Origin of the sequence: Arcicella rigui (assembly GCF_034929435.1) — a bacterium.
GTDB classification, from domain to species: Bacteria; Bacteroidota; Bacteroidia; order Cytophagales; family Spirosomataceae; genus Arcicella; species Arcicella rigui.
In genome coordinates this window covers 230,687-346,029 of the sequence record NZ_JAYFUM010000005.1, presented here as the reverse complement: position 1 = coordinate 346,029, position 115,343 = coordinate 230,687, and the positions used below count along the sequence as shown (strand labels likewise).

Annotated in this window: 85 protein-coding genes and 2 tRNA genes (2 of these 87 running past the window's edge); 37 read left to right on the top strand and 50 right to left on the bottom strand. The window is 35.9% G+C overall.

Annotation, left to right across the window (positions count from 1 at the left end; all coding sequences use genetic code 11):
* The 8 genes from VB248_RS04925 to VB248_RS04890 all read right to left on the bottom strand — a co-directional run.
* Positions 1–1,826 carry the 5' portion of a VCBS repeat-containing protein gene (locus tag VB248_RS04925; RefSeq protein ID WP_323295627.1) on the bottom strand. Its footprint begins 1,486 nt before the window's first position, so only the first 1,826 of its 3,312 coding nucleotides appear in the window; it begins with the start codon at positions 1,824–1,826; its stop codon lies beyond the left edge, outside the window.
* 51 nt (positions 1,827–1,877) lie between these two features.
* Positions 1,878–3,947: a glycoside hydrolase family 97 protein gene (locus VB248_RS04920; protein ID WP_323295626.1), complete on the bottom strand. Its 2,070-nt coding sequence runs from the start codon at positions 3,945–3,947 to the stop codon at positions 1,878–1,880.
* A 101-nt stretch (positions 3,948–4,048) separates the two neighbouring features.
* Positions 4,049–7,303 carry a VCBS repeat-containing protein gene (locus VB248_RS04915; protein ID WP_323295625.1) on the bottom strand — a complete coding sequence of 1,085 codons (3,255 nt, stop codon included), beginning with the start codon at positions 7,301–7,303 and terminating at the stop codon, positions 4,049–4,051.
* 70 nt (positions 7,304–7,373) lie between these two features.
* Positions 7,374–8,513, bottom strand: a complete 1,140-nt coding sequence (locus tag VB248_RS04910; protein WP_323295624.1) for a DUF4249 domain-containing protein — start codon at positions 8,511–8,513, stop codon at positions 7,374–7,376.
* A 4-nt stretch (positions 8,514–8,517) separates the two neighbouring features.
* Positions 8,518–10,848 (bottom strand): TonB-dependent receptor, encoded by a 2,331-nt coding sequence (locus tag VB248_RS04905; RefSeq protein WP_323295623.1) that lies wholly within the window; start codon positions 10,846–10,848, stop codon positions 8,518–8,520.
* 195 nt (positions 10,849–11,043) lie between these two features.
* Positions 11,044–11,619: a hypothetical protein gene (locus VB248_RS04900; RefSeq protein ID WP_323295622.1), complete on the bottom strand. Its 576-nt coding sequence runs from the start codon at positions 11,617–11,619 to the stop codon at positions 11,044–11,046.
* A 186-nt stretch (positions 11,620–11,805) separates the two neighbouring features.
* Positions 11,806–13,338: a RagB/SusD family nutrient uptake outer membrane protein gene (locus tag VB248_RS04895; protein ID WP_323295621.1), complete on the bottom strand. Its 1,533-nt coding sequence runs from the start codon at positions 13,336–13,338 to the stop codon at positions 11,806–11,808.
* A gap of 85 nt (positions 13,339–13,423) precedes the next feature.
* Positions 13,424–16,459 carry a SusC/RagA family TonB-linked outer membrane protein gene (locus VB248_RS04890; protein ID WP_323295620.1) on the bottom strand — a complete coding sequence of 1,012 codons (3,036 nt, stop codon included), beginning with the start codon at positions 16,457–16,459 and terminating at the stop codon, positions 13,424–13,426.
* A 498-nt stretch (positions 16,460–16,957) separates the two neighbouring features.
* Between VB248_RS04890 and VB248_RS04885 the strand changes: the two genes are divergently transcribed.
* From VB248_RS04885 to VB248_RS04865, 5 genes are all read left to right on the top strand, one after another.
* Positions 16,958–19,963 carry an FAD-binding and (Fe-S)-binding domain-containing protein gene (locus tag VB248_RS04885; protein ID WP_323295619.1) on the top strand — a complete coding sequence of 1,002 codons (3,006 nt, stop codon included), beginning with the start codon at positions 16,958–16,960 and terminating at the stop codon, positions 19,961–19,963.
* Between the two features lie 93 nt (positions 19,964–20,056).
* The gene (locus tag VB248_RS04880; protein WP_323295618.1) at positions 20,057–21,346 is read left to right on the top strand and encodes an AAA family ATPase; all 1,290 of its coding nucleotides are present in this window, start codon (positions 20,057–20,059) and stop codon (positions 21,344–21,346) included.
* Positions 21,319–22,035: a retron system putative HNH endonuclease gene (locus tag VB248_RS04875; protein ID WP_323295617.1), complete on the top strand. Its 717-nt coding sequence runs from the start codon at positions 21,319–21,321 to the stop codon at positions 22,033–22,035. Before VB248_RS04880 ends, VB248_RS04875 begins: the two co-directional genes overlap by 28 nt.
* 238 nt (positions 22,036–22,273) lie before the next feature.
* On the top strand, positions 22,274–24,823 hold the full coding sequence (locus VB248_RS04870; protein WP_323295616.1) for a phosphocholine-specific phospholipase C: 2,550 nt from the start codon (positions 22,274–22,276) through the stop codon (positions 24,821–24,823).
* 494 nt (positions 24,824–25,317) lie between these two features.
* Positions 25,318–26,466, top strand: a complete 1,149-nt coding sequence (locus tag VB248_RS04865; protein WP_323295615.1) for a hypothetical protein — start codon at positions 25,318–25,320, stop codon at positions 26,464–26,466.
* A gap of 87 nt (positions 26,467–26,553) precedes the next feature.
* Here VB248_RS04865 and VB248_RS04860 read toward each other — a convergent pair whose 3' ends face one another.
* The 4 genes from VB248_RS04860 to VB248_RS04845 all read right to left on the bottom strand — a co-directional run bounded on the left by VB248_RS04860 (position 26,554) and on the right by VB248_RS04845 (position 32,113).
* Positions 26,554–27,714 carry an ATP-binding protein gene (locus VB248_RS04860; RefSeq protein WP_323295614.1) on the bottom strand — a complete coding sequence of 387 codons (1,161 nt, stop codon included), beginning with the start codon at positions 27,712–27,714 and terminating at the stop codon, positions 26,554–26,556.
* 309 nt (positions 27,715–28,023) lie between these two features.
* Complete coding sequence (locus VB248_RS04855) at positions 28,024–28,881, bottom strand: ThuA domain-containing protein (protein WP_323295613.1); 858 nt, start codon at positions 28,879–28,881, stop codon at positions 28,024–28,026.
* Between the two features lie 53 nt (positions 28,882–28,934).
* The gene (locus VB248_RS04850; protein WP_323295612.1) at positions 28,935–30,239 is read right to left on the bottom strand and encodes a hypothetical protein; all 1,305 of its coding nucleotides are present in this window, start codon (positions 30,237–30,239) and stop codon (positions 28,935–28,937) included.
* Between the two features lie 119 nt (positions 30,240–30,358).
* A complete protein-coding gene (locus VB248_RS04845) occupies positions 30,359–32,113 on the bottom strand; it encodes a family 43 glycosylhydrolase (RefSeq protein WP_323295611.1) in 1,755 nt (584 codons plus the stop codon).
* Between the two features lie 173 nt (positions 32,114–32,286).
* Here VB248_RS04845 and VB248_RS04840 point away from each other — a divergent pair, with 173 nt between their 5' ends.
* The gene (locus tag VB248_RS04840; RefSeq protein ID WP_323295610.1) at positions 32,287–33,105 is read left to right on the top strand and encodes an RpnC/YadD family protein; all 819 of its coding nucleotides are present in this window, start codon (positions 32,287–32,289) and stop codon (positions 33,103–33,105) included.
* A 28-nt stretch (positions 33,106–33,133) separates the two neighbouring features.
* On the opposite strand, the gene bioA is transcribed toward VB248_RS04840, so the two are convergent.
* The 5 genes from bioA to VB248_RS04815 all read right to left on the bottom strand — a co-directional run bounded on the left by bioA (position 33,134) and on the right by VB248_RS04815 (position 39,920).
* A complete protein-coding gene (gene bioA, locus VB248_RS04835) occupies positions 33,134–34,498 on the bottom strand; it encodes an adenosylmethionine--8-amino-7-oxononanoate transaminase (protein ID WP_323295609.1) in 1,365 nt (454 codons plus the stop codon).
* Entirely contained in the window at positions 34,464–35,087 is a 624-nt protein-coding gene (bioD, locus tag VB248_RS04830) for a dethiobiotin synthase (protein ID WP_323295608.1), read from the bottom strand. Before bioD ends, bioA begins: the two co-directional genes overlap by 35 nt.
* Positions 35,088–35,139: 52 nt before the next feature.
* Positions 35,140–36,300 (bottom strand): aminotransferase class I/II-fold pyridoxal phosphate-dependent enzyme, encoded by a 1,161-nt coding sequence (locus VB248_RS04825; protein ID WP_323295607.1) that lies wholly within the window; start codon positions 36,298–36,300, stop codon positions 35,140–35,142.
* A gap of 369 nt (positions 36,301–36,669) precedes the next feature.
* Entirely contained in the window at positions 36,670–38,574 is a 1,905-nt protein-coding gene (locus tag VB248_RS04820; RefSeq protein WP_323295606.1) for an outer membrane protein assembly factor BamB family protein, read from the bottom strand.
* Positions 38,575–38,786: 212 nt separating this feature from the next.
* Entirely contained in the window at positions 38,787–39,920 is a 1,134-nt protein-coding gene (locus VB248_RS04815) for a helix-turn-helix domain-containing protein (protein ID WP_323295605.1), read from the bottom strand.
* Positions 39,921–40,253: 333 nt separating this feature from the next.
* Here VB248_RS04815 and VB248_RS04810 point away from each other — a divergent pair, with 333 nt between their 5' ends.
* Entirely contained in the window at positions 40,254–41,009 is a 756-nt protein-coding gene (locus VB248_RS04810; protein WP_323295604.1) for a hypothetical protein, read from the top strand.
* A 108-nt stretch (positions 41,010–41,117) separates the two neighbouring features.
* On the top strand, positions 41,118–43,076 hold the full coding sequence (locus tag VB248_RS04805) for a M1 family metallopeptidase (protein WP_323295603.1): 1,959 nt from the start codon (positions 41,118–41,120) through the stop codon (positions 43,074–43,076).
* Between the two features lie 168 nt (positions 43,077–43,244).
* Here the strand turns inward: VB248_RS04805 and VB248_RS04800 are convergent, their stop codons facing one another.
* Positions 43,245–43,985, bottom strand: a complete 741-nt coding sequence (locus VB248_RS04800) for a formylglycine-generating enzyme family protein (protein WP_323295602.1) — start codon at positions 43,983–43,985, stop codon at positions 43,245–43,247.
* A gap of 616 nt (positions 43,986–44,601) precedes the next feature.
* Here VB248_RS04800 and VB248_RS04795 point away from each other — a divergent pair.
* Both VB248_RS04795 and VB248_RS04790 read left to right on the top strand, forming a co-directional pair.
* On the top strand, positions 44,602–45,570 hold the full coding sequence (locus VB248_RS04795) for a virulence protein RhuM/Fic/DOC family protein (protein WP_323295601.1): 969 nt from the start codon (positions 44,602–44,604) through the stop codon (positions 45,568–45,570).
* Positions 45,571–45,793: 223 nt separating this feature from the next.
* On the top strand, positions 45,794–46,423 hold the full coding sequence (locus tag VB248_RS04790) for an NUDIX hydrolase (protein WP_323295600.1): 630 nt from the start codon (positions 45,794–45,796) through the stop codon (positions 46,421–46,423).
* Positions 46,424–46,600: 177 nt separating this feature from the next.
* On the opposite strand, the gene VB248_RS04785 is transcribed toward VB248_RS04790, so the two are convergent.
* Entirely contained in the window at positions 46,601–47,077 is a 477-nt protein-coding gene (locus VB248_RS04785) for a hypothetical protein (RefSeq protein ID WP_323295599.1), read from the bottom strand.
* 276 nt (positions 47,078–47,353) lie between these two features.
* Between VB248_RS04785 and secA the strand changes: the two genes are divergently transcribed.
* Positions 47,354–50,731, top strand: coding sequence for a preprotein translocase subunit SecA (secA, locus tag VB248_RS04780; RefSeq protein WP_323295598.1), 3,378 nt, complete (start codon positions 47,354–47,356; stop codon positions 50,729–50,731).
* Positions 50,732–50,913: 182 nt separating this feature from the next.
* Here the strand turns inward: secA and VB248_RS04775 are convergent, their stop codons facing one another.
* The 6 genes from VB248_RS04775 to VB248_RS04750 all read right to left on the bottom strand — a co-directional run bounded on the left by VB248_RS04775 (position 50,914) and on the right by VB248_RS04750 (position 54,821).
* Complete coding sequence (locus tag VB248_RS04775) at positions 50,914–51,891, bottom strand: acyl-ACP desaturase (RefSeq protein WP_323295597.1); 978 nt, start codon at positions 51,889–51,891, stop codon at positions 50,914–50,916.
* 160 nt (positions 51,892–52,051) lie between these two features.
* Positions 52,052–52,936: a carbon-nitrogen hydrolase gene (locus tag VB248_RS04770; RefSeq protein ID WP_323295596.1), complete on the bottom strand. Its 885-nt coding sequence runs from the start codon at positions 52,934–52,936 to the stop codon at positions 52,052–52,054.
* Positions 52,937–53,043: 107 nt separating this feature from the next.
* Positions 53,044–53,238 (bottom strand): hypothetical protein, encoded by a 195-nt coding sequence (locus VB248_RS04765; protein ID WP_323295595.1) that lies wholly within the window; start codon positions 53,236–53,238, stop codon positions 53,044–53,046.
* 25 nt (positions 53,239–53,263) lie between these two features.
* Complete coding sequence (locus VB248_RS04760) at positions 53,264–54,220, bottom strand: glycosyltransferase family 9 protein (protein ID WP_323295594.1); 957 nt, start codon at positions 54,218–54,220, stop codon at positions 53,264–53,266.
* The gene (gene vapC, locus VB248_RS04755; protein WP_323295593.1) at positions 54,217–54,618 is read right to left on the bottom strand and encodes a type II toxin-antitoxin system VapC family toxin; all 402 of its coding nucleotides are present in this window, start codon (positions 54,616–54,618) and stop codon (positions 54,217–54,219) included. The genes VB248_RS04760 and vapC overlap by 4 nt, the downstream gene beginning before the upstream one ends.
* Positions 54,615–54,821 carry a type II toxin-antitoxin system VapB family antitoxin gene (locus tag VB248_RS04750; protein WP_323295592.1) on the bottom strand — a complete coding sequence of 69 codons (207 nt, stop codon included), beginning with the start codon at positions 54,819–54,821 and terminating at the stop codon, positions 54,615–54,617. Before VB248_RS04750 ends, vapC begins: the two co-directional genes overlap by 4 nt.
* 199 nt (positions 54,822–55,020) lie before the next feature.
* Here VB248_RS04750 and VB248_RS04745 point away from each other — a divergent pair, with 199 nt between their 5' ends.
* The 3 genes from VB248_RS04745 (at position 55,021) to VB248_RS04735 (ending at position 59,352) form a co-directional block, all read left to right on the top strand.
* Positions 55,021–56,517 carry a glycine--tRNA ligase gene (locus tag VB248_RS04745; protein ID WP_323295591.1) on the top strand — a complete coding sequence of 499 codons (1,497 nt, stop codon included), beginning with the start codon at positions 55,021–55,023 and terminating at the stop codon, positions 56,515–56,517.
* Between the two features lie 351 nt (positions 56,518–56,868).
* On the top strand, positions 56,869–57,765 hold the full coding sequence (locus tag VB248_RS04740) for a YitT family protein (protein WP_323295590.1): 897 nt from the start codon (positions 56,869–56,871) through the stop codon (positions 57,763–57,765).
* A gap of 123 nt (positions 57,766–57,888) precedes the next feature.
* Positions 57,889–59,352: a hypothetical protein gene (locus VB248_RS04735; protein WP_323295589.1), complete on the top strand. Its 1,464-nt coding sequence runs from the start codon at positions 57,889–57,891 to the stop codon at positions 59,350–59,352.
* On the opposite strand, the gene VB248_RS04730 is transcribed toward VB248_RS04735, so the two are convergent.
* Genes VB248_RS04730 through VB248_RS04715 form a run of 4 tightly spaced genes read right to left on the bottom strand, consistent with a single transcriptional unit; the run spans position 59,349 to position 62,505 of the window.
* Positions 59,349–60,125 carry a class I SAM-dependent DNA methyltransferase gene (locus tag VB248_RS04730; RefSeq protein WP_323295588.1) on the bottom strand — a complete coding sequence of 259 codons (777 nt, stop codon included), beginning with the start codon at positions 60,123–60,125 and terminating at the stop codon, positions 59,349–59,351. The two genes, VB248_RS04735 and VB248_RS04730, sit on opposite strands and share 4 nt — an antisense overlap.
* Positions 60,115–61,020, bottom strand: coding sequence for a glycosyltransferase family 2 protein (locus VB248_RS04725; protein ID WP_323295587.1), 906 nt, complete (start codon positions 61,018–61,020; stop codon positions 60,115–60,117). The genes VB248_RS04730 and VB248_RS04725 overlap by 11 nt, the downstream gene beginning before the upstream one ends.
* Positions 61,021–61,034: 14 nt before the next feature.
* Complete coding sequence (locus VB248_RS04720; protein WP_323295586.1) at positions 61,035–62,123, bottom strand: DegT/DnrJ/EryC1/StrS family aminotransferase; 1,089 nt, start codon at positions 62,121–62,123, stop codon at positions 61,035–61,037.
* On the bottom strand, positions 62,104–62,505 hold the full coding sequence (locus tag VB248_RS04715) for a sugar 3,4-ketoisomerase (protein ID WP_323295585.1): 402 nt from the start codon (positions 62,503–62,505) through the stop codon (positions 62,104–62,106). Before VB248_RS04715 ends, VB248_RS04720 begins: the two co-directional genes overlap by 20 nt.
* Before the next feature lie 604 nt (positions 62,506–63,109).
* On the opposite strand from VB248_RS04715, the gene gldG reads away from it, so the two are divergent.
* The 4 genes from gldG (at position 63,110) to blaOXA (ending at position 67,704) form a co-directional block, all read left to right on the top strand.
* Positions 63,110–64,774: a gliding motility-associated ABC transporter substrate-binding protein GldG gene (gldG, locus tag VB248_RS04710; RefSeq protein WP_323295584.1), complete on the top strand. Its 1,665-nt coding sequence runs from the start codon at positions 63,110–63,112 to the stop codon at positions 64,772–64,774.
* Between the two features lie 272 nt (positions 64,775–65,046).
* On the top strand, positions 65,047–66,171 hold the full coding sequence (gene dnaN / locus VB248_RS04705) for a DNA polymerase III subunit beta (RefSeq protein ID WP_323295583.1): 1,125 nt from the start codon (positions 65,047–65,049) through the stop codon (positions 66,169–66,171).
* A 170-nt stretch (positions 66,172–66,341) separates the two neighbouring features.
* Positions 66,342–66,794: a thioredoxin family protein gene (locus VB248_RS04700; RefSeq protein WP_323295582.1), complete on the top strand. Its 453-nt coding sequence runs from the start codon at positions 66,342–66,344 to the stop codon at positions 66,792–66,794.
* Positions 66,795–66,873: 79 nt separating this feature from the next.
* Entirely contained in the window at positions 66,874–67,704 is an 831-nt protein-coding gene (blaOXA, locus tag VB248_RS04695) for a class D beta-lactamase (RefSeq protein ID WP_323295581.1), read from the top strand.
* Positions 67,705–67,752: 48 nt separating this feature from the next.
* Here the strand turns inward: blaOXA and VB248_RS04690 are convergent, their stop codons facing one another.
* Entirely contained in the window at positions 67,753–68,529 is a 777-nt protein-coding gene (locus VB248_RS04690) for a TerC family protein (protein ID WP_323295580.1), read from the bottom strand.
* Positions 68,530–68,874: 345 nt separating this feature from the next.
* Between VB248_RS04690 and VB248_RS04685 the strand changes: the two genes are divergently transcribed.
* The 4 genes from VB248_RS04685 (at position 68,875) to VB248_RS04670 (ending at position 70,793) form a co-directional block, all read left to right on the top strand.
* Positions 68,875–68,952: transfer RNA gene (locus tag VB248_RS04685), tRNA-Val, on the top strand.
* Between the two features lie 19 nt (positions 68,953–68,971).
* Positions 68,972–69,049: transfer RNA gene (locus VB248_RS04680), tRNA-Val, on the top strand.
* A gap of 192 nt (positions 69,050–69,241) precedes the next feature.
* Entirely contained in the window at positions 69,242–69,817 is a 576-nt protein-coding gene (locus VB248_RS04675) for a hypothetical protein (protein WP_323295579.1), read from the top strand.
* 10 nt (positions 69,818–69,827) lie between these two features.
* The gene (locus tag VB248_RS04670; protein WP_323295578.1) at positions 69,828–70,793 is read left to right on the top strand and encodes a hypothetical protein; all 966 of its coding nucleotides are present in this window, start codon (positions 69,828–69,830) and stop codon (positions 70,791–70,793) included.
* A gap of 49 nt (positions 70,794–70,842) precedes the next feature.
* Here the strand turns inward: VB248_RS04670 and VB248_RS04665 are convergent, their stop codons facing one another.
* Complete coding sequence (locus VB248_RS04665) at positions 70,843–71,310, bottom strand: YdeI/OmpD-associated family protein (RefSeq protein ID WP_323295577.1); 468 nt, start codon at positions 71,308–71,310, stop codon at positions 70,843–70,845.
* 375 nt (positions 71,311–71,685) lie between these two features.
* Here VB248_RS04665 and VB248_RS04660 point away from each other — a divergent pair, with 375 nt between their 5' ends.
* The 5 genes from VB248_RS04660 (at position 71,686) to VB248_RS04640 (ending at position 75,468) form a co-directional block, all read left to right on the top strand.
* On the top strand, positions 71,686–72,438 hold the full coding sequence (locus VB248_RS04660; RefSeq protein ID WP_323295576.1) for a hypothetical protein: 753 nt from the start codon (positions 71,686–71,688) through the stop codon (positions 72,436–72,438).
* Between the two features lie 239 nt (positions 72,439–72,677).
* The gene (locus VB248_RS04655) at positions 72,678–72,875 is read left to right on the top strand and encodes a YqaE/Pmp3 family membrane protein (RefSeq protein ID WP_323295575.1); all 198 of its coding nucleotides are present in this window, start codon (positions 72,678–72,680) and stop codon (positions 72,873–72,875) included.
* Between the two features lie 20 nt (positions 72,876–72,895).
* Positions 72,896–73,738 (top strand): hypothetical protein, encoded by an 843-nt coding sequence (locus VB248_RS04650; RefSeq protein ID WP_323295574.1) that lies wholly within the window; start codon positions 72,896–72,898, stop codon positions 73,736–73,738.
* A gap of 130 nt (positions 73,739–73,868) precedes the next feature.
* Entirely contained in the window at positions 73,869–74,399 is a 531-nt protein-coding gene (locus VB248_RS04645; protein WP_323295573.1) for a transposase, read from the top strand.
* Positions 74,400–74,592: 193 nt separating this feature from the next.
* The gene (locus tag VB248_RS04640) at positions 74,593–75,468 is read left to right on the top strand and encodes an aldo/keto reductase (protein ID WP_323295572.1); all 876 of its coding nucleotides are present in this window, start codon (positions 74,593–74,595) and stop codon (positions 75,466–75,468) included.
* A gap of 141 nt (positions 75,469–75,609) precedes the next feature.
* Here VB248_RS04640 and VB248_RS04635 read toward each other — a convergent pair whose 3' ends face one another.
* The 11 genes from VB248_RS04635 to VB248_RS04585 form a co-directional block, all read right to left on the bottom strand.
* Entirely contained in the window at positions 75,610–76,632 is a 1,023-nt protein-coding gene (locus tag VB248_RS04635) for a hemin-degrading factor (protein WP_323295571.1), read from the bottom strand.
* Positions 76,608–77,465 (bottom strand): heme ABC transporter ATP-binding protein, encoded by an 858-nt coding sequence (locus tag VB248_RS04630; RefSeq protein WP_323295570.1) that lies wholly within the window; start codon positions 77,463–77,465, stop codon positions 76,608–76,610. Before VB248_RS04630 ends, VB248_RS04635 begins: the two co-directional genes overlap by 25 nt.
* Positions 77,466–77,489: 24 nt before the next feature.
* Positions 77,490–78,566, bottom strand: coding sequence for a FecCD family ABC transporter permease (locus VB248_RS04625; RefSeq protein WP_323295569.1), 1,077 nt, complete (start codon positions 78,564–78,566; stop codon positions 77,490–77,492).
* A 21-nt stretch (positions 78,567–78,587) separates the two neighbouring features.
* Positions 78,588–79,439, bottom strand: coding sequence for a heme/hemin ABC transporter substrate-binding protein (locus VB248_RS04620; RefSeq protein WP_323295568.1), 852 nt, complete (start codon positions 79,437–79,439; stop codon positions 78,588–78,590).
* 7 nt (positions 79,440–79,446) lie between these two features.
* Positions 79,447–80,847 carry an HmuY family protein gene (locus VB248_RS04615; RefSeq protein ID WP_323295567.1) on the bottom strand — a complete coding sequence of 467 codons (1,401 nt, stop codon included), beginning with the start codon at positions 80,845–80,847 and terminating at the stop codon, positions 79,447–79,449.
* 95 nt (positions 80,848–80,942) lie between these two features.
* Positions 80,943–83,240, bottom strand: a complete 2,298-nt coding sequence (locus VB248_RS04610) for a TonB-dependent receptor (protein WP_323295566.1) — start codon at positions 83,238–83,240, stop codon at positions 80,943–80,945.
* 346 nt (positions 83,241–83,586) lie between these two features.
* Entirely contained in the window at positions 83,587–84,171 is a 585-nt protein-coding gene (locus VB248_RS04605) for a LutC/YkgG family protein (RefSeq protein ID WP_323295565.1), read from the bottom strand.
* 202 nt (positions 84,172–84,373) lie between these two features.
* Positions 84,374–84,766: a VOC family protein gene (locus VB248_RS04600; protein ID WP_323295564.1), complete on the bottom strand. Its 393-nt coding sequence runs from the start codon at positions 84,764–84,766 to the stop codon at positions 84,374–84,376.
* Positions 84,767–85,009: 243 nt separating this feature from the next.
* A complete protein-coding gene (locus tag VB248_RS04595; protein ID WP_323295563.1) occupies positions 85,010–86,386 on the bottom strand; it encodes a lactate utilization protein B in 1,377 nt (458 codons plus the stop codon).
* Positions 86,387–86,490: 104 nt separating this feature from the next.
* On the bottom strand, positions 86,491–87,210 hold the full coding sequence (locus VB248_RS04590) for a (Fe-S)-binding protein (protein WP_323295562.1): 720 nt from the start codon (positions 87,208–87,210) through the stop codon (positions 86,491–86,493).
* A 77-nt stretch (positions 87,211–87,287) separates the two neighbouring features.
* The gene (locus VB248_RS04585; protein WP_323295561.1) at positions 87,288–88,163 is read right to left on the bottom strand and encodes an AraC family transcriptional regulator; all 876 of its coding nucleotides are present in this window, start codon (positions 88,161–88,163) and stop codon (positions 87,288–87,290) included.
* A gap of 254 nt (positions 88,164–88,417) precedes the next feature.
* Here VB248_RS04585 and VB248_RS04580 point away from each other — a divergent pair, with 254 nt between their 5' ends.
* The 6 genes from VB248_RS04580 (at position 88,418) to VB248_RS04555 (ending at position 96,494) form a co-directional block, all read left to right on the top strand.
* Positions 88,418–89,674: an MFS transporter gene (locus tag VB248_RS04580; RefSeq protein WP_323295560.1), complete on the top strand. Its 1,257-nt coding sequence runs from the start codon at positions 88,418–88,420 to the stop codon at positions 89,672–89,674.
* 107 nt (positions 89,675–89,781) lie between these two features.
* Positions 89,782–91,287, top strand: a complete 1,506-nt coding sequence (treF, locus tag VB248_RS04575) for an alpha,alpha-trehalase TreF (protein WP_323295559.1) — start codon at positions 89,782–89,784, stop codon at positions 91,285–91,287.
* A 207-nt stretch (positions 91,288–91,494) separates the two neighbouring features.
* The gene (locus VB248_RS04570) at positions 91,495–94,308 is read left to right on the top strand and encodes an outer membrane beta-barrel protein (RefSeq protein WP_323295558.1); all 2,814 of its coding nucleotides are present in this window, start codon (positions 91,495–91,497) and stop codon (positions 94,306–94,308) included.
* 265 nt (positions 94,309–94,573) lie between these two features.
* Positions 94,574–95,317, top strand: coding sequence for a GLPGLI family protein (locus tag VB248_RS04565; protein ID WP_323295557.1), 744 nt, complete (start codon positions 94,574–94,576; stop codon positions 95,315–95,317).
* A 299-nt stretch (positions 95,318–95,616) separates the two neighbouring features.
* Positions 95,617–95,877, top strand: coding sequence for a hypothetical protein (locus VB248_RS04560; protein ID WP_323295556.1), 261 nt, complete (start codon positions 95,617–95,619; stop codon positions 95,875–95,877).
* Positions 95,877–96,494: a hypothetical protein gene (locus VB248_RS04555; protein WP_323295555.1), complete on the top strand. Its 618-nt coding sequence runs from the start codon at positions 95,877–95,879 to the stop codon at positions 96,492–96,494. The genes VB248_RS04560 and VB248_RS04555 overlap by 1 nt, the downstream gene beginning before the upstream one ends.
* Positions 96,495–96,530: 36 nt before the next feature.
* Here VB248_RS04555 and VB248_RS04550 read toward each other — a convergent pair whose 3' ends face one another.
* The 5 genes from VB248_RS04550 to VB248_RS04530 form a co-directional block, all read right to left on the bottom strand.
* A complete protein-coding gene (locus VB248_RS04550) occupies positions 96,531–97,016 on the bottom strand; it encodes a GAF domain-containing protein (RefSeq protein ID WP_323295554.1) in 486 nt (161 codons plus the stop codon).
* 67 nt (positions 97,017–97,083) lie between these two features.
* The gene (locus tag VB248_RS04545) at positions 97,084–98,415 is read right to left on the bottom strand and encodes a vanadium-dependent haloperoxidase (RefSeq protein WP_323295553.1); all 1,332 of its coding nucleotides are present in this window, start codon (positions 98,413–98,415) and stop codon (positions 97,084–97,086) included.
* Complete coding sequence (locus tag VB248_RS04540; protein WP_323295552.1) at positions 98,412–101,753, bottom strand: VCBS repeat-containing protein; 3,342 nt, start codon at positions 101,751–101,753, stop codon at positions 98,412–98,414. Before VB248_RS04540 ends, VB248_RS04545 begins: the two co-directional genes overlap by 4 nt.
* Before the next feature lie 311 nt (positions 101,754–102,064).
* The gene (locus VB248_RS04535; protein WP_323295551.1) at positions 102,065–103,672 is read right to left on the bottom strand and encodes a SusD/RagB family nutrient-binding outer membrane lipoprotein; all 1,608 of its coding nucleotides are present in this window, start codon (positions 103,670–103,672) and stop codon (positions 102,065–102,067) included.
* 18 nt (positions 103,673–103,690) lie between these two features.
* Positions 103,691–106,774: a SusC/RagA family TonB-linked outer membrane protein gene (locus tag VB248_RS04530; protein WP_323295550.1), complete on the bottom strand. Its 3,084-nt coding sequence runs from the start codon at positions 106,772–106,774 to the stop codon at positions 103,691–103,693.
* 656 nt (positions 106,775–107,430) lie between these two features.
* Between VB248_RS04530 and VB248_RS04525 the strand changes: the two genes are divergently transcribed.
* The 4 genes from VB248_RS04525 to VB248_RS04510 all read left to right on the top strand — a co-directional run bounded on the left by VB248_RS04525 (position 107,431) and on the right by VB248_RS04510 (position 112,157).
* Complete coding sequence (locus VB248_RS04525; protein WP_323295549.1) at positions 107,431–108,663, top strand: ROK family transcriptional regulator; 1,233 nt, start codon at positions 107,431–107,433, stop codon at positions 108,661–108,663.
* Positions 108,664–109,004: 341 nt separating this feature from the next.
* Positions 109,005–109,553 carry a hypothetical protein gene (locus VB248_RS04520; protein ID WP_323295548.1) on the top strand — a complete coding sequence of 183 codons (549 nt, stop codon included), beginning with the start codon at positions 109,005–109,007 and terminating at the stop codon, positions 109,551–109,553.
* A 198-nt stretch (positions 109,554–109,751) separates the two neighbouring features.
* On the top strand, positions 109,752–110,222 hold the full coding sequence (locus VB248_RS04515; protein WP_323295547.1) for a MarR family winged helix-turn-helix transcriptional regulator: 471 nt from the start codon (positions 109,752–109,754) through the stop codon (positions 110,220–110,222).
* Positions 110,223–110,357: 135 nt separating this feature from the next.
* Positions 110,358–112,157 carry an acyl-CoA dehydrogenase family protein gene (locus VB248_RS04510; protein WP_323295546.1) on the top strand — a complete coding sequence of 600 codons (1,800 nt, stop codon included), beginning with the start codon at positions 110,358–110,360 and terminating at the stop codon, positions 112,155–112,157.
* A gap of 75 nt (positions 112,158–112,232) precedes the next feature.
* Here the strand turns inward: VB248_RS04510 and rplS are convergent, their stop codons facing one another.
* From rplS to VB248_RS04495, 3 genes are all read right to left on the bottom strand, one after another.
* Entirely contained in the window at positions 112,233–112,592 is a 360-nt protein-coding gene (rplS, locus tag VB248_RS04505) for a 50S ribosomal protein L19 (RefSeq protein WP_323295545.1), read from the bottom strand.
* Between the two features lie 252 nt (positions 112,593–112,844).
* Entirely contained in the window at positions 112,845–113,927 is a 1,083-nt protein-coding gene (fbaA, locus tag VB248_RS04500; protein ID WP_323295544.1) for a class II fructose-bisphosphate aldolase, read from the bottom strand.
* Positions 113,928–114,116: 189 nt separating this feature from the next.
* Positions 114,117–115,343, bottom strand: partial view of a solute:sodium symporter family transporter gene (locus VB248_RS04495; RefSeq protein WP_323295543.1) — the 3' portion only. The gene runs 378 nt beyond the window's last position; the window shows 1,227 of its 1,605 coding nt (coding positions 379–1,605); the start codon falls outside the window, past its right edge — the gene reads right to left on this strand; the stop codon is at positions 114,117–114,119.

Here is a 115,343-nt window from a genome sequence, read left to right as displayed (position 1 = left end):
TTTGTTTTTACCAGTTGAGCATCTTTAATTGAACAAGTAAGTAATTGGTCAGCCTTTGGATTTTTAATAGTACTTTCTCGTAAATCAGCCCAAGTGATTTTGATAGAATCAATTTTAGTAACTTTTCCTAAACCAAAAGTTAAATTATATTCTGTACTTGACTGAAAACCTCTTGAAGGAATTACCGAACGAGTTTGTATTTCGCCATTGGCATAAAGGTCGGCTTTTGCTCCTACGGCAAATAAGTTTTTACCCTCTCCTTTCAAACTCAATTTGATAAAATGGTTTTTCTCCTCTTTTTTGTCAGCATTATTTTTATAGACAAAACATGGCATATTTACATTGTTCACCAGCAAGTCTAAGTCGCCGTCATTATCCAAATCGGCATACATTGCTCCGTTTGAAAACGAAGGAGTCGCCAAACCAAATTCTTCTCCTTTTTCTTCAAACTTCAAGGTTTTGCTATTGTGAAAAAAGTAGTTCGGAATCGGTACAGAAGGCATTTTCTCAATAATGGTATTGATATTTTCCTTCACTCCAGTCGCTTGCATACCTTGAATGAGTTCGTTGGCAAAGAAATCAATAAAATCTTGGTCGATTACATCATTGTAAATTCCGTTACAAACATAAATATCGTTGTAGCCGTCATTGTCTGCATCAAACATCAAAGCACCCCAACTCCAGTCACTTCCAGCTACTCCACTATAATTGGCGATTTCGCTAAAAGTACCATCCTGATTATTGAGTTGAAGACTATTTTGCTGAAACTGATTATAAAAACCACGGTCTTTTTTCAGTTTAAAAACATAATGATTATCAAATGAAGAAGTAGTTTTTAGACGGTACTCATCACGTGGAAGCATATCGGTTGTGATGATTTCTTGAAAACCGTCGTTATTCACATCAGCCATGTCTGCCCCCATCGAAGCCAAACTGATGTGTTTCATGCGTTGCTCAATTTCTTCTTTGAAAGTACCGTTTTTCTGATTGATGTAGAGGTAATCTTTCTCATAGAAATCGTTTGAAACATAAATATCTGGATAATTATCGTTGTTGGCGTCGCCAATCGTTACGCCCAAACCAAAGCCAATTAAGCTACTGAAAATACCTGCTTCTTTTGAAACATCATGGAAATGTCCATCGTCATTTCTCAATAATTTATCACCGCCACCTTTCAAGAAATCTTTCACTGGCCAATCTTCCGCACGCATATCACGGTTATTGGCATAGTTCAAAGTATTGACAGGAATGAAGCTATTATTAAGAATGTAGCAATCTAAATCGCCATCTAAATCATAGTCAAAAAAAGCGGCATGAGTAGTGTAACCGCCTTCATCTAAGCCATACTTTGCCGCAGATTCGGTAAATGTAAGATTGCCATTATTGATAAAAAGAGCGTTTTTTTGCTTTTTGGTAAATTTCCGAAGACCAGCATTACACACATAAATATCCAACAAACCATCGTTGTTGATGTCCACCATTACAACCCCAGTATTCCATTTGTCAGCTTCTTGAATCCCTGCTTTGGCAGAAATATCTTCAAATTTGAAATTACCTTTGTTCAGATAAAGTTTGTTACTTCCCATGTTTGAAGTAAAAAACACATCAGGTAAACCATCATTGTTGATGTCGCCAACGGCTACGCCACCGCCATTATAAAAGTTTCGATAATTGAAAATATTGAACTCTTCAGTATTTTCAATTTTATTGTTGAACGAAATCCCTGTGTCTTCTTCCTTCATTAATTCAAACAAAGGATTTTTTCCTTTGTCAGAACAGCCAAAACATAATGCTACAACAGCGAAGAAAGCTATATTTTTTAACATTTTCATTGATTAAAATATTTGAATAAGTCTTTTTTAGAAAGAACTTAAAAACTATAATTTGAATAAGCTAATGGCAAAACCACCACCTTTAGCTAAGTTAATCGTCAGCGTTGAATTACTGTTTATTGTTACTTTCTCAATTGTATATACTTCTGGATTTTTCTCCCAATCAGCATTGTCGGCATCACGATAAATAATGGCTTGGTAATTAGCTCCTTTATCCAGAAAATCAAAATTAATTTTGGTTTTTCTGGCATTTTCGTCTGTTACTCCTCCCACAAACCAATTGTCTTTTCCTTTTTGTTTACGAGCTGTGGTGATATAATCGCCTGGTTCGGCTTCCAAAATCTTGGTATCATCCCAATCTACGGGAACATCTTTAATAAATTGTAAAGCATCGGGATGAACTTTCAAATTTTCTGGTAAATCGCCCACCATTTGCAAAGGACTGTACATTGTTACGTACATCGCCAATTGTTTGGCAAGGGTTGTTCGTACTCTTGTTTTACGCTCTGGAATAAATTGATTCAAGTGCATTCTGAAAAAACCCGGTGTATAATCCATTGGGCCACCCATCAATCTTGTAAAAGGTAAAATCGTTTCATGTTCTGGTACTAAACCCAAAGTTGGTGCATTGTTGAACTCATTACCACGAGCCGCTTCATTGGCGAGCCAGTTCGGATAAGTACGATGTAAACCCGTTGGGCGAGAAGACTCATGGGCTTCCAACATAATTTTATACTCCACCGCTTTATCAGCTACACGATTATAATGATTCACCATCCATTGACTATCATGGTGTTCACCTCTTGGAATTATTCTTCCTACATAACCCGTTTTTACGGTATTTATTCCTTTTTCATTCAAAAACTGATAAGCTTTATCAATTCTACGTTCATAGTTAATTGCCGAACCAGAGGTTTCATGGTGCATGATGATTTTCACTCCTCTTTGTTTGGAGTATGCCAATAGTTCATCAAGGTTATAATCTGAATAAGGCGTTACGAAATCAAAAACATCTTCTTTCCAATTACCAAACCAGTCTTCCCAACCTTCGTTCCAGCCTTCTACTAATACGCCATCGAAGCCATTATCGGCAGCGAAATCAATGTATTTTTTCACATTTCCCGTGTTTGCTCCGTGTTTTCCACTGGCTTTTTCCCAAGTAGCTTTTCCCACGTGCATTTCCCACCACATTCCAATGAATTTCTGTGGTTTTATCCAAGAAGTATTTTCAATCTTAGAAGGCTCATTCAAATTCAAAATGGTTTTTGAAGCTAAAATATCGGTTGCTTTATCGCTAATAATAATCGTTCTCCAAGGTGTTTTGGCTGGGGTTTGTAAATAGGCTTTGTTGCCAACGGCATCGGGCGTTAAGTGCGACAACAGTTTAAAATTTTGTCTGTCCGCTTGCAAGTGCATTACTGGATAATTCACCAAAGCCGCTTCATGAATATTTACATAAATGCCTTCGGGCGTTTTCATCATCAAAGGCGTTTGAACAAAATTATCACCAATGACCGATTTTAAAGCAATATCTTTTTCTTTATTTGAAGCTGGCAAAGCGTGAATCTCACTGAATTTTGTGGTATTATACAAATACTCATTGGTATCATAGTCGCCCGGAATCCAGAAAGTTTTGTTGTTGCCCGCCAAATTAAACTGCGTTAATTCGTCGGCTACGATAAAATGTTTGAAATTAGCTTGTTCTGGAAATTCATAGCGAAACCCAACACCATCGTTAAATACTCTGAAAACTACCTGTACCAACACGTTGGAAGGATTCGCTTTCAAGTTCAATTTTACTTCCTTATAATGGTTTGTAATTGACTTTACTTCTCCCCAAACAGGTTGCCAAGTATCAAAATGTGTAGCAGTATCTGCCGAAACCAAACTAAAATGATTGAGTGTAAAAGCAGGTTTACTCAGTTTAAAACCCAGCGAAGAAGGCTTAATAATCGTGGTATTTTTGAGATGAACACCATAAGTAACTTCTCCTTTTTGTGATAGAGAAACATTTAATTTGAGGCGGTTGTCAGGCGATTTTACCTCTATTAATGTTTGTGCAAAGCCTACAAAAGAGGCATAAAGCAGCATCAGAAATGTGCCTAAATACTTCATTGAATTAAATTTTTGATGGATAAAAATGGTTAATTTTTTTAGCTTTGAGCTGTAAGCTATGAGCCGTGAGCTTTGAGCTTAAAATTCAAAAAACTCATAGCTCATAGCTCAAAGCTCATTACTCTTACTTTCTCATTATTCACGCCGACAAACATAAACGAATCAATGATTTTAGTTTCTCGAACATCGCCACGCAGGTATATGCCTGATTGTGAAACTGGTACGTTTTTGAAATTAAAATTGCCTTTGTTCAACAAAACTACGCCATAATTGGCATCTACTTTACCTATGCGTAATCTAAATTTACTGTTATTGCCTGCCAATAAAATATCTTTCTTTCCGTCATGGTCGAAATCGGTTATCGCAATGGCATACACTGGTGCATATTGGGCTTGAATCGGTAATTCATGCACGACAAATTTCCCTTTATTGTTTTCTAAAATGACAGTTTTCAGATTGGCTATTTCTTTTTTATGGGCTTTTTCTAACTGATTTGCTTCAAAAAAATCTTCGATACTTGCCTCCGAGAAAGTCTGATAATTCGGGAATTTTTTCTTCAAAGCTGGAATCTGTTCAGCCATTTCATCTCTTGAACAAGCGGGATACGATTTTCCTTGAATGTAATAATTCAAGAAGAAATCCATCGTTCCATTTTGGTCAAAATCGTCATAAATCAAACTGGCAGGTTCTGTTTCCGAAGCTCTTACTTGTGTATTTGTTCCCAGATTTCCCAGTACCAAATCTTCGTCGCCATCATTATCTAAATCTGCTTTTTCGATGCGATAATTCCAACCCGAAGCTACGCCAATACTCATTGGTGCAAACTTGAATTGCTTGTTGTTTTTCAATACAATGGGCGACATCCACTCTCCTACGACCACAATTTCTTCAAAACCATCTTTGTCGGTGTCCAATACTGTTGCGTCTGTCACTAAGCCCAAAACGCCCAATGATACTTTGGTAAAATTAGCTTTTCCGTCATTTTTCAAAAGGAAACTTTCTTCTTCCATCGGAAATCTGTTAGGTTTAATATGTCCACCAGTGAATAAATCTATATCCCCATCTTTATCAAAATCACCTGCTTTTACGCAAGAACTATTGAGTTTATCTTCGAGCAAAGTACTTCTTTTGAAATTTCCTTTGCCATCGTTTAGCCACAATTCATCGTTTTGTTCTTCATATTGAGCGTTGGAATAGTTACCGTTCACGATGTACAAATCTGGAAATTTATCTCCATTAAAATCTGCTATTACCGCATCCTGATTGAATTTTGGCGAATTATTAGGCAACTCTTTTTTGCTAAAACTTCCGTTAGGATTTTGCAAGAAAAATGCTCCTACTTGATTTTTTGTACCACAAATAAATACGTCATTTTTGCCGTCGGCATTCACATCGCCAACCGCCATTCTTGGGCCAGTGTATGAGTAATGCGTCGGCAACATTACTTGTCTATCGAAATTATTGACTGGATTTATACTTGGCAAAAATGCTGGTGATGGTATTTCTGTCAACAAAGTCGGTAATACTTTAACTTCGGAATTAGTAGAAGTATTGGCATTTTTTTCTTCTAAAACTAAGGTTTTATTCAAGGTAGGATTACTGATTTTCTGTGATTTCCCATTTGTCCAAACGATACTTACTTCTACATTTTTGGTATTTTCTGGCAAACCAAAAATCAAATCTGTCACCGCACTGGATTGAAAACCATGTGTTGAAGCAATTTCTTGTACTTGTACATTATCAGCCGAACGAAGCCTTACTTTTGCCCCAATACCAAAAGGATTTTGTGCATTTCCTTTTACATGAATTTTCAAAAATTGCGTATTGGGATTTTCTTCAATACGCTTATTTTGATAAATATGAGCCGTTTCGTTTAAATTATTCGTGATGATTTCTACATCTCCATCATTATCTAAATCGGCATAAATTGCTCCGCTCGAAACCGTAGGCGTATCAAACCCCCAGTTTACTTGTTCGTTAGCAAAGGTTAAATCGTGCTTATTTCTAAAAATATAATTCTTCGTTTGGCTGGTTGGCATTTGTTTTAAATGTTCCAACATAGGTTTCTGAACGCCACTTTCTTCTTGCTCGTTAAAGTATTTTATAAAATCGGCGTTGGTATAATCTCGTCCCAAACCATTACTTACGAAAATATCTTTGTAGCCATCCAAGTCAAAATCCGCCAAAAGTGTTCCCCAACTCCAATCGGTATTCGATACGCCAGCCAGTTGACCTACTTCTGCAAAAGCACCATTGCCCAAATTCATTTGCAACATATTTCGCATATTTTCATGCCAAAAACCATTTTGCAATTGTGCTTGATAGGTATTCCAGCTATCCGACCAAAGCAAAAGTTTTTGTCGGGCATTGTCTTCTGGCAACATATCTAAAGTAAAAATATCGGGCAGTTCATCATTGTTCACATCGGCAATATCAATGCCCATGGCAGAATAAGAAGTATGTTCAATTCTATCTCGAAGTTCGTCTTTGAATGTACCATTTTTCTGGTTGATGTACAGGTAATCGTCCTCTACATAATCGTTGGTAACATAAATATCAGGATAGCCATCTTGATTGATGTCGGAAACAGAAACGCCCAAACCAAAACCCAAAGGATTGCCTTTGATGCCTGCCGCAACTGAAACATCCACAAAATGGGGTTCACTTTTTCCATCAGAATCATTTCTGAAAAGTTTGTCTCCAGCGTTATAATCAAGTGCGGCACGCATCACAGCGGCTTCTTTGCGTTGGTAGCCACCAAGATTGTGGTTGATAAGAAAGCAATCTAAATCGCCATCCAAATCATAGTCCAAGAAAGTAGCCTGCGTAGAGTAACCCGAATCGTCTAAGCCATAAGCTTGAGCCTTTTCGGTAAAAGTAAGATTGTGATTATTGATAAAAAGTTGATTTTTGCGAAATTCAGGTTCTCTTTTACCCGAGTAACAAACATAAATATCCAACCAACCGTCGGCGTTGATGTCAACCACACTTACGCCTGTTTTCCAAGCGTCTTTTCGTCCTGCTACACCTGCTTTGGTGGTAATATCTTCAAAGTTGAGTTTGCCTTCTTTAGTAATATTCAGGTATAATTTATTTTCGACCTGATTGCCCGTGAAGTATAAATCGGTTAAACCATCATTGTTAAAATCGCCAGCCGCAACGCCACCGCCATTATAAAAATACTCGTAATTGAGAATGTTTTCGTCTTCGGATTCATTTACTTGGTTAGCAAATGTTATCCCTATTTCTTCTGAATTTACTTTTTCAAAAAGTGTTTTATCTTGCTTACAAGCATCGAAAAACAATAGGAATAAACATCCTATCATCAAGGAGCATATAATTTCTTTTTTGTTCATTTCAAATGGTTAATGTATGTCAAAATTAATCTATTTTAACTTACTTATCTTTATACGACATAGAAAAGCTTTACTCTCTAAAGCCTTCTGGTTCTGTTTTGGTTCTGTATTTTCCTTCTATGCAATAGGCTTTAGGCCCACTAATTGCACCGGGCGGTGGTGGAATTACTCGACCAGGATAAACCACTAAAACAGGAGAATAGCCGTCTGAGCCAATTTGTCTATCCACATAAATCAGTTTTTCTTGTGAACCAAATACTTCAAAAGCACCCAGAATTTTTTCGTTGCTATCGGATAAAGAAAAAATATTGGGACTAAACTGTGTTTCGGCAGGCACGTCGAAGAGTGTTCCCGAACCTTGTGTTACGTCTTTAATACTCCGAAAATAGCGAAACATTTTTTCAGAAATTGCTCTTTGTTCAACTTTCAAATAATAGAGACTTTTGTTATTGTAGGGTACTCTGGCAATTGGCACACCCGTAACTTGTTGTCCATTCAGTAATTTATCCGACAGAATATTGTAGGTTGAATTAAAAGAAATGTCAAAACAGCTTTCAAGACATCCATAGTTAATCAATTCAGGGAAAGTTTGCCCATTCGGAAAGTTATTTTCTACACTACATTTTTTTAGTCCGTAGTCGTAACCACGCTCGCAACTGGCACAAAAAACGGTACGTTCATAATGCGTCCATTTCCACTGATAATATTCATCCGTTTCTGGGGAATCTTTGAAATCGAGTGTAACATCAAAACCTACGCTTCGGGCATCTGTTAAAGGATAATTATCTTTTACGTTAAATGTATATTTTACGGTATCAATGGCAGGAGCAGCTTTTAATTTTTCTGGACTTGACTCATACTTTTTACCATTCGGCAAATTAATATGCAATGTATAAGTATTTCCAACTACTCCTTGAAAATTATCAGGTGTGTAATAAATCCCATTATCGCCTTCTGTAAGTACAATATTAGCTCCTTTATCGTCGGTAATAAATACTTGTGCATTGTAAATTGGCTTGTTTTCCACATTAATGCTGATACTTGGCGAAGATGACGAAAGTATTACTTTGTGTGGGCCTTTTTGGTTAGAGAGAGATGCTTCAACAGTCAAAAAAGAAGCACTATCAATTTGTTCAAAATCTCTTATTTCAGTAATACACGACCACAGCCCTACCGAAAAAAAGATGATATATAAGATAAAACGCTTCATGGCATCATTTGAATTTAAAATTATACGCCAATGATATTAAAGGGCTTGCAAAAACGCTTAACTGATACACCTTTGTGCCATCTGAACCATTGGTAAAATATACGGAATAAGGATTAGAGCGTCCGTAAATATTATAAACTGTAAAAATCCAGCTTCCCTCCCATCTTTTTTCTTTCATACTTGGATTAGTGATTGTCCAAGAAAAATCCAGTCGGTGATAATCAGGAATTCTATCATTATTTCTACTTAAATAAAGTGGTAATTGCTGTCCATTAAGGGTATAAGTACCAGCAGGCGACGAAAAAGGACGACCTGTATTATAAGCAAAAATGAATGAAAAACTATTGTGCTTATCGGGCGTAGCATTGAATACAATATTAATCGTATGCGGTTTATCGTAATTGGAAGGATACCAATTGCCCCCATTGATTCGCTGTTCGGAGTATGGCCCAGTAGTTTGCAAGAAAGACCTTGCATAAGTATAACTAAACCAGCCTGTTACTTCTCCTTTCTTTTTTGAAATCATCAATTCAGCTCCATACGAGCGTCCTCTTCCTTTCAAAAGTTGGGTTTCCAAGGTTTCGTTCAACTGTAAATTTGCCCCTGAAACATAATCAACTACATTTCTGGTATCACGAAAATAGGTTTCTAATGAAGCTTCCCAAACATTGTCGTTCCAAGTTTTGAAATACCCTAAAGAAGCAAAATCACTTATTTGTGGTGAGACATTTTCGTCTGCTACTTTCCAACGAGCCGTCGGTAGAGGCGTGGTATTATTAGAAATTAAATGCAAAAACTGTTGCATTCTATTGTAACCAAATTTCAAACTCGTTGTCGGATTAAAAACATACAACATCGTTATTCTTGGTTCAAAACCTCCATAGGTTTTAGCAACGCCATTTTTTAATTCAGTAGAAACTAAAGTAGTGGATGATTTGGGTTCTCCGTCTAAATACTTTCGTACTTGAATAGGGCCTAAATTCAAAAACTGAGTATAACGCAAACCATATTGAATGGTTAATTTTTCATTCAATTTATACTCATCGTCGGCATGAAGAGCCAACTCAAGGGCTTGTTCTTGTTCTAATTCAACTTTTGATATTTTTGAGACAATATCTCTATTCAAACTACCCGGACTTAAATCATAGCGAACAGCACTGATGCCAATATTGGTTTTATGCTTTTCATTGAAGGCATAGTCCAGACTTGCCTTTAAGTTTTGATATTGAATACTGTTTTTTAAATCAATTCTATTAACAGAATCGGGCGACTCAGTACGAGTTTTGTAACGACTAAAAGCCGCTACCATTTCAAAACTGGCTTTTGGACTAATGTAACGATTCCATTTCAAAGAAGTATTCAAATGCCCATAATTAAAATCTGATTGTTTAGCCACCACATTTTCCAAACTAAACAGTGAATCGACCCGATAAAAATCATGGCTTAGGTAAGTCATTAAAGAAATGGTGTTGGCTTTGTTCGGCTTATAAAATACTTTGGTAGCCACGTCGTAAAAATTGGCCCTCGTATTTTTCATATTATCAGGAGCAAGTGCCTTGAACCAAAAATCATTAAAAGAAGCACGACCGACTGCTAAAATCGAAAGTTTGTCCTTGATAATTGGCACATCTAATAATAATCTATTTGAAATTGGGCCAATTCCTCCTTCTAATTTGAATTTTTCAAGACTTGGGTCAAGCATTTTAATATCTAAAACCGAAGCCGTTCTTCCGCCAAAACGGGCGGGTACTCCTCCTTTGTATAGTTCCAATTCACGAATACCATCCGAGGCAAAAATTGAAAATAAACCAAAAAGGTGCGTCGGATTGAAAATTGGTGTATCGTCTATAAAGATTAAATTTTGGTCAACTGCTCCCCCACGAACATTCAAACCGTTCGCTCCTTCACCAACCGAAGAAACGCCCGGTAGCGTTTGAAGGCTTCGTAAAATATCCACTTCGCCCATCATGGCAGGAATTTTCTTGATGCCTTTGATACTGAGCAAAGACACACCTAATGAAGGCGTAAGAATCGTTTTTCGAGTAGATACGCTTGAAACGATTACTTCTTCCAACTGTTTGGTCACATCTTCCAAAACAGCATCAACATTAAGGTTACGATTAAGTTTAATATACAAACGGAAAGGTTTGTAGCCCAAGTAAGATATTTTCAGTACATATTCGTCTTCGGGTAATTTGAGATAATAATTTCCCAAAGAATCACTAAGTATGCCTGATTTTTTGAAGTCAATTGAAATGGATGCTCCTACAAGAGGTTTTCCAGTAAGAGCATCTTTAATATTTCCTCTGAGCGAGAATACGTTCTTTTGTGCCAAAATGTTGCTTGTCAAAAGCAAGCAAAAACACAAATAAAGTAAAGAGTTAGGTTTTATTCTTATCATATTATTTAGAAAATTCATAGGTTTACATGAATACTTTAATGCAAATAAGAATAAAGAAGACAGAATAAATATACAACAGATAATTATCCTTTGCCAGTTATTCTACACGGTTTCGAGGAGTATCAAGCATCAATAAAATGCTTCTTTTTCATTGATTTCTAAGAAATCAATTTTAGGTTTTTTACATACAATGATAGCTTGTACGTCATAGTCTTTATCTTCTGGATTGACTTGAGGGTATTTTTTCGCCTTTCCATCTACATGAAGAATGATTTTATCTTTTGTCAAAGTCTTGAAAGTAATAAAACCTTCAGACATCAAGTAGCCTTCGCCAAGTCGCTTTTCTTTGTCTTTTATTCTTCCAAACATCAAAGTAGAAGTATAGCTATTGAGCAACTTTACAGGAATCTTGATGGGTCTATCCACATACCATTTATCGCCTCCGAAGTGAATCATTACATTACTTTCTTTTTGGTCAAAGTAACTAATTGTGAATGATTTTTCTAAGATTTCAAGATGTCCGCTAAAGATACTTTCAGTTGGGTAGAAATCCTTTCCATCAAGTTTAAAGATAAATTTTGATTCATTTACTTTTAAGGATTCATAAATTTCTTGCTCATGTTTGTCAGTAGAACAAGAGTTCACAAGGGCAAAAGCTATCAAAACAAAGAAATAATTCAAACTTGTTTTCAAATATTTACTCATTGTATATGTTGATTTCATTAAGTACTTATGTACATTTATCCGTTATTGGCTATCAAATTTTCGATAAGCTGTATAATTTCCAGATTACTTAAAACTGTAGTGACAATTAAATTTGTCTTGGTATTGAGTGAATAAAAAAATGCTCGTATGAACGAGCATTTTTTTATTCAATAATATTAATATTGATTAGTAACCAACGTTTTGCTTCAAGTTAGCATTGATTTCCAATTCTCTTTGTGGGATTGGGAATACAACACGGTAAGCAGGAGAAGCTGTTGATCTGTTATCAACTGGAGCAGCGAATGTACCAAAACGGATTTGGTCATTTCTTCTCCAACCTTCCCAGTATAATTCACGACCACGTTCGTCCAAGATAGCTTTTTCTGTTAATGAAGTCAAAGCTGGAACACCACGAGTAGTTCTTAAACTGTTAATGATAGTCAAAGCTGAAGCTGAGTTACCACTTCTGAATAATGCTTCTGCTTTCATTAATAAAACGTCAGCATAACGGAAGAATACATAGTCATTACCTGGAGAATCAATATCAGATAAATCTGGAATGTACTTGATAACACGTACACCATCAGCTTCGTTAGCCACTCTAAAGTCATACTTCAATGTGAAAGCAAGAGGCTTACCAGATCTGTCGTTCAAAGCTTTACCAGTTTCGTCAAATTGTTGACCAAATAAGAAACCTGCACGTAAACCTTTTTTATCAGTCAATCCTGGGATTGCAGCACCAAAACGGCTATCAGTTTTATCAAAAGTGTTATAGAAATCTGATAAAGTTGTGAAACCATTCCAACCACTTGGTACTTGGTTGTAGTGAGTAGTCATGTAATAACGGTTTCTTGGAGAAGAACCGTTAAGGTTACTTGCACCTTTCTCGTTTTGGATTACAAAGATTAACTCTTTTGATCTTGTACTATTTTCATAGTGGAAGTTGTCAAAATAGTTAGCACTCAAAGCATATTTACCAGAGTTGATGATGATGTCAGCGTTAGCAATTACAGCATCCATATCAGCTTTAGCAAATGTAAACGGACCAGCTGGATTAGCTGGGTCTTGTGTAAACACAGCGTTGTTCAAATAAACTTTTGCTAATAAGAAAGCAGCCGCTTCTTTAGTAGCCGAACCTGTATTCGTAGAAGTTGCACTTGGTAAATCAGCAGAAACAGCTTTCAAATCAGCAATAATTTGTGCCGTAGCATCTTTACGAGATAAAGCTTTAGGTAAAGCACCTGGGTTAGCTAAATCTCTGAAAGCAACTTGACCAAACAAATCTACAGTATAAAACATATAGAATGCACGCAAATACTTAGCTTCAGCAACTTGTAATTTAGTAGCTCTTGAGTCACCGATAACCTCGTTTGCTAAAGCGTGACCTCTGTTCAAGTTATTCCAAGCTGCTAAAACGTCATCACTTTGGTTAGTCCAAGTATGCGTGTGAAGATTTCTCCATCTTCCGTTGTCATCCCAGTCAGCACCTCTTGTTGGGCCTTGCATCTCATCTGAAGGGTGTTCAGTCAAGGCATAGATAGCAGCTTGGTCTGTGAAAGTACCTAAACTTTGATAAGCTGCTTTTAGTTGTAAATCTACACCAGTAGATGCTTTATCAATTTTATCAAGAAGTGGATCGTCTAATTTAGTACATCCAATTGTTCCACTCATTAAAATTGTGACTAATGAAGGGATAAATATTTTTTTAATATTTTTCATTTCTTTAATTCGGATATTGTTTTTATAAAGCGAAGTGATTACCTGATACTTTATATTTTCCTATTGAAACTAACCTTTTTACTGATTAGAAATTAGCACTAACCCCAAAGGTAAACGTTCTTGCCGTAGGATAGGCAATATAATCAATACCTAAAGAAGGAACACCATTTCTTGTAGCAGAAGGGTTTGAAATTTCTGGATCTAAACCTGTATAGTTAGAAATCAACAATAAGTTTTGACCAGTGAATGAAAGGTTAAGCGATTTAGCAAAGCTGTTTGCTGGCAATGCTACATTGTAACCAATTGACAAGTTAGATACACGGATAAAATCAGACTTCTCTAAGTAGAAAGTTGAAGCTACTGGAGCATCTCCATAAGCTTGACCAGTTGTACTTGAGATTGTTTGATAAGTTACGTTATTTCCTTGTTTCAATGAACCTCTGTTCAATACCGCTGTTGCAGTGTTGTTATAGATATAACCTCCAGACTGACCGTTGATGAATAAACTTGCATTCCATTTTCCATAAGTGAAGTTGTTAGTAATACCCCAAGTATTAGTAGGGAATGGACTACCTTTGTAAGTTTTCTCAGCAGATAAAATTGTGTTACCATTAGAATCATATCCTTTGAAATCTTGTAAGAAGAAACCATATAAAGGATAACCTTGAGTGATTGGCTGAATGAATACACCAGATAAACCTTGACCGTATAAGTTACCAGTTTGGATAGTAGCTACGTCTAATCTTGCAACTTTGTTTTTCAAGAAAGTAGTGTTTACACTAATATCCCAGTCTAATTTCTTACCAGCTAAGATTTGGTAGTTCAAGCTTAACTCAACCCCTGTGTTTCTAATGTCAGCAGGAATGTTACTCCATCTTGTTGTTGCTACGTCTGGTTGAGGTGCAGCAAATGGGAACAATAAGTTATCTGTACTTTTATTGAAGTAATCAACTGTACCTGATAATTTACCTTTCATTAATGCAAAATCAAGACCTACACCATAAGCAGTTGTAGTTTCCCACTTAATGTCTGGGTTTGGTACGTTTTCTTTAGAAACAGAACCAGCGTTAGCATTTGGAGCATAAGTAGCCAAAGAAGTATTTGTAGGGAATTCTTGGTTACCAGTGATACCATAACCTGTTCTCAATTTCAAATCAGAGAAGATTTCTTTTGGAATAAATGATTCGTTAGATAAACGCCAAGCAGCTCCAAAAGATGGGAAGTAACCATATTTGTTGTTCAAACCGAATTTAGATGAGCCATCTACACGAAGGGTAGCTGTCAACAAATATTTATCATCATAAGTATAGTTAGCACGTCCGAAATAAGACTGTAACTCACTTTGTGATCTGCTTGAACCACCTGAATATGCTTTGTTAGTTCCACTGTTATCTACGTAGCTAAGGTTATTAACCAAGTCACCTCCAGGGTTAGCAATGAAGAAGTTAGCTTGTAAGTAATCTCCTTGGTTTTCAAATTTTTGATAAGAGAAACCACCAATCGCATCAATCTTAGACTTACCTAAAGTTGTTTTGTAATTCAAAGTATGTTCAATCGTCGAAGTAGTAATATAACGATTTGCGATTCTTGCATAACCTTGGTTTCCAGGGATGTTGTTAGCAAAACCAGGAGTTCCAGGCTCAACAGAAGTTCTACTTACAGCAGTTGAGTTATCTAAACCTACGTTAGCTTTATAGCTCAAGTTGCTCAAGATATTCCAAGTTGCACTGAAGTTAATCAAAGTTCTTGCAGTGTTCGCTCCAATCTTAACTTGGTTCAATAAAGAAACTGGGTTACGGAATGAAGGAGTACCTGTTGTATAGTATGAACCATCAGTTGCATAGATAGGGAAAGTAGGGTTTGTTTGGATAGCTCTACTGATTACGTTACCTTCAAAACCGATGTCACCACCTGTTGCAGCACTTTTATCTTTGATTTGAGAAGTTGTCATAGCTACTGCTAAAACTACTTTGTTATCAAACAATTTGTGAGTAGCATTAACACGAGCAGTCAATTTGTTCATTGCAGTACCTTTAACTGTACCTTGCTGATCGTTGTAACCTAAAGAGAAGAAATAGTTAGTTACATCGTTTCCACCACCGTAGCTCAAGTTATAGTTTTGAGTTACTGCTGTGCGATAAACTTCTTTTTGCCAATCTGTATTTGCTCCACCGTTAATCAATTTACTTGTAATATCTAAGCCAGCAGCTTTAGCGTTTGTTAAGAAATCTGAAGCTGACATTACATCATAATTTTTGTAATTAGATGCAATTGATGTATTTGCAGAGAAATTCAAGTTGCTTTGTCCTGATTTACCTTTTTTAGTAGTAATCAAAACAACACCGTTTGCACCTCTTGAACCGTAGATAGCTGCCGCAGAAGCATCTTTCAATACCGAAATGTTCTCAATATCATTAGGGTTAATAAAGTTCAATGGGTTTTTAGCAGCAACATTACCAAAACCAGCAGAACCATCAGCACCGTCAGTAGTACTTGAACCATCTAAAGGCACACCATCAACTACGTACAATGGACCATTACCAGAACGAATTGAAGTAGTACCACGAATACGGATGTTAATACCAGCACCTGGCTCACCACTGTTTGGAGTCATCTGAACACCCGCTGCACGACCTTGTAATAATTGTTCTGGAGAAGCAATCACACCTTTGTTAAAATCCTTAGCTGTTAAAGCTACAACACCACCTGTCGCATCTTTTTTAGTTGTTGTACCATAACCTACTACCACAACTTCATCCAATGCTTTCGTTTCAGAAACTAAAGTAACATTTAGTTCAGAACGATTTCCAACCGCAACCTCTTGTTTGGTAAAACCAACAAAAGAGAAAACTAATGTAGCATTGCTCGGAACAGTAATTTTGTACGAGCCATTTACATCAGTTTGAGTACCTTTATTAGTACCTTTTACTGCAACTGATACTCCTGGCAATCCAGAATCGCTTCCTGATTCCACTACTTTACCAGTAACTACTCTATCTTGAGCATAAGAACCCAAAGATACAAGCATAGTAACAGCCATCAAAACTACTTTTGCCAAAGAGTTTGATGCTGCACCTTGTCGCAAAGAGCGACCCAACCATCTGTAAAAATGATTATTCATAAGGTTTTGTTAAGATTTGAAAATGGTTAATGAAATCCAGAGTATTTCAGTATAATCTTATAAGATGGGAGTAAAAATCACCAGTGTTATGCTTTTGCTTAAAATATCTCAACGGCTAAACTTTGGTATTTTCACAAGATTAAATATGAAATCACTCTAATAAATCACTGCAAAGTAGGAGAAAAAGTTTCTATAATTCAATTTTTTTGCAAAAAAATTTTATTTTTTTGCAAATTATGGCAACATGAGAAATTGTACTCAATTTACTTTTAGTAAAATAAATAAGTATGATATAATTTCATAAAATAGTCCTAATTTTAAAATATAAGCCCTTTTTAAGCCATTTTTAGTTTTATGCTGAACAAATGTTTTGTTGTACTTTTCCAATACTCTTCCTGAATAAAATAATTTAAGATGCTTCAAATTGATTTTATTGGTAAATTTGAAGCCTGAAATAAGAACTTAGAAAAACTATATTATTCTTTGTAGAATCCAAAAATGACCAATCCAACGATACTATCACAACTTGCCAGTCAATTAGAAGGTGAACTTCATTACGATACCGTTATGCGAACGCTATACGCCACTGACGCCTCTGCGTACAGAGAGATGCCCCAAGCTGTAGCACTACCGAAGAGCATAGAGGATATTAGAAAATTAATAAATTTTGCTCGTGAAAATAAGACTTCTATCATCCCTCGAACTGCTGGTACTTCTCTTGCTGGTCAGGTAGTTGGCAATGGTATTGTAGTAGATGTTTCTAAAAACTTCACGAAAATTCTTGAAGTAAACAAAGAAGAACATTGGGTAAGAGTACAACCGGGTGTAGTGCGTGATGTGTTAAATATTGAACTCAAAAAACACGGTTTATTTTTTGGGCCAGAAACTTCTACTGCCAACCGTGCGATGATTGGTGGAATGGTTGGTAATAATTCTTGTGGTTCAAACTCGGTGGTTTATGGTTCTACTCGTGACCACTTGATGGAAGTAAAAGCTATTTTAGCAGACGGAACGGATGTAGTTTTTAAAAGTGATGATTTGAATACTTTTAAAAATCTTGTTCAGTCAGCACAAAGTAAAAATGGTTCAGCTACTTTGTTGGATAAAATTTATTTAAAAACCAACGAAGTATTATCTAACGAAAAAAATCAGGCTGAAATTAGAAATGAGTTTCCTAAACCAAGTATTGAAAGAAGAAATACGGGTTATGCTTTGGATATGCTCTTGAATTGCGAGCCTTATACCGAAGGAGGAAAACCTTTCAATTTCTGTGAATTAATTGCGGGTTCGGAAGGAACACTTTGTTTTTTAACTGAAATCAAATTGCATGTGAACGATTTACCTCCAAAAGAAATTGGTTTGGTTTGCGTTCACTTCAATGATGTTCAAGAATCACTCAAGGCAAATTTGATTGCTTTAAAATATAAACCTTCGGCTTCTGAATTAATCGACCACTATATTTTGGAATGTACCAAAACCAGTGTTGAACATAGCCAAAACCGTTTCTTCGTAAAAGGTGACCCTGGTGCGTTATTGGTTGTTGAGTTGCGTTCTGATAATAAGGAAGATATTGAAAAACAAGCCAAAGCAATGGAAGCCGAAATGCGAGCGGCTGGTTTGGGTTATCATTTCCCTGTGGTTTATGGCGAAGACACCAAGAAAGTTTGGAATCTGAGAAAAGCAGGTTTAGGTTTACTTTCAAACCTTCCGGGCGATGAAAAAGCGGTAGCGGTAATTGAAGATACTGCCGTTGATGTAAACGATTTGCCAGATTTCATTCGTGAATTCAATGAGATTCTTTCGGCAAATAATATGTACTCTGTACATTATGCTCATGCTGGTTCTGGAGAAATTCACTTGCGTCCGATTATTAATTTAAAGACAGTTGAAGGAAATAAACAATTCCGTTTGATTGCCGAACAGATTGCTACTTTGGTGAAAAAATACAAAGGTTCGCTTTCGGGAGAACATGGCGACGGACGTTTACGTGGTGAGTTCATCAAACAAATGGTAGGCGACCACAACTACGAATTAATGAAAGAAGTAAAACGTACTTGGGACCCTTACAATGTGTTCAATCCGAACAAAATTGTGGATACTCCGCCTATGGATACGTTTTTGCGTTATACTCCTGGGCAACAAACGCCTGAATTTAAAACGACTTTCCGTTTCCACGACCAAGATATTTTACAGCACGCCGAACAATGTAATGGCTCAGGCGATTGTAGAAAAACGCCTCTTTCGGGCGGAACGATGTGTCCATCTTATATGGCTACTCGCAATGAAAAAGAAACGACACGTGCCAGAGCCAATATTCTTCGTGAGTTTTTAACGCATTCTGATAAAGCGAACCGCTTCAACCATGAAGAAATCAAAGAAGTATTTGATTTGTGTTTAGCTTGTAAAGGTTGTAAAGGAGAATGTCCATCTAACGTAGATGTGGCTAAATTGAAAATGGAATTTTTACACCAATACTACAAAGAAAACGGTGTACCATTGCGTAGTCGCATGGTTGGGAATTTCTCTTCACTTTCAAAAGTAGCTTCTTATGTTCCTTGGGCTTATAACTTTATTTTTGAAACACCTGCTTTACGTAAAATCGCTAATACTGTTGTAGGTTTTCACCCAGACAGAACAATGCCTTTGCTGAGTAATACTACTTTTAAAAAGTGGGCTAATAAAAACCTCACCCCTAACCCCTCTCCTGCTGAGAGGGGAACTATTACCCAGACAAAATCTCCCCTCTCAACAGGAGAGGGGTCGGGGGTGAGGTTAAAGCAAGTCTTTTTATTCATCGATGAATTCACCAATTATAACGATGTAGAAATCGGTATCAAAACCGTGAAGTTGTTGAATCGTTTGGGTTATGAAGTACTTATTCCAAATCATGCTGAATCTGGTCGTCCACAACTATCAAAAGGGCTTTTGGATGATGCTAAGAAATTGGCGAATCAAAACGTTAGTCTTTTAAAAGATGTTATTAACTCAGAAACGCCATTAATTGGGATTGAACCCTCGGCAATTCTTACTTTCCGTGACGAATATCCAGATTTAGTAAATGATGATTTAGTAGAAGCAGCGAAAGCTTTAGCCAAAAATACTTTTATGGTAGAAGAATTTTTAGCGAAAGAAATTGACGCAAAACGTATTTCTAAAAAAGTATTTACGACAGAAAAACGCTTAGTAAAATTACACGGACACTGTCAGCAAAAGGCATTGTCGAGTTTAGTCCCTGCCAAGAAAACACTTTCATTGCCCGAAAACTATGAAGTGCAAATTATTCCTTCTGGATGTTGTGGTATGGCGGGTTCTTTTGGTTATGAAAAAGAACATTTTGAATTATCAAACCAAGTTGGTGAATTAGTACTTTTCCCAACCATTCGTCAGCAAGGCGAAGATGTAATTATTGCGGCTTCGGGTACAAGTTGCCGTCATCAAATTCATGACGGAACTGGTCGCACTGCTAAACACGCTGTTGAGATTTTGTATGAAGCCTTAGTTTAGATATGAATTATGAAAACTCATAGTACAAAAGCAATAATCATCAAGGTTATCGCTATATTTATGAAAAATTGAGGTCCTAATAAACAATGAAAAATGATAATTGATGAGCTTGGCATAACAAATTTCAAAAATTTTGATAACATCAATGTCTCCTTTTCGAGTGGTGTCAATCTTTTTGTTGGTGGAAATGGAAGTGGTAAGACAAGCCTTTTAGAGGCTATTAATGTAGCTTTAGGAGGCTTTTTTTCCTCTCAACCTCAGAAAATGCACCGAGTTATTGAATTTGACGAAATAAAAATAACCAAAGGAAAAAGAGAATTATCAACTACTATTTTTGCTAAGTCAAGCTTGATAGAAAAAGGTTGGTCACGTACTAAAAATCGTGATACAAAAAGCAATGATAACAAAGAGATAGACTCTATAAAAGAGTATGGAAAAAAGTTCTTTCAGGCTTTTGAAGTAAATGAAAATAAAGATATTGCTCCACTGATTGCCTATTATTCTACCCAAAGGTTATTTAAAGATGCTCGGTTATCCACAAAACAAACTTATGATGCAGCCTTTGGAAGAAGAAATGGGTATTTACAATGTCTGGAAGAAAATGCTATCAAAACTGTTCTAAAGGAATGGCTGGGGAATGCTGTAACAAGAAGAGCAACGTTACAAATTAAAGACATTCTTGGCAAGACTGACTTTGTTTTAGAAAATGTTGAAGAAGCCATTAAAGAAACTTTAATTTTATTTTTAGATTTACCCGAAGATTTTCCCCTGAAAATCTATCAAGAGCCATATTTTAACAATGAGGTTTTTATCTATTTTGATGAAGAACATGATTTACCTCTAAATTACTACTCTGATGGATTTAGAAATCTTCTCTACTTGATTATCGACTTAGTTTGGAGAGCCTCACAGCTCAATCCTTGGCTTACTTTAAATGAAATTTCTGAAAACATTACAGGTGTCGTCACAATCGATGAAATTGATTTACACCTTCATCCTAAATGGCAGGCAAAATCAATTGATATTATTCAAAAGCTTTTTCCTAATGTACAGTTTTTCATCACAACGCATAGTCCCACAGTTGTTGCTAATTTTCAACATGGTACTTTATATTTAATTGATAATAATCAAGTACAAAAATATGAATCTGAATTTTTCGGAAAACAAGTCAATAGTGTACTGAGAAATGTGTTAGGTGCTTATGATAGACACATTCCCACTCAAAATAAACTAAATCAACTTTTTAGATTGATTGATGAAAATCAATTTGCAAAAGCTGATATTTTACTTAACGAACTTACTCAACTATTAGGCTTTGAAGATTTTGAAATTAGTAAAGCTATTGCACTTTTAGAATGGCAAAAATCAATGAATCAGGTATAACCACAATGCAATACATAGAAAAACATACTACACCACCAAAAGATTGGGATAAATGGTTTACAACGGCCAATGGAGTAAAATCTTTTGATTATAAAAAAGATTACCAATCTCTAACGAATTTAAAACTTGCTAAGATCTTTTTACTTGATGAACAACATGGATTATGTGCATACTGCCAACAGATTATTTCTCTCGAAAATTCTTCCATTGAACATGTTACTCCTAAAGAGCATAATGTAAACCTTTCAACTAATTATTTTAATTTAGTAGTGGTTTGTAAAACTCAAATTAAAGATAATGATGGAAAAGTTCATTGCGACAAACAAAGACTAAGTAGCCTTATGAGTCCCATCATTTTTTATGGAAATGCTGAAGCAAACGATTCAAAAACCAATACTTACTTTGGTGCTTATGCAGATGGAAGTGTATTTGCTAAATCCAACTTAGATGAGCAAACTAAAAAACAAGCAGAGGCTTTTATAGAAGTTCTTAACTTAAATCACACACAATTAAAAGAAACTCGTGCTAAAGAAGTGTTAGATGGTATAAACGCTATTTTTATGAGCCTTCCACAGAATCAAAAAAAAGCTTTTTGGAAAAATCAATACGAGAGAATTTTACAGAACAAAAGTTATCCTTTTAGGCAGTTTTTACTAAGTTACATTGGAAGTAAAATTGGTATCAATTAACTGTAACTATCCAACTTAACTTGCCAAAGATTCATTATCACAATACAAGCATAAGTATTTAACTCTCATTTACACGCATCACATTTCCTTAACAAAGCAATAATATACCAGTACAGTTTAATCCTCCTCACTACTTTATCTTTGCGTCCATATCAACTTACTAATTATTTGAATCAGTTTTGCCAATCTGTTCCGATTACCGACAGCCGAATTCTGTTAGCTAACAATAAATCAACACATGGAATCAAGGAGAGAGTTTATCAAAAAAGCGTCTGTATTAGCCTCTGGGGCTGGTTTTCTGGGAATGTTACCTGCTTCAATTCAAAAAGCAATGGCGATTAATCCTGCCGAAGGAAGTACTTTCTGGGATGCTGAACACATTGTCATTTTGATGCAAGAAAACCGCTCTTTCGACCACTGTTTTGGTACTTTACAAGGGGTGCGTGGTTTCAACGACCCTCGTGCGATTACACTTCCGAGTAGAAATAAAGTGTGGCTGCAACAAAATGAGAAGGGACAAACTTTCGCTCCTTTTCGCCTAAATCTACGTGACTCAAACGCTACTTGGATGAGTTCTTTACCACATTCTTGGGAAAACCAAGTGGATGCTTTGAACGGCGGAAAGAATGATAAATGGCTTCATGTAAAACAATCTGGACATAAAGAGTACAAGGATATGCCTCTGACTTTGGGCTATTATAACCGTGAAGATATTCCTTTCTACTACGCTTTGGCAGATGCGTTTACGGTTTGTGACCAAAACTTTTGTTCATCTTTAACAGGAACAACTCCCAACCGTTTGTACTTATGGACGGGGACAATTCGTGAAAAACAAGATTTTGATTCAAAAGCCAATGTTAAAAACGAAGACGTTGACTATGGCAGATGGGCAAAATGGAAAACTTTCCCAGAACGTTTAGAAGAAAACGGTATTTCTTGGAAAATCTACCAAAATGAAATCAGTTTGCCTACTGGTTTAGAAGGCGAAGGCGATGCTTGGTTGGCGAATTTCACCGATAATCCGATTGAATGGTTTGAGCAATATCAAGTAAAATTCTCACCAGAGTATTATCGCTATATTCAAGAAGTAGTCAAATTTTTACCGAAAGAAATTGAAAAACTTTCTGCTGAAATCCCAACACTTGCAGCTGGAAGTGAAGCTTTGAAAAAAGCAGAAAGAGCATTGGCACAAAAGAAAAGCTACTTAAAAATCGCACAGGAAGACATTGTAAATTACACGCCTGAGAACTTTGAAAAGCTTTCTACTTTCCAGAAAAATATTCATCAAAAAGCCTTTACCAACAACCGCAACGACCCAAATTTCCATGAACTTACTTCATTGGAATACACTGATAACGGAACCGCCCGAAAATTAGAAGTACCCAAAGGTGACGTTTTGCATCAATTCCGCCAAGATGTTGCCAATAATCAGTTACCTGCGGTTACTTGGTTGGTTGCTCCCGAAAACTTTTCTGACCACCCCGGTGCACCGTGGTATGGTGCTTGGTACTTATCAGAAACGATGGATATTCTTACACAAAATCCAGAGGTTTGGAAGAAAACCATTTTCATTTTGGCTTATGATGAAAACGACGGGTACTTCGACCACATCCCTCCTTTCCTTCCACCACATCATCAAAAACCTGATACTGGAAAAGTTTCGGCTGGTATTGATGTTTCGGTAGAGCAAGTAAATATGGCTCATGAAAAGAAAAGAGATTACTATAAAAATCCAGAAAAAGATACTCGTGAAGGAGCAATAGGTTTAGGTTTTAGAGTACCTCTTTTGATTGCTTCGCCGTGGAGTAGAGGCGGAAATGTTTGTTCTGAAATTTTTGACCATACTTCTATTCTACAGTTTTTGGAAAAATTCCTCAGCCACAAAACGAAGAAGAATATCAAAGAAGACAACATTTCGGAGTGGAGAAGAACCATCTGTGGCGATTTGACTTCGGTGTTTAAACCATATAATGGCGAGAAAATCGCTCTTCCTACTTTTGTAGCAAAAGAACCATTTTTAGAAAGTGTCCATAAAGCAAAATTCAAAAATGTACCTTCCAATTTCAAGGCTCTGACTGCCGAAGAAATCAAAGAAGCCAATACGTTGGGGAATGCCTCTACCTTGATGCCCAGACAAGAAAAAGGGATTCGTAAAGCCTGTGCTTTGCCTTATGAATTATATACAGAAGCTGGTTTTAGTAGCGATAAAAAAACGTTTGAACTTACGCTTTCGGCTGGGAAAAAGGCTTTTGGCACAAAATCAACAGGAGCAGCATTTGTGGTTTATACTCGTTATACACAAAATGGTTTAGACGAAATCAGCACCAGAAACTATGCAGTAAAGGCTGGCGATACCTTGAAAGATACGTGGTCATTAGCAGAATTGGCAGATAAAGATGCCCAAATAGAAGTGTACGGGCCGAACGGTTTCTTTAGGTCTTTCAAACTGAATAATGCTCAGTCTAATGTTGAAACGGCTTTGACTTACCAAAATAATCAGCTTGCTAAAAATACTTTCACAGGTAATGGCGTGTTGATTTTGAAAAATAATGAAGCACAAAACCTTCGTTTTATTATTGAAGATTTGAGTTATAAAACAGGCAAAAAAATCGTAGAAGTTGCTAAAGGCAAAAGCCTAACGGTAACATTAGATTTCAGTAAAAGTCACGCTTGGTATGATTTTGTGGTAAAAATAGAAGGCAATAAAACTTTTGAACAACGCTACGCAGGACACATCGAAACAGGCAAAGAAAGCTTCACCGACCCTGCCATGGGACAAGTAATATAAGTAGCACAGGTTTCCTGAATTTCAGTACCACAGGTTTCCAACCTGTCTATTTTTGTCGGGAATCGCAAAAATAAGAGCTTTGACAACTTTTAAAATTTGTCAAAGCTAAAACCTATTACCCTTTGCAGTTTTCTTCGGTTTTAAATCCTCAAACCTATCAAAAAGATAGGAAAAGCCATCTCCGAGATAGGACAACCTATCTTTTTCACGCAATTTCCCGCAAAAAAGACACATCAAGCCATCTAATTCACGCAAAATACCGCAAAGAAGATAGGACGACTATTCTTTTAGATAGCTTGTACTGTCTTTTTGAGGGGTTGGGGGGTGATTTTGATGGGATTGTCATCATAAATAGCACTTTACCATTCTATAAGTTTTTTTATGAACTATTTTGGGAATAACGAGGTAATTAGTTAGGTTTAAGACAGTAGTCTAAAATTCGATTTTACTTATGTTATTTTAGTTTTAAATACATTTATCTTTTAATAATAGTCATGATAAAAGACATAGAAAACTCACTCTACTTAATTTCCGATATTTGGAATGATATAATACTGAAATACAAATTAAAGGACTGTAAAATTGATTTCACCCCTGAGGTTGAATCTAACTTCATATCAGACATTATAAGATATTTCTTGGACACACTGATTATTGTGTATAATGAAAATAAAAAAGTCAATGATTCATTTTCTGAAAATGTAGAGAACTCTATAAGTTTTCTACAAATAATCTTTGTACAACAGGATTTTATTGAAGAAATAATGAAGGTATTAAAATGCCCTGAAACTTCATCAATGAAGAAAGATGATAATCGGTTAATTAACAGAGACCTTCGAAATGAATTAATTGGACATCCTGTAAGTTGGAATACTCGTTTAAAAATATTTGAATCATCCACTATATTTGGTAATACCGTCAATAGAAACCAGATTGTCTATATTAAATATAGTAAGAACGACAATTTTAAAGGTGAAATAATTACTATCAAGAGAAGTGATATATTAGAGAGGCATCATAATTATTTGTTAAAATACCTCGATATTATAATTGAAAACCTAATCATTTGCTTGGAAAAATATAAAGAGAAAATCAAAAAAATTGAAGAAACTATTAGCAAAGAAGAATCTTTTAAGAATAAACTTCTTTTTCTTTCTGAAGAGTTTAAATATATTTTTCATCATAATTATTTATACTCTCCTGACTTATTGCTTGACATTTACTCATTAAAACATACTCATCAAAGATATGATAATGTAATCAGCAAATTTGAACAATATCTAAATGATGTAATCTCAGAGATAAAAAATGACCTTGATTATACAATAAGTAACTTAAATCAAGAAAACAGAATTAAAAGAAGTGATGAAATTGAAGAATACATTGAAGAACATGGTTATCCAACAGCATCTTCCGAAAATAATGATTCTTTAATGGTTCATAGTAGGTATGTATATCTATTGGAAAATCTAGCTGATAGGAAGCAAATTGAGAAATTCAATTTTTTCAGTTCTCTATTAATTGAAGAAGCCAATAATGATAAATTAGTTAATGAAGAAATATCGAACATGAGAAATAATATAGATAGCGACCTTGAGTACTATAGTTCATATAATCTTTTAAGAACATTACTTGGCTGTTAATCTGCACTATCATTTTTAAAAGCAAAGTCTAAGGGAGTGTTCACTCAACTGTGTCAGTTGAGTGAACACTCCCCACAACATTCCTCTTTAAAAATTCACCTGAATATCATTCCAAGCCCAAACTTTATAATCTGTTCTATTTTGGCTTTGATTACCTCCATAAACCAGAATTTTTCTATGAATACTCTTCCCTCCTATCATTGCTAATTGGTCTAATCCTTCAAAGAGTTTGGGCAGAATCGTCTGGGTTGCTTTAATTTCTACTATATCATAATTGGTATCATTACTTACCATTAAATCAACTTCATGTCCATTAGAATCTCGCCAATAATAAAATTCTTTAAACAAATTATGATGATAGTTTTGCTTTAGGTATTCGTTAATGACCATATTTTCAAATAAAGCTCCTTTAAATTCACTTTCATAAAGTGAATTTTCATTTTTAATCGCTAATAAAAAACTCACTAAACCAGTATCGTAAAAGTAAAGTTTAGTACTTTTTACAAGGCGTTTATTGAAATTATTGTAAAAAGGAGCTAATTGATAAACGATGTAACTACTTTCTAATATTGATAACCACGACTTTACAGTTGGCACAGAAATTCCTGCTTCATTAGCCAAATTAGTGAGGTTTAATTGTTGTCCAACACGTGCTGCACAAAGTTTTAAAAAAGTACGAAACAAGCGTATGTCTTTTACTTGCAATAATCCTGTTAAATCTCTTTCAATGTAAGTTTCGATATAATTGGCATAGAACATACTGGTTGGAATTGGACGGTCATAAAGGGCAGGATAGCAACCACGAACAATCATCGAAGGATAATCTGGAGCTAAGAGATTATTCAGTTTTAACTCATCAAAACCAAAGGGAAGTAGTTTAAACAGAGCCACTCTACCTGCCAAACTCTGGGTAATATTTTTCATAAGGTTAAAATTCTGTGAACCCGATAAAATAAACTGCCCCATCATTTTCGATTCATCCACCAAAGTTTGAATGTATGAAAACAAAGTAGGCACGTTCTGTACTTCGTCAAAAATTACTTTTTGATTGTATAATGCTAAAAAACCATTCGGGTCTTGCTCTGCAAAACTTCTCGTATCTGGGTTTTCGAGTGACACATAACGGTAATCACTGAACATATTTTTCAACAGGGTAGTCTTCCCCGACTGTCTGGGACCAGTAACAGCAATTACAGGATATAACCCAATTATCTGATTAATTGAATCTGCAATTATTCTATTGACCATAAGCTTCTATTTTAATGGTAAAGATAATTGATTTTCAATACAACTTAGCATTTTACATAGACTCTATTTTCGGATTTACATAAATCCTACTTTCGGATTTACATAAACCCTACTTTTGGATTTGCATAAACTCTATTTTAGGATTTGCATAGATTTTTCATTTACTATTTGCTTGAGATAGTACAAAAAATGATGCAATAAAGTAAGTACATTTTGAATTTGGGATTTCTGATTTTGGAAGTTGGATAAAATTTTTCATAGAAAATCATTTTGAAAATCAGAAATCCCAAATCAACAATTTTTCTCGTACTAATGCTGAGTCCACAAAATGGCATTTTCAATCAACTGAACAAAGTTTTGGTTTTTCCAAGCTACTTCACTGTGTCCGATTGAAGTATAAAAAGTTTTTCCCTTTCCAACACTTTTACTCCAAGCAACGGGATGGTCTTTACCCATGCCAAAATCTTTATCACTTGCCAACAGTGGCATATTTCCACTTGGCTTGATTTTATCGCCATCAATGCTAAACAAAATATTAAAACCTTTTTTACGAGGATTGTCAAAAAACACATACCATTCGTCAGTATGTTGCCATTGATTTGGTAAAGATTTTGCCAATAAAGAGTCCACGGGAGTATCTAAAGTAATACTTGCCTCCTGAAATTGAGGATTGAGTGGATGATGAGAAAACTCTGCTCCTAATAAATTTTTCACGTACCAATCCCAATGATGCGAATTATCGCCTGCCCCATGAATTCCCAGCAATCCGCCTCCATTTTCAACAAATTGCTCTAAGGCTTTTTTCTGTTCATCATTGATGACTTCGCCTGTGGAATTATTAAAAATTACGGTACTAAATTTTGATAGCTGCTCTGGATTAAATACGCCTCCCTCCTCTGTTTGATACAAAAACCAATTATTTTTCTTGGCTAAAGCCTCTAATACAACTTTTGAAGCGTCTATGGATGCTCCATGACGAAAACCAGTGGTTTTAGAAAATACCAAAATGGCAGGTTTATCTTTTGGAAAATCAATGGTAGGAATTTCCGTTTCATAAGACACAGGAAAGCCATATTTAACTTTATAGACAAAAAGTGACATCGCTCCCACCAGTAAAACGACTAAAGAGAGGAACGTCCAAAGAGCAATTTTCAGAACTTTTTTCATGTGATTTTTAAGTGAAAATATTGTTTGTTTTAGGATAAAAAGAATATTCGAGCTTACTTCTCAAACTCAACGATATGCTCAGAAGCGTATTCATCATCGCCCGGTTTAATTCTTTTCACAAAGAATCTTGCCTTCTTTCCCAGTTTCAGACAAGTATGTTTGGCTTGAATATCTTCTGGCGTATTAAGCGGTTGCAAAGACGGATACCATAAAATATAGCCCGGTTTACTAAAAAACAACTGAGGTTTTGTCCATTCCTGACTTCTTGCAACTACATCAAAATTAGGGTTTTTATTAAACGAAATATATACTTCACTTCCTTGCCAAGATTTTCCTACGGATTTTGCCATCATCATTACCCAACAATTCAAATAAGTATTCCAGCTTACCGAAGGTCCCCAATGATACCCAGCCGTCGGCGAAGATGCCGCTCCACCTCCATTTTGCAAAGGAATTTGTAGGGCATTAATGGGTTTGCCAATGCCATTATAAGCGGCATTGAAGCCTTTGCCATCCCATCTTTTGGCTTTTCCTTGTGGATTATCTAAATCCTTCAAAGTAATTCTGGCAATGCTGATACATTGCCCCGACCATTCTTGTTGGGTATTGTAGTCTTTTTCTTGATAAACACCTGCGTATCCGTATTCGCCATAAAAAAGATACAAATAATCGCCACTTGCCACAGCCGAAGGGTCGCCAACACCGCCTGCGAAAGTATTAGAAGTATTATGCGGTTTCAGAATCATACGAGCATCGAGGTCTTCAATAAAAATACCTTTGTTTTCCCAACTTTTCCCGCCATCAATCGACTTCATAATACCAATTCTACAAACAGCTGCAGGACTTTCTGTACCTGTAAGACCCTGTGGCCAGTTTTGATTGTGATAACCTTCACCTGTTTTTTGATTAAAAGGAAGCGTTTGCGGATAATTTTCGTTGTGATAAACAGCATAAAGTGTTTTGCCAGAAGGGTCATTTTTGGCTTGATAAACGGTTTCAAACCAAACTGCTCCATGCAAACCTTTTTGTCCGACAGGAACATTAACGGGCATTTGAGGATTATGAAAATTTTCTTTTGTACTCCTGAAAACCTCCTCCGCATTAGCTCCGTCGGCATATTTTAAATCACGGGCATCTCCCCAGAGTGGGTCTTCACCATATTTTCCGGGAAAAATTCTGAAAGTATCTCCAATCCATACTTCTGCCATGTTACAATCTACAAATGAATTAAATGTAATTTTGGAAGCAGGCGTCAATTTGAATGTTGGAGAAAAAGTATCCGTAGCCAAAGGCAAATGATAAGCACTAAAAAAGCAAATGACTGAGCTTGCTAAGAGTATTGATAGTGTTTTTTTCATAGATAATCGTTTAGATTTGAATGGGTTGAATGAAAATTCATAAATTCCGTAGCCCGTGAGACACGGGCTACGACAATGGACTAAATGAAAAACGATACACGGCTTAGAAAGCCGTGCTACTATTTTATTTCTTTTACTTCACTCAGTACCGAAACGCCATTTTCATTAAATGCTTCGATAGCACAGAAATACTTTTGTCCGACTGTCAAAGCTCTTAATTCTAAACTATTGGGTGCATCAGCCCAAATCTGATAGGTTTGGTATAATTTATCTGGAGCAATACCCCACAAAATATTATAGCCTACGGCATTCGGCGATTTTTCCCAAGTAATATCAGCATTGCGAGTATCTGCCTGACGTTTTACGTTTAAGTTCTTTGGCATTTGTGGAGCTTTGCCCATTCCATTGCCAAAAATACGAATATCACTTACCGCCAAATTGGGCATGGGTACATGAATGTTTTCGTACTTAATATAGCGAGCTTTTACTGCTTGAGGCAATTCTACATAAGCATTTGGTCGGTCACGTTTGGGTTCGTGGGTATTGTCATAAATCAATTGCCAATTTTGATTATCGTTTGAAGCATAAAATTTGAATTGAGCATAAACACGCTCTTCGTTACTATCGAAAATATCAGATTTATAATCGGTAAAATTTACTTGTAAAGCTTTCACTTCTTGTACATTTTGCAAATCAACTGAGAGCCATTCGCCTGCTTTGTTGGAATTGGCAACCCAGAAAGAACGAGGATTTTCGTCGGTGACTTTATTAGCTACTAAAGTATCTCGTACAGAGGAAGCCGTGCAAGGTTTTTTATAAGAAAGTAGCATCCAACCTGTAAATAATTCGTCTTTTTGTGTCCATTTTTTAGTGGGTAAAAAATGGGGGAAATCTCCAAAACGAGTATTGGCAAACATCTGATTATCGGCATCAAAACCTGTCGGAAACATGGCTACTCTTCTTTCAAAATTCCAGTTAACGGCAATCCATGGCGTACCAGTATTCCAATAGTTTCCATAATTATCCTGAAAAGTATTGCCATGACCAGCCCCCGTCAGGAAGCCACCCGGCTTGTAGGAAATTGGATTATAAGGAGCATAGGTAAAAGGTCCGAGGGGGTTATCGCCAATATAAGTACCGTTGGCATACACATTATATTCTGTGCCGGGAGCTCCATATTGAAGAAAATACTTACCCCTGTGTTTGGTCATCCAAGCACCTTCTGTAAAAGGTTTAATGGTATCTCGGTGGTCACGACCGAAGCGTTCCCAACCATGATTTTTGGGGTCGAGGTAAATTAAGCCTTTGTACGGAGTAGCATAAGTAAGGTTTCGTTTTTTATCTAATTCTGCTCCAAAAATCGGATACACATTCGACGAACCCCAGTACATATACCATTTATCTAATTCTTCATCATAAAACAAAGCGGGATCCCAAGGGCCAATGTACTGAGGCAAACGAGGCAACCAGCGATTGTAAAATTGTAATTTTCCTTTTTCGGGTTCGGTACTGAATAAAATCGGGCGTTGTTCAAAAGTAGATTGAAACAAATACAAGGTATCTCGCACCGACAAAGCCGCAGGGGCACACATATCTTCCATCGGCCACATACTTGGCTTGATGTAATTCCAATTGATTAAATCTTTTGAATGCCAATAACCGCCCGAAATTGTCACAAAAAGGTAATATTCATTTTTGTGGTTGATAATCACAGGGTCTGCACCCGAGCGATAGGAAATTTTTTCATTTAATTGCTCAAAATTGTAACGATAACCAATATCGACGGGATTACAATAAGTTTTTTGATTAGGATTTTGGGCGAAAGCTAAAGAGGAAAAAGCACAGCAAAGCAGTACAAGTAAAATCTTTTTCATATATGTTTTTGATTGAATTTGGAAGGAAGCAAAGACCTAAATCTTCGCTATTTATCCAATAAATTAAGGAATCGAAAGCGGTAGATTATCCTTGTTTGTTCTGAGTATTTTGTAAATTTTCTTAAGAAAAATATAAGATTAGCCTAATTTCTGCATAAAATATACCTAAAGACATGGAAAAGAAAAATGCCAAACAAGAAGGGAATTTATATGATAAAATAGTAAAGGAAAATATAGATAGTATTATTCCTGCTTTGATGAACAGCGTATTGGGCTTTAAAGTAAAAGATGCAACTATTCTCAAAGAAAATTTTCAGCAAACAAAAGAAAAAGAAGCTGATGCTTTAAGAATAATTACGGCTCCGAGTGGCGAGAAGTTTATTTTACATTTAGAGTTTCAAGTGGACGATTACCCTAAAATGATTTACAGAATGGCAGATTATTGGATTTTGCTCAAATCAAAATATCATTTACCAGTACGCCAGTTTGTAATATTTATGGGAAATAAAGAGCCTAAAATGAAGAGTGTTTTGTCTGAGGACGCTAATTATTTTCAGTTTCAACTCGTTAATATTGGGCAATTTAACTATCTAAAATTTTTAATGTCAGATAATCCAGAAGAGATAATTTTATCTATTTTAAGTAATTTTGGAGAAGAAAAAGCTGAAAATGCACTTAGCCAAATTATTTCAAGACTTGAAGAAACGACTTTCAATCGATTAACGTTTCAGAAATATCTAAGACAGTTGCGAGTATTATCAAAACTTCGTAAATTAACCTTAAAATTTGATGATATGATACATAACATGGCAAAATACATTGATGCAGAGAATGATTATCTTTACATCAGGGGAAAACAAGAAGAACAAGTGATTGTTGTAGGAAACTTATTAACACAAACCGATTTTGATGTCGAGAAGATTGCAAGTATCGCCAGTGTTTCAGTTGATTTTGTGAAGAATATTCAAGAAAAACAAAAAAATAAGTCATAAGTACTTTCGTAACTTATGACTTATTTTTTTAAATAGCCTCCAAAAACTCTTCAATAGAAGCATACACATAATCTAAATCTTCTTCGCTAATACAATAGGGCGTTAGCAAGTAAATTACATTTCCGAGCGGTCGCATCAAAATTCCCTTTTCCAAGAAGAAATTATAAGCAATATCTCGCATATTGCTAAAGTATGAAGTGCCTTCTGCTACTTTAATTTCAATCGCCAAAATCGTACCTTTCAGTCTTATATCTTCAATTTTATGTCGGTAGGATTTGGACAGTTTCTGACTAAAACCGCTGTGCAAAGTATTGATTTGTTGAATTTGTACTTGTGTTTCATCACTCAATAACAAATCTAAACTTGCCAAACCAGCCGTGCAAGCCAATGGATTAGCCGTAAATGAATGACTGTGAAAAAGCGTTTTGCGTCTATCATCCGAAAGAAATGCTTCATAAATCGCTTGTGTACAAGAAGTAACACCCAAAGCCATTGCTCCACCTGTAAGTCCTTTTGAAAGACAGAAAATATCTGGTTTTACTGCCAAGTAATCAGTAGCAAACATTTTTCCTGTACGATAAAAGCCCGTCATGATTTCGTCGGCGATGGTCAAGATTCCATTTTCTTTCGCTATCGTTAATAATTTTTCAAGAATTTCGGGTTCATACATCACCATTCCGCCCGCACCTTGAATCAAAGGTTCAAAAATAAATGCTGCTATTTCATCCGCCTGATTCATCAAGGCATTCATGGTTTCTAACACTGCTGTTTCTTGACCTTTCAAAGGAATTGGCAAATATATTACTTCAAAAAGAAATGGGTCGAAAGGTGCAGTGAAAGCACTTTTTGCCCCAACTGCCATCGTTCCGAAAGTATCGCCGTGATAGCCATTTTCAAGAGCAATAATTTTAGTTTTCTTCGTAATCCCTTGATTATGAAAATACTGAAAAGCCATTTTCATCGCTACTTCTACCGAAGTAGAACCATTATCGGAATAAAAAATTCTTTGTTGGTTTTCGGGCAGAAGTTCTAACAATCGCTCCGCCAAACGTACAGCAGGTTCGTGGGTGAAGCCTGCAAAAATTACTTGTTCTAATTTCAAAAATTGCTCTGCTACTTTTTGGGCAATGTATGGGTGCGAATGTCCATGTAAATTCACCCACCACGAAGCAATGGCATCAATGTATCGTTTACCATTTTCATCAAAAAGATAAACGCCCTCCGCTCGAACAATGGGAATAGAAAAAGGAGCAGTTTGATGTTGCGTAAAAGGATGCCAAAGTACTTTAGCATCTCGCTCACTCAGACTACTGATGACTGGGTTTTGGATATTCTCAACTGGATATTCTAAATGTTCATCAATCACAAAGTGCGTTTCTGAATGATTCTGCATATTTTCTTACGGTTTCTTTCGTAATTTCTCGTTCCTGATTTACTTGTCCGAGAAGTTTTACTTTTGTATAATTCAAAATAAAGTTTTCAGTCGTAGGCGTATGTACTCCGTTAAAGATAAGTCCTGCGATTTCGATATTTCTACTTTTCAAAACTTCAATGGAAAGTAAAGTATGATTGATACTTCCTAAATAGTTTTTTGAAACCAAAATAACAGGCAAATTCAGCTTCTTGATTAAATCTAAATTAGTACATTCTTCATTCAAAGGAACCATGATTCCACCTGCCAATTCTACAAATAAATGGTTATCTGTTTGGGGAATTTCAAATTTATCTAATTGAATTTCGATTCCATCAATCGCCGCAGCAGCGTGTGGGGAAAGTGGCTCATTTAAACGATAGGCTTCCTTGTGGAAATGTGTTTTTGTATTTGAAATTAAACTTTTTACAGTATCCGAATCTGTAAATTCTAATGAACCAGATTGAATGGGTTTCCAATAATCGGCCTCAAGACTTTCAGTGAGAATACTTGAAATAAACGTTTTACCAATTTCTGTTCCTACTCCAGCGATAATATATTGTTTTTTCATAAAGCAATTTTTAGGTTAGTGTTTCAACTTATTACGATGATTATTTCTATTCTTAGTTCAGCTTATTGAGTACTTCAAAAATTTTCAAAATTTCTTCTTTTGTGTTAAAATCGTGCAGACAAATTCTGAGTCTTTCTTTTCCTTTTGGTACTGTTGGCGATACAATAGGACGAATGTCTAAGCCTTTATCTTGTAATGTTTTGGCAACTGCTCTACAATTTTCATTGCCAGCAACGATAATACACTGAATCGCAGAAGTACTTTCTATTAAGTTCAAAGCAGGGTTTTGGGCTGCTTGATTTTTAAAGAAACTAATTAATTCGTGTAAATGTTCGTTTGAAAATGTTTCTGCCTGCAATAAATTGTAGGCACATTTTACACTAATATGACTATGCAAAGGGGCAGCAGTGGTGTAAATAAATGAACGAGCAAAGTTGATTAAAAAGTCTCGAAGTAAATTACTTCCCAAAACAATTGCTCCGTGGCAACCCAAAGCTTTGCCAAAAGTAATCACTCGGGCAAATACTTTATCTTCTAAATTCAATAGATTCACCAAACCTTCGCCATGTTTTCCAAAAACGCCTGTGGCGTGTGCTTCATCTACAATGAGATTTGCTCCAAAATGTTGACAAACGGCTGTAATTTCTTCCAAGGGAGCAAGGTCGCCATCCATAGAATAAACGGATTCGATAGCGACAAATATTGCGGAGTCCTTTAATGCAGGCATATTGCTTATGTCTTCCTTGATTTTAGTCAGCTTTTTGGTTAAATCTTCTAAATCGTTATGTCTGAATTTGAAACGAGTAGCAAGGCTCAACCTTGCTCCGTCTATCATACTGGCGTGGATAAGTTCGTCGGTCAGTAAAAAATCATTTTTTTGGGGTAAACTCGCCAGCAAACCAACATTGGCATCATAGCCAGAATTAAAAATCAATCCTGCCTCAGCTTTGTGAAAAGTAGCAATTTGTTTTTCGAGATTTTCAACAAAAGAAGTATTTCCAGCCAAAAGCCGTGAACCCGTAGCACCCGTAGGAAGCGAAATATTTTGGGTTGATAAATGAATAGCCTTTTGTAGGTTTTCGGCACGAGCAAAACCCAAATAATCATTTGAACAAAAATCTATCAAAGCATCTGTGGTACGAAGTGTACGAAAAAGAGCTTGCTGTTTTCTTTGTTCGATAGTAGTGGCAATTCGTTTTGTGAGCGTATCCAAGTCTGTTTATTTGTTTTTGCAAAGATAGTCACAAAATGAAGTATGCTTTCCAAGCTTTGGTGATTTGAAAAAAATCTTCACTTTTTTTATTTTTTTTAAGAATTAACTTGACTTCATTAGATTTTTTTATGTAACTTTGCCCTCAATAGGTGTAGAACTATTTACTAAGATTGCCCAGATGGATTCCGTCTGGGCAACTTTTTTATACGGGTTTTTGCTTTCTAAAGATTAACTTTAAAAATCGAATATTTCCACTCATATTTTTTGCAGTGTTGCATTTTCACAAAAAACTCCCGCCAAAATTTGACGAGAGTTTTATATTACCTAACCACTAAATTTTATTATTCTAATTGATAATATGTGCTTGCCTTAGAATTTAAAGGCAGTGATTTCATTATCTTTTGAACGATAATACATCAAGCCTCCAATTTCGTCTAAGTCATAAATGGGCTTTTTATCGCCAAGAATTACCGTTCCTTCTATCTTGCCGTTGTCTTTATTCACTTTTACCAAACCAACGCCTTTGCTCGAACCATCATTGGCTTCGTCGGTAAGGATGGCTTGAAAGTTTTCTGTTTGTGCAGAAGCTTTAAATCGTTTATTCATCATGGCAAAGCCCGCCGACGCTACCGCACTCCACATTTGTTGAGCTTGTTCTTGTCCACGAATGTAGCTTTCTACTTCATAGGTTCGCCCGCCGCTTGCTGTTGCACCTTTAGCGTAGCCAGCACTGGCAGCAGAAGCAACGGCGAGCATCGTACCTCCTACTGCCAAAATCCCTCCGAAAATTTTGCCTGCTGTACTTGCCGTAGGCGAATGAAAATATTGGCTGTACAATACATTACCTCCAAAACCAAACTTTACTAAATTTTGGCTCGATGTTAGTAAAATGCCATCTTCTCTTACTTGAAAACCCGAAGGCACTTCTTTTTCGTTGAGTCTTACTTTGTCTGCCACAAATTCTTTCATCGAAGCATTTTGTAGATTTACTTCAAAGAGTTTTCTATCAGAATAAATCCATTGCAAAAAATCTTTTTGACAAGCCACATTGCCTTCTTTCAGCTTGAGAGGTTTATCCCAAAGATCTTTCCCAGTTTCTAAACTTTGAAAATTTACTTCTTCGGTAGTTCTGTAAAAAATTCCTTTGGGTGTTAGCTGTAAATCTACAATTTGTCCATCTACTTTATTGGCTTTATCAAATACGTGTTGCCCCGATTTCAAATCTAAAATACTCAAAGAGTTTTTTCCTCTCGAACTCGCCATTGCAATCAAAAGTCCTTTGTCACAATAATTATAAAAAGCCACAGTTCCTTTTAGTTTTGGGCCTTTCCCCCAAAGTCTGCTTCCGTTGGCATAATCGAGCATAATAATCTCAGGGTCGTCGGTTGCTACGATAAAGCCTGCATTATCATAAATGGTTTCTACAATTTCACCTCCTACTTTTATTGGGTCATTCCAAAGGGCTTTTCCAGTAGCAAAATCAAAGCAATTCACATACTTTTTACTGGTGTAGAAAAAACTATTTTTATCTCTTCCCGGTCGTATTTGGGTAAAATAATGAAACTTAGGATTTAAAGAATTGGACATCGAAGCACCAAAACCTGCATTTTCTTCTTTGATGATTTCAGCGTTTGGGCTTTTTTGTTCTATTTCCCAAACCTTATCGCCAGTTTGTCCATTGAAACGAAAAATTGCTTTGTTACTCACAATCAGAATATCGCCGTTCATGACAAAAGGACGACCTGCAAACATTTCTGTTGCTCCAAAATCAGTCAGTTCTTTTGTGAAGCGAGTGTGTCCGTCGTTCACATCAACCAAAGTCATTATCTTTTTTCCGTACTTGTTCAAACCCAAAAATAATACTCCTCCAAGTGGCGGAAGTTCTACTCGCATTTCAATTGTGCGAAAACCCAATTCACCCGAATTGCATAATACTTTTCCAGACACAACATCTAAAATGACATGGTCTAAGGACATCAAGCCTCTTTTATCAATCAATGCTACCAAAGGCGTATTTTCGATAGGGTCATAACGTTCCTCTTTTAATTTTTTCAAAAACTCGTGTTGCCAAAGTTTTTGTCCATTGTCTGGATTCAGCCCATACAAAGCATCGTCGGTAGAAACCACCAAAATCCCAACATCGGTCATTCGTTGCCAATTGATGCCACGAGGAAAACTCGTTTTCCAAAAAGAAGGCGATTCTGTTGTATTGGTTTTTGCAAAAGAAACAAGTGATACTATGCAGAAGCATAGAAAAAGTAGTATTCTTTTCATGAGATTAAATGGGGTTTACAGCTAATTGTTGTTGAAGAAAAACGGAAGGAAATACTCAGCGTTTTTGGATGAGCAAATGTAGAATTTGAGGGTAGAAATAAAAATTCAAAGGAGTCCAGACTTATAAATCTGCACTCCTTTACTTGCACATAAAATCATAAAACATTAAAAATGAAACACTTACAAATAAATATGATTTTACAGACAGGGTTTTAATCAACATTCATAAGCATTCCTTTACGATACTCTGCTGGGGTTTGATTGACGTATTTTTTAAAAACAGCATAAAAAGAAGACTTAGAATTGAAACCACATTCGTAGCCGATACCTTCTAAAGTAAGGTGTTCGTAAGCATTTGCCAGTAATTTTTTTTTGGCTTCCTCTACTCGATAAGTATTGATAAAATCAAAAAAGTTTTTCTGAAAATGTTGATTTAAAATTTTGGAGAGTTGATAACTCTGAATCGACAAATCATCAGACATCATTTTAATAGTCAGTTCTGCATTCAAATAGGGCTTTTTTTCTTCCATATAAGTTAGCAATACGGTATTAAAATCATCGTCAAGTACCGATGGCAAAGCCGCAATAGCTTTAGATTCCTCTTTGCTTGAAACAGCATTTTCTAATGAAAATGAGGCTAAAGTATTGAACAAAACAGGCTTGGTGTAACATTTCCAAGCAACAAAAGTTAAAATCGGTAATTGCAAAAGTGGCACATAAGGGAAAAACTTGATTGTGAGCAAGCCATAACCCAAAGGCAAAATGAAATGAAAAATAACCAAGAATAAAAGTACATTAAAGAGCCATTCCAAACGCAATTTATCGGTATTAGAGAAATAAGTCGTCAGCGAAAGGCGGTACTTTAGCAAAGTGAGCAAACTGGCGATAAGGTAAGAAACATTAGAAAGAAACAACAAAAGGTGATAAGGGCGATTGATAGGATGTTTATCTTGTTTGATAAGAGCGATATACTCATGGATTTCATGCGATGGAACAAAGAAAAGTTTACCATAAAAAAACAAAGTAGCCACCACCGCAGGCACAAAATGTAGCCAAGCCCAACCCTGATATTTGATAGTCTTTCCAATGTAGGACTGCACAAAAAAGTACAACAATACCCCCCACAAAAAACGGAAACCTGCACTAAAATGAATCAAATAAGGTACTTGATTGATGATTTCGGAAAGACGACAAATAAAAAAATGAAAGTTACTGATTGCTTGAAGCAAAAAAAGTAAACCTAAATACAAATTACTCCCAGAAGTTTCGTGTCGGTTTTTCAAGAAAAAGATAGCCAAACCAAGCAAGAAAAAAACACTTCCAAACCCTATCCAATTAGCAAGCATATTGAAATATCTTTTACAAAAAGCAATTAATTATGATTCATAACAAGATTACATTTGCAGAAAAATTATATTAAATAATACATAAGTACAAAATTAACCACAAAAACCGTTCCAATCAATTTACCATAGCTTTTACTTTATGAATGGAAGAGTGAAGTAAAAACAGAAATATCCAAGTACTTCTATTGACATATTACTTAGAAATTCACCCATTTACTTACCCGAAAATGATTGGCTATATTTCAATTAGCATATTTCACTGTGCTATCAATAATAAAAAAGTCGAAATTGACTTAATATTTTTGAAACGCTCAATACTTCTTTTTTATAGACATGAAAAAAATCTTATTCTTTGGCATCCTTCTTTTTGTTGGAGTAATGTCTTGTGTAAATCGTAAAAACGACCCAGTAGCCACTACAACAACAGGAGATACTTCAACAGGCTCGACAACGGGTACAGGAACTGGGGGTACTGGCACAAGCAGTACAACCTTAAACTGCGGCACAACTACCAACAGTACAGGCGATTCTGTGTGTTTTAATACCCAAATTTTACCCATGATTGTCTCAAACTGTGCTACCAGTGGTTGCCATGATGCAAAGAGTAAAGAAGAAGGTTATGAGCTTACTTCATACGCAAAAATTATTGCCAAAGGTATCAGAGCAGGAAGCCCAACTAATAGTAAACTTTACCAAGTAATGATACGCACAGATAATGAGCGAATGCCACAGCCTCCGCTTCCAGCTTTATCAAAAGCTAATATTGATTTATTTGCCAAATGGATTCAGCAAGGAGCAAAAAATGTTACTTGTGGTACTACTGTTGATACGGTAAATGTTTCGTATTCAAAAACGATTCAACCTGTTATTACTACTTATTGTTTGGGTTGTCACCAAGCTCCGACCAATTCTGGCGGTGTTAATTTATCAACTTACAGCAATGTAAAAACCTACGTTGACAATAAGCGTTTGTATGGTGCTATTACTTATAGCAACGGCTACGTAGGAATGCCACAAGACAATAAATTGACCGACTGTCAAATTTTGGTATTCAAAAAATGGATTGACGCTGGGGCAAAAAACAATTAGACTCAAAAGAAAATTATACTAATAAAACCCTCTACATAAGATTTAGAGGGTTTTTCGTTTTTATCCTGTAAATTGGATAATTATTTCACACAACATCTTCAATAAAAAATGAAAAAAATATTCTTTGTAGCGGCTTTGCTACTGGGCTCAGGTGAAATCTTTGCTCAACAAAAATCAAATTATAGCCAATACGATTTGTTTAATCCTTTATTCAACTACACACTCTCGACGCCTACCAGAAGTGGAACAGGTTCGCCCGGAAGTACTTATTGGCAAAATGTAGCGGATTATAAAATCAATATTGCTTTAGACGAAGAAAAAAATACCGTAGAAGGTGATGTAGAAATTACTTATAAAAATGCTTCGCCAGATAAACTTAATTTTTTGTGGTTGCAATTAGACCAAAATCAATTCAATACAAAATCTCGTGGTGGACTTAGCACACCCATCAATGGCGGAAGATTTGGCAATACAAGTTTTGACGGTGGCTATGTAATTAAATCTGTGACGATTGATGGCAAACCTGCTGATTTTTATGTAAGTGATACTCGTATGCAAATCAAATTAGCTACACCGCTACTCGAACGCACAGGAGTATCTAAAATTAAAATTGCATACTCATTCCCGATTCCAAAATATGGTTCAGACCGTATGGGAACACAAGAAGTAAAAAACGGCACGATTTACGAAATGGCACAGTGGTATCCAAGAATGTGTGTTTATGACGACATCGAAGGCTGGAATGTGTTACCTTATCTTGGAGCAGGTGAGTTTTATTTAGAGTACGGAAATTTTGATTATAACGTAACTGTTCCTGCTGCTTATACTGTTGTTGGTTCTGGTGAATTGACGAACCCAGCAGATTGCTGGACGGCAGAGCAAATCAAACGTTTTGCCGAGGCTTCTAATAGTGATAAAACAGTTTTGATTCTTGGGAAAGATGAAATTGGCACTCCTACTTCTCGTCCAAAGAAAGATGGAAAAATCACTTGGAAATTTCATTGTTCGATGGCTCGTGATGTTGCCTTTGCTATGTCTAAAGCCTTTATCATTGATGCCGCAAGAATCAACTTGCCAAGTGGCAAAAAATCTTTGGCGATGTCGGCATATCCTGCTGAATCTGCTGGCGATAAAGCTTGGTCTCGTTCAACAGAATATGTAAAAGGTGCAATCGAATACTATTCAAAATGGTTGTATGAATATACTTATCCAGTAGCAACAAACGTGGCGGGTTCAATCAGTGGGATGGAATATCCGGGCATTGTATTTTGCGGAATGCACGACAAACAAGGCGAACTTTGGGGAGTAACCGACCACGAGTTTGGTCATAACTGGTTTCCAATGATTGTGGGTTCGAACGAAAGAAAATTTGCTTGGATGGACGAAGGGTTCAACACTTTTATCAATTTTTATTCTACTGATAATTTTAATAGCGGTGAATACAAAGGCAATAAAATTGATATGCACCAAATGTCGAAACAATTGTTCAGAGAGAGTGCCGAGCCAATTATGAACATTCCAGACGTTTTGCAGTCAAGTAGCTTGGGCTATGAAGCTTATTACAAACCAGGCTTAGGCTTGAAATTATTGCGTGAACAAATTTTAGGGCCAGAACGCTTTGATTACGCCTTCCGTGAGTACATCAAACGTTGGGCATTCAAACATCCTACGCCTTATGATTTCTTCAAAACTATTGAAGATGCCGCTGGCGAAGATTTATCTTGGTTCTGGAGAGGTTGGTTCTACGAAACTTGGAAACTCGACCAATCTGTAAAAGATGTTCAGTATATTGAACAAGACCCTAAAAATGGAGCAATCATCACGATTGAAAACTTAGAAAAATTAGCAATGCCTGCAATCGTAGAATTGGAAATGGTAGGCGGACTAAAAGAAAGAGTAACATTACCCATTGAAATTTGGCAAAGAGGCGGTACTTGGACTTTCAAATCGACAACCAATTTACCCTTAAAATCAGTAACGATTGACCCTGACCATGTTTTCCCAGATTTCAATTCAAAAAATAATACTTGGAAGCCTTTAAATTATAAAGCTCCAAAACCGAATTAATCATTGATACTTGATTGGCATTCAAATATCTAAAGGTTAAACAAAAAACTCCTCAAAAGCCTAAATTTCAGGTTCTTGAGGAGTTTTTCGTTTATACTAATAGATGAGTCATCGTATAGTAAAATATCACGAAGTATCATTGCTTGTGTTAAAATCTTATTTGTACAACTACGGCCCTACCACTACTCTAAAACCAATATATCCATAGCGAGTCTCAGGTGCTTCACTACTTCTAAAAGATATACGACAATAAGAAAGAATATCATCCCAACTTCCTCCACGGAGTACTCGATAACTACCCGTAGCAGGCCCACGAGGATTGACAGCCGAAGCACTTGAATAAGCCCCATAAATATCACTACACCATTCTAATACATTACCCGTCATATCATAAAGCCCTAATTCATTGGGTTGTTTTAAGGCTACTTCGTGAATCCCCTTAGCATTGGCATTGTACCAGCCAACATATTCAATATTGAAAGAACCAGCATATTTATGCCCTTTGGTTTCATTACCGCCACGGGCAGCGAACTCCCATTCTGCTTCGGTGGGCAAACGATAATGCTCGCCTGTTTTATTACTAAGCCACTTACAATAGCCCACAGCGTCATTCCAATTCACAAACGCCATTACTGCATCGCTTGGATAGTCTTCCATTCCAGCAGGAAAAGGTCTCCCGATGTCATTGCAATACTCTCGCCATTGTAGCACGGTAGTTTCTGTTTTAGCCATTTTAAAGTTAGAAAGTGTTACCGTATGCGTCGGACGTTCCCAATTTTCACCGTCGCCGTCGGTATCACCCATGATAAACGTACCGCCTTTTATCTCAATCATCTCAGGATAATTTTGAGCCTCCAAGGCAAAAGGAATAGAAAGTATTAAGTACAAAGGCAATAAAAGTTTTTTCATATTTATATGGATAAGAATTAAGTTTTCAAAAAATGGTTGAGCAGAAAACCAAAACGAAAAAGGGATATTCGCATTTTTTGTCGTACTATCACGACAAAGCAATAGCACTTCGTAGCTAAAAAATAGCTACAATACCTACACCCTATTCAAATAAATTTACTGTTTTTTTGAAGTACGCAAAGTCATGCTGATACCAATGGTGATGTATTTTATACATCCCAAAAGACAAACTCAGTACCTTAATTTAATGATTTTTAATGCTATTGTGTCAATATTTCATTTTGAATTTATCAACTCTCTCAGATTATATATATTTTCAAACATTGACTATATTTACCAAAATACTTAAAATTTCCATCATTTGCAATTGATAGAAATTATCAAGAAATAATTTTAAAAATAAATCAAGAAAAAATAGTAATTGAAAGAGTTGAAAGAACTACAAAAATTATACCATTTGGTAATTTGGATAATCAAACAACCCCTAAAATTGCCATTGGGAGATTTTTGGGCTTGATTGTTTGCTGATATTTTTGATTTAGAAAATCTAAATCAAAGTAATGTAAATAACTACGAAAATTTTAACTTGTAGCTTTCAACAAATCATCTTTGCACCATGAAAAATATAGGAGAAATAATACTTTATGAAACAGAGGATGGACAAACATCTTTGGAAGTTCAATTAGAAAATGAAAACGTTTGGCTTAGTCAAGCTCAAATGTCAGAACTCTTTAATAAAGAACGTTCTGTAGTTGCTAAACATATTAAGAATATTTTTTCAGAGAATGAGCTTGATGAAAAAAGCAATGTGCAAAAAATGCACATTGCTTTTTCTGATAAACCAGTATCATTTTACAGCCTTGATGTAATAATATCAGTTGGTTATAGAGTAAAATCAAAACAAGGTACAGACTTTAGAATTTGGGCTAATAAAGTTTTAAAACAATACTTGGTTAAAGGCTATGCCATTAAGGATAAAATCAAAATTGAACAGTATGAGAATCTCCGTCATACGGTTAGTTTATTAGCAAATGTTTTACAAAACAAAGAATTATCTGCTGATGAAGCCACGGGCTTGCTCAAAGTTATCACAGACTTTGCTTATGCTTTAGATATTCTCGATAAATACGACCATCAAATACTTACTATTGAAAATACATCCTCCGAACAATATTTTACAATTACTTATGAAGAAGCAATAATCGCCATCAAAAGTTTAGGTAGTAAATTTGGGAGTAGTTCCTTGTTTGGGAATGAAAAAGACAATTCATTTAAGGGTTCGGTTGCGACCATTTATCAATCATTTGGTGGAATTGAGCTATACCCAAGTGTAGAAGAAAAGGCAGCAAATTTATTATATTTTGTAGTGAAAAATCATTCATTTAGCGATGGCAATAAACGAATAGCAGCCTTTTTATTTGTTTGGTTTTTAGAACGAAATAAACTTCTATATCATCCAGATGGTAGAAAACGCATTGCGGATAATGCTTTGGTTGCACTCACACTGATGATTGCAGAAAGTAAACCAGAAGAAAAAGAGATGATGGTAAAGGTTGTCGTAAGTTTGATTAATGGAAACAATTAGATTGAAGTAATTATGAAAATAATATAACAAGCAAGACTTCAACAATATTTTTCAATTTGAAATAAGTATTAATGCAAAATTATGAGTTATAAATTATGAGTTATATCTTTCATTTTCAGAAATTTATAGTTTAATTTTAATAAAAACAATATAACATATTGAAATTCAAAACTTTAAACTCAACACTCATACTTAGCCCTTTATTATTCCCTAAAAAACACACATGAAAAACACAGAATGGCTTGCCATTGCCAAAAGAATTCAATCCGTGGCTCAAGCGGGTTTGTTTTACTCTCAAAGTCCTTACGACCAAGACCGATACCAAGAATTATCTGACCTCAGTGTTCAAATTTTAAGTAAACTTACGGATGAACCTATTGAAAAAATTGGGTCTCTTTTTACTCAAGAAAGAGATGGCTACCAAACCCCAAAAGTGGATGTTCGTGCTGTAGTTTTTAACGAAAATAACGAAATCTTAATGGTAAAAGAACGTGTTGACGACCGTTGGTCTTTACCGGGTGGCTGGGCTGATGTTGGTTATACGCCTTCAGAAGTTGCCGTAAAAGAAGTGAAAGAAGAAACAGGAATTGATGTAAAAACAGTAAGACTTTTGGCAGTGATGGATAAGAAAAATCATCCGCATCCCGAAGAAGCTTGGTACGTTTATAAACTCTTTATCCTTTGTGAAAAAACTGGTGGAGAAATTTCACAAAACACTATGGAAACCTCTGATATACAATACTTCCCAGCAGATAAGCTTCCTCCACTGTCAGAACCAAGAAATCTTGAATCTCAGATTTTGATGATGTTCGACTACAAGAATAATCCCGACAAAGAAGTTTATTTGGATTAGTTGTAAGCTATTTAGCTTTAAGCAATGAGCTACGAGCTTTGAGCTTTTTTTAAATTTAAGATTTATAAAAAAGGCTCAAAGCTCACAATTAACCACAAAAACAAAACTTAAAACTCAAAGCTCATTGCTCAAAGCTAACAGCTAAAAAAAGGCTCAAAGCTCATCGCTCACAGCTAACTAATACTTCAAAGTAATCGTAGTATCATTTTTAAAATAACGTTTGAGCGTTACTTCAAAGCTTCCAGCTTTCTTAATTACTGTATTTTTAGGCATTACCAAATCGCCAAAACCTGTTTTTTCGTTGCCTAAATCAATCGTTTTCACTTCTCCTTTGGGTTCTTTTACTTGCAAAACATAGTGTACTTCGCTATTTGGCGGAATTACATTTGCCCATTTCTTAACGATTTTACCTTCCCAAGCCATTTCTTCAATTTCATCAACTCCTTGAAATACTCTATGGGTATCATTTTTATTTCTCCAATAATCAAGACCATAAATAATAACGAATGCACCAATAATTAAAGGCGTTAGTTTTCCTGATAATACACTGGGGTCTTTAGCTGTTGAATTGCTGTCACCTCCTAATAAACTACCGATTAAGGGCATTTTTAATTTCTGACGAGGTGGACGACGACGATATGAGCTTTGTTCCATGAAAGGCTATTTTAAAGATATGAATTTACAAACAAGTATTAAAGGGATATTTAACAATACAAAAACCTGAAAAACAATTGTTTAACTATAAAAAACAAATAAAAATCTATTTTGTTTTAGCATTTTCAGAGCTTTTATCTACAATATTATTATAAGGAAAGTGTTTTTAAAAGCGTTGAATGAACTAAATTTGTAAGTATTCTATTTTCTTAATTGAAAATTGAAAAATTATACGCAAGACGAAGTCTGCCTTTAAAAAGATTAAAACCCAACACAATGATAAATTCAATCACTAAAGCAGTAACAAAGCTGTTTGGTACAAAATCAGAAAGAGACATCAAAGAATTGATGCCTTACGTGATTAAAACCAATCAGGAGTTTGCTGCTCTTCGTAACCTTTCTGACGAACAGTTGCGTCAGCAAACGGCTGATTTAAAAGCTATTATCCAGAAAAATCTTGCTAAAATTGATGCTGACATCTCTGATTTAAAATTAGAAGTTGAAGCAAATCAAGAAATGTCGGTTGATGCGAAAGAAACTATTTTCAACCAAATTGACAAATTACAGCTCGACCGTGATAAACAATTAGAAGTTGTTTTACTCGAAGTTCTTCCAAAGGCTTTTGCCGTTGTGAAGGAAACCGCTCGAAGGTTTACTGAAAACAAAAAGTTGGAAGTAACCGCTACTGTTCACGATAAGTTTATTGCTTCCAAAAAGAAAAACGTTGAAATCGTGGGCGATAAAGCCATTTGGCATAACAAATGGATGGCAGCCGGCAACGAAATTGAGTGGAACATGGTTCACTACGACGTTCAGTTGATTGGTGGTGTGGTACTTCATCAAGGAAAAATTGCTGAAATGGCTACGGGTGAAGGTAAAACGTTAGTTTCAACTTTGCCTTCGTACTTGAATGCTTTGGCTGGTCAGGGCGTACACTTAGTAACGGTAAACGACTACTTAGCAAAACGTGACTCTGAGTGGAATGCTCCACTTTTTGAATTCCACGGTTTAACAGTTGACTGTATCGACAAGCATGAACCTAACACAGAGGAACGTCGCAAGGCTTACTTAGCTGACATTACTTACGGTACAAACAATGAATTTGGTTTCGATTACCTGCGTGATAATATGTCACGTACTCCAGAGGAACAAGTACAACGCAAACATCACTATGCGATGGTCGATGAGGTCGATTCAGTTTTGATTGATGATGCCCGTACTCCTTTGATTATCAGTGGACCAATGGCTCGTGGCGACGAGCAAGAGTACGATGCCTTCAATCCTTTGGTGGCTCGTATGGTTGAACAACAAAAGAAATTGGTTCAAGACTTTTTGGTTGAAGCCAAAAAATTGATTGCCGCTGGAAATAAAAAAGATGGTGGTTTAGCACTTTTCCGTGCTTACAGAGGTTTGCCAAAAGCAAGACCAGTAATTAAGTATTTGTCGGAAACAGGTATCAAACAGATTTTACAAGAAACGGAAAATATCTATTTGGCTGATAATCAAAAATTAATGCCAGAAGCAGATGCTCCGTTGATGTTTACGATTGAAGAAAAAAACAACCAAGTAGAGATGACCGAGAAAGGTCTGAACTTTATGACTCGCATGGTTGAAAATCCAGACTTCTTCGTTATTCCAGACCTTTCTGTTGATTTGAACCAAATTGAACAGGCAGTTGGTATTACAGAACAAGAGCGTTTGATTAAGAAAGAGGCGTTGATTCGTGAATATTCAGCGAAAACACAGCGTATCCATACCGTAAGCCAATTATTAAAAGCTTATACATTATTCGAGAAAAACGTTGAGTACATCGTTGATGAAACGGACGGTAAAGTAAAAATCGTAGATGAATCAACGGGTCGTATTATGGAAGGTCGTCGTTATTCAGACGGTTTGCACCAAGCCATCGAAGCAAAAGAAGGGGTAAACATTGAAGATGCTACACAAACTTATGCAACGATTACTTTACAAAACTTCTTCAGAATGTATCACAAACTTTGTGGTATGACTGGTACGGCTGAAACAGAAGCAGGTGAATTCTGGACAATTTATAAATTAGATGTTGTGACGATTCCGACAAACCGTAAGATTTCTCGAATCGACCACGAAGATAAAGTGTATAAAACCGTTCGTGAAAAGTACAATGCCGTAGCTGATGAAATTCAAGAATTGGTAACTGCTGGTCGCCCAGTATTGGTGGGTACTACTTCGGTTGATAACTCCGAATTATTAAGCCGTATGCTTACGATTCGTAAAATTCAACACAACGTATTGAACGCCAAACAACACGCTCGTGAGGCAGACATCGTTGCAGAAGCTGGTCAAGCTGGCAAAGTAACGATTGCAACTAACATGGCGGGTCGTGGTACGGATATTAAATTATCAACAGAAGCACGTGCGGCAGGTGGTTTGGCAATTGTAGGTACTGAAAGACACGAGTCACGAAGAGTAGATAGACAGTTGAGAGGTCGTGCGGGTCGTCAGGGTGATGTTGGTTCTTCTCAATTCTTCCTTTCATTAGAAGATGACTTGATGCGTAAATTCGGTTCAGACCGTATCGCTAAAGTAATGGACAGAATGGGTATGGAAGAAGGCGAAGTAATTCAGCACTCAATGATTACTTCTTCGGTAGAAAGAGCTCAGAAAAAAGTAGAAGAAAACAACTTTGGTATTCGTAAGCGTCTTTTGGAATACGATGACGTAATGAACTACCAACGTAATGCCATTTATAAGCGTCGCCAGAATGCCCTTTTCGGCGAGCGTTTAGCTTTGGATATTGCAAATAATACTTATGATGTTTGTTCTGAAATTGTGCAAAACAATGTAAGCTATGATGAATTAGCTTTACGTTGTATTGATATTTTGGGAATTGAACCTCCATTTACTCGTGAAGAAATCGGCAAACTCAATACTCAACAACGTACTACACGTTTGTATGATGCTGCTGAAAAACATTATCACGCAAAAAATAAAGGTTTAGCAGATAAAGTAGTAGCCTTTGCGAAAGAAGCCATTGCACATGGTTATGCTGGTATGCAAGTACCTTTAGTAAGTGGCTCGATGATGTCTCAGTTATTTGCTGATGCACAAGAAACCATTGATACCAACGGACGTAAAGTAATTCAAGAAATGGAAAAATCAATCGCCTTGAGTTTGATTGACCAAGAATGGAAAGAACATTTACGTGATATGGACGATTTGAAACAGTCGGTACAAAATGCAAGTTACGAGCAGAAAGACCCATTGTTAGTTTATAAATTTGAAGCCGTTAAATTATTTGAGCGTTTCTTGAGTCGAATCAATTTAGATACTGTAAGTTTCTTGATGAAAGCAGATATGCCAGAAATTCAAGAAGCATCAGCTCCAGCAGCACCAAGTCGCCAAGCTCCACAACCTAAATTACAAGTACAAAAAGATGAAGCTATTTCATCTTTATTAGGTGGTTTAGCGGGCGGAAGAGGTGATGAAAACGATTATCACGACCCAAGTGCCAACCAAGTGGTAGAAAAAGTTGCTCCACGCCAAGCAGTGAAAATTGCTGACCGTAACCAAAGAGTAACCGTTCAATATCGTGATGGTTCAATCAAAGAAAACGTAAAATACAAAACGGTTGAACAAGACGTTGAAAAAGGTAATGCAGTAGTAATTGCCTAAAAGTTTTCCAAGAATTATTTGTCAAAATTGACAGATAATTCTTGGAAACAAGTTCATAAAAAAGCCTCGGATTTATTGAAAATCTGAGGCTTTTTTTATGTTTGAGCGATATGTTTATTTCATAAATACCTGATAACTATACGGTTGAAAAAAATCACCAATCACTATTTACAAATCACTGCTTAATTAACCCAGCTAAATTTATATTCAATTTCTGGAATTTTGATACGCTCAGTCAAGCGAGTTAAGCGGTCAGGCAAACGCATCAAGTAATCTTGTGCTTTTGCTGCTGGGCCAGTTAAACCCGTCATTTTAGCAATATCCCAATCTTTTAATAAAAGTTCAGTGATTTCGATATAGTCTTTACCAGTATAAACACCAAGTCTTTGTGCTGCATCAGAGAAATGACCATAAATTCCACCTTTTTCTCCATTCAATTCACGAAGGAAATGAGCAGGCATTACAATTTTTTGCTTCATCATTTCTGCAAAAGCGAGCATCATTTCAGAAGGGTCAATTTCAAAAATACTTGCGATAAAACTTTTGTAAGCTTTATGATGACGCATTTCGTCAGCCGCAATCATTGCACACATTTTAGACAATGAATTATTGCCATGTTTTTTTGCCAAAGAAGCAGTACGACGGTGCGAAATATTAGTTGCTAATTCTTGAAACGAAGTATAAACAAACGTTTTATAAGGGTCGTCGTCTGTTTTAATATCAAAGCCATCCGAGATAAGATACTGTGTTGAAATTTCCACAGCCTTCATATTTACACGTCCAGAAAGGTAGATGTACTTATTCAATAAATCTCCATGACGATTTTCCTCAGCAGTCCAAGCACGAGTCCATCTTGCCCAACCTTGTGGTTCTTTAATCATATCCACACCTTCAACCACCATAATTGATGATTCGTAAGTTGGCAAAGCTTCCTCCGTAATCATATCACCGATAAGTACAGCCCAATAGTCGTAGGGCAATTCACGAGCAGCTTGCTGAAGTTCTTTTACCTCATCAAAAAAAGATTCTTTACTGGCATCGGGTAAAAAATCAGAAGGTTGCCAGTTGGTTTCAATCGGAATAAGGTACTTGCTCACGATGTCGTCCATATTTACGGCAAGGTGATTCATTACTTCTATCCTTTCATTTCGCTTTTCCATTTATTTGTGGTTTGGGTGTTCAAAGAGCATCGAAAAAGTGCTAAAAATTCTAAAAAAATACTTTTTATCGACTACCTAATTTTACAAAGATACTGAATTATCTATAATTCGTTAAATGACATTTGTCATTATTTTAGTATTAAATTTAACAAAATATAGATTAATCTATAAATCTTTTTGTAATGGGATGATAACTATCCACTCGTCTATCACGTAAATAAGGCCATGTAGAGCGATAATACTCTGTTTTAGCTAAATCTACTTCTTGAACATGCACTTCTTCTTGCTCGTGTGAACCTAAATAAAGTAGTGTTCCGAAAGGATTCGCCACGAAGCTTCCGCCCCAAAATTGTTGGTCAGCCTCACGTCCTACTCTATTCACCGAAACCACATGAACGCCGTTTGCTACCGCATGCGAGCGTTGGATTGTCTGCCAAGCATTGTATTGCTCACGGTTGATGTTCGGGTCTGTTTCGTTAGTATCCCAGCCAATAGCAGTTGGATAAAACAATACTTCTGCCCCCATCAAAGCCGTAATTCTTGATGCTTCTGGATACCATTGATCCCAACAAATCAGCACGCCGATTTTAGCAAATTTCGTCTGAAATACTTTATAACCTGAATCTTCTGGCGAAGCATCACCAGGAGTAAAATAAAATTTCTCGTAATAACCAGGGTCGTCGGGAATGTGCATTTTTCTGTACTTTCCTAAATACGAACCATCAGCATCCAAAACTGCCGTAGTGTTGTGATATAAACCTGCGGCACGTTTTTCAAACAAAGAAGCAATAATCACCACACCCAACTCTTTGGCAACTGCCGAAAGTGTATCAGTAGATGGACCGGGAATGGCTTCTGCTAAATTAAAATTAGCGTGGTCTTCTACATCACAAAAGTATAACGAAGTAAATAATTCTTGTAAACAAACAATATTTGCTCCTTTTTGAGCCGCTTCACGAATTCCTTGAATCGCTTTTTGCATATTTTCTTGTACATTTTCTGTACAAGACATTTGGACAAGTCCGATGTTAATTTTTTTTGACATTTATACTTACTTGAGTAATTGCGAATTAGTGAATGAGTGATTTAGTGATTAATACTTTTATTACCCATAAATTCCCCTTCCAAACCATACTCATTAGTTTTGTTCTATTAATTTTTATAAATACTGGTAATCTTTGTACTACGGTTTTTTAGTTCTTCAATAGCGTTTTTTATTAATGGATTTTTCAAATCCTCACGAATTTCTTTTTGCAACGCTTTCTTATTTGCCAGCATCTTCTTAGCAATAGACACCATTCTTTCTTGAATGGCTTGATGTTTTGCAAATTCCTCTTGTGTTGTCATAGCTTTTGTTTTTAACAATACAAATTTACTCAAATTTCATCTCATTCATGCACTTAAAATGCCCTAACGGACATTTATCATAACCTATTTTAGAACATGGGCGACAAGCTAAGTACTTCACTTCGAGGGCTACAAAATTAGTTTGATATGGGTACATTCCAAACTCAGGTACAGTATTTCCCCAAATAGAAATCACTTTTTTCTTGAAAGCAGCCGCTACGTGCATCATCCCAGTGTCGTGTGTATAAACAATCGTCGCTTCTTTAATCAACGAGGCAGACTGGTTTAAAGTGCATTTTCCACAGGTATTTAAAATGTATTTCTCTGTTTCATTTTTAAATGCTGAAATTAGGTTTTCAGCTTGCTCTGCATCTTCCTTTCCTCCTATCAAAACAAGTGGTAATTGAATAGTTTTACACAATTCAATCATTTTGTTTAAGGGTAATTTCTTAGTTTCGTGTTGTCCGCCAATGGCATAAACGGCATAAGTATTTCTGAAATTTTCGGGCAACCAATCAGCGAGTAAAATATCTTTTTCAGGAATGAAGTAATCTAAACCTTGATTATCATTTTGTATGCCTAAATGCTCAATCGTTTTTAAATTTCTATCTACAATATGTACTTTGGGCATAATATTCTTTTTGAATTTTACCAAAAGCCATTTTTGAAAATTAATTTTATCAAAACTATAAGATTTTACACCTAATCTGAGTTTAATAATCCTTGTTCTCAGATTATTATGCAAATCTATCACATAGTCGTACTGTTCAAGCTTTAGTTGTTTTATCAAATCATTAAGACTATCCTCCAACAAAAAGTACTTATCAATGTACGGATTATTTTCTACTAAAGTTTTATAAGATTTCTTCGTTACAAAATGTACTTCGGCATTAGGATACTGTTTTTTCAAACAACGCACTACTGGCGTGGTAAGGATTATATCTCCAATCGAAGAAAAACGAAGAATTAAGAATTTGGTCATGTAAATTGGGTGATTTTCAGAGAAGAATTTTCAGCGATTAAGTCGAAATCAGAATCTTGGTGACAAATTTCAACTTTAAAATGAATGGCATAAGCCGCAATCAAACAATCATTGGCTTTACGAATCGTAACGCCTTTTTGGCGTAATGAACGATACAAATTGGCTGATTCGATGGCAATTTCTACGGCATCTAACCTTAAAACTTGCTGTGCCAATAATAACCTCCGAGTAACATCAAATCTCTTTTGGTCAGAAATTCCTTGGAGAACTTCCTGAATTATCGTCGGAGCAATATATACTCTGGCTCTTATCGCAAAAAGATTCTCTAAAATTCTTACTTGAGGCGTATCTTTTTTATTAAGATAATTTATCCAAACAGAGGTATCGAAAAGTATCATAAGTTTGAAACTTCTTGTGTTCTCATTTCATCTAAATCGCCAGTCCAAGTACCTGAATGCCTTAATGCTTCCATTTCTTGAATCAAAAAGTAATAATGTAAATCGTTTAAAGCTCTCTCAATCACAGCTTTTTTGGTCTTCAAGCCTGTGGCTGACATTACTTGTGCCATTAAATCATCATTTATTTCAATATTCGTTCTCATAATCATCTGAGTTTTTATACACAAAAATAACGATTTTTATACACATAGATTTCATTTTGAGAGAATTTGAATATTTATGACAAGCAAGTTGATGAATTATTCCAAAATTCCCCCAGAAAAGCAATAACTTTGTATGATTGCGAAACAGAAGTAATTTTACCTTTCTGAAGAGTAATGTTTGATTAAGAAAATTAAAATCATGGCTGAACAAAAACAACAAGATACTGCTTCCACGCTAAAAGAAATCATTTCGCACGCCAAAGAATATGGCTTTGTGTTTCCTTCTTCTGAAATTTATGATGGTCTTCAAGCCGTTTATGATTATGGTCAAAACGGAGTTGAGTTGAAAAACAATCTTAAAACTTTGTGGTGGAAAGCCATGACAATGTTGAACGACAACGTTGTTGGGATTGATGCAGCCATTTTTATGCACCCGCTTACTTGGAAAGCTTCTGGTCACGTTGATTCGTTCAACGACCCAATGATTGATAACAAAGATTCTAAAAAGCGTTATCGTGCCGATCAATTATTGGAAGCGAAAGCCGAACAGTACGAAGCAGAAGGCAATCCTGAAAAAGGAAAAGCTTTATTGCAGGAAATGGCAAGATTATTAGATGCTGGTGAATTGGATGGCGTTCGTCAATTGATTATTGATGAAAATATTAAATGTCCAATTTCTGGTACTTCGAACTGGACAGAAGTTCGTCAGTTCAATTTGATGTTCTCTACTCAAGTTGGTGCGGTTTCAGAAGATGCTTCTTTGATTTACTTACGTCCAGAAACAGCACAAGGTATTTTTGTCAACTTCTTGAATGTTCAGAAATCTGGTCGTATGAAAATTCCTTTTGGAATTGCTCAAATCGGTAAAGCTTTCCGTAACGAAATTGTAGCTCGTAACTTCATTTTCCGTATGCGTGAATTTGAACAAATGGAAATGCAATTTTTCTGTCGACCCGGTACTGAAATGCAATGGTACAATGCTTGGAAAGAAACTCGTTTAAAATTCCATAAAGCTATTGGTTTGCCAGCTGAAAAATTGAAATTCCACGACCACGAAAAATTGGCTCACTATGCCAATGCAGCGGTGGATATTGAGTACCAATTCCCATTCGGTTTCAAAGAAATGGAAGGTATTCACTCAAGAACAGCTTTTGACTTAACGGCTCACCAAACGCTTTCAAAGAAAAAACAACAATACTTTGATGCCGACCTTGACGAAAATGGTAAACCTTACGGAAACTACATTCCTTACGTAGTTGAAACGTCTGTGGGTGCTGACCGCTTGTTTTTAGCAGTACTTTGCAATGCTTATACTGAAGAAACTGTTGGTGAAGGCGAATCTGAAAAACAACGTACTTATTTGAAATTCCATCCAGCGGTTGCTCCTATCAAAGCTGCCGTTTTACCTTTGGTTAAAAAAGATGGTTTGGCAGAAAAAGCACAAGATATTTTCCATTCATTGAAACGCTCGTTCAATACAACTTATGATGACGGCGGAGCAATCGGAAAACGTTATACTCGTCAAGATTTAATTGGTACTCCTTACTGTGTGGTTGTGGATTACCAAACAATGGAAGACGAAACCGTAACAATTCGTCACCGTGATACAATGGAACAAGAAAGAGTAAAAATCTCTGAATTACGTGAAAAAATCGCTTACGCAAGTAGCATGGAAAGAGTATTTGAATTATTATAATTTGATGTTGGGGTGATTAGAAAATAGTGATTGGTGATTAGAATTGTTAAATTTTTATTTATCAATCATTTACAAAAAACGCATCCTTTAAATTATTTTAATTACTAAACTCAAGATAAAATAGAGGCTTCTGAGAAATCAGAAGCCTTTTTTTATTGATTTTAAACAATGAAAATCATATTGATACGTTACCAAAGTACATTTCTTTTCAAAGAACTAATTAAAGCTCTTCTCGCTTCAACTCCAGAACTCGTTTATTGAGATTCTTTTTCGCAATTCAATGTAGATTGATATACTTGCTTTTATTATTAGTTTCTTCGTATTTTTTCATTCTTTAAACATATTTGTACTATGACACAAGCGATTCTACAAAACTCATCACAATCAAACAATCTAATACTCCAATACGGCAAAGATGCTTTGCTCGTCATTGTAGGAGTATTATCTGCCAGTTTTGGGCTTAAAGGTTTCTTATTACCTAACGACTTTTTAGACGGTGGCGTTACGGGTATTTCATTGCTCATTAATATTCTGACGGATATTAATTTGCCTGTACTCATTATTATCGTCAATTTGCCTTTTATCTGGCTGGCTTACACACAAGTATCCAAAATGTTTGCTCTAAAAACGCTATTGGCAATTGGACTTTTGGCACTGAGCTTAACCTTTATTTCGTTTCCAATCGTCACAACTGATAAGCTTTTGATTGCAGTTTTTGGTGGTTTTTTTCTGGGTGCAGGCATTGGGCTTTCTATCAGAGGTGGTTGTGTGTTGGATGGCACAGAAGTACTTGCCCTGTTTATCAGCCGTAAAACAGTACTTACCGTTGGGGACGTAATTATCGTTATCAATGTGATTATTTTCTCGGCAGCCGCTATTTTAATTAATATCGAAACAGCCATGTACGCCATGCTTACCTACTTAGGAGCTTCAAAAACCATTGATTTTTTGATTCATGGTCTTGAAGAATTTACGGGCGTTACCATTATTTCAGAACACAGTGAGGAAATCAGAAAAGTAATTATTGAAAAATTGGGACGGGGCGTAACCATATTCAATGGCAAAAGAGGTTTTGGCAAAAGAGGACAACTCAACGAAGATTTGAATATTATTTATACGGTAGTGACTCGTCTGGAAATTCAAAAACTGACTGATGAAATCGAAAATATAGATAAATCAGCCTTTATTATTCAGCAGACGATTAACGATGTAAAAGGTGGAATGATTAAAAAATTGCCTCTTCATTAATCAAAAAAATTAGATGAAACTTACAGCGACTTATTTCTTCTTAGAGAAATAAGTCGTTTTTGTATTTAAGTGGAAATGCAGTTTGTACATTTGTGATGAATCTCAGTAAATCCTAAACATATTATGACTTATAAAGCTCAATTAAAAATCACCTCGATAAGTTATCTACTACTTCCGAGTATTTTATTTTTACTGACATGGGTAAAACCTTTGTGGGGCTTTTCAAGTACACTTGTCATTCTTTTGATGAGTTTCCAAGTATTCAAAACCATTATTCAAACCGAGCCAACTCACGAGCGTTCTCAGCGACCTTCCAATTTCAACATTGGCATACTTTTCATCATCTCTTTACTTTTCAATGTATTACTGGGCATCGGTGAATTTCGGGAACAAACCGCAGATTTTATCGCTAATAATTTTAAGATTTACGATTTAGTCAAAAATGATTTTCCTGTCTTTTATACCGACTACAAAGTTTATCTCTGTTATTATTTGGGCTATTATTTACCAACTGCAATGTTGGGCAAAGTATTTGGTTTGGCATTTTGTCATTATTTCTTACTGCTTTGGAGTACTTTAGGCGTTTTCCTTACGCTATCATGGGTTTATACTTTTTCAAGAAAAGCCCCTTTTTTACTAATTATTGCATTTTTATTGTACAGCCACTCTTGGACTTTTATCCACTTTTTACGTTTTCTTGAAATTGATACCATTCATTTTCAAGCGTATTTTATCAAAATAAACGACTTTATGTTGGCGATAAATTCCTTCGTGAATAATTACGCTTGGGCTCCTCAGCATACAATTCCTGCTTGTTTGGGCATTTGCCTAATTATCAATAATTATCTCCACAAGGAGAGTTTATTGATAGAATCAGTACTGGTGCTGATGAGTACCATTTTTTGGTCGCCATTTGCTACCATTGGGCTTTTTCCATTTGTACTTGTTTTGTTCTTGAAAAATATTAAAATCTTATTTCATAAAAGTCATTTCTCCGAACTTCTTCAAACTGCTTTTTTGTGCGTAGGTTTCCTGCCGATTCTCTCCTATCTCACAAGTACACAGGGCGTAAATGCAGATAACACAGGCGTAATTTGGAATGCTGGCGAAGCCGATTGGTGGGTATATTATTTATTTTACGTTATCATTCATTTCGGGATTTGGGCAATATTGGCATTCTCTTATAAAAGTAAATTTCAAGAACTTTTTATGATTGCTTTCGGTACTTTATGCTTACTGGCGTTTTGTAAAATCGGAATGATGAACGATTTGAATATCAGGGCATCTGTGCCTTCTTTAGTGATATTAAGTATTACTATTGGCTATATTGCCATTCATTATTTTAGCTTCAAAAAGCCACAACACTGGGCTTGGATGCTGTTTTTTTTCATCAACAGTGCTATTCCAATATTAAAAATTCTGAAAGGATTTTTACCATCGAAACCCGAAACTACCATTGAAAATCACTTTAATACAGGTTCTTTCACGATGTTGCAACACCAAGAAAAAACCTACAATAAAAGTGCGGTGAAAGAGTATTCTTTAGCAGAAGGTTCTACTTTTGAGAAGTATTTTTTGAAGCATTAAAGGGACTTTTCTTTTTTCATTACCATAAAAAGTGAACTTCCGAAGAAACCTTTTCTGAGGATTTTCTCTTCGATTTTCACCAATTGATAACAAAAATTATTCACAAAATCAGAAGGTACTTCTACATCTGATACAATATTATCAGTATCAATCCAGCCAAATCTCATTCCGATACGTTGGGTAAAACGAATGCCAAAAACTAAAGGAGCAAGTACCCAAGTCCAGTAGGAATGATAAGTAATTTTGAATAAATCTTTGGGAAGATACTGACGAAAACTCTGAATTGTAAAACGACGTTTTCCACCAACGGCTAAATCATGCGTACCATAAAAAGCATCAAAAGCATTATTGTTTGAAATGAAAATTCCGTCCTCTTTCAATAAATGAAAAATATTGTAAAAAGCACTTTTCATTTGCTCGGTTTCCAAACAATAAAAAACGTCATTGCAGACAATTACGTCAAATTTCTTAGGCGTGTTCAAGTCATTCAAATTGTCGATATTAAGTCTTTGAACATCCAAGTTTCGAGCTTTACAAAATTGAATTGCCGCTTCTGAATAATCTATTCCTTGAATATTTTTGTAAGCATTTTTTCGTAAAAAACTTAACAATCCACCAGTGCCACAGCCAACATCTAAAATATTAATATCCAGATTATTAGCGTATTTTTTCTGAATTTCAGACAATACCTTTTCGTGTAAAACTCTATACCACCAAAGTTTTTCTTCGGCTTCGTACATCATTTTATACTCTTGTTCACTACTATTCAGCATGGCTCTTTACTTTATATTTTACCGAAAACTGCGGATAATTATTTTGGGTCAAAAACATTCTTCCCATGTACTCGCCAATAATGCCGAGTGACATTAATTGTACTCCACCAAAAAACAGAAAAATAGTAATTGAGTATTCCGACAAAATTCCCCAAACGTCTAAACTAAAAAGAGCTAAACCTAAAAAAGTAAAGAAAAAACCTGAAAGTAAAATAAATCTGGCAGGCAAAATAGAGTAGCCAAAAACAATGGTTAAGAATAAAACCGAAAGTTTTTCAAAAGTATAATTAGAGCGTCCTTCTTCCCTTTTTGAGTGTTCAACAAGTACCGTTCCTACTTTTGAAACTAAACTAAAAATGATTCCATCAATGTATGGAAATGGGCCTTTGTACTGGCAAATTTCGTCCACAATATCTTTACTTATCAGTTTAAAACTTGAAAGGTAAAGACCTTTCGGTTTATTGAAAAGATGGGTCGCTAATTGATTGACCAACCAACTACCAAAATTTCTAAACATATTGTGTTTTTTGTCTGAATAATACGTGTAAACTACTTCCAAACCTGTTCTTTGTGCTTCCTCCATAAGTTTGATAATTTCAGAAGGAGGGTTTTGGAAATCATCATCAATCATCACAGCGTACTGACCACGTACTTGGTTGAGTCCACACATTACGGCATTGAATTCACCAAAGTTTTTACGCAAAGAAACAAAAGTAATGTTTTTATATTTTTTAGAAAGTGCCAAACATACTTCCTCTGAATTGTCGGGACTTCCATCATTTACCAAAATAATTTCAAAAGCATAAGTATAGAGTTCTTCATGTAATTTTTCAACCAGCCGACCAATAGTTTTTGCTCCATTATACACCGGTATTACAACTGATAATTGTATCATTTAATATTTCGAGTTTAAAATTTATTGATTGTATCAACAATATAGTTGACTTCATCATTTGTGAGGGCTGTATTCAAGGGAATACTTACCACTTCTTGATGTATTTTTTCTGTAATTGGAAAAGACTGTTGATTCCATTCTACAAATGCTTGCTGTTGATGAGGTGGAATGGGATAATGAATGTCTGTACCTATTCCCTTGGCATTCATATAACTGATAAACGCTTTTCGGTCTTTAGTTCTAATTACGAATAAATGCCATCCATCGTTTGCTAAAGTAACAGAATTAGGAAGAATTATTTTTTCATTATGAATTTTGGATACATAATACCCAGCAATTTCTCGGCGACGAGCATTATCAGCATCAAGATACGGTAATTTACAAGCAAGTATAGCAGCTTGAATTTCATCTAAACGACTGTTGAGACCTTTATGTTCAAAAACATACTTTTTTGATGAACCATAATTTCTTAAAGCTTTGATGCGTTCAGCCAAGAAATCATCGTTTGTCGTAATTGCACCAGCATCGCCTAATGCACCTAAATTTTTGGAAGGATAAAAACTAAAACCAGCAGCATCCGACAGGTTTCCGGCAAGCTTACTTTCATATTTTGCTCCGTGAGCTTGAGCGGCATCTTCAAAAACCTTCAATCCATACTTTTCAGCAATCTCAAGAATGGCTTTCATGTCACAGCATTTACCGTACAAATGAGTGACTAAGATAGCTTTAGTTTTGGTAGTAATTTTGGCTTCAATTGCAGCTGGATTAATCAAGTAAGTATCCAATAGAGGTTCAACCAAAACAGGCTTTAGACCAGCGTTTTGGATACCTAAAATTGTAGCAATATAAGTGTTAGCAGGAACAATAACTTCAGAACCATCCTCAAAATTAGCAGCTTTGAGAATAAGCGTCAGGGCATCAAGCCCATTAGCCACTCCAAAACAGTACTTTACTCCACAATATTCAGCAAAAAGCTTTTCAAAATGTTGTCCTTTTTCTCCTAAAATATACCAGCCAGCTTGCAGAACCTCTTCAATCGCTACGCTGATTTTGTCTTCAAAAGGTTGATTGATTTGTTTTAAATTAAGAAAAGGTATCTGCATTTTTAGAAATATTGGTAAACGGATAAGGCTCGTCGATATAGTCACTGGCATCATAAAACTCGTTAGCTAAAACAAGTAAAATACAAGATTCAGAGAATGAATCCATAATATGCCAATCTTCTGGATGGAGAATCAAACATTGTTCGGGTGAGGTAAGAAAATATTCCATTTCTTGCTTTCCATCATTTACATAAATACGGCAACTACCTGTCAAACAAGTAATTGCTTGCCAAGTTTTTTTATGTCTATGCCCACCTCTTACTTTACCAGCCTCGCAATGTATGTAAAACACACGTTTGATACATCCAGGGAGGTGCTTTTCAAAAACCGTCAGAGAGCCCGTCTCCGAGTCGAAGCATTGTAGTTCAAGAAATTTACTCATTGATGATAGCTTTAGAATTAAAAATCGAACATAGATATATCGTAGAGAAATATCTACACGATTCATAACTCGATGAATTTATATCAATTAATCAAAACAGTTTGGTGTGTTTTTAAACTTCAAAATCTTTTGCATTACGATAGTGATAATACATCTTTATCACTGTACACAAAAGTCATTTATTCTTGATGTTTAATCCGTTATTTAGTGGGCTATTCAAAATTAAGCTATTTGATTCTAATTTCCAACGAAGAGTACTATTTACAAATTATCTTGAAACTCGTTAAAATGCCTTCAAAATGAACAGAAACAGTATTTTTGGACAAATTACCCTCATACCAATTCAATGCTTTTGTATAAATAATACAATTTATCCTTTATATGTTTTTATTAATATTTATTTAACTGAATAAATATGTGGTTAGGAGATATAATTATCTCATTATGAGGACATAAAAAGTTTGAAAGTAAATAAAAATTAAAACTCGCTTATACAGTTTTCAGCGACTCCACGTTTTCAAACAATATATTGAAAGATAAACACTAAATTTGCTGTGGATAATCACTGACTTAATCTTTGAAATCATTCTTGAAAAGAATATCAATGAAAAATAAAAGCCTTCAATTTCTCTTCATCGTTGTAGCCCTTATTGGCATTAATTTTTTGGCAACTCGCTTCTTCTTTCGCCTTGACCTAACACAAGAAAAAAGATTTACTATTGCGGATGCTACCAAAAACTTATTACAAAATCTTGATGATGAAGTGTATGTAAAAGTTTATTTAACGGGAAATGGCATTCCAGCGGGATTCAAGCGTTTGGAAAATGCCGTTAGAGAAACTTTGGATGAATTTCAAATTTATGGAGGAACAAATTTGAAATATACTTTTATCGACTTGAACGCAGAGTATAAAGACGAAAAAGCCCGAAATGAAAAAATAGCAACACTTGCCCAAAAAGGTATTACCCCAACTAACGTTTACAACAATGAGGACGGGAAAAAAACACAAAGTTTAATTTTGCCTGGAGCTGTCATCACTTATAAAGACAAAGAAATTGCAACGCTTCTACTGAAAGGAAATAAACTGTCATCTCCACAAGAAATTCTTAATCAATCTTATGAAGGCGTAGAGTACCAATTGGCTTCTGCCATTAAACAAGTAACTGCTACAGAGAAAAAGAAAATAGGTTTTTTTATCAACTACACCCATTTACCTGCCGTCAATCAATTGGATTTGATAACTGCTTTGAAACCCAATTATGAGCTTTATCCTGTTGATTTAAGGAACTCGCCAACACTTGATGGTTTGGATGCAATTTTCGTATTGAAGCCCGATGAAGTATTTAACGATGACGACAAGTATAAAATCGACCAATTCATTATGAAAGGTGGAAAGGCTTTATTTTTTCTGGATGCCGTAAAAGTAGATTCGGTAGCTCGTGAAGGAAATATGGCACAAGTACAAAGCGTAGGTTTGGAAGATTTACTTTTCAAATATGGTGTGCGATTGAATCCAAATTTAATTAAAGATGCTCAAATGTCTGCCGCCATTCCTTTGGATATTGGAAATTTTGGCAATCGCTCGAATATACAACTTACGCAATGGCAGTATTTTCCTTTGATAAATACTTTCGGAAAATCGCCAATTGTAAAAAATTTAGACGCTGTTTATACAAAATATGCAGGTTCATTAGATACAGTTCGGGCAAATGGCATTACAAAAGTTCCCTTGTTGATGACTTCCAAGTACACCTCTTTACTGAAAGCTCCAGCCATTATGAGCTACAATTTTGCCAGTAAAAACCTTGATGCCAATCAATACAAAGCTGGCGTGCAAACCGTAGGCGTATTGTTAGAAGGAAAATTTGAATCATTATTCAAAAACAGAATTTTGCCTAATGATAGTCGTTTTGGTTCTTTCAAGTCAGAAGGCGTGGCTTCTAAAATCATTGTTTGTTCTGATGGAGATATTCCTGTAAATGATTTTGATAGGAAATTAAATACTCCTCTCCCATTGGGTTTCGATAAGTATTCTGGAAATACTTTTGCCAATAAAGATTTTGTATTGAATTCTATTGATTATTTATTAGACGACAACGGCGTAATCGTAGCAAGAAACAAAGAAATCAAGCTTCGCCCACTGGATAAAGTTGCCTTGCAAGATGATAGAACTTACTGGCAAGCCATTAATTTAATTGTTCCATTGGTCATTTTGGTATTGGCAGGACTCATCCGAAACTTCTTGCGAAAACAAAAATATAGCCGGTAATGAGCATTTTAATTCGTCTTAAAGCAAAGAATTGTTCCGTATAGCTTTTTGATTGATAATCTCGTTCATTATCAATTTATTAAATCTTTAAATAGCACTCCGATATTAAGTATTTTCCATGATTTTTTTAATGAGTTTTTAGATAAAACTCATTAAAAGTCAGGGCTTATTTGTAGTTTTGTAGCAGTTTTGAAATAAAACGATTTACATCATATCCTTTTCGGAGATATGATTATTTATAAGTCATTCCCAACTAAAAATATTTTCAAATAATGAAATTCGTCGTATCCTCATCAGTTTTATTGAAGCAACTCTCGACTGTCAATGGTGTGATTGCCAACAACCCGATTGTGCCAATTTTAGAAAACTTTCTTGTTCAAATTGACCAAAATCAACTAACAGTAACGGCTTCTGATTTACAAACTGTTATGATTACGACTTTGGCTGTTGAATCTACTGATACAGGAGCAATTGCAATTCCAGCACGTTTATTATTAGATACTTTAAGAGGTTTACCAGACCAACCTATTACTTTCAAAGTTGATAAAGATACTTTTGGTACTGAAATTATTACTGAAAATGGTAGATATAAATTATCTGGCGAAAACCCAATCGACTTCCCCAAAATCCCACAAGTAACAAAAAGTTTATCTGTACAAATTTCGGCTGATGTATTAGGTGCTGCGATTTCAAACACCATTTTTGCTGTTTCAAACGATGATTTGCGTCCAGCAATGACGGGCGTTTACGTACAATTATCTCCTGAATATACCAATTTCGTAGCAACCGACGGGCACCGTTTGATTCGCTACAAAAGAAGTGATGTAAAATCAGATTATGAATCAACGATGATTATTCCTCGTAAAGCTCTTAATCTTTTAAAATCATCTCTTCCTTCTGATGATACTACCGTAACGGCAGATTTCAGTTCGTCGAATGCCTTTTTTAGCTTCAATAATATCAGAATGATTTGTCGTTTGATTGACGAACGTTTCCCTGATTATGAAAACGCTATTCCACAAAACAATCCAAACGTTTTGACAATCAATCGTTCTGAGTTTTTAGGTTCTTTGAAACGTATTTCGATTTATTCAAATAAAACGACGCATCAAATTCGTTTGAAATTAAGCCAAAATGACTTAGTGATTTCTGCTGAAGATTTAGATTATTCAAACGAAGCCAACGAAAGATTGATGTGCGATTATGAAGGCGATGAAATGGAAATTGGTTTCAATGCTAAATTCATTATTGAGATGTTGGGTAATCTTAGCTCAAATATGGTTTCTTTAGAAATGTCTCAGCCAAATCGTGCAGGATTAATCATTCCTTCTGACAAGAAAACAGACGAAGATATATTGATGCTTGTAATGCCAGTAATGTTAAACACTTACGCATAAGGAAGCACTAAAGAAAAAAGGCGTAAGAGTTTGTAATTCTTACGCCTTTTCATTTTTAGTTGAAACCAAAATTGTTAATGTTTGTTAATACTATACCGCTGAAAGTATTTATTTCGTATCTAATCAACCACAATAGCTTTTTGTAAATCACATTCAAACCCACTCAACCCATGTTAAAATCAAAGCTACTTATCATTCTTTTTACAGTATTATCAATTAGTGCATTTGCAGGAAATAAGCCTTCAAAAAAAGAAGGTACAACAGGTATTCAGTTTTTTAAAGGTACTTTCAAACAAGCTTTAGCAAAAGCTAAAAAAGAAAATAAAATGGTTATGATGGATTGCTACACTACTTGGTGTGGGCCATGCAAATTATTAAAAACACAAGTATTTACAGACAAAGCTTTGGGCGATTATATGAACCAAAAGTATGTTTGTGTAGCGATGGACTATGAAAATGGAGAAGGGCCAGCAGTAGCTGAAAAATATCCAGTAGAAGCATATCCTTCACTTTATTTTATGGACGGAAACGGTAAAGTAAAAACAGTAATGGTAGGTGTGCCTAATCCAATTCCAAGTGCTGCCAATATCATTTTGAGCCAAGCGAAAAAATTTGCTAAATAAATAGCCTTTTTAACAAAGAAAAAAGCCGTGATTTTGTTTCAAACAGTATCACGGCTTTTTTCGTAAACATTGTATTCACATGAAAAAGCAAGTACTCTTTTTACTCTTGTTACTTCAAATGAGTGTAGAAGTATTTTCACAAAAAATTGTTGAAAAAGATTTTGAGTCAATTTTCAAAAAAAATGGTTTTGTTGGCTCATTTCTTCTGTATGATTTAAGCGAAAATACTTATACAGCTTACAATTATCAGCGTTGTCTGAAAGGATTTATTCCTGCTTCAACTTTTAAAATTCCCAACTCGCTGATTGCCCTCGAAACTGGAATTGTACAAGATGAAACAACAACGTTGAAATGGGACGGTGTAGAGCGTGAAATCAAAAATTGGAATCAAGATTTGTGCTTTCAAAATGCTCTAAAATATTCTTGTGTACCCTGCTATCAGGCAATTGCCCGACAAGTGGGAGCAAAAAAATATCAGGATTTTTTCAAAAAGTTTAGTTATGGGAAAATGGATGTGACACCACAAAATGTAGATATGTTTTGGCTGGAAGGTAAATCTATTATTTCACAAAAAGAACAAGTTGACTTTTTGGTAAAACTGTATAAAAATCAATTGCCATTTACCAAACGAAATATGGAAATTGTAAAAACCATGCTTTTGCTGGAAACCAAACCTAATTATATTTTAAGAGGAAAGACTGGTTGGGCAACCAATATCATAAAAGCAGGAACAGAAAATGAAAAAGAGCAAAAAAACAACATTGGTTGGTTTGTAGGCTGGGTCACCAAAGGAACAAAAGTGTATTTTTTTGCCAATAATATTGAAGCGATTAATCCTGATAAGGATAAATTTATTAATGCCAGAAAAAGTATTACAGAAGAAATTTTCAAAACCTTGAATATCTTATAAAGCAAAACGTCCGACTCAAGAAAGTCGGACGTTTTGCTATTTGAATCATTATTTATGACCAACATCCTCTTTGGTTCGTACTCTGATATTCAATACTTCAACCAAAAGTGAGAAAGCAATCGCAAAATATAAATAACCTTTTGGTACTTCACCTACGCCAGAACCCAAAATCGAAACATGAGCATCGTGTGCAGACTGAGCAATCAGCATAAAACCAATCATAATCAAAAATGCCATTCCAAGCATTTGAATTGAAGGGTGACGGTTCACAAAATCGCCAACTGGGCCAGAAAATCCCATCATGATGATGATCGACAATACCACCGAGGCAATCATAATCGGTAAATTTTGTGTTAAACCAATCGCAGTCAAAATTGAGTCAATCGAGAAAACAATATTAATCAAAGCAATTTGAAGTACAACCGCTGTAAGTTTATCAGCTGCCGAACCTTTTGGAACAGTTACTTCGTGTTCGCCGCCTACTTCTAATTTTTCGTGGATTTCAGATGTTGCCTTAAACAACAAAAACAAACCACCTACAAACAGAATCAAACTTTGACCAGAAACACCAGCCTTCAACCAACTCAAATCAATGTGAGCAAATGGTTCTTGCAGAGAAATGATAAATGAAATACCAAACAATAAGGTAACTCTGAAAACCATTGCCAACAATAAACCAATATTGCGGGCTTTAGCTTGGTCTTTCTTGGCTAATTTGTTGGCCGCAATCGAAATGAAAATGATATTATCAATTCCAAGAACGATTTCAAGAAAAGTAAGTGTAATTAAACTAATGATAGCATCAGCCGTAAATAATTGTGACATTTTAATTTTGGTTTAAATAAATTGATTCACAAATTTATCCAGTTAGACGAATAATCAAAACTTTAATTGTTATGAAAGGTTAAAAACATCAACAACCTATATTAAAAATGGCATGAGTGTTTCTCTGAAAAGTACTTCACCGATTAGGACAATTATCGAAGTCATATAGATTCGATTAATCAAGATAGATTATCTAAAAAACAACAAAAAAATATCAAATTTTAACTTACTGATAATAAAACACTTATCATTTTTTTACAAAAAGTATTAAATTTTTTCTTTGATGAAGTTTGGACAATAAGGAAATAAAGCCTAATTTTGCACCACCTTAAAAGAAAGGGATTTGGTTTCATAGCTCAGCTGGTTCAGAGCACCTGCCTTACAAGCAGGGGGTCCTAGGTTCGAATCCTAGTGGGACCACCAAATTACAAACAACAATCTCGGTTTCATAGCTCAGCTGGTTCAGAGCACCTGCCTTACAAGCAGGGGGTCCTAGGTTCGAATCCTAGTGGGACCACCAAAAGCCTTAACATTTCAAAATGTTAAGGCTTTTTTATTGTCCTCAGATGAGCCTTTGGTAAACATGGTTCATTCAAAGTGAAAATTTATATTTCTCATTTACTGTACATCATTATTTTTATCACTTATTTACTATCTTTATCACCGATTTAAAATAAGTTTATCTAAACTCTAATAATAAGCTAATTGCTCAATGTTTAAAAACTCTACCTTAGTGTACAAATTGTTTTATGCCTTTTGTTTCTTACTATCTGCGAATCTCTCGTTATATTCTCAAGATAAAATAGCTTTTGGCGTTTCGGGAATGTACAATTTTCCCTTACAAAGTGTAGGAATGGGTCTTCGAGCTCAAATTCCTGTTATTCCTCGTGTATTTGTTGTACCTCAATTCAAGTACGCTCCTGCATTCAATACAATCCATGAATTATATGGTGGAATCAATGTTCATTATGTCATTATCAAGGGAAATGAAAGATTGAAAGGTTTCAAAAGAAGTGTAGAAAAAGAAAAGCCAATGGTTTACTTAACGGCTGGGGCGGAGTATAATCGTTGGATCAACTATGTAGAAACCCAACAAGCCAATTCTAAACAAAATAATATTCTTCCAGAAGTAGGTATTGGGACTGCTATTGGCAATTATAATGTACGTCTTTTTGCTGAAATTAAGTACAACATTCGCTGGCAAGAAAGTTATGGCGAAGTTGGTTTAATCTTTTGTCCTGCCTATATAAAATCTAAACGAAAAGCTAATTGTCCTGTTATTTACTAAACGCTCAGATATGAAAACCTATCCTACCTTTCGCATCTTTATTGCCCTAACCTTAATGGCTACGCTATTTTCAAGTTGTTCAAAAGAAAGATTTGATGTTATCACAAAAGATAATATCGTTCCGATTATTGATACAGAAACATTTGTCCCTGTTACAGAAACTAATAAAAAACCAATTGTAGCGGTTGAACCTGTAAAAAAAACAGTGAGTAGTTCCGCAGACTTTCCCTTTACTACACCAAGAGGAACGGTGGTTAAAGCAAATTCGTATGACTTTACATTCGAGGACGGTAGATGGGTAGAATATCCTATTGATATTCAAATTAAAGAGCTGTACAGTCCGATGGATATGATTTTGAATGGAAAACCAACAGTTTCAGATGGGAAAATTCTGGTTACGGCTGGACAAGTATATGTAACCGCAACGAAAGATGGGAAAAATTTAAAATTAAGGGAGACCAGCCAGTTTTCGGTTAGTATTCCGAGTAATGGGAACGACCGTGAAATGAAAATATTTTATGGGCAAGAACAAAGTAATGGTAATGTAAATTGGAAATTGGCACAAATGCAAGAAGAGTTTTTAGGTCAAAAAGACTCTCTACAATCTGCTATTTTCTTTGGGCAAAATAATTATGAGATTTTTCCAAGCCAAATTGGTTGGATAAACTGTGATAAATTTTATAATTATACAGGTGCTAAAACAAGTATTAAATTAACTTCTACAAAACCTGAGATTGAATTAATAAGCTCTTTTTTATATCTGGATAGAATTAAATCCATAATACAAATCTGGGGTGGAAAATCACTCGACTTACCCGTAGGTGAACACGCTAAACTCATTTGCTTTGCAGTTACGAATGAAAACAACCTATATTCATTCATCAAAGAATTTAATGTTGAAGAAAACCAAGTAATTGACATAAAATTAGAAAAAACAACCAAAGAGGCTTTCTTGGAATATCTCAAAAATCTATAAACCCTTTCGGCTCATTTATTAATCCTGATTAATAAATGAGTCGAAAACTTCAATCTATTTTCAACAAATCATTTATCGCCTTCACTATCCTTTCGATTTTTGTTTCTTCCTTTTTGGCTGAATAAATCCAATCAATAATGGCTTTCTTTTCACCGTCAGTTATTTTTAAAAATGCTTGTTTTGCTTTGGGTTCATCGTCTAAGCAAAGTAATAATTCCTCAGGAATTGCTGTTGGCGTATGGTCTGCATAAAGGATAATTTTTACCCAATCTCCTTCTTTTTTCTTAATCTTTTTTCTGATTTCAGCTTTTACTGGTAAAAAGAGCTTGCCATTGCCCATAGGCATCAAACGAAAATTACTGAATTCAAAATCATCAATACTGCCACGTACCCTTACCCAACCAAAGTACGAAGATTTATCCTGCAATACTTCTGGAATAACGGCATAAGTCCAGCCTCCTTTTCCGGGGTATTTCTCTAATAGATATTGCTGATTTACTAAGGCTTCCTCTTTCATTCATTGAACATTGACAAATAAATATAAGCGTTAATGGTTACACTAAATTAATGGGTATCTTTCAAAAAAATCCTGCAACAAGAGACAGATTTATAAATTTGTTGTTTCATTACATTTTAAGCAATACCTAATTTGTAAATTTTTTTTTGGATAATCTAAAAAGTTTCAATAATTTCCAACTAAATTTAGTTATAAAAAATCTTGAAAGATAAATAAAATACCGCAAATCCATAGCCTCCCCCTTCTCGTATATACTACTACAAACTATATTTCAAAGAATAAAACACATCACTTGTCGTTTAAATATAGTCCACTAATCATTATTCTCCTAATCAACTTATACTCTAAAATTTATCATCAAAAGAAAAAACAAAAATGAGACTTCAAACAGGACAAACAGTAATGATGGCAGCCATCAATTTATTTATGGCTGTTTTTTTCTTTCTTGGAAGAAAAACAGTAAAAAGAATTCAAGTCGCCAATGATGAAGAATTTAGCAATCAAACAGAGTATCTAATTCCTCCAGTACTTTCTTTAACTCAGACCTCCGTCAGTAATGAAACACCACAAAAAGTAAACGGGCAAATTCAAAACATAAAATATCCGAGTTTAGATACCTATTTCCCTTATTATCAAAGCTTTGTAATTGCCAAACATTATCACTTATTAGAAGATGATTCTTTAAAAAATATCATTGTAAATAGCCTACAAAACCTTGTCAGACAGCGTAAAATCAAAGTGTTTGCTTTTGTAATCATGCCAAATCACTTCGATGTTATATGGTCAATGGAAAGAGAAAACGAAAATGAGAAAGTAAACGCAGCCTTTATGAATAAAATCGGTAACCTTTTCTTAGAAAATCTATCGCTTCATAATCCAGCGGTATTATCTCATTTTGAAGTAGATGCAGAAAAACATCTTTACAATTTTTGGGAGAAAAAGCATCAATCGACTCCACTCTACTCTCCTTTCGACTGGCAAGAAACCATTGATAAAATTCATGAAACACCAACCAGTAAAAAATGGCTTTTGGCAGATTTACCCAAAAACTACCCATACTCATCAGCAAAATTTTATGAACATGGGATAGATGATTTTGGGATTATTTCACACTGGCCCGGTTGTTAAGCATTTTGATTAATATTGATTTACAACATATTAAATTTTTAACCTCGAAAGGAAAAGCTTTCGAGGTTTTTTTTGCTATACCAACACTGTTCAGTAATTTTTCAGAAATGATTTATACTTTGATTTGGGACTTTTACAAGAAAATAGTAGGTTGTGAAACAATTATACAATTAGCTTTATCAGCCATACGAAGTAACCTTCCAAAAATTTAATTATAAGCCCTTTAACCATATTTCACTATGACATTAATTGCTATTTTCTTTCCATTTCTTTCGTTTATTCTTCGTGGAAGAATATTCACAGGTATCATCTGTTTACTTTTACAAATCACCTTAATAGGTTGGATTCCAGCCGCTATTTGGGCAGTAATTTCTCTACAAAACGACAGGGCTGAAAGTAGAAATGATAAATTGATTAAGGCTTTAAAGAATAAGTAAACGCTATACATCCTTAAATTATGAAAAAATTGACGCTCCTTTTCATCTACTTCACTTTGAGTACTCCTATACTTAGTCAAAATAAAATAGATGACCAAACCTCTGCAATTGTTACAGAAGGAAAACAACTTTATCGTTCAGAATTGGCTTCTTGGTACGGTACTGACTTGTTTTTTGAAAAATTAAATGACAAAAAAGCAAAAGTTGCTGGCTATTTTTCCTATTCCGAAAAAAGTATCTCAAAGTGTGTATTTTTTTCAACTGATGCCACGCCAAAAGTACTTGCCACCATTTCTTTTGATAGCACTTACAATACTCAAACAGCCCTCGTTGATGGCACTGAAAGAGCATTTTCAAACTCCGAAGCTGATTTATACTCGATAAGAAAACAGGCTTTAGCTGAAATCAATTCTGACACCATTTTTAAATCTTATACCAACACGAGTCTTAATCTCATTCCAATCATCAGTGGGTCGGAAAAGAAAGTATATGTTTTAACTGGCCCCGAAAAAACAGGAGTAGTAATACTTGGCAATGACTATTTGCTGACATTCAATAAACAAAATCAATTGTTGAGTAAAAAGCGACTTCATAAAAATATTATTCCAATCAATTATGCCAAAACACCAGAAGAAAAGGTTGTTACGATGCACACTCATCTGCCAGAAACAGGCGATTTTATTACAGCAACGGATATTTGTACGCTAATGCTCTATGAAAAATTTGCTAATTGGGAACAGCATATCGTTATGTCTGAAAACTATATAAACATTTGGGATTGCCATAAAGATATACTCGCTGTACTAACTAAAGAGGCTTGGGATAATATTAATAAAGCACGAAACGAACGTAAGAAAAATTAACTTGCCCAAGAGGTAAAATGGAAGGAATAAAATATAAAATATTTCAAACATTCGCCGTTGTTCGTGTCTCCACGAACAACTCAACGGCAAGTATATATGATAAACGAAAACCTACAAAACTGAATTAGCTATGCAATATTCGAGTATGCAAATAGGCGTTCCATATTTTTATACCGCCACCATTTTAAATTGGCAAAAATTATTAAAGCCTGATAAGTATAAGGACATAATTATCAGTAGCTTACAATATTTAGTAGCTCAGCAAAAAATTAAAGTATTTGCATTTGTTATTATGCCAAATCATATTCATCTAATTTGGACAATGCTCGCTAAAAATGGGAAAGAGATGCCAAATGCGAGTTTTATGAAATATACTGGACATAGGTTTTTAGAAGATTTATCATTGAATCATCCGAAAGTTTTATCTTATTTTGAAGTAGAATCTACCAATCGTAAATATCATTTTTGGCAAAGGAATAGTCTTCCAATTGCTTTATATTCGCCAACTGTTTGGCAGCAAAAGATAGATTATATCCATAATAACCCTACCGCCGAAAAATGGAACTTAGCTGATTTACCTGAAAACTATAGATATTCTTCTGCTAAATTTTATGAACATGGAATTGATGAATTTGGAATATTGAGCCATTGGCAAGAGTAATCCAGATTAGTAGCAGAAAAAATTGTTCGTGGAGACACGAACAATGGCAAGAGTAATAAGACAAGTATTCTGCATACCAGAAAGAAAAACCATAAATTTTACAATTTTTCTCTTCATTCTTTTTCTGTTTTGTATAATTTTCCAATCTTTGAGCAATCTTGTATTTGAGTTTTTTTAAAACACATTAATTTTTATGAATAAAGTCTATTTGAGTGATTCTGGTCCAAAGGTTTCTGAGGCAATCTATGGATTTTGGAGATGGACAGACAACGGTTCGGAAACTGTTGCCAGTATGGAGAAAATCGTTAATTTATGCTTGGAATTGGGTATTAATACTTTCGACCACGCTGATATTTATGGCGATTATACCATCGAAGAATATTTTGGAAAGCTCATTCAGCAAAAAGCTATAAAAAGAGAAGAAATTGTGCTTTTCAGTAAGTGTGGGGTGCGTAAATCTGGTAAGGGTTATACTTATTTTGATAACACAGAAAAGTATATTTTAGACAGTGTTCACAATTCTTTGAAAAATCTAAAAACGGATTATTTGGATATTTTCTTGTTGAATCAAATCGACATGATTAGTAATCCAGAAGAGACGGCTCAGGTTTTAAGAGAATTAGTAAACAGTGGAAAAATTAAGCACGTAGGGGTAAGTAATCTTACGGTTTTCCAACATCAATTGTTAGAATCGTATTTACGTAAACCTATCGTAACGAACCATATTGAGTTGAACCTTGTGAATACTTCTGCCATTGAAGACGGTAGATTGGATTTTATCAAGCAACGTTTCAGCAAGCCTTTGGCTTGGGCTCCGTTGGCTGGCGGTAAAATTTTGGATGGAACGGATGCTAAATCGGTAATTTTAAGAACCAAATTGGGTGAAATTGGCGAAAAATATAATGCAAACATTGAACAAATGGCAGTAGCTTGGTTGATTCAATTGGGTACTTTACCAATTATTGGTTCGCTTTCAGAAGAAAGAATCCGCAACGGAGCAAGTGCTACGGAAATTAAACTCTCACACGAAGACTGGTACGAGATTTACAATCTGGCGATGATGAAGTAAATGTCTTAGTTTCAAAACTATTTCTGGCATTAATTCATGCCAGAAATAGTTTTACAAGTAACAAAAAGTCAATTATCTACTTACAACTATCTTATTATCAAATCTTTAAAATATAATTCATATCTCATAATTCATAACTAATTACTCTACATGATTAGCAATTACTTTTCTCCACGCTTCTAATTCTGGTTTGCCGGGTTTACGTTTTCCAAAAATCAAAGCTATTTGAGCTTTAGCTTCATCGAATAATTCTATGCTTGTTACGATGCCATCATTAGTTGGCTTTTTCACTATCCAAGCTTGAGCGATTTGGTCTTCTCGTAAATGTAAGTTGAATTTTGGGTCTAATACATTAAACCACGGCCCCATAAGTACCAATTTCTGAATCAATCCTGTGTGGATTTGAATACAGCCATTACTACTTACGAATATCATTATTTCAAGTGAAGTAGCAGAGGCTTCGCCTAAAATAGCTTTTACTTGTGCTACCGAGATAGCCTGAGCGTAGCCTTCTGGAGCTAAATGTAAGGCTTGCTCACGAGCTACTCCGTATTTGCGTAACAGTGGGAAAAACTCATGAGTATCTTTCAAGGCTAACCAATCGGCTTGAAAACCTGCAATATCTATTTCTTCATTTTTTTTCTCTGGTTCGGGTGCTGGATAAGCTTCTGTTTCAATAAATGACGACTGGATGGGGTCGGTATAGCGACTCACTATCTGATGATAAGCCTCCACATTGCTACTTTCTTGCAAAAATATTTTATGAACTGCCTCTCCATCTTTATCAAAAAACTGTAAGCTTAGGTTATTTTCGTTTACGGCAAAACCAAATTTCCAGTGTGTCATAAACAAACGGAGGTCGATGTCTTCGCCTAATACCAAGCCAACGTGGTTGTTGAATGATACTTTTTCGTAAATGCCTTTGCGTTCGTGTACACAGCTTTCGTTACGAGTAAGTGCCATTACATAGCCCAATGTAGGTACTTCTTTTAACAATTCTCTGAAATCTCCCGTTAGACGAATCACATTTTCACCTACTGAACTTGCCAACAGTTCGGCTTCGGATACACCCAATTGTTTGGCGGCATCACGGATTCTTACTTTAGGATTTTCGATTTTAAAGTCTTGATAGCGTTCTTTTAAAGAAAGTGTTGCGGTTGACATATTGCTGGTTTTGGGGTTAAAATTGGTTCGTGACAATGAACAATAAATGGGCAAGCCATATCAGATTGATGAATCAGGTTTACCGAAATATTAAAAGCTTCTAAAACATTATGAGGATTCAGTACCTCAACGGGCTTGCCGTAGCCTAATACTTCGCCTTGCTTTAAAAGCAAAACTTGGTCGGCGTACTGCAAAGCCAAATTGAGGTCGTGAAGAATAGCAATAACACAAAAACCCTTTTGAGTGAGTTCTTTGGCTATTTGCAATAAATTATGTTGATGAAATAAATCTAAACCAGTGATAGGCTCGTCCAACAAAAGGTATTTTGGCGTTTTGGAAATATGGTTTTCATCCCAAATGGCTTCGTAATCTAATAACTGAGCCATTACTTTTGCCAAATACACTCGCTGTTGTTCGCCACCCGAGAGTGTTATAAAAATACGTTCAGCCAAGTGTGTAATACCTGTTTTTTCAAGACAGTACTGTACTATTTCTTGGTCTTGTTTGTTTGGGTTTCCTTTAAAGTGTGGGTATCTACCCATTAGCACCAAATCATACACTTTGAAATTAAAAGCCAAAGCATTTTGCTGTGCCAACACAGCCCTAAACTTTGCCAAGCTTTCTCTACTCCAATAATCTAATGACCTTTGGCGAATGTTAATTTCTCCTTTTTCAGGAAGAATCTCTTTACTTAAAACTTTCAATAAAGTAGATTTTCCTGCACCATTCGCTCCGACAATGGCTAAAAGTTCACCCGTTTGTGCTTCGAGCGAAACACCTTTTAGTAATTTTTTTCCTTTGATGGAGTAATGAATATTTCGTGCTTGTATCATGCCTTTTGCGTAGGTTAAAATCGCTTATTGATTTCTGTTTTTAATCAAAATCCAAATAAATACTGGTGTTCCTAACATGGCTGTTACGATACCGATGGGTAATTCGGCAGGAGCTACAATTGTTCTGGAAACCAAATCCGCCAAAGTAAGTACAATTGCCCCTAAAAGAGCCGATGCTGGTAAAACCAAACGGTGGTCTGCACCCGTCAAGAGCCGAATAATATGGGGGATGATTAAGCCTACAAAACCAATCGCTCCGCACAAAGCCACCGAAACACCCACGCCAAGGGTGGTCAATACAATTACTTGATTCTTTAGGCGAACAGGATTGATGCCCAAATGCTCTGCCTGACTTTCGCCTAAAGCAAAGGCATTGAGTGCTTTCCCAAGCCGTGGCACAAAAACAAGGGGAACAAGACACAGCGGTGTGGCTACTTTTAGGGCATCCCAAGAAGCACCTCCCAAACTTCCCAAACCCCAAAACTGAATTGTTCTTAACTGGGCATCATTCGCCATGTAAGTCATCAAGCCAGTAATTGCTCCAGACAAAGCATTGACGGCAATACCTGCCAATAACATGGTTGTCACTACGGCTTTGCCTTCCACTTTTGATAATTGATATACTAAAATGGTAGTAAGACAAGCCCCGAAGAAGGCAACAAAGGACATTCCATACAAGCCTGCCAATCCGTTTAATTCTTGAATTACTTTCAGTTCCAAGACAATCATTCCAACGGCAAAAAGGGATGCTCCCGAAGAAATGCCAATCAGTCCGGGGTCAGCCAAAGGATTACGAAAAAGTCCTTGCATAGAAGCCCCCGTAATACCCAGTACTGCCCCAACCAACATTCCCATCAATACTCTTGGCAATCGGATGACGGTAAGAATAAGAGCTTGTTGTTCTGAAAAATGCGTATTTACCCAACCTAATTCGTTCAATAAGATACATCCTACTTCTTTGAAAGAAATACTCACCGCCCCGACACCCACTGCCCAGATGCCCACAGCCATAAGTATCAGCACCAAAGAAGTAAGGATAATACCAGCTTTTGTATAGCTAAAGCCCAGTGAACGAGATTGTTGCCATGCAATTGTATTCATTATTTTTAGTTTAGATAAAAATCATTTTTTAAGCTTTTCACTCAACTCCAATACTGCACTGCCAACTCTTGGCGTAAAGCCTGTTAGCATTACGCCATCCATTTCAATTACTTTGCGTTTTTTGCCCGCATTGGTTTGTGCTACACCCGGTACTTTCAACAAGCCATCTATGCCACCAATACTTTCTAAGCCACTGTTGAAGAGCAAGATATAATCGGGATTAGCCGCAATGAGACCTTCGGGCGTAAGTGGTTTGAAATTCTCAAAATCATTGGTAGCATTTTGTCCGCCTGCCAGTTCTATCAAACTTTTTACGGATGTGCCATTACCTGCTACCGACATTGCCCCTACGCCACGAGCATAAATAAAAAGTACTTTTGGTGCTATGGCTGGCTTTTTTACTTTTGCCAAACTTGATTCAATTTTCTGAATCAAGCGAGCGGCTTGGGCTTTCTTTCCGAAATAGTTGGCTACTTCGTTGATTAGCTTTTTTGTGCCTTCAATACTGTACTGTTGCGTAAACATTTGCACTTTCACCCCTGCCGACTTGAACTGTTCTTCTACTTCTGGTTTTAAGAAAGATTGTCCTTTTTCATCACGAGTTCCAACTACAATCGTAGGTTGAAGTGCCAAAGTTGCTTCTGCTCCAATACCTCTATTGTGTCCTACTTTGGGTAATTTTTCAATTGCCGCAGGATAATTTGATGTAACATCCGTTCCTACAATCTGATTTTGCAAACCCAATTCTACCAAAATTTCAGTAACAGCTCCGCTGATAGAAACAATTCTCTGTGGTTTTGTTTGACCAAATACTTGTGTGCTGATGAGCCAAAAAAGCAATAATACAGCGTAATTTTTTCTACTATTTTTCATTGATATACTAATTAGAAGCCTTTTTAACCAATTTGTATTCTATATTTGGGTAACCACGCTCGCCACCGTCTGCCGAAGTAAAATTCAAGAATTTCAATTTATAGACATTCCCAGCAGCATCTTTTACCAAATAAAAACGGTCTGTTTTTACTCCTACTGTACCCGTAGTAGCACGCCAATTTGCCCCAATAGTCGAACGATTACTACTAAACGTAATAGCACTTAAATTACTCTCTGCAAAGTTTTCATAACTCACCGTTGAAGTAAGTACCTCCGCTGCTTGCACACCTGCTAAATGATTGATGAATACTTGGTCTGAGAAATAATAAGGGATTTCAACCGTTGCCGAAAGATTGGTTTTATACAATGCTCCCGTCCATTCAATATCCCAAAGTTCTTTGGCTGGCTCTACGCTTACAGGCGTTCCTGTTTCAAAAGACACATAATTAAAGTTGTAGCTGGCGTCTTTTGTAATGGTAACAGATTTAAAAGTAGTTTCTGTCAAAGTAGCATATTGTAGCGTATATCCACTTCCATCGGTAGTTCTCAGAATTCTTACTTTTATCAAATCTTTTTTGGTAGTAGCTCCACCCGTACCTCTGTTGATGATATACACTTTATTATCGGCATCGGTTGCGGATACTTGTGCTATCACTGTTTTAGTAATATCGCCCGTAATGTCATCCACCAAAGCAAAATGACTTGGGTCGAAGCCTAAAGTGAGATTTTTACCCACAGTATCAGCCGAATTTACTTGGGTAATATCGCTTTTTGTGGTAACAATAGCGGTTGAAGCCGTTGTATGATTGAGTTTTACCACAAAATTACTACCTGCATAAAAACCTAAATCCCAAGAAGCACGAGCCACTGATACTTGGTTATTATTGCTAAAATCAACAAAAACTGAGTTAATTGCCGATGAACCACCTGTTCCTCCGTTCAATTTCAAACTTGTTCCTTCTGAAACAATGGCAGTAAATTTCACTAATAATTCAGCATTTGTACCTACCAAAGCAGGCGTTGTTACGCTGGAAATTTTGAATTTCAAGGTTTCTGCTCCACTCAAAAAAACACCTGATGCTTTGCTGATTTTAAAACTTACTTCGCTACTTCCTGCGGGTACTGATAGCGATAAGGTATTATCTGCTGCGGCTGGAGTAGTGGTAAATTCTGTACCATAAGTCATTCCTGTTGGCGTAAGTTGTACAGAAACAGTAGTGGCTACTTCTACCGCTCTTGAGAATTTCACCTTAATAGTTGCCTCGGTCGTAGTGGCATCCATGCCTTGTTCTGTACTTTCAAATTGAGCCAAATTATCTGGCAAAGCAATTTCTTCGTCTTTACAACCAAGTAAAAATATTGTATTGATAAGGGACAATACCAGCCACACATTGAATAAACGTTTCATCTTTTTTTATAAAAGTTTAGATTTTTAAGAAGAAAAAATAGCCATGCCTCCACTATTCAGTAAGGCTGTACCGTAATTGATTCACTGAAAAAGATTTATTTTTTACTGATAAGATTGTAGGTCAATCCTACAAAATAAGAACGCCCGTAACTCATAGGCACTGGGCCACTAACGCTGTGTCCGCTCGTACCCGAAGTACCCGAATTATTCAAACGAGTTACATTCAACAAATTTTTTACGCCTGTACTCATTTGCAAAGCAGAAGTAATTTTTTGGGTAATGGTAAAATCAGCCCAATGGTAGGCGGCCACTTCTGTTAAGCTGACTTTTACATCGCCATTACTTTCGGTTTCTGCCTGATAAGCAGTACGTTTTCCTGTGTATTTGTAGAATAAACCAAGCGTGGTTTTTGTCTTTGGCAAAGCATACATAATGTTGGCGTTTACTTCTGGCGACCACAAAAATTCGGGCATTGCTTGGTTTTGGTAAGCTTCATCACTCAACAGTTGATTATATCGACCAATGTACGAAAAGCCTAAAGTAGCTCTCAGATTTTGCCAAACAGCTGTATTTTCTAACGTTGTTCCTACTGTTTTGAAACGGTCGATATTAATCGTCTGCGATACTGACGGGTCGCTTGGGTCTGTGCCATAACTAATCAGATTACGGAAATCGTTATAAAAACCTGTAAGTACTGATTTTACATTCAATCTATTTTCTTTACTTGAAAAATAGGTAATCGAAGCATTAAAACTATCGGACTCTTCGGCTTTTAAATTGGGATTTCCTTTGATTGAATGACTTGCATCAAAAAAATTAAAGTACAATTCTCGCAAAGCTGGCGAACGAAAACCACGGGCATAAGCCAAACGCAAATCCCAATTGGAATCTAATTTTACTTTCGCATTTATCGACGGAATAACCGGCGGAGCATCATACACCGAGTTTTGAATAAATCGCAAACCCGGACGTATCTGAACAACAGAATCAAGCGAAATCACAGAAGAAACAAATAAGGCATAATCATTAATTTTGGGTGAACCCGCAATTCTTGCTCCGCTTGCATTATCCAGATTTATCTCAAAACCGGGTTGGAAAGAAAGGTTTTTAGAAAATCTATACTGAAAAGTGGTTCTTAACATTTTATTGTCAAATTTGGCAACATCCTGCTCGCCTTGCCCCAGCGACAAAGTTCTTTTCCCAGTATTCAAATCTATGATTGAGGTCTGCGTTTTACGTTGATAATCTGTAAAAGAAGCCAAAGCATTCATAGTCAAACGCTCAGAAATACGCATTTCTCCTTGCAATTGGTGCATCATTCTGTCAGTAATAAATTTTTGGTCACGAGCCTGCTGAGTATTGACATTTACATTTCCGAAACTTGTAATGGTTTCATGCAGAAAATCATTTCGGTAATAAATACTTCCATTTCTTTTGGTCAGGCCCAATTTAATGTGTCCTAAAAGCTGTTCTTTGGGCAACCATTCTTTACTTCTTTCGGTAGAATTTCCCTGCCATCCACCAAAATTATTGGTACTTAGTCCAGCCGAAGCATTCAATAAAGCATTTTGCCAAGTAGCACCAATACTCTGATTATGAACACCTTGCCTTACTTCACTCCCATTTTTTATTAATTGATATTCATTGCCTACGCTTTCTTCTTGAGCTTTCGCAAAAAGTGACCACTGCTGATAAATCGGCTTTTTAGTGATAATATTTATCACGCCCGCCAAAGCATCTGTCCCATAATTAACAGACATTGGTCCTTCTACAATTTCAATTCTTTCGATGCTATTAATATCAATTTGGTTCAAACTTTCACGAGTATCACCTCTATCCAACATCGGCACGCCATCTAATAAAATCTTTACATTTCGCCCTGACATTCCCATCAATTGAATATCTGTAGTACCCAAAGCCATATCATTTGAAAAACGAAAACCCAATTCATTATTCAGTACTCCCAATAAATTGGTTGCGGCACGCTGCTCGATTCTGGCTTTGTCAATTACCCTTACTTGAAATACTGAGTTTTTAACAGACTGTGGTTCGTACTGCCCCGTAACTACTACTTCGTTCAAAGCTTGGGTAGAAGCTTCTAACGTGAAATCAAGCCTAAGATTTTTGTCAAAACTTAGCTTTTTTTCGATGGTTTTAAAACCCACAAAACTCACTTTCAAAGTAGCCGAATGGACTTTCTGCACATTTAATACATACTCGCCTTGCTGATTACTCAGCGTTCCTTTTTGCTGTTGAAGCAGTATCACCGATGCACCTTCAACGGGCTTTCCATCCGACGCTGTAATTTTTCCTTTCAGTACTATTTGTTGGGCAATAGCCTGTAATCCCGTTCCTAAAAAGAACAGTGCTATCAATCCGATTCTATATTTCATGTTTGTTGAATTAATTCACTTTGAAGGTTCAGACAAAGAGGTTAATTTGAATTATTTATTTTTATTTAGACTTATTATAAATAATAGACAAAGTTATAGAATAGAGAAATATAAATCAACACTTATTTAGAATAATTTTAAATAATAATTTATCAAAATTATAAGACACTAACAATCAAATATTTACCAATAAAATACAAATAACATGAAAATCATTCTAAGTTATTTTTTTGAGAAAAAGACTTGGAATTTCTTATTTTAAGAAGGGGTTGTCTGAGACTTAATCAAACAAAAAAGGCAAATGGATAGTCCATTTGCCTTTAAAATATATTTATCAAGATAAACTCTACTGCATTACATAAACTGTCAAACCTCTTGCTCCGTGAGCTCCAATCACCAAACTCTGCTCAATATCCGCCGTTTTTGATGGCCCAGAAATAAACGTTCCAAAGCCCGTTTCATCAACTTTTACTCTTTCATAGGCACGGTGCATATTACTTACGATTTCTGAGTTTTTGATGATAATTACTAAATATTGTGTAATCATCGGCAGTACTCTGTGGGGTAATTGCTTTTCAGAAACCCAAATAGCTCCGTTTTCGGCAACGCCAAACTCGCCTTCGATAATGGCTAAGTTAAGGGTTTCTAATTCATGTGGGTCGCTGACATTTAAGCTAAAATCCGCCAAATCTGCCAATTCCTTTACGGTACTGGCAATATTGGTTACTCCTTTATAATGAGCTTGAATATCCGCTTTTATCGCTTCATAAGAATTCACGGCGATAGCTTTTCCACCTACAAAACTGAGAATTTCAGCAAATTTCTCGAAGTTATTTTCGTAAACCGTATCAAATTTAAACTGAACCGTTAGCTCTTGGTATTCAGGTTGATTTTGTTTGATAAGGGATAATATTTTCTCTCTGCTTGACATTTTTTTATTTTTTTTTGAGACTATGGGATTGTGGATTTGAGGACTGGAAGACTGAAGGACTTTAGGATTTTTTGTGCCGTGGTTAGTGAGGACACCACTTTCGTCGGCTGATGGTCTGTGAAGACACAGACCACGGCACTGAAATCTCAATATCGTTCAGTCTTAAAGTCCTCCAATCTTAAAGTCATAAAGTCTCTAATACTTAAAATCTATCTTCAATCAAATCCCAAAGATTTCCGTATAAATCTTTAAATACTGCTACTGTGCCATAAACTTCTTCCGAAGCTTCTCTGACGAATTCAATTCCTACGCTTTTCATTTGGTGGAAATCTCTCCAGAAATCGTCTGTTTTCAAAAACAAGAATACTCTCCCACCCGATTGATTTCCGACGCTTTTCTTTTGTTCTTCGTTCACCGCTTTTGCCAGTAACAAACAAAAACCATTTGAATTTTGTGGTCGTACCAAAACCCATCTTTTAGTTTCGGTCAATGGCGTATCTTCCACGAGTTCAAATTGAAGTTTTTGAGTATAAAATTCAATCGCTTCATCATAATCACGCACGACTAAAGTCATTTGGGAGATGCTTTGTTTCATTGTTTTAGATTTTTGGATTTTATGACTTGAGGACTTTAGGATTGGAGGAATTGTTTGAGACTGGAGGAATTATTTGTCGTGTTCAGTGTCCTCACTGAACACTTAGCCGACTGGTGGTCTGTGAGACACAGACCACGGCAAGCGAACACTCTACCAAAACATCTTGACTCTTGTATCTTGAATCCAAAAGTCCCTAAATCTTCCAGTCATACAGTCTTAAAGTCCTCAAGTCTTAAAGTCAAATTACAAACCCTTTTCACGAATATACCAATCTCTAAAACTCTCTTTTGGTGGCTCGGGCATTTCTCTTTGGTTGTACCACGGATTCATGCTATTATTCACCAAGAAAGGAGCATTTTTCATAAAAAATCTTCCCAATTTACCAGCTGTTCTAAAGAATTTTGGCGAATTCAGAACCGTCGCCATTGAATTTATTCCCACCGTTTTTACTTTAGAAACATAACCACCTTGTGCTAATACTTGTCGCCATTTATACAATTGGTCGTGAATATCAATTTTTACGGGACAAACATTTGAACACGAACCACAAAGCGTTGAAGCAAAAGGTAAATCTGCATTCTTTTCCATATCTAAATTCGGTGCGAGGATTGAGCCGATTGGTCCAGCCACAGCCGAATGATAACTAAATCCACCCGAACGACGATAGACTGGACAAGTATTCATACAAGCCGCACAACGAATACATTTCAAAGAATTTCTAAAATCTGGGCGACCTAATTGCGTTGTTCTGCCATTGTCCACCAAAATAATGTGCATTTCTTGTCCTTCACGTGGTTTGTGAAAATGACTCGAAAAAGTAGTAATCGGCTGACCCGTAGCACTTCTTGCCAATAATCTCAAGAAAACGCTGAGGTGTTCGGCTTTAGGAATAATCTTTTCAAAACCCATCGAAGCGATATGAACGTCCGCCAAGTGCGTTCCCATATCAGCGTTTCCTTCATTAGTACAAACCACAAAACCGCCAGTTTCGGCGATGGCAAAGTTTACACCCGTCAAAGCCACTTTTCTTGTCAAGAAAGTATCTCTTAAATGTTGGCGAGCGGCTTCGGTTAAATATTGTGGGTCGGTTGCTCCTTTTTCAGTTCCTAAATGAATATGAAACGTTTCACCAACATCCGCTTTTTTCAAGTGAATAGCAGGCAAAACGATATGCGAAGGCGGTTCATTTCTCATCTGAACGATGCGTTCGCCCAAATCTGAATCTATTACTTCTATACCTTTTTCTTTTAAGAAATCATTCAAATGACACTCCTCCGTCAGCATAGATTTCGATTTTACCATGCGATTGACGCCCGCTTTTTGCAAAATCGAAAGTACAATTTCGTTATGTTCTTTGCCATCAGCAGCCCAGTGTACTTTTATACCGTTTTGCGTAGCTTTTTCTTCAAATTGTATAAGCAAATCGTGCATATTCGACAAACCATGATTTTTGATTTGCGAACCCGCTTCACGCAACTGTTCCCATTCTGGAATCTGAAAAACGGCTTTATCACGCTTTGAACGCACAAACCAAAGGGTTTCGTCGTGCCAGTTTACGTAATCTTCGTCTTTATTAAATTCAACCGACGCCGTAGCGTGGTCTTTGATTGGAGTATTCATCAGGTATTTTTTAATTGTGAATTAGTGATTTAATGATTTAGTGATTATTAACACAAATAACAATTACTAAATCACTCATTCACAATTCACTAATTGACAACTCACTAAATTTTACTATTCAAAATTTCAGCGATGTGTTTTACTTTTACACTTGAGCCTTTTCTTTTCAAAATGCCTTCCATGTGCATCAGACAAGAAACGTCTGCACCAGTAATAAATTCAGCTTCATGGCGAAGGTGGTCGGCTACTCTGTCTTTTCCCATTTTTGCAGAAACGGCTTCCTCTGCCACACAAAAAGTACCACCAAAACCACAGCATTCGTCTTTTCTATCCAACTCAATCAACGACAAACCATCGACCATTTTCAGTAATTTCTCTGGTTTTGAAAATGGCGTAGCAACCAATTCCGACATTTGAGCCAATTTCAAACCTCGCTGTCCGTGGCAACTTTGGTGCAAACCAACTTTATGCGGAAAATGAGCTTGAAGGTTTTCTACTTTTAGTACATCAACCAAAAATTCTGTGAGTTCATAAATCTTGGCGTTTCCACCATCTTTACCCAAAACGTGGTCTTTCACATGTAGCGTACAACTACCCGAAGGCGAAACAATGTATTCGTAGCCTTTAAAATTTTCAAGAAAGTTTTTGTCACATCCTTTACTGAGATGCTCGAAACCAGAATTTGCCATGGGTTGTCCACAACAAGTTTGGTTTAATGGATAATGTACTTCGCAACCAAATTTTTCTAAAAGCTCTAAAGTAGCAATGGCCACCTGAGGATAAAATTGGTCGATATAACAAGGAATAAAGAGTGCTACTTTCATTTTCTGAGTCTTCAATTCAATCTTTACTATAAAGCCCAAAATTACAGGTAAAATACTCTTTTGAGCGTACTGTACTCTTATGTTGGCGAGAGATTTGTATTGGTTTCGGCAAAAATTCTTCTGAATTGCGATGGACTTTTTCCTTTCAATTCTCGGAAAACTCTGCCGAAATAAGAGACATTATTAAAGCCACAGTGAAAGCATACATCCGAAATTTCTTCGCCACGCAAAAGCATTTTACAAGCCTGATTCACTCGATACTCATTAACAAACTCTGTAAAAGTTTGATTAACGTTCTTTTTAAAGTAATTACAAAAAGCAGGCACTGTAAGATTTGCTAAATCGGCAACTACTTGAATGTCTATTTCTTGCGTAAAATTTTCTTCGACAAACTTGTAAATTTTACTGAGGCGTTCTTGGTCTTTTAGGCTAAAATTGTAGCGAATATCCACAGGATTTAGCAGAGTATATTCAGTAGCATTCGCCAAATATTGAAGAATATTTAGGAGTTCAATCAGTCTTTCAAAATGAGGTAATGTCAGTAATTTCCGAAAACGTTCGTTCAAGATTGTACGAGTTTCGCCATGAAAAGCTATTCCTTGTTTTGAGCGTTCAAAGAGTTGCTTAATGGCTGCCATTTCCTGACATTCCCAAAAATTATCGCCTAAAAAATTTTCTTTAAATTGAATTACTACTTCTTCGTGCAAATCCATCGTGCCGTAGCCAAAACCAGCGTGCGGTACATTTGAACCAATCAATACTAAATCGCCATCGGTATAATAACTTAGATGATTCCCGACGTGCCTTCTACCAGAGCCTTGAAAAACCACCACAATCTCGTACTCTGGATGATAATGATAGCTCCAACGGAAAGCTCCAACAGAAACTTTTTGATGCAAAAGCCGAAAAGAACTCCCCTCATCAGCTTGAATGATTTCAAACTCAGCCCTCATTTGATACTTTTCTTATAAAATTTATTAATTTTTCATTTTTTATTGCTAATTTACTAAAAAATAAACTACGTTTTATCAAAAAATATTAAAATAGTCTTCTTTTGTAATAAAAAAAGAGTAGTTTTTTTACGTATATTTATGGAAATTTGTAGAAATCATTAACCATTTTATACTCTTTTATCCCTGAACCCAACCAAAAGAAGCGGACATCCTCCGCTTCTTTTTTTAATTCAAGCAAAATCAAAATTTATACTATGAACAATTGGAAGATTAAAATCTCAATTTTTATCAATTATTTCCTTTTTGCTATCTTGTTAAACAGCGTTGGGGCTGTCATTTTACAAGTACAGGCTACTTTCAATATTTCAGAATCGGCGGCGGCTATTTTAGAGGCCTTCAAAGATTTGAGTATTGCGGGTGTTTCATTTTTGGTAGCTTCGTTTATTGTAAAAATAGGTTACAAAAAAGCAATGCTGGTGGCTTTGGCTATTGTTACTTGTACTTGTTTACTTATGCCAGTAGTCAATGAATTTTGGATGACAAAATTATTGTTTGCCTCGGTCGGTACTTCATTTGCCTTGATTAAAGTATCCGTTTACGGTACAATCGGGCTTATCACCAAAGACCAAAGCGAGCATATCAGTATGATGAACTTCATAGAATCGTTTTTTATGATTGGCGTACTTACGGGTAGTTTTGTTTTTAGTGCTTTTATCGACGACCAAAACCCACAATCTAAAGACTGGGTTCATGTATATTATTTATTGGCAGGTTTGGCGGCTTTGGCTTTTTTACTGCTATTAAGCTCGCCTTTGGATGAATCAAGTATTAAAGTTACTCCTACTGAAAATACAACAGGAGGTTTTGCCGAAATGCTTCAGTTGGTGATTGTCCCCGTTGTATTGGTATTCGTGGCGAGTGCTTTTATTTATGTACTGATTGAACAAAGTATCATGAGCTGGCTACCTACCTTCAACAGCAAAGTACTGCATTTACCGGCTACTCTAAGTATCCAGATGGCAGCTATCTTGGCGGCGTCCACAGCGGTTGGGCGTTTTTTGGCGGGTATTTTACTTCGCAAAATTCAATGGCTTTATGTATTGCTTACTTGTGTAGTATTAGCAGGTACTTTGGTAATTATTGCTTTGCCTTTAGCCAAAGGTTTGGGCAACGAAGTAATCACTGGTTGGGGAAATGCTCCGCTTGTTGCGTTTATTTTTCCAATGATTGGCTTAGTTATTGCTCCTATTTATCCAGCAATTAATTCGGTCATTTTGAGTTCATTGCCTACTCGTCAGCATGGAGTAATGTCGGGTTTAATCGTAATTTTTTCAGCTTTAGGCGGTACAACGGGTTCATTGATTACTGGACACATCTTTGAGGCTTTTGGTGGAGAAAGTGCTTTTTACTTTTCATTAATTCCGATGACTCTACTTATCATTTGTTTGATTATTTTCAATAAATTATCAAACAAAAAAAGTGTAGAATTCAATAGTACAGTTGGGCATTAATTCCAAAAAATAATACCTTGCAATTGCTTTTTCTTTTTATAAACAATCTATAAATTAATATTCAAGATTTGTTTGTCTAACAACAAACTCGAATGCGATGTTGAGTTATGTCCAACTTTACTAATTCTCCTGATAAACAAACATTTACTCAATTGTTCATTGATGTTCAATTGAGTGACATTTTTCCAGATTCAAAAACCTTCAACGACTTCATACCCAAGTACGACGAAGCTTTGATTACCGAAAAATACAATCAAGCTCGTCAGGTAGCTGGTTTTGATTTATCACGATTCATTGAGGAAAACTATCAGGCCAACAGCCAATCTACCAACGAGTACAAAAGCGATACTTCAAAACCGATTGCTCAACACTTGGAAGATTTATGGCCGATACTCACCCGTGAACCCGAACAACAAGAAGAAAACGGATCTTTGATTCGTCTTCCTTCTCGCTATGTAGTTCCAGGAGGAAGATTCCAAGAAATTTATTATTGGGATAGTTACTTCACGATGTTGGGCTTGCAAGTGCATGGCAAAATAGATTTGATTGAAAACATCATTGACAATTTTGCTTTCTTGATTGATACTTTGGGTTACATTCCCAACGGAAATAGAACTTACTTTCTCGGACGTTCACAACCGCCATTTTTTGCTATGATGGTAGAATTACTCCGTCAAGAAAAAGGCGATGAAGTACTTTTGAAATATTTGCCTGCTTTAGAAAAAGAGTATGACTTTTGGATGAAAGGCAAAGAGTTATTGTCAAGTACAAATCAAGCAGAGCGACGAGTGGTAAAAATGCCTAACGGAAGTTTACTGAATCGTTATTGGGATGCCAACGAAACGCCACGCCCAGAGGCTTATAAAGAAGATTTAGAAATTGCAGAACACGCTACTGAAAGTGCTGAGAAAATCTATCGACACATCAGAGCCGCCGCAGAATCGGGTTGGGATTTTAGCAGTCGTTGGTTTAAGGATGGACAAAACATGACGACCATTCACACTACTGATATTATTCCTGTGGATTTGAATTGTTTAATGCTTAATCTTGAAAAAACCTTGTTCCGTGCCTTTTTACTTCTTGAAGATAATTACTCTGCCAAGAAGTTTTATAATGCGGCAAAAAACAGAGAAAAAGCCATTAAAAAATATTGTTATAGCGTAGAAATTGGCTTTTACTTCGACTATGATTTTATCGAACAAAAACCGACAAAATCATACTCTTTAGCCGCCGTTTTTCCCCTATTTTTTGAAATTGCCAACAAATTCCAAGCAAGTAATGTAGCCAAAATACTGAAAGATAATTTCTTGAAAGAAGGTGGTTTAATCACAACCACACATACTTCTGGGCAACAATGGGACGCACCAAACGGCTGGGCACCTTTACAATACATTGCTTATGAAGGACTTAAACGCTACGGAATTGATAATTTGGCAGAGAAAATCAAAACTCGTTGGATGAAAACCAACGAAACAGTTTACCAAAAAACTGGGAAAATGACTGAAAAATACAACGTAGAAACACCAAACATCAATGCCAGTGGTGGCGAGTACCCCAATCAAGACGGCTTTGGTTGGACAAACGGTGTAATGATTAAATTTTTGAATTCATAGATTTTGGTACTTTATAAAACGGCTGATGGTTTCACAACAACTATCAGCCATTTTTTTTAAATAATTCTTCAGCGAATTGCAACAATTGCCCAAAAGCTACATCCTTGATATTATATTGTTAAAATGTGTTAAGATGTTTTTTATAACTAAAAAAATAGTTACCTTACATCTTCATTTTAAACCTCATCAAAAATCAATAATTACATCATGAAAAAATCTACTATACTCACGTGCCTCTTTTACCTACTTTCTGTTTCTACGCTCATCTTTGCCCAAGCTCCGACAAGAGTAACCATTAAGGGTATTGTACAAGACACCAACTCGACCACCATGTCTGGGGCCACAGTTATGCTTCTACAACCTAAAGATTCGGCATTAGTCAATTTTGCCAGAGCCAACGACAAAGGAGCTTTTGAATTTAAGAATGTAAAAAATGCCAATTATCTCCTAAAAATTTCTTTCGTAGGTTTCCTTCCGTATCAATTAAAAATCAGTGTTGCCAACAACGAAATAACGGACTTAGGAGCAATCAAAATCAAACCCATTTCACAAGAACTTTTAGAGGTAGTCGTAAAAACGGCTAAAGCTCCGCTGAGTATCAAAGGCGATACCATTGAGTACAATGCGGCTTCTTTCAAAGTGCCACCTGGCTCATCGGTAGAAGATTTACTCCGACGTTTGCCCGGTATTGAAGTAGATGCCAGTGGTAATATCAAAGCACAAGGCAAGGACGTAAAAAAAGTATTGGTGGACGGCAAAACCTTTTTCGGCGACGACCCCAAAGCGGCTACCAAAAACTTAGGTGCTGAAACGATTTCTAAAGTACAAGTATTTAATGGAAAGTCTGAACAAGCGACCTTGACAGGTGTGGACGATGGTAAAAAAGAAAAAACCATCAATTTGGAGCTAAAAGATGAATTCAAAAAAGGCTCTTTCGGAAAAATTACGGGAGCTGTGGGTACTGAATCAAGAAACGCTTTTCGTGGTAATTATAACCGTTTCAATAAAAAAGAACAGTTTTCAATTCTTGGCTATACCAACAACATCAACGAAACGGGTGTAAACTGGAGTGATTACGGTGAGTTTAAAGGAAATAACTCTTTCAACCAAAATGACAATGGCGACTTTGGTTTTGGTGGTGGTGGCAGATACTATTTTATGGATGGGGGTGGAATTTTAGATAATTTCGATGGAAAGGGTTTTACCAAAAACTTTGGAAGCGGGGTGAATTACAATTATACTTTCAAGAAAACAAAACTAAGTACAAGCTACTTTTACAATCAGACCAAACTGAATCTCGACCAATATGAAAGTAGAAAAACTTTCTTGGAAAACAGTTCTTTCAATACCAGTGATACCAGTAATACGAGTAGTTTCAGAGGAAACCACAGCGTTGCGGCACGATTTGAACAAATGTTAGATTCAAGCAATACTTTGATTACAAAAGCAAATTTGAGTTTTAGTAATTCAAATACTACGCTTGCTCAAAGTCAGCGATTTTTTAATGAAAATAATGCACTTCAAAACGCATCAAATATTGGTAATGGTTCAGACCTGAATGCCTTTAATTTATCGGGTACAGCTATTTTTAGACATAAATTCAAAAAGAAAGGACGTAGTTTTGCTTCGAGTTTGGCATTCAGTAGAGCTTCAACAGATGGAACTGATAATCTAAAATCACTCACAAAATTCTTTGCAGCCCAAAATGTAAACGACCAAATTAAAGCCATTGGTCAGCTCAACCAAAATGCCAATACTAATAGTTTTATAAAAGGCGGTTTGTATTTCTTAGAACCACTTTCTAAAAAAATCTATTGGGAATCTTTCTATAATTTCAACAGCAGTAAACAAGACGTAGGCAGAGACGCATTCAATTCATTGTTAGAAAATAAGCGAATGGACAGTTTGAGTACCTTCTACAAAAACACCATTACTTATAACAGAATTGGAAGTAGCGTTCGTTACTCGCATTCGGGAATTAATATTTCTGCTGGTTTGGCGGCTTTGCGTTATGACTTAAACGGAAAACTGTATCCTAAAAAAGACGCTGCCCTCAATTCTGAAATCACGAAAACATTCGAGGCAATCACGCCTAATCTTTCTACCAGTATTGAATTTAAAAACAATGCTTACTTAGGTTTCAATTATAACCTAAACGTAGAAGCACCAAGTATTAGCGATTTACAACCCGTTGTCAACAACAACAACCCATTTTATATCACTTCGGGTAATCAGAATTTGTTACCTACCAAAAGCCATGAAATTGGTCTTGATTTCTACAAATTCGACCCAGCTACTTTTGCCAACATCAGTTTGTGGACGAGCTACAATTATTACTTGAGCCAAATTGTTTATAACCAAACGATTGATGCCAATTTTGTAACTCGTACTCAGCCCGTGAACATCGAAGGTGGAAAAAGAATCAATGTAGGTATTTATACAAGTTTCCCGATTATCAAGACTAAACTAACGGTGAATATGAACGGAAGCGTTAATAATACTTCAAATCCAACCTTTATTAACGGAGTAAAAAATGAAACTAATAATCAAGGCTATTCGGTCAATTTAGGCTTTAGCCTTACGCCAAGCGATAAACTCTTGATGAATTTCAGCAGTAGATTAGGCTTCAATACCATTAAGTACTCTATTGAAGAAGGACAAAATCAGGATATTAAAACAAAAGGATTGGATGCGTCTATCAAGTGGAATTTTGCTAAGAAAACCTTTTTTGAGACTAATCTTGACTATAACAGCTATCGCAACGACCGCTTTAATTTTAATCAAGAAATTCCAATTCTTAACTGTTCGGTAAGACGTTTAGTAATGAAAGACAATAAATTAGAAATTCGTTTGGCAGCATTCGATGTTTTCAACAAGCGTCAATCTATTACTCAACGAGGTTATCAAAACTATGTTACCAACCAAACGGCACTTACTTTGGCAAGATACTTTATGTTGAGTCTTACTTATAACGTAAAAGGTCATGTTGATAAATTAAAGAAAAACGAAGGTTGGTTTTAGGTAGCTGTGAGCTTTGAGCTATGAGCTTAAAACTAAAACTTGTAGCTCAAGGCTCAAAGCTCATAACTAACTTACAGCTCAAAGCTTGAAACTCATAGCTCGTAGCTTAAATCTCAAAGCTCACAACTCAAAGCTTAAAACTTATAGCTAAAAACTAAAACTCGTAGCTCAAGGCTCAAAGCTCATAACTTACAGCTCAAAGCTTATAGCTAAAAACTTAAAACTCATAGCTCGTAGCTCAAAGCTTATAGCTAAATTTTGAATTATGAAAAAAATACTCACACTCGCATTTATTTTATTCACTTTGTCGCTTCAAGCACAAAATACCGAAGGGGTTGTGTACTTTACTCGTACAACCTATTGGACAAAAATGAACAATCAGCTTACTTATTTAAGTAAACAAGAAAAGGAAAAACTTACTTATATGTTTGCGGGAAAAGATGATTGGAAAGTCTATACACTTTTGTATTTCAATGAAAACGAAAGTAAGTATGTCAACTCAGACGAAAAAACGGATGAATCAGAAGGCTATGCTTGGCGAAAAGAAGAGTACATTGTGAACAGAAATTTTGCTAAAAACACTATGACAGATGTGTTTGAAATCTTAGGAAAAACCTACATTATTGAAGATTCATTGCAAGTACCTAACTGGAAAATCCTAAATGACATCAAAGAAGTAGCTGGACATATTTGTATGAAAGCGATGGTTGAAGACACTATCAAAAAGCAAAAAATTATAGCATGGTTTGCCCAAGATATTATGTCGAATGCAGGGCCAGAAAGACTTTGGGGCTTACCCGGATTGATTCTGGAATTAGACATCAACGACGGCACAGTGATGATAGAAGCCAGTAAGATTGAGTTCAAGAAATTAAACCAAGAAATGGCATTACCCAAAAAACTGAAAGGCAAAAAACTCAATGAGAAAGCCTATCAGGAAATGACGGATAAATTCATTAAAGAGAAAATCAAAGAAGAAATGAACCCTTATTGGTCGATTAGGTATTAAGGATGAGGTATGAATTATGAGATATGAATTATATTTCTGAAATTTTTAAAATCATCTGAGTAAAATATAATTTAGCCTTTCTTTTCTCGGTCTTCCGAAAAAAGAAAGGCTTTTTATTTACTAAAAGTATATTTTATTCTATCTATTAAATACACAGCAACTTACAAAAATACTTTTTAAAGTAAAGTGTTTATAAATACACAAAATTTGTAAATTTGAATAAGCTCAAATCATTCAGAAAGAATCATTTCTATAAATTGATTACAGCACACATTACATCTTAAAAACATCAATAAGATATGGCAACCAATACAGGTAATAATTCAAGAAAAGGGCAAGTAAAAGGTAGAAGTCAAATCTTTAACCCATCAACAGGAAATTATGTAAAAAGAGATACCCAAACTGGTAAATTCATTGATGTAAAATCTGATGGAAAACCTTTTAAGGGTGTTAAAAAAGAAAGCATTACGATAAAGCCTAACCCTAATGTGAAAAAAGAAATCGCCTTAAAAGCAGAAAATGCTGTAATTAAAGTAAAAAATAGTAAAAAGAGTGTCTAATGAAACAGCCTATTGCCAACTACGAACGTAACGTTTTTATCAATTGTCCTTTCGACGAAAAATATGAAGAAATCTTTAATGCTATACTATTCGTGGTTCATAAGTGTGGTTTCATTTTACGTTGTGCCAAAGAATATGAAGACTCTTCAAGTATAAGAATCCAAAATATTGTTCAATTAATTCGTGAAAGTAAATACTCTATCCATGATTTATCAAGAGTAGCCTTGAGCGAAACAGAAAATTTACCAAGATTCAATATGCCATTGGAATTAGGAATTTGTATTGGGGCAATTGAATTTGGGACGAAAAGACAAAGATTAAATCAATACTTAATAATAGAAAGTCAAAAATTCAGGTTTAAGCAATTTATTTCGGACTTATCAGGGCAAGACATTAAGGAACATAAAGATTCTGTGGAAGAAGCAATTAAAATTATTCGAAATTGGCTTTCTACAAAAACACCTGATAAACTCCCAAGTGCCTCTAAGATAATCTATGAATATAAGCTCTTTCAAGAGTCATTGCCATCTCTTTGTGAAGAAAATAATTGGCTACCTAACGAATTAACTTTTGGAGAATACTCATCCTTAGTAACAAGCTGGTTAACTTTAGAGTAGATTTAAACAATTATCTAACATCATTAATGGAAGAACTTATAAAGTTCCTTCCAATACTTTTAAAATATTGCCTAAACCTTCGGCATCTGTTTCTGAAAAATCATTCAACTTATCAGAGTCAACATCCAGTACCATACATACCTCTCCAGACTTATCAAAAACAGGCAATACAATTTCAGATTTTGAAGCAGAGGCACAAGCAATATGTCCGGGAAATTCCTCTACGTCTGGTACAATTACGGTTTGCTGAGTGCTATAACAATGTCCACAAACGCCTTTTGTAAACGGAATACGAGTACAAGCAATTGGGCCTTGGAATGGGCCTAAAACCAATTGATTCTCTTTTTTCAGATAAAATCCTACCCAAAAAAAGCCAAAAGCCTCACGTAAAACCGCCGAAATATTCGCAAGATTGGCAATTAAATCAGCCTCATCCGTAATTAAAGCCTTTACTTGTGGCAAAATTGCCTCATAAATTTCTTGACGATTTTCGGTTGTAGGAATATATAAACTCTCTGCCATAATGATTGATGTTGATAAAGAAAATAAAGCTTAAAATTAGGCATTAAGTACTAAATCTCAAACCATGCTACTTCACAAAAGGCTGAATCCCTAAGGTTTTGATTTTATTCACTACAAATTTCCCTAAATTTCCACCTTGTGTTTGTCCGTTTTCGATGGCGTCCATATAATGAATGCCACCATAAAAACGTGACACGGCAGCTTCGTTAGCGGCTTGTCGGAAAGAAGTAAATTTGCGTGGCTGTAAATCAAAATAGATTTCAGAATCATCTATGTATTCAAAGCTGTCTCCCAAAAAGTAAGTCAATACTTCTGCCGAAGCGGTTGAAATTACGCTGTGTCCGCTGGTATATTCTGGAAACGGTGGCGTTTGTAAAAGTGGTTGCCAACGAATATCTATCAATTTATTAATTACCGTTTCAGGTCTGATTCGGTTACTCCTGTACTTTTCATCCCAACAACTAATAAAAGCATCCATCAAAGTAGTGGCAACCAATGAATGAAGCATCAACGACTGTCCAAACGGAAGTTTTGCTTTGTTCGAGGCGATACTTGTGATATTCATCCAGTGTCCGCCCGGACTCATTTTTTTGAAACCAATCGACATGTGTCCAGAAGTATTGATGGCAAAAGGGTTACAATCCCAAAAAGCAGCGATGGTTCTTTGCTCTAAAGTTGAATTTTTACTAATGTCATATACCGCTTTCGCCAATTTATAAAATTCACTTCCCTCTTCGGCACTGTACGCTACTGGCGGAATCGGCTTAAATTGGTTACAAGTATCTATCAACATTGGTCTAATCGTTCGCCAATTAGGTTCAACGGCTTCCATATAGGCAGGCGGAGTTGGATACCAATTCCCCTCTCCTTTTATAGGCTTGTACCTTCTTAAAGTACTTAGTTTCAAGTAGCCATCATTTTTTGCCCAAGCCACCATTTTTTGTGATACTTCTTGAGCGACATTGATAGAATTTGTAATGACTTGCTCTGAATAGCCATCATTTTTCCAACTTTCAAGAATTTTCTTTTGGTCTTCTTCCAACTGAAAACCCGAAGGCAACATCCTTTTTCCTGTCTCCAAAATTGCGTACAAAGCCGCCAAATGGTAGTCGTACTCGCCCGAATGTTGAATACTGAATTTGGGGAAACCTTTGATATAAGTACTCGGCGAAGGAATCGTTTGGTCGTGCTGTGCCAGTATTTCGTGAGCTCCCAACAAACTGTATGAGTAGAATCTACTCGCCGCTGGCGGATTTACTACATCGTGGAGCATCACCATAGTCAAAGAGAAAACAGCAGGTTGTAAATAGGCTGTTGGTTCTTTTTTTGCCTTGAAAGCCTGTACCGAAAAAGTACAAAGTAAAGCTATCAGCAGGGAAAATTTTCTTAGATAAATCATTCTTTATAAAATTGAAGTGCTTGGTTAAAAGCAGCAATGATTAAATATTTTTCAGCCCCAATGTTCATTTCTACAAAAGATTTTACGTCACCTTTCACCGAAAGTCCAGAAGTAATCTGGTTGAGGTAAGTAAAATCTCCTTTGCCGTTTCCTTTCAGAAGACAGCCATAATTGGCATCCATACTGCCTAATTTCAAACGATTGTCGGTTTTATTTCCCAACAACAAAAGGTCGCTTTTTCCGTCTTTGTCAAAATCTTTTACTAAAATCTGTGAAACTGGGGCAAATTGAGCTTGTAAAGGCAGTACTTTCTTTTGGTATTGAATACTTTTATCTGCTCCGATACTGCTCAGGAAACAAACGGTTCGGTTTTCATTCAATGTTAAAATTGTTGCTTTGGCAATTTCTTCTTTCGTCAATACTTCGTTGATGGTAGCGTCAGCGTAATTTTTATAAGAAGAGAATCGTCTTCGCATCGGGAAAATTTGGTCGTTCAATTCATCACGACTTACAAAAGGATACGATTTGCCTTGTACGTAAAAATTCAAGAAGGGGTCAATTGAACCATTATCGTCAAAATCAGCAAAGTACAATTCGGCAGGCTGTTGCTTTGACACTTTTATGACAGAATTTTCGCCATAATTTCCAGCAATAATATCTTTTTGACCGTCACCATTCACATCTTCCAAAGCCAGCGAAAACCACAAACCATTATCTGTTTCCGAGAAGTAAGTACTTGTTTTATCAACAAAACCTTCTGGCTTGTTCAAGTAAATTTTGATAGGCATAAATTCCCCACAAATCACTAAGTCTTGTCTGCCGTCGGCATCAATATCTGTCCATTGTGCATCTGTCAGCATTCCCAATTTGGCAAAAGGAATGTTCTTTATCGTAAATTTCGCCTGACCATTATTTTCTAATAAAAACGATTCGGGTGCGATAGGATAACGACCGGGCAGTACTCTTCCGCCCACAAACAAATCTGTGTCTCCATCTTTATCAAAGTCGCAAGGACGCACAAATGCTTTGCTACTGGCACTCAAATTCGGCAAAGAGTAAGTAGAAGGAAATAATTTTCCTTTGCCATTGTTCAAGAAGATTTCATCTTGAAACGAAGGTGTATTTACTTCAAACAGTGAATACCCACCTTTGGCAATATACAAATCTTGAAAGCCATCACCATTGGCATCAAAGAAAACCGCCGCAACGATAGATGAATTATTTTCATCGCCAATTTCTAAATTTTCAATCGGCAAAAAAGTACCATTACTTTGCTGAATCAGTACTTTTCCATTACGATTTTTATCGCCACTCACAAAAACATCTTCCAAACCGTCCTTGTTCACATCGCCTTTGGCAAGTACTGGCCCAGTAGCCGAATACATAAACAACATTAAAGGCTGACGCTTGAAATCATTTTCGATAAAAGGCTCGTGTAAATAGGGAATTTTTGAAGATACTTTCTGAAAAATTGGGTCTTCGATAAGTTCAAAAGAGGAAATCGGTTCGCTATTCTTTTTAATAGAAAGTAATTTGTCTGCCGACAATGCTTTGAGCCACTGTTCGGTGTGGTCGGGCCAAACGATTTTGAGCGAATCGACTTTTGTATTTTTACCCAAACCAAAATGTAAACGCATAGGTTCACAAGACAAATAACCACGATAAGGATTTACTTCTTGGTATTGTACTTGACCGCCAGCATATAAATATACTTTAGAGCCAAGTACTGTTTTCGTGGTTTTGTCAGCAATAAGATTTACTTGAAAATAATGCCCTTGAGCATTTTCTCTACTCGTATTTTGATAAACAGAAACTTCTTCGTTGATATTATTAATCAACAAATCTAAGTCGCCATCGTTGTCTAAATCTGCATACGCTGCTCCGCTTGAAATACTTGGAGCAGACATTCCCCAAGCCTCTTGTTGGTTACTAAAAGTTAAATCACCATTATTTTTAAAGATATAATTGGGCAATTTTGTTGAAGGCATTGCACGCACCAAATCCATCAATTGAATGGGTTCTCTGTCCATTGCTTTGCGGATTTTGTAGTCGCCCCAGTATCTTAAAAAATCTTTATTGGTATAATCTCTTAAATAACCATTACTGATAAAAACGTCTTTCAATCCATCATTGTCAAAATCAACAATGAGCGGACACCAACTCCAATCGGTACTTGATAGCCCCGAAAGGCGAGCAATTTCACTAAAAAATGGAATTTTGTTTCGGTCATTTCCTTGATTCAGTTGCAACATATTGTGCATATATTGTTTCTGAAGACCTTGATTTTGCATGAGTTCAAACGACTCATAGTTTTCTTGTAATTGTAATAGCTTTTGTCTGCGATTATCTTCTGGCAACATATCCAGCGAAAGAATATCAGGCAAAGCATCATTATTTATATCGGCGATGTCCACGCCCATCGAGAATTGAGCCAGATGTTGTAATGACTTTTTGGTGTCTTCCAGAAAAGTACCATTGCCTTTGTTGATGTACAAATAATCGGGTTCGTTATAATCGTTGGTAACGTAAATATCTGGCAATCCATCTTTATTGATGTCGGCAATGGCAACACCCAAACCAAAAGTTAATGGATATTGATGAATACCCGCTTTGGCAGAAACGTCTTCAAAATGTCCGTTTTTATTTTCAAATAAACGATTTCCAGCCAGAGGGTCAATTTCATTTCTGAGGCGAGCCAACTCCATGTTATCATACTTCTTTACATTATGATTGAGCAAGAACATATCTAAATCTCCGTCTGAATCATAATCTAAAAAAGCCGCTTGCGTACTGTAACAAGGACTATCTAAACCATACTCTTTTGCCTTTTCGATGAATTTTACTGAACCATCTTTTTGTTTGCCAAGATTGATAAACAACTGATTTCGGCGATTTTCCTCCTCTACTTTTCCTGAATAACAAATATAAATATCCAAGTATCCATCGCCATTTACGTCCGCCATGGTTACTCCAGTTTTCCAAGCTCCTTTTCTACCTTCCAAATCTTTTGAAGCCGTTTTGGTGATGTCTTTGAATTGTAATTTTCCCAAGTTCAAGTACAGTTTGTTGGCTTTCATGTTGGCAGTAAAAAACACATCTTCCAAGCCATCATTATTTACATCGCCAACGGCTACACCAGCACCATTGAAAAAATACTCATAAGCCATTACGTTCAACTCCTCTGTTTCATCAATTTGATTGATAAAATCAATACCTGTTTTTTTAGCATCAAGCTTTTGAAACAAAGTTTGTTGAGCAGTAGCCTCAAAGCATAATAAACTCAAGAAAATAAAGGAAAGTATTTTAGAAGGGGAATGGCTCATCACTGGAATCTTCATATAAAATCTTATAAAAAACTTCGACTAAAAAGGGTTTAGTCGAAGTTGAGAAAAAATACGATATTTTGCTAATCTGAATTTTAAAAATTGATGAAGTATAATTCAATGAGCGATAAGTTTGAGTGCTGAATTGTGAGTTTTGAATTTTACAATATTGAATTTCAAATAATTAAAAAAAAGTAAGTTTTTGAAAATCAATACATTCATTGACAATTCGCAATTCTGCATTGTTACTTAACAAAAGAAAGCATTAAGGAGTTGGAACAAATCATTCCAACTCCCACGCATTAATTTATGAATAGTGGTTCGGTTTATTTATCCCACCATACTCTTCCTGTGAATGTGTCACCGCCTGACAAACGAGCCACAGCAGCAGCGTAATTTACAGGGTTGGTTGAAGCTTCTTCAACTTTGTAAGGAATTCTTCTTGGAATTGTACCATTCGAGAAGTTATTCGCAAACACAACTGGTGTCAATACTGGATAACCAGAACGTCTCCAGTTAGACCAAGTTTCGATAAAGTTGAAAGTAGTTGAAGTAGTTACCCAAATTTGCTCGTTGATTTGTTTCAATGAAGCAGTAGTTGAGCTTGTATTCAACGGGTTAGCTGCCAAGAAAGCTGGAGTAGCTGCAACTGCTGCTTTAATAGCTGCATCAGAAGCCGCCGTAGAATTGAACTGAGCTAAAGAAGCGATAGCTGCTGCCACACCATTGTTGTAGTGTTCTGAAGCAGAAGTAGCTCCAACATTCCAACCTCTTACTTTAGCTTCTGCTAATAACAATTCAGTTTCAGCATAAGTTAAAACGAAGTTTACACCGCTACGGTCTAAGAAAATAGCAGTTCTTGGACGAGAGTATTTACCAACTTTAGCAACATCATTACCAGTACCAGAAGCACCCGGATATTGTGGATGCTTGCTAATATCAGTAGCTCCACCGTTTAAGTCATAACCATTTGGTAAACCAATTTGAACAGAAACAGTATTGTCACCTGCTAAGTCTTGGTTTGAGTTATTAGCTAAACCTGGTTGAGAAACCTCTGCAATAGCAGCAATTCTTGGGTCATTAGTTGCTTTCAAATAATCAATGAAAGTTTTGCTCCAACGTACTTCACGGTAATCATCACCTACTCTTAATGCACCTGTTGTATTGTTTCCTTGAGTACTATTGTCAGTTAAAACTTTAGCATTATCAGCGATAGAAGTGAAAACGCCACCAGCTACGGCTTTCTCAGCCCAAGACTTAGCAGCAGCTTCATCTACTTTAGTCATACGCATTGCTAAACGCAACATTAACGAATAACCAAATTTCTTCCATTTAGCTACATCACCAGCATACATCAAATCAGCAGTTGGTCCTGCTTTGTTTACATCCAAGTTTTTGATAGCCGTTTCTAATTCAGCTAACATTCCTGGGTAAATTGTTTGTTGCGTATCATACTTTGGAAGCGTAATTGCATCTTTCGCTCTAAGAGCTTCAGTATAAGGTACGTCGCCATAGCAGTCAGTGATATGAGCAATGTTAAGTACTTTCATGATAGTACCTACATTGTATAAGTTAGAAAATGCAGGTTTATCTTTAGTAAGATTTTGCATCTCTACTGCCAAAGAAGCCGAACGATAGTTTTCTCCAAAAATTCTTCCTTGATATGCCAATGCACTACCAGAAGCTACGTACTTATCTCCGTTTCCGTAGTAAGAGAAAGTAGAAGCTAAAGATTGCGTCCACATACTTTGGTAAAGTAATTGCGAGTATCCAGTATTGCCGTAGTCGAATTGAGACTGAGACAAAAGATAGTTAGGATTGAAGACCTCTGCACTTGTAGCATTAGGGTCTGTATTGATTTTTTCAAAATCAGAAGTACATCCTATTGGAAAAAGTAAGGCCGTTAGTCCAATATATATAAATAACTTTTTCATATTCTTTGTAAAGTTTGTTTAGAATTTAATGTTTAAGTTAAATCCATAAGTACGAGTTATTGGCAAACTGTTTCCTTCGATTCCTGCGTAGTTGATAAGCGAAGAGAATCCTGCTTCTGGGTCAATGTTGTCAGTATGTTTCAACAATGTGAAAAGGTTACGAGCAACAAATGAAACACCTACTGATTGGAACGGTAAGAAACCTAACTGTTTTTTGTTAAGCGTATAGCCAAAAGTAACTTGACGAAGTTTGATGAAGCTACCATCTAATACGTTTAAGCCAGAGATACGTCTTGCCAAAGCTTGGTAATAAGTTTGAGCAGGAACACTTACAGTATTTGGAGAACCATTTTCTGTAACACCTTCTGCCACAACACCACCTTCACGACCTTCTAAAGTCATTTGGTGTAAGCCTCTGAAAATTGCGTAATAGTTCGTAGCAGACAATACTTTATTTCCGAATCTGTAATCAATCAAGAAAGCAAAGTTGAAACCTTTGTAAGAGAATTCGTTGTTGAAACCACCATATACTTTTGGTAATACAGAACCCATTGCTGTTCTTGAAGCCGCTTGTTTTGGAATACCCGCTGCATCAACTACAATATTTCCTTTAGAATCTCTTACGTAGTCATAAGCCATGATTTGTGGACCAGCCATACCTTTTACTAAAGCAGTGTTTGCGTTTAATGGACGGTAAGTACCAAGACCCAATTGCTCATTATCAGTACCAGTACCAGAAATATCTATGATTTTGTTGGCAACTGTTGTGATGTTGAATGAAGTTTTCCAGCTAAAGTCAGTAGTTTCGATTGGCGTTCCGCTCAACATTAACTCGATACCAGAGTTTTGCGTTGAACCTGTACCTACATACTGTCCAGTGTAACCTGTTGCATCAGAAAGTGAACCGTTGATAATCTCGTTTTTAGTTTTACGAGTAAAATAAGCAAGGTCAACACCTAATCTGTTTTTGAAGAATTTCAATTCAGTACCAACTTCATATTCTGTCAAAGTATATGGTTTCAAGAACAAGTTTGGTAAAGTAGAGCTGAATGAACCAGTAGTTACCCCTTGAATCGCTGAACCTACGCTATAATATTGTGAAGTACTGTATGGGTTTGCTGGCTCACCAGAAACAACTGCATAAGAAGTACGCAATTTACCGTAGCTAAGTTTGTCAGATTTAAGAATGTCTGTTAAATCTAAGCTCAAAGAAACTGAAGGAGTGAAAATTCCGTAGTTATTAACTGGCAAAGTAGAGAAAGCATCATAACGACCAGTAGTCGATAATGTAAGCAATTTCTTGTAAGCAAAGTCTAATGAGTAATATGCAGAGTGTGTTTCTTTCTCGTTATAGCCATAGCTTCTGTTATAAGAAAGTACGTTGTTAGGGCTATAGAAGAAAGGAATCACGAATGGACCACCACCAATAGCAATTCTATCATATTTATTTTTTCTAAGAGCCGCACCCACCATAGCATCAATACTGAAATCTTCTGTAATGTCTTTTGAAGCAGATAAGAAAGCATCAGCATTCAATTCAGAAGTAGTAGCTTTTGACAATTCATCGAATGAACCTTTGTTACCGTTTGAATAAGCAGTACCAGTTGGAGTAATTTTGAATACACCGTCATTCATGTAGTCATAACCTACACGTACTTGACCATACAACCATTTTGTGAAGTCATATTTCGCAGAGATAGCAGAAATCAAACGCTTTCTTGTAACATCGTTTTTGTATCTGTTTACTACAAACCAAGGGTTAGTAACGTAGATATCATCGTTGTATTGAATTTCAGCACCCACAGCTGAATTCACATCATAACCTGGTTGTAAAGCTGATTGGTTTACGCTTGTAGCTAAATATTGGATGTTGTTAGCATTCAAAGGACCATCACTTAATTGAGGTTTGTTTGTAGCTTTTTCATCAATATAGTTCACCATCAAGTTTACAGTTAATTTATCTCCCATTTTCTGAGAACCTGTAAAGTTGATTGTCTTACGGTCTAAACCACTGTTTCTTAAAATAGATTTGTTATCTAAGTTAGCGATTGACAAACGGAAAGAACCTAAATCACTTGCATTAGAAACTGAAACTGAGTTTGTAACAGAAGCACCAGTTCTATAGAAGTTTTCAATATTATCTTTTACAGCTGAATATGGATATGATTTTCCATCAAATTGGATAGTAGAAGCACCATCTAATTTTTCACCCCAGCTCAACATACCACTGTTTAATGCACTTGTTACGTTTGTTGGACGTGAACCGTTGATACCCTGACCATATACATATTGGTAGTCAGTATTATTAACAGCCTTATCAGCAACCATGTTCAAGTTATACTCAACAGCCATTTTACCTTTTTTACCAGACTTAGTAGTAATCTGAATAACCCCGTTAGCAGCTCTTGCACCATAAAGAGCAGATGCAGAAGCACCTTTCAATACAGTCATGTCTTCAATATCATCAGGGTTGATGTTCGAAATACCATCACCTTGGTCAGCACCACCCCACTCACCAGCACTACCTCTTTGAGTATTGTCCATCGGAACACCATTGATTACAATCAAAGGAGAAGACGCTGTGAAGCTCGCCATACCTCTTAACAAAATACGAGCAGATGAACCTGGTCCACCACTTGTACCCGAGATATTTAAACCAGCCACACGACCAGCCAATGAATAAGCTACGTTAGTTTCACGAGCTTTCGTCATCAAACCACCATCTACCTTTGTTACGGCATAACCAATTTTTCTGGCTTCTTTTGAAACCCCCAAAGCCGTTACAACTACTTCGTCAAGCGATTGGTTGTCGGCATCTAATACTACATCAAGTGAAGAGCCATCAACTACTACTTGTTTGGGTACAAAACCCACTGAACTAAACACCAATGTAGTGCCTTTTGCAGCATTAATGGTGAAGCTACCTGAAGCGTCCGTAGTAGTACCTCTTGTAGTACCTTTAACTTGGATGCTTACTCCAGATAAGCCAACTTTATTACTGTCTGTTACTTTACCTTTTATTGCTTGAGCAAAAAGCTGCGAGCTTGTAAAAAGTAGTAATGCAGTAATTAACATCGTAAAATTACTTTTGCATGCTTTCATTTTTTTTTAGATTACAGTGAAAAATAGACTTAAAATTACTCATGATCAAAGCCAAATGGCAGGCTAATTTTAGGGTGGGTTTTGGGTTTTAGCTAACATTTCTTTTGTTGAATAATTAATTTAGTGTCTCTGGTAGGTTATTACTCTCTTTCTCAAAATTCTTTGATTTTTGTATTCTTAGCTTAGTTTCTGTATCGTTCTGTCATGATACTTTCACTAAAATCAAAGCACTCAAAATAAAAAATATCAACCTAAAGAGCTTAATTAATAAAATAATTTAAAATAGTTTTATTAATTACTTAACTGAAAAAGTAAATAAATATAATAAAATACTGTATGCACAAGAAAAAATATGCAAAAAATCTAAAAAAATAGCTAATTTATTTTTAAAATCGGAAATATATTACGCAGTAATCAATAAATTATATTACCAAATGAGAATCGAACACCATACAGTATATTATAAAATTTATTAAAATATATCCATAACTTTAAAAAAAATCTCAGCTTTGAGTACAACTTTATTTATTTACTCCTTTTGATTGTGGATTTTCATTGAAAATATTTTTATTTATCCTTAAATTTAAGTTTTCAGCTTAATTCTTGCATTTTTCCAAGAGATTTACTTTTTTTGAATAAACTCACATTTAACTATTATGCCAATTAATCCAATAGACTCTTCTGACATTGAAGTACTTGATAAAGAATCAATCGTTGACAAGAAAAAAAGCCGCTTAAAGAAAAAAATACTTCAAGATTTGTACTTTAGAGGAAACCGTACCATTGCTCAACTTACCAAAGAATTACATACAAGTGTCCCTTCTGTTACTACCTTGTTAGAAGAATTAGTAGAAGAGAAATGGATTGTTGAAATTGGCCTTGCAGAAGCACAATTTGGGAGAAAGCCCATTCTGTATTCGATGAACCCACAGCAGCGATATGTTTTAATTATCGACCTTGCTATTCATGGTTCAAAAGCTGCCATCATAAACCTCCAAAATCAGATTATCATTGAACAAGACCTTCATTTACAATTATCTGATAAAAATGATGCTTTAGAAAAAGTAACGGCTGCTATACATCAATTTATGGCAGAAGTACCTATTCCTTTGGATGAAATCATTGGTGCTGGGATTTCAATGCCGGGCTTGGTAAACCCCAAAAATGGCTTTAATTATACTTACCGAAATATCAATCCTTATAATCAGTCTTTTGGCAGTTGGCTTACACAACATTTTTCCTTGCCTTTTTATATCATCAACGATACCCAAGCCATGATTATCGGTGAAAATCAGTTTGGTTTAGCTCGTGGTATGCAAAATGCTTTGGCTGTAAATATGGATTGGGCTGGTATTGGTTTGGGCATTGTACTAAACGGAAAGGTTTTTCAAGGCTCAAATGGATTTGCTGGTGAATTGGGTCATATCCAAGTAAAAGAAAATGGCGTACTGTGCCACTGTGGCAAAGTGGGTTGTTTAGATACACTCACTTCGGCGGCATCGCTCATCCGAAGAGTAAAAGAATCTTTAAACAATGGCAAGGTTTCAAAACTGACTCAAACCGACGTAGAAAATATTGATATTGAATTAGTGATTCAAGTAGCAAATGGCGGTGATGCTTTGGCAATAGATTTGCTTCACGACATCGGGAAAGAAATGGGAAAAGGCTTGTCTGTTGCTGTGCATTTGTTCAATCCAGAAGCTATTATTATCAATGGTATTTTGGCAAAAGCAGGAAAATTCATCAGCAATCCTATCGAACAGGCCATCAATAAGTACTGCCTTGCCGATTTTAAAAGCGAATTACTGATTCATATTTCTGATATTGGCGAAACGGCACGCTTGTTGGGGACACAGGTGTATATTATCGAAAATGTTTTGGTAGCTTAATATTGTATCTTTAATACTGACAGATAAAACCAAATAAATAAGCAATTTGTAAAAATTTCTCCTCAGAATTTGTAATTTAGTAGGACTCATTCGTTATATCTAACGATTCGAGACCTTGATAAAATCCTATATTTATCAACTCCCATATAACCACAACTTGAATCTTTCATAAATTGATGATTATTTAATTTATCTTTGTATAAATATAAATTTTCTTCTGTTAAAATTGCATTTTATATACTCATCAGTAATAAAAGGCAACGAACATACCCTAAATTTGGTTTTTAACAAACTTTTTGTTTATTTTTATGACCCCGCCTTCAACTAATTACTTTAAAGCAATGAGAAAGATTCTGCTTATCATCAGCACTTTAACACTGGCAAGTTGCCAGAAAAATGTATATTTGACAGGGTCGTTGATGCACCAACTACAAGAAAATGAGCTTGACCTTACCAGAATACAATTTTATAACGATAATCCACTTTACCTCGAAAGAGAAGTTCCGTCTTCGGATGCTACCATTAAATCAGGAAAGGTAGTTTTCAAAAACGGTAGATATATCAACCGTATCGGCTTAGAAAAAAATACGCCCGGCTTGGTTCAGAAAGAAGAAAATGGACAATTGTTGATAGCCTTTGAAAAAAGTAGTGAAGAAAGTTCATTACGATTTGGCCCAGTTGCTGGCGAAAGAGGCGAGTACTTTTATCAATTAGTAGATACCCAAGGCAATGCCAACTTTTCAAGGATTGACTACGAAGGAAGTAAATATTTAGTCATTTATAAAAAACCAAGAGTAAGAATCATGCTGGCAAGAAGTGTTTTTTCTAACTTGAGAGTAAAAGTAAGGCGAATGAAAGGAAACAAAATTAAGACTCAGTATCGAGACTAATATTAAAAAAATACTAAATCTAAATTAAAAAAGAGTAGGCTTGCCAAAAGCTTACTCTTTTTTATTGAATAAATGTTTTTAGTCGTATGCTTGCAGAATAATTTTTTCTTTCTCATTTTTACAACATCACCCAATATAAAAATCCCATAATATTTCATCATTACCCCAGTTGGGTCGTGAAATGAATTAGTAAATAACATGAAAGCAGACAAAACCGTAGATTATCATATAAAATCAGGCTGGCACGCCATTAGCCGAATGTATAATTCTTTCGCTGCTCCGTTCGATATGACAATGGCTATCGGCTATGTACTCTTGAACATCGACAAAAAAGGAACACCCGCTACTAAAATTGCTCCTGCTTTGGGCTTAGAACCAAGAAGCCTAACTCGTATGTTGAAATCATTAGAAGATAAAAAATGGATTCGTAGAGAAACCGACGAAGAAGACCGCCGTATCGTGAAAGTGTATCTTACCGAAGAAGGAAAAAGAAAAAGAGACATTGCCCGTGAAGGTGTACTTACTTTCAATAATGCCATTTATGAAAAAATTGGGGCTGAAAAACTCGAAATCTTCTTTGAAGTAATGCAAAAAATTAGCGAAGTGGTAGATATTGATACCGCCAATTATAAGTCGGATAACTTAGACGAAAACGTACTGATTGTCTAAAATCAAAGGACAAATACTTCTCGAAAATTATTTTAAATGTTATGCTTGCATAACATTTTTTTATTTGTGTATCTTTATACCAAAATAGTATGTAAGCAGAACAATTTTGGACTTATTCAATAAACAAATAAAAAAATGACTACGACAGACAGCACAACCTCTATCAAAGGTGGAGAGTTTTTAATCAAAGATATTGACGCTTCACAAATTTTTATTCCTGAAGAATTTTCTGAAGAACAACAAATGATTGCCCAATCTTGCTTGGACTTTCTTCGTACCGAAGTACATCCTCGCTTAGATGAAATCGACTATGCCAAAAACACAGATTTGATGGTAGAGTTGATGAACAAAGCTGGTGAATTAGGCTTATTAGGAACAGCCATTCCCGAAGAGTACGGCGGTTTTGGAATGAATTTCAATACTTCAATGCTGGTAGCTGAGGCTTGCGGTGGCGGACATTCCTTCTCGGTAGCACTTTCGGCTCATACAGGTATTGGTACTTTGCCGATTTTGTATTATGGTAATGAAGAGCAAAAAGCGAAGTACTTGCCCCTACTCGCTACGGGCGAATGGAAAGCAGCTTACTGTTTGACTGAACCAGATTCAGGTTCGGATGCCAATTCGGGTAAAACAAAGGCTACTTTATCAGAAGACGGTAAGCATTATATCATCAATGGTCAAAAAATGTGGATTACCAATGGTGGTTTTGCAGATTTGTTTATTGTTTTTGCCAAAATTGATAACGACAAAAACCTTACGGCTTTTATTGTTGAGAAAAGTTTCGGCGGCATCACGATGAACGAAGAAGAGCGAAAAATGGGTATCAAAGGTTCTTCTACTCGACAAATTTTCTTCAACGACTGCAAAGTACCTGTTGAAAACCAACTTTATACTCGTGAAGGTGGTTTTAAAATAGCAGTAAATATCTTAAATATCGGCAGAATCAAATTGGCTTCAGCCGTAGTAGGAGCATCAAAAGGAATCATTGTAAAATCGGTAAACTATGCCAATGAACGCAAGCAATTTGGTACTTCTATCAGTAGTTTTGGTGCAATTAAACATAAAATTGCCGAAATGACGGTAAAAGTATTTGCTTCTGAATCGGCTTGTTATCGTGCTGGACAAAATATTGATGATGCCATCGACAGCCTTCTGGCAGGTGGAATGGATGCTTCACAAGCAAAACTAAAAGGTGTAGAGCAGTTTGCGATTGAATGTGCAATGCTAAAAGTACATGGTTCAGAAGTATTGGATTATGTAGTAGATGAAGGCGTTCAGATTTATGGAGGCATGGGCTTTTCGGCAGAAGCTCCGATGGATAGAGCTTATCGTGATTCAAGAATTAATAGAATTTTTGAAGGAACGAACGAAATCAACCGATTGCTTGCTGTGGGAACGGTAGTGAAAAGAGCCATGAAAGGCGAAATCAATCTAATGCCTGCGGCAATGGCAGTTGGACAAGAGATTATGTCTATTCCAGATTTCAGCATTAGTGATGAAGAAGGCATTTTTGTAGCAGAGAAAAAAGTTATCAAAAACTTGAAAAAAGCAATTTTGATGGTGGCAGGTTCGGCATTACAGAAATTCATGATGAAGTTTGAACACGAACAAGAAATCATTATGAATTTGGCTGATATGATGATAGAATTGTATGTAGCAGAATCAACGCTTTTAAGAGTAGAAAAACTCATCGCAACCCGTGGCGAAGAAGCTTGTGCTTTACAAAAAGATGCCGCCATGGTGTATTTACACGAAGCCGTAGAGAAAGCTAATTATGCTGGAAAAACCGCTATTACAAGTTTCGCAGAAGGTGACGAACTAAGAGTAATGCTAATGGGCTTGAAACGTTTCACTAAAATTGAACCATTCAATTTGAAAAACGCTCGTCGCCGCTTGGCAGAGGCAAGTATTGAGAAAAATGCTTATATTTTTTAATAAACAGATAGATTGGTAGAAAAACAAAAAGGTCGTTCAATTTGAACGACCTTTTTTAATGAAAATATAGAAAGACTATTTCTTCTTGATTTGCTCTCTAACTTTCGCAGCTCTACCTTGTTTGCCACGTAAGTAGAATAATCTTGCACGACGTACTTTACCTTTACGCAATACTTCGATTTTCTCGATGTTTGGTGACAATAAAGGGAAGATTTTTTCTACACCGATACCGTTAGAAATTTTACGTACTGTAAACATTTCACCAGCACCGCTGTTACGACGTTGGATTACAGTTCCTTGGAATACCTGAATACGTTCTTTAGCTCCTTCACGGATTTTGATGTAAACATTGATGGTATCACCTGCTGAAAACTCGGGCAATTCTGCACGGCGTGCAGCATTTTCAGCTTCTACGAATTTAATTAACTCGCTCATTTTTTGATTATTTTGCTGTTAGATTCTTTATTAATTTATCTAAAAGACAACCAGCGGTAACTTTAAAGGTCTGATAAACAAATAATTGCTTCATGCAGATTGCCCAGCCACGTAATTGCTCTTCAATTGGGGTGCAAAGTTAAGCATATTTTTCAAGAATACAATCTGATTTTAAGAAAAATATAGCTTTATCAACAAAGAAGGCTTCACCATGAGATGAAGCCTTCGATACTGTTTTTATACAATGCTTAATTATAAGTACTGATTTGCGTTAGCAGCATTCAAATCTTCAAATGCTAATTTCAAACGGCTAACGAAAGTGTCTTCACCTTTACGCAACCAAACACGTGGGTCATAGTATTTTTTATTCGGAGCATCTTCACCTTTAGGGTTTCCGATTTGTCCTTGTAAATATCCTTCGTTTGCTTTGTAGTATCCCAAAATACCTTCCCAGAATGCCCATTGTAAGTCAGTATCAATGTTCATTTTGATAGCACCATAAGAAAGAGCTTCACGGATTTCTTCACGAGAAGAACCAGAACCACCATGGAATACAAAGTTGATTGGTTTCTCAGCAGTTAAACCGAATTTCTCTTTCACATATTCTTGAGAATTATGAAGAATTACTGGAGACAGTTTCACGTTACCTGGCTTATAAACACCGTGTACGTTTCCGAAAGCAGCAGCAATCGTAAAACGGTGAGATACTTTGCTCAATTCTTCATAAGCATAAGCTACTTCTGAAGGCTGAGTATATAATTTAGACGAATCAACATCAGAGTTATCAACGCCATCTTCTTCACCACCTGTAACACCTAATTCGATTTCAAGAGTCATGCCTAATTTAGCCATTCTCTCAAGATATGTTTTACAGATTTCGATGTTTTCTTCGATTGGCTCTTCAGAAAGGTCAATCATGTGTGAAGAGAACAATGGCTTACCATGTTCAGCATAAAACTTCTCGCCAGCATCCAACAAACCGTCTAACCAAGGTAACAATTTTTTAGCACAGTGGTCAGTATGTAAAATTACTTGAACACCATAAACTTCTGCTAATTGGTGTACGTGATGAGCACCCGAAATAGCACCTGCAATTGAAGCTTCTTGTTTGCCATTTGGTAAAGATTTTCCAGCATAGAACTGAGCTCCACCATTTGAGAACTGGATAATTACTGGTGAATTAACCGCTTTAGCCGCTTCCAAAACGCCATTTACTGTATCTGTACCCGTAACATTTACGGCTGGTAAAGCAAATTGATGCTTTTTAGCGATTTCGAAGAGCTCTTGCACTGCATCTCCGTGCAATACGCCTTTTTGAGAAGATAAACTTGACATAGTTTAATTTTTTCTTGTTAAAAACTTATTTCAACTAATTTCTTGGATAAAAGAAACCAAAAATAATTATTTTAATTGGTTTTATTAAGATTTACAGAAGATTCTTCGGCAAATCATCTTTTTGCCAAATATTATACAAAAAATTACTTTTATTAATGTACAAATATACAAAGTATCTCAGTCCTTTGGTTAGCTTGCAATCCCTAAAGTTGAAAATAAAATAAATACCAGTACCATCAACACCAAAAGTATGAGATGAAAGTAATGTCGTTCTTTCCACGGTTGTATATCTATTCCACTATTTTCTTTAGGACGATAGGCTTCGGCTTGGGGAAATAAACGCCCTATTATCAACATGATACAAGAAGTAAGCACAAATAAAATGGCTAAAACGTGTAAGTAGTGGATTCCTGTATCAAACAATAATTGTGAGGCAACGTAACAAATCACGAAGAAAAATAAGCCAATTTTTACCGCAATCGCTGGTAATTTTTTGGTAATAAATCCAATAAAAATTACCATAAAAATAGGTACGCTAAAAGCCCCTCCTACCATTTGTAAATAAGTATAAAAACCGCCTTTGGCAAAGTAAATAAATGGTGCAATACACAAGGCTATCAGGGTAGCAAAGAGCTGAAATCGCTTTCCAATTCTTACAAGTTGATAGTCGTTTATGGTACTTGTTTGGCTCTTTTTCTGTAAATAAGGTTTGTAAATATTCATTACAAAAAGAGTACTGCTACTATTCAGCCCTGCATTGAAAGCTGTGATAGTAGCTCCGAAAATGACCGATGCCACTAATCCAACTAAAATAGGCGGCAATACATCGCCTGCAAGTTTGGGGAAAACTTCAGCAGTATTGGCAATTCGTGGATATAAATGCACAGCAATAATGCCGGGAAGATTGATAATCAAAGGAGCAAATAGTTTCCCTAATGCTGCCAAAGCAATTCCTTTCTGGCTTTCTGCTAAATTTCTCGAAGACAATGTTCTTTGTACGATGAACTGTTCCATGCCCCAATAATTGAGGTTTACCAGTATCATGCCTGTAAAAAGTGTGCTGAAAGGAATAGCGTCGGTAGATTTGCCTATGGCGTTGAGATGAGAAGTATTAGAAGATAAAATGATACGCAAACCTTCTTGAAGACTACCGCTACCTAATACTTTTAAACCAAAGTAAGGGAGACTCAATCCGCCAATCAATAAGCCAATGCCTAAAAGTGAGTCTGAAACTGCCACTACTCTGATGCCTCCTAAAAGTGTATAAGTAGCTCCAATAAGCCCAAATACACAAGTCAATATACAGAGCATCGACCAGTTACTTATCCCGATTATTTCTGAAAAATCAAAGATTCCGTTGAAAACTACCGCCCCACCATAAAGTACGGTTGGAAGCATATTCACTAAATAACTGAT

Coding starts and splice junctions, on each gene's coding strand:
- VB248_RS04920 (WP_323295626.1), bottom strand. CDS start 3,947: ATGAAGTATTTAGGCACATTTCTGATGCTGCTTTATGCCTCTTTTGTA.
- VB248_RS04915 (WP_323295625.1), bottom strand. CDS start 7,303: ATGAACAAAAAAGAAATTATATGCTCCTTGATGATAGGATGTTTATTC.
- VB248_RS04910 (WP_323295624.1), bottom strand. CDS start 8,513: ATGAAGCGTTTTATCTTATATATCATCTTTTTTTCGGTAGGGCTGTGG.
- VB248_RS04900 (WP_323295622.1), bottom strand. CDS start 11,619: ATGAGTAAATATTTGAAAACAAGTTTGAATTATTTCTTTGTTTTGATA.
- VB248_RS04895 (WP_323295621.1), bottom strand. CDS start 13,338: ATGAAAAATATTAAAAAAATATTTATCCCTTCATTAGTCACAATTTTA.
- VB248_RS04890 (WP_323295620.1), bottom strand. CDS start 16,459: ATGAATAATCATTTTTACAGATGGTTGGGTCGCTCTTTGCGACAAGGT.
- VB248_RS04885 (WP_323295619.1), top strand. CDS start 16,958: ATGACCAATCCAACGATACTATCACAACTTGCCAGTCAATTAGAAGGT.
- VB248_RS04880 (WP_323295618.1), top strand. CDS start 20,057: ATGATAATTGATGAGCTTGGCATAACAAATTTCAAAAATTTTGATAAC.
- VB248_RS04875 (WP_323295617.1), top strand. CDS start 21,319: ATGGCAAAAATCAATGAATCAGGTATAACCACAATGCAATACATAGAA.
- VB248_RS04870 (WP_323295616.1), top strand. CDS start 22,274: ATGGAATCAAGGAGAGAGTTTATCAAAAAAGCGTCTGTATTAGCCTCT.
- VB248_RS04865 (WP_323295615.1), top strand. CDS start 25,318: ATGATAAAAGACATAGAAAACTCACTCTACTTAATTTCCGATATTTGG.
- VB248_RS04860 (WP_323295614.1), bottom strand. CDS start 27,714: ATGGTCAATAGAATAATTGCAGATTCAATTAATCAGATAATTGGGTTA.
- VB248_RS04855 (WP_323295613.1), bottom strand. CDS start 28,881: ATGAAAAAAGTTCTGAAAATTGCTCTTTGGACGTTCCTCTCTTTAGTC.
- VB248_RS04850 (WP_323295612.1), bottom strand. CDS start 30,239: ATGAAAAAAACACTATCAATACTCTTAGCAAGCTCAGTCATTTGCTTT.
- VB248_RS04845 (WP_323295611.1), bottom strand. CDS start 32,113: ATGAAAAAGATTTTACTTGTACTGCTTTGCTGTGCTTTTTCCTCTTTA.
- VB248_RS04840 (WP_323295610.1), top strand. CDS start 32,287: ATGGAAAAGAAAAATGCCAAACAAGAAGGGAATTTATATGATAAAATA.
- bioA (WP_323295609.1), bottom strand. CDS start 34,498: ATGCAGAATCATTCAGAAACGCACTTTGTGATTGATGAACATTTAGAA.
- bioD (WP_323295608.1), bottom strand. CDS start 35,087: ATGAAAAAACAATATATTATCGCTGGAGTAGGAACAGAAATTGGTAAA.
- VB248_RS04820 (WP_323295606.1), bottom strand. CDS start 38,574: ATGAAAAGAATACTACTTTTTCTATGCTTCTGCATAGTATCACTTGTT.
- VB248_RS04815 (WP_323295605.1), bottom strand. CDS start 39,920: ATGCTTGCTAATTGGATAGGGTTTGGAAGTGTTTTTTTCTTGCTTGGT.
- VB248_RS04810 (WP_323295604.1), top strand. CDS start 40,254: ATGAAAAAAATCTTATTCTTTGGCATCCTTCTTTTTGTTGGAGTAATG.
- VB248_RS04805 (WP_323295603.1), top strand. CDS start 41,118: ATGAAAAAAATATTCTTTGTAGCGGCTTTGCTACTGGGCTCAGGTGAA.
- VB248_RS04800 (WP_323295602.1), bottom strand. CDS start 43,985: ATGAAAAAACTTTTATTGCCTTTGTACTTAATACTTTCTATTCCTTTT.
- VB248_RS04795 (WP_323295601.1), top strand. CDS start 44,602: ATGAAAAATATAGGAGAAATAATACTTTATGAAACAGAGGATGGACAA.
- VB248_RS04790 (WP_323295600.1), top strand. CDS start 45,794: ATGAAAAACACAGAATGGCTTGCCATTGCCAAAAGAATTCAATCCGTG.
- VB248_RS04785 (WP_323295599.1), bottom strand. CDS start 47,077: ATGGAACAAAGCTCATATCGTCGTCGTCCACCTCGTCAGAAATTAAAA.
- secA (WP_323295598.1), top strand. CDS start 47,354: ATGATAAATTCAATCACTAAAGCAGTAACAAAGCTGTTTGGTACAAAA.
- VB248_RS04775 (WP_323295597.1), bottom strand. CDS start 51,891: ATGGAAAAGCGAAATGAAAGGATAGAAGTAATGAATCACCTTGCCGTA.
- VB248_RS04770 (WP_323295596.1), bottom strand. CDS start 52,936: ATGTCAAAAAAAATTAACATCGGACTTGTCCAAATGTCTTGTACAGAA.
- VB248_RS04765 (WP_323295595.1), bottom strand. CDS start 53,238: ATGACAACACAAGAGGAATTTGCAAAACATCAAGCCATTCAAGAAAGA.
- VB248_RS04760 (WP_323295594.1), bottom strand. CDS start 54,220: ATGACCAAATTCTTAATTCTTCGTTTTTCTTCGATTGGAGATATAATC.
- vapC (WP_323295593.1), bottom strand. CDS start 54,618: ATGATACTTTTCGATACCTCTGTTTGGATAAATTATCTTAATAAAAAA.
- VB248_RS04750 (WP_323295592.1), bottom strand. CDS start 54,821: ATGAGAACGAATATTGAAATAAATGATGATTTAATGGCACAAGTAATG.
- VB248_RS04745 (WP_323295591.1), top strand. CDS start 55,021: ATGGCTGAACAAAAACAACAAGATACTGCTTCCACGCTAAAAGAAATC.
- VB248_RS04740 (WP_323295590.1), top strand. CDS start 56,869: ATGACACAAGCGATTCTACAAAACTCATCACAATCAAACAATCTAATA.
- VB248_RS04735 (WP_323295589.1), top strand. CDS start 57,889: ATGACTTATAAAGCTCAATTAAAAATCACCTCGATAAGTTATCTACTA.
- VB248_RS04730 (WP_323295588.1), bottom strand. CDS start 60,125: ATGCTGAATAGTAGTGAACAAGAGTATAAAATGATGTACGAAGCCGAA.
- VB248_RS04725 (WP_323295587.1), bottom strand. CDS start 61,020: ATGATACAATTATCAGTTGTAATACCGGTGTATAATGGAGCAAAAACT.
- VB248_RS04720 (WP_323295586.1), bottom strand. CDS start 62,123: ATGCAGATACCTTTTCTTAATTTAAAACAAATCAATCAACCTTTTGAA.
- VB248_RS04715 (WP_323295585.1), bottom strand. CDS start 62,505: ATGAGTAAATTTCTTGAACTACAATGCTTCGACTCGGAGACGGGCTCT.
- gldG (WP_323295584.1), top strand. CDS start 63,110: ATGAAAAATAAAAGCCTTCAATTTCTCTTCATCGTTGTAGCCCTTATT.
- dnaN (WP_323295583.1), top strand. CDS start 65,047: ATGAAATTCGTCGTATCCTCATCAGTTTTATTGAAGCAACTCTCGACT.
- VB248_RS04700 (WP_323295582.1), top strand. CDS start 66,342: ATGTTAAAATCAAAGCTACTTATCATTCTTTTTACAGTATTATCAATT.
- blaOXA (WP_323295581.1), top strand. CDS start 66,874: ATGAAAAAGCAAGTACTCTTTTTACTCTTGTTACTTCAAATGAGTGTA.
- VB248_RS04690 (WP_323295580.1), bottom strand. CDS start 68,529: ATGTCACAATTATTTACGGCTGATGCTATCATTAGTTTAATTACACTT.
- VB248_RS04675 (WP_323295579.1), top strand. CDS start 69,242: ATGTTTAAAAACTCTACCTTAGTGTACAAATTGTTTTATGCCTTTTGT.
- VB248_RS04670 (WP_323295578.1), top strand. CDS start 69,828: ATGAAAACCTATCCTACCTTTCGCATCTTTATTGCCCTAACCTTAATG.
- VB248_RS04665 (WP_323295577.1), bottom strand. CDS start 71,310: ATGAAAGAGGAAGCCTTAGTAAATCAGCAATATCTATTAGAGAAATAC.
- VB248_RS04660 (WP_323295576.1), top strand. CDS start 71,686: ATGAGACTTCAAACAGGACAAACAGTAATGATGGCAGCCATCAATTTA.
- VB248_RS04655 (WP_323295575.1), top strand. CDS start 72,678: ATGACATTAATTGCTATTTTCTTTCCATTTCTTTCGTTTATTCTTCGT.
- VB248_RS04650 (WP_323295574.1), top strand. CDS start 72,896: ATGAAAAAATTGACGCTCCTTTTCATCTACTTCACTTTGAGTACTCCT.
- VB248_RS04645 (WP_323295573.1), top strand. CDS start 73,869: ATGCAATATTCGAGTATGCAAATAGGCGTTCCATATTTTTATACCGCC.
- VB248_RS04640 (WP_323295572.1), top strand. CDS start 74,593: ATGAATAAAGTCTATTTGAGTGATTCTGGTCCAAAGGTTTCTGAGGCA.
- VB248_RS04635 (WP_323295571.1), bottom strand. CDS start 76,632: ATGTCAACCGCAACACTTTCTTTAAAAGAACGCTATCAAGACTTTAAA.
- VB248_RS04630 (WP_323295570.1), bottom strand. CDS start 77,465: ATGATACAAGCACGAAATATTCATTACTCCATCAAAGGAAAAAAATTA.
- VB248_RS04625 (WP_323295569.1), bottom strand. CDS start 78,566: ATGAATACAATTGCATGGCAACAATCTCGTTCACTGGGCTTTAGCTAT.
- VB248_RS04620 (WP_323295568.1), bottom strand. CDS start 79,439: ATGAAAAATAGTAGAAAAAATTACGCTGTATTATTGCTTTTTTGGCTC.
- VB248_RS04615 (WP_323295567.1), bottom strand. CDS start 80,847: ATGAAACGTTTATTCAATGTGTGGCTGGTATTGTCCCTTATCAATACA.
- VB248_RS04610 (WP_323295566.1), bottom strand. CDS start 83,240: ATGAAATATAGAATCGGATTGATAGCACTGTTCTTTTTAGGAACGGGA.
- VB248_RS04605 (WP_323295565.1), bottom strand. CDS start 84,171: ATGTCAAGCAGAGAGAAAATATTATCCCTTATCAAACAAAATCAACCT.
- VB248_RS04600 (WP_323295564.1), bottom strand. CDS start 84,766: ATGAAACAAAGCATCTCCCAAATGACTTTAGTCGTGCGTGATTATGAT.
- VB248_RS04595 (WP_323295563.1), bottom strand. CDS start 86,386: ATGAATACTCCAATCAAAGACCACGCTACGGCGTCGGTTGAATTTAAT.
- VB248_RS04590 (WP_323295562.1), bottom strand. CDS start 87,210: ATGAAAGTAGCACTCTTTATTCCTTGTTATATCGACCAATTTTATCCT.
- VB248_RS04585 (WP_323295561.1), bottom strand. CDS start 88,163: ATGAGGGCTGAGTTTGAAATCATTCAAGCTGATGAGGGGAGTTCTTTT.
- VB248_RS04580 (WP_323295560.1), top strand. CDS start 88,418: ATGAACAATTGGAAGATTAAAATCTCAATTTTTATCAATTATTTCCTT.
- treF (WP_323295559.1), top strand. CDS start 89,782: ATGTCCAACTTTACTAATTCTCCTGATAAACAAACATTTACTCAATTG.
- VB248_RS04570 (WP_323295558.1), top strand. CDS start 91,495: ATGAAAAAATCTACTATACTCACGTGCCTCTTTTACCTACTTTCTGTT.
- VB248_RS04565 (WP_323295557.1), top strand. CDS start 94,574: ATGAAAAAAATACTCACACTCGCATTTATTTTATTCACTTTGTCGCTT.
- VB248_RS04560 (WP_323295556.1), top strand. CDS start 95,617: ATGGCAACCAATACAGGTAATAATTCAAGAAAAGGGCAAGTAAAAGGT.
- VB248_RS04555 (WP_323295555.1), top strand. CDS start 95,877: ATGAAACAGCCTATTGCCAACTACGAACGTAACGTTTTTATCAATTGT.
- VB248_RS04550 (WP_323295554.1), bottom strand. CDS start 97,016: ATGGCAGAGAGTTTATATATTCCTACAACCGAAAATCGTCAAGAAATT.
- VB248_RS04545 (WP_323295553.1), bottom strand. CDS start 98,415: ATGATTTATCTAAGAAAATTTTCCCTGCTGATAGCTTTACTTTGTACT.
- VB248_RS04540 (WP_323295552.1), bottom strand. CDS start 101,753: ATGAAGATTCCAGTGATGAGCCATTCCCCTTCTAAAATACTTTCCTTT.
- VB248_RS04535 (WP_323295551.1), bottom strand. CDS start 103,672: ATGAAAAAGTTATTTATATATATTGGACTAACGGCCTTACTTTTTCCA.
- VB248_RS04530 (WP_323295550.1), bottom strand. CDS start 106,774: ATGAAAGCATGCAAAAGTAATTTTACGATGTTAATTACTGCATTACTA.
- VB248_RS04525 (WP_323295549.1), top strand. CDS start 107,431: ATGCCAATTAATCCAATAGACTCTTCTGACATTGAAGTACTTGATAAA.
- VB248_RS04520 (WP_323295548.1), top strand. CDS start 109,005: ATGAGAAAGATTCTGCTTATCATCAGCACTTTAACACTGGCAAGTTGC.
- VB248_RS04515 (WP_323295547.1), top strand. CDS start 109,752: ATGAAAGCAGACAAAACCGTAGATTATCATATAAAATCAGGCTGGCAC.
- VB248_RS04510 (WP_323295546.1), top strand. CDS start 110,358: ATGACTACGACAGACAGCACAACCTCTATCAAAGGTGGAGAGTTTTTA.
- rplS (WP_323295545.1), bottom strand. CDS start 112,592: ATGAGCGAGTTAATTAAATTCGTAGAAGCTGAAAATGCTGCACGCCGT.
- fbaA (WP_323295544.1), bottom strand. CDS start 113,927: ATGTCAAGTTTATCTTCTCAAAAAGGCGTATTGCACGGAGATGCAGTG.